Origin of the sequence: Mesorhizobium sp. M0018, assembly GCF_040323955.1 — a bacterium.
Taxonomy (GTDB): Bacteria; Pseudomonadota; Alphaproteobacteria; order Rhizobiales; family Rhizobiaceae; genus Mesorhizobium.
Genome location: NZ_JAMYVL010000006.1, coordinates 171,770 through 284,622 on the forward strand (window position 1 = coordinate 171,770; position 112,853 = coordinate 284,622).

General features: G+C 63.8%; 103 protein-coding genes (2 of these 103 running past the window's edge). 43 read left to right on the forward strand and 60 right to left on the reverse strand.

All coding sequences use genetic code 11. The features are described from left to right. From NKJ81_RS10820 to nhaA, 3 genes are all read left to right on the forward strand, one after another. Positions 1–710 carry the 3' portion of an ActS/PrrB/RegB family redox-sensitive histidine kinase gene (locus NKJ81_RS10820; RefSeq protein ID WP_352448476.1) on the forward strand. 616 nt of this gene lie to the left of the window's left edge, so only the last 710 of its 1,326 coding nucleotides appear in the window; its start codon lies beyond the left edge, outside the window; its stop codon occupies positions 708–710. A 63-nt stretch (positions 711–773) separates the two neighbouring features. Beyond that, on the forward strand, positions 774–1,337 hold the full coding sequence (locus NKJ81_RS10825) for an ActR/PrrA/RegA family redox response regulator transcription factor (RefSeq protein ID WP_023676342.1): 564 nt from the start codon (positions 774–776) through the stop codon (positions 1,335–1,337). A gap of 91 nt (positions 1,338–1,428) precedes the next feature. Then, positions 1,429–2,622: a Na+/H+ antiporter NhaA gene (nhaA, locus tag NKJ81_RS10830; RefSeq protein WP_352540418.1), complete on the forward strand. Its 1,194-nt coding sequence runs from the start codon at positions 1,429–1,431 to the stop codon at positions 2,620–2,622. A 17-nt stretch (positions 2,623–2,639) separates the two neighbouring features. On the opposite strand, the gene NKJ81_RS10835 is transcribed toward nhaA, so the two are convergent. The 7 genes from NKJ81_RS10835 to NKJ81_RS10865 all read right to left on the reverse strand — a co-directional run bounded on the left by NKJ81_RS10835 (position 2,640) and on the right by NKJ81_RS10865 (position 10,277). Beyond that, a complete protein-coding gene (locus NKJ81_RS10835; RefSeq protein ID WP_352540419.1) occupies positions 2,640–4,067 on the reverse strand; it encodes a gamma-aminobutyraldehyde dehydrogenase in 1,428 nt (475 codons plus the stop codon). Positions 4,068–4,092: 25 nt separating this feature from the next. Next, positions 4,093–4,908, reverse strand: a complete 816-nt coding sequence (locus NKJ81_RS10840; protein ID WP_352469946.1) for an ABC transporter permease — start codon at positions 4,906–4,908, stop codon at positions 4,093–4,095. Continuing rightward, a complete protein-coding gene (locus tag NKJ81_RS10845; RefSeq protein WP_352540499.1) occupies positions 4,898–5,848 on the reverse strand; it encodes an ABC transporter permease in 951 nt (316 codons plus the stop codon). Before NKJ81_RS10845 ends, NKJ81_RS10840 begins: the two co-directional genes overlap by 11 nt. Before the next feature lie 14 nt (positions 5,849–5,862). After that, positions 5,863–6,858 carry an ABC transporter ATP-binding protein gene (locus NKJ81_RS10850; protein ID WP_352540420.1) on the reverse strand — a complete coding sequence of 332 codons (996 nt, stop codon included), beginning with the start codon at positions 6,856–6,858 and terminating at the stop codon, positions 5,863–5,865. A 190-nt stretch (positions 6,859–7,048) separates the two neighbouring features. Beyond that, entirely contained in the window at positions 7,049–8,203 is a 1,155-nt protein-coding gene (locus NKJ81_RS10855) for an ABC transporter substrate-binding protein (RefSeq protein ID WP_352540421.1), read from the reverse strand. 304 nt (positions 8,204–8,507) lie between these two features. Then, positions 8,508–9,434 (reverse strand): LysR family transcriptional regulator, encoded by a 927-nt coding sequence (locus NKJ81_RS10860; RefSeq protein ID WP_023676350.1) that lies wholly within the window; start codon positions 9,432–9,434, stop codon positions 8,508–8,510. Positions 9,435–9,500: 66 nt separating this feature from the next. Further along, positions 9,501–10,277: a DeoR/GlpR family DNA-binding transcription regulator gene (locus NKJ81_RS10865; protein ID WP_352540422.1), complete on the reverse strand. Its 777-nt coding sequence runs from the start codon at positions 10,275–10,277 to the stop codon at positions 9,501–9,503. Between the two features lie 435 nt (positions 10,278–10,712). Here NKJ81_RS10865 and NKJ81_RS10870 point away from each other — a divergent pair, with 435 nt between their 5' ends. Beyond that, complete coding sequence (locus NKJ81_RS10870) at positions 10,713–11,597, forward strand: phosphotransferase family protein (protein ID WP_023676353.1); 885 nt, start codon at positions 10,713–10,715, stop codon at positions 11,595–11,597. Further along, positions 11,594–14,047 (forward strand): GcvT family protein, encoded by a 2,454-nt coding sequence (locus NKJ81_RS10875; RefSeq protein ID WP_352540423.1) that lies wholly within the window; start codon positions 11,594–11,596, stop codon positions 14,045–14,047. Before NKJ81_RS10870 ends, NKJ81_RS10875 begins: the two co-directional genes overlap by 4 nt. Before the next feature lie 18 nt (positions 14,048–14,065). On the opposite strand, the gene NKJ81_RS10880 is transcribed toward NKJ81_RS10875, so the two are convergent. Continuing rightward, entirely contained in the window at positions 14,066–14,698 is a 633-nt protein-coding gene (locus tag NKJ81_RS10880; RefSeq protein WP_352540424.1) for a class I SAM-dependent DNA methyltransferase, read from the reverse strand. 103 nt (positions 14,699–14,801) lie between these two features. Between NKJ81_RS10880 and NKJ81_RS10885 the strand changes: the two genes are divergently transcribed. After that, the gene (locus NKJ81_RS10885) at positions 14,802–15,704 is read left to right on the forward strand and encodes a phosphotransferase (RefSeq protein WP_352540425.1); all 903 of its coding nucleotides are present in this window, start codon (positions 14,802–14,804) and stop codon (positions 15,702–15,704) included. Here the strand turns inward: NKJ81_RS10885 and NKJ81_RS10890 are convergent. From NKJ81_RS10890 to ilvD, 3 genes are all read right to left on the reverse strand, one after another. Beyond that, a complete protein-coding gene (locus NKJ81_RS10890; RefSeq protein ID WP_352540426.1) occupies positions 15,701–16,621 on the reverse strand; it encodes a DMT family transporter in 921 nt (306 codons plus the stop codon). The two genes, NKJ81_RS10885 and NKJ81_RS10890, sit on opposite strands and share 4 nt — an antisense overlap. A 219-nt stretch (positions 16,622–16,840) precedes the next feature. After that, positions 16,841–18,115: an amidohydrolase family protein gene (locus tag NKJ81_RS10895; protein WP_352540427.1), complete on the reverse strand. Its 1,275-nt coding sequence runs from the start codon at positions 18,113–18,115 to the stop codon at positions 16,841–16,843. A 231-nt stretch (positions 18,116–18,346) separates the two neighbouring features. Next, the gene (gene ilvD, locus NKJ81_RS10900) at positions 18,347–20,191 is read right to left on the reverse strand and encodes a dihydroxy-acid dehydratase (protein ID WP_352540428.1); all 1,845 of its coding nucleotides are present in this window, start codon (positions 20,189–20,191) and stop codon (positions 18,347–18,349) included. A gap of 290 nt (positions 20,192–20,481) precedes the next feature. On the opposite strand from ilvD, the gene NKJ81_RS10905 reads away from it, so the two are divergent. Then, positions 20,482–20,955 (forward strand): VOC family protein, encoded by a 474-nt coding sequence (locus tag NKJ81_RS10905; protein ID WP_352540429.1) that lies wholly within the window; start codon positions 20,482–20,484, stop codon positions 20,953–20,955. Between the two features lie 171 nt (positions 20,956–21,126). On the opposite strand, the gene NKJ81_RS10910 is transcribed toward NKJ81_RS10905, so the two are convergent. The 4 genes from NKJ81_RS10910 to NKJ81_RS10925 all read right to left on the reverse strand — a co-directional run bounded on the left by NKJ81_RS10910 (position 21,127) and on the right by NKJ81_RS10925 (position 24,954). Beyond that, positions 21,127–22,725 carry a peptide chain release factor 3 gene (locus tag NKJ81_RS10910; RefSeq protein ID WP_502898805.1) on the reverse strand — a complete coding sequence of 533 codons (1,599 nt, stop codon included), beginning with the start codon at positions 22,723–22,725 and terminating at the stop codon, positions 21,127–21,129. Positions 22,726–22,808: 83 nt separating this feature from the next. After that, complete coding sequence (locus tag NKJ81_RS10915; RefSeq protein ID WP_352540430.1) at positions 22,809–23,171, reverse strand: hypothetical protein; 363 nt, start codon at positions 23,169–23,171, stop codon at positions 22,809–22,811. Between the two features lie 260 nt (positions 23,172–23,431). Beyond that, positions 23,432–24,358: a haloalkane dehalogenase gene (locus NKJ81_RS10920; RefSeq protein ID WP_352540431.1), complete on the reverse strand. Its 927-nt coding sequence runs from the start codon at positions 24,356–24,358 to the stop codon at positions 23,432–23,434. Continuing rightward, positions 24,355–24,954, reverse strand: coding sequence for a TetR/AcrR family transcriptional regulator (locus tag NKJ81_RS10925; protein ID WP_352540432.1), 600 nt, complete (start codon positions 24,952–24,954; stop codon positions 24,355–24,357). Before NKJ81_RS10925 ends, NKJ81_RS10920 begins: the two co-directional genes overlap by 4 nt. Positions 24,955–25,074: 120 nt before the next feature. On the opposite strand from NKJ81_RS10925, the gene NKJ81_RS10930 reads away from it, so the two are divergent. Further along, on the forward strand, positions 25,075–26,151 hold the full coding sequence (locus NKJ81_RS10930) for an NAD(P)/FAD-dependent oxidoreductase (protein ID WP_352540433.1): 1,077 nt from the start codon (positions 25,075–25,077) through the stop codon (positions 26,149–26,151). Here NKJ81_RS10930 and NKJ81_RS10935 read toward each other — a convergent pair. Together NKJ81_RS10935 and NKJ81_RS10940 are read right to left on the reverse strand one after the other, a co-directional pair. Further along, positions 26,145–27,518 carry an amidase gene (locus NKJ81_RS10935; RefSeq protein ID WP_352540434.1) on the reverse strand — a complete coding sequence of 458 codons (1,374 nt, stop codon included), beginning with the start codon at positions 27,516–27,518 and terminating at the stop codon, positions 26,145–26,147. The two genes, NKJ81_RS10930 and NKJ81_RS10935, sit on opposite strands and share 7 nt — an antisense overlap. A 170-nt stretch (positions 27,519–27,688) precedes the next feature. After that, on the reverse strand, positions 27,689–27,904 hold the full coding sequence (locus tag NKJ81_RS10940) for a DUF6356 family protein (protein ID WP_352540435.1): 216 nt from the start codon (positions 27,902–27,904) through the stop codon (positions 27,689–27,691). A 115-nt stretch (positions 27,905–28,019) separates the two neighbouring features. Between NKJ81_RS10940 and NKJ81_RS10945 the strand changes: the two genes are divergently transcribed. The 3 genes from NKJ81_RS10945 to NKJ81_RS10955 all read left to right on the forward strand — a co-directional run bounded on the left by NKJ81_RS10945 (position 28,020) and on the right by NKJ81_RS10955 (position 29,716). Further along, positions 28,020–28,490 (forward strand): Lrp/AsnC family transcriptional regulator, encoded by a 471-nt coding sequence (locus NKJ81_RS10945; RefSeq protein ID WP_023676368.1) that lies wholly within the window; start codon positions 28,020–28,022, stop codon positions 28,488–28,490. 84 nt (positions 28,491–28,574) lie between these two features. Then, the gene (gene dut, locus NKJ81_RS10950) at positions 28,575–29,060 is read left to right on the forward strand and encodes a dUTP diphosphatase (RefSeq protein ID WP_023676369.1); all 486 of its coding nucleotides are present in this window, start codon (positions 28,575–28,577) and stop codon (positions 29,058–29,060) included. After that, on the forward strand, positions 29,060–29,716 hold the full coding sequence (locus NKJ81_RS10955; RefSeq protein WP_352540436.1) for an HAD family hydrolase: 657 nt from the start codon (positions 29,060–29,062) through the stop codon (positions 29,714–29,716). The genes dut and NKJ81_RS10955 overlap by 1 nt, the downstream gene beginning before the upstream one ends. Positions 29,717–29,749: 33 nt before the next feature. On the opposite strand, the gene NKJ81_RS10960 is transcribed toward NKJ81_RS10955, so the two are convergent. Beyond that, entirely contained in the window at positions 29,750–30,334 is a 585-nt protein-coding gene (locus NKJ81_RS10960) for a TetR/AcrR family transcriptional regulator (RefSeq protein WP_352540437.1), read from the reverse strand. A 76-nt stretch (positions 30,335–30,410) separates the two neighbouring features. Between NKJ81_RS10960 and NKJ81_RS10965 the strand changes: the two genes are divergently transcribed. The 4 genes from NKJ81_RS10965 to NKJ81_RS10980 all read left to right on the forward strand — a co-directional run bounded on the left by NKJ81_RS10965 (position 30,411) and on the right by NKJ81_RS10980 (position 33,650). Continuing rightward, entirely contained in the window at positions 30,411–30,821 is a 411-nt protein-coding gene (locus NKJ81_RS10965) for an SRPBCC family protein (RefSeq protein ID WP_352540438.1), read from the forward strand. Positions 30,822–30,898: 77 nt separating this feature from the next. Further along, entirely contained in the window at positions 30,899–31,756 is an 858-nt protein-coding gene (locus tag NKJ81_RS10970; protein ID WP_352540439.1) for a hypothetical protein, read from the forward strand. Between the two features lie 77 nt (positions 31,757–31,833). Then, complete coding sequence (locus tag NKJ81_RS10975; protein ID WP_352540440.1) at positions 31,834–32,637, forward strand: isocitrate lyase/PEP mutase family protein; 804 nt, start codon at positions 31,834–31,836, stop codon at positions 32,635–32,637. A gap of 14 nt (positions 32,638–32,651) precedes the next feature. Beyond that, positions 32,652–33,650: a proline racemase family protein gene (locus tag NKJ81_RS10980; RefSeq protein ID WP_352540441.1), complete on the forward strand. Its 999-nt coding sequence runs from the start codon at positions 32,652–32,654 to the stop codon at positions 33,648–33,650. Here NKJ81_RS10980 and NKJ81_RS10985 read toward each other — a convergent pair. Then, positions 33,581–34,342, reverse strand: a complete 762-nt coding sequence (locus NKJ81_RS10985; protein WP_352540442.1) for a sulfate transporter family protein — start codon at positions 34,340–34,342, stop codon at positions 33,581–33,583. The two genes, NKJ81_RS10980 and NKJ81_RS10985, sit on opposite strands and share 70 nt — an antisense overlap. 212 nt (positions 34,343–34,554) lie before the next feature. On the opposite strand from NKJ81_RS10985, the gene NKJ81_RS10990 reads away from it, so the two are divergent. Continuing rightward, the gene (locus NKJ81_RS10990; RefSeq protein ID WP_352469968.1) at positions 34,555–35,547 is read left to right on the forward strand and encodes an adenosine kinase; all 993 of its coding nucleotides are present in this window, start codon (positions 34,555–34,557) and stop codon (positions 35,545–35,547) included. A gap of 184 nt (positions 35,548–35,731) precedes the next feature. Here the strand turns inward: NKJ81_RS10990 and NKJ81_RS10995 are convergent, their stop codons facing one another. Then, a complete protein-coding gene (locus NKJ81_RS10995; protein ID WP_352448507.1) occupies positions 35,732–38,011 on the reverse strand; it encodes an NADP-dependent malic enzyme in 2,280 nt (759 codons plus the stop codon). Positions 38,012–38,214: 203 nt separating this feature from the next. On the opposite strand from NKJ81_RS10995, the gene mutS reads away from it, so the two are divergent. Further along, a complete protein-coding gene (mutS, locus tag NKJ81_RS11000) occupies positions 38,215–40,905 on the forward strand; it encodes a DNA mismatch repair protein MutS (protein ID WP_352540501.1) in 2,691 nt (896 codons plus the stop codon). Between the two features lie 227 nt (positions 40,906–41,132). Here mutS and NKJ81_RS11005 read toward each other — a convergent pair whose 3' ends face one another. From NKJ81_RS11005 to NKJ81_RS11015, 3 genes are all read right to left on the reverse strand, one after another. Next, entirely contained in the window at positions 41,133–41,978 is an 846-nt protein-coding gene (locus tag NKJ81_RS11005) for an aldo/keto reductase (protein WP_352540443.1), read from the reverse strand. A 109-nt stretch (positions 41,979–42,087) separates the two neighbouring features. Next, positions 42,088–42,474, reverse strand: a complete 387-nt coding sequence (copM, locus tag NKJ81_RS11010) for a CopM family metallochaperone (protein ID WP_352540444.1) — start codon at positions 42,472–42,474, stop codon at positions 42,088–42,090. Between the two features lie 43 nt (positions 42,475–42,517). Next, positions 42,518–45,022, reverse strand: a complete 2,505-nt coding sequence (locus NKJ81_RS11015) for a heavy metal translocating P-type ATPase (RefSeq protein ID WP_352540445.1) — start codon at positions 45,020–45,022, stop codon at positions 42,518–42,520. A 226-nt stretch (positions 45,023–45,248) separates the two neighbouring features. Between NKJ81_RS11015 and NKJ81_RS11020 the strand changes: the two genes are divergently transcribed. The 5 genes from NKJ81_RS11020 to NKJ81_RS11040 all read left to right on the forward strand — a co-directional run bounded on the left by NKJ81_RS11020 (position 45,249) and on the right by NKJ81_RS11040 (position 52,575). After that, complete coding sequence (locus NKJ81_RS11020) at positions 45,249–48,047, forward strand: [protein-PII] uridylyltransferase (protein WP_352540446.1); 2,799 nt, start codon at positions 45,249–45,251, stop codon at positions 48,045–48,047. 46 nt (positions 48,048–48,093) lie between these two features. Beyond that, the gene (gene murJ, locus NKJ81_RS11025; protein ID WP_352540447.1) at positions 48,094–49,692 is read left to right on the forward strand and encodes a murein biosynthesis integral membrane protein MurJ; all 1,599 of its coding nucleotides are present in this window, start codon (positions 48,094–48,096) and stop codon (positions 49,690–49,692) included. Positions 49,693–49,973: 281 nt separating this feature from the next. Then, positions 49,974–51,050 carry a tryptophan--tRNA ligase gene (trpS, locus tag NKJ81_RS11030; RefSeq protein ID WP_352469976.1) on the forward strand — a complete coding sequence of 359 codons (1,077 nt, stop codon included), beginning with the start codon at positions 49,974–49,976 and terminating at the stop codon, positions 51,048–51,050. Positions 51,051–51,235: 185 nt separating this feature from the next. Beyond that, a complete protein-coding gene (locus tag NKJ81_RS11035) occupies positions 51,236–51,727 on the forward strand; it encodes a universal stress protein (protein ID WP_352469977.1) in 492 nt (163 codons plus the stop codon). Between the two features lie 278 nt (positions 51,728–52,005). Continuing rightward, complete coding sequence (locus tag NKJ81_RS11040; protein WP_023676386.1) at positions 52,006–52,575, forward strand: NifU family protein; 570 nt, start codon at positions 52,006–52,008, stop codon at positions 52,573–52,575. Positions 52,576–52,685: 110 nt separating this feature from the next. Here the strand turns inward: NKJ81_RS11040 and NKJ81_RS11045 are convergent, their stop codons facing one another. From NKJ81_RS11045 to NKJ81_RS11060, 4 genes are all read right to left on the reverse strand, one after another. Continuing rightward, a complete protein-coding gene (locus NKJ81_RS11045; protein ID WP_352448678.1) occupies positions 52,686–53,303 on the reverse strand; it encodes a L,D-transpeptidase in 618 nt (205 codons plus the stop codon). A gap of 340 nt (positions 53,304–53,643) precedes the next feature. Further along, the gene (locus tag NKJ81_RS11050; RefSeq protein WP_352540448.1) at positions 53,644–53,769 is read right to left on the reverse strand and encodes a hypothetical protein; all 126 of its coding nucleotides are present in this window, start codon (positions 53,767–53,769) and stop codon (positions 53,644–53,646) included. Continuing rightward, a complete protein-coding gene (locus NKJ81_RS11055) occupies positions 53,770–53,898 on the reverse strand; it encodes a hypothetical protein (protein WP_302893588.1) in 129 nt (42 codons plus the stop codon). It abuts the gene before it with no gap. Between the two features lie 107 nt (positions 53,899–54,005). After that, positions 54,006–54,332, reverse strand: coding sequence for a GYD domain-containing protein (locus tag NKJ81_RS11060; RefSeq protein ID WP_023676390.1), 327 nt, complete (start codon positions 54,330–54,332; stop codon positions 54,006–54,008). A 152-nt stretch (positions 54,333–54,484) separates the two neighbouring features. On the opposite strand from NKJ81_RS11060, the gene NKJ81_RS11065 reads away from it, so the two are divergent. Then, on the forward strand, positions 54,485–54,784 hold the full coding sequence (locus NKJ81_RS11065; protein ID WP_023717905.1) for a DUF1330 domain-containing protein: 300 nt from the start codon (positions 54,485–54,487) through the stop codon (positions 54,782–54,784). A 671-nt stretch (positions 54,785–55,455) separates the two neighbouring features. On the opposite strand, the gene NKJ81_RS11070 is transcribed toward NKJ81_RS11065, so the two are convergent. Beyond that, positions 55,456–55,779, reverse strand: coding sequence for a hypothetical protein (locus tag NKJ81_RS11070; protein WP_352540449.1), 324 nt, complete (start codon positions 55,777–55,779; stop codon positions 55,456–55,458). A gap of 214 nt (positions 55,780–55,993) precedes the next feature. Here NKJ81_RS11070 and NKJ81_RS11075 point away from each other — a divergent pair, with 214 nt between their 5' ends. Next, complete coding sequence (locus tag NKJ81_RS11075; RefSeq protein ID WP_352540450.1) at positions 55,994–56,494, forward strand: MmcB family DNA repair protein; 501 nt, start codon at positions 55,994–55,996, stop codon at positions 56,492–56,494. Between the two features lie 422 nt (positions 56,495–56,916). Here NKJ81_RS11075 and NKJ81_RS11080 read toward each other — a convergent pair whose 3' ends face one another. The 9 genes from NKJ81_RS11080 to NKJ81_RS11120 all read right to left on the reverse strand — a co-directional run bounded on the left by NKJ81_RS11080 (position 56,917) and on the right by NKJ81_RS11120 (position 66,733). After that, positions 56,917–57,279, reverse strand: a complete 363-nt coding sequence (locus NKJ81_RS11080; protein WP_352448516.1) for a nuclear transport factor 2 family protein — start codon at positions 57,277–57,279, stop codon at positions 56,917–56,919. 85 nt (positions 57,280–57,364) lie between these two features. Next, positions 57,365–57,838 (reverse strand): carboxymuconolactone decarboxylase family protein, encoded by a 474-nt coding sequence (locus tag NKJ81_RS11085; RefSeq protein WP_352448517.1) that lies wholly within the window; start codon positions 57,836–57,838, stop codon positions 57,365–57,367. 111 nt (positions 57,839–57,949) lie between these two features. After that, positions 57,950–59,503 (reverse strand): alpha/beta fold hydrolase, encoded by a 1,554-nt coding sequence (locus NKJ81_RS11090; protein WP_352540451.1) that lies wholly within the window; start codon positions 59,501–59,503, stop codon positions 57,950–57,952. Between the two features lie 107 nt (positions 59,504–59,610). Next, positions 59,611–59,919, reverse strand: coding sequence for a formate dehydrogenase subunit delta (locus NKJ81_RS11095; protein ID WP_352469984.1), 309 nt, complete (start codon positions 59,917–59,919; stop codon positions 59,611–59,613). After that, the gene (gene fdhD / locus NKJ81_RS11100) at positions 59,909–60,739 is read right to left on the reverse strand and encodes a formate dehydrogenase accessory sulfurtransferase FdhD (protein WP_352540452.1); all 831 of its coding nucleotides are present in this window, start codon (positions 60,737–60,739) and stop codon (positions 59,909–59,911) included. Before fdhD ends, NKJ81_RS11095 begins: the two co-directional genes overlap by 11 nt. Before the next feature lie 3 nt (positions 60,740–60,742). Beyond that, complete coding sequence (gene fdhF, locus NKJ81_RS11105) at positions 60,743–63,655, reverse strand: formate dehydrogenase subunit alpha (RefSeq protein ID WP_352540453.1); 2,913 nt, start codon at positions 63,653–63,655, stop codon at positions 60,743–60,745. A 12-nt stretch (positions 63,656–63,667) separates the two neighbouring features. After that, a complete protein-coding gene (locus tag NKJ81_RS11110) occupies positions 63,668–65,224 on the reverse strand; it encodes a formate dehydrogenase beta subunit (RefSeq protein ID WP_352540454.1) in 1,557 nt (518 codons plus the stop codon). After that, positions 65,221–65,700: a formate dehydrogenase subunit gamma gene (locus NKJ81_RS11115; protein ID WP_352540455.1), complete on the reverse strand. Its 480-nt coding sequence runs from the start codon at positions 65,698–65,700 to the stop codon at positions 65,221–65,223. Before NKJ81_RS11115 ends, NKJ81_RS11110 begins: the two co-directional genes overlap by 4 nt. 133 nt (positions 65,701–65,833) lie before the next feature. Beyond that, positions 65,834–66,733, reverse strand: coding sequence for a LysR family transcriptional regulator (locus NKJ81_RS11120; protein WP_352470186.1), 900 nt, complete (start codon positions 66,731–66,733; stop codon positions 65,834–65,836). A gap of 193 nt (positions 66,734–66,926) precedes the next feature. Here NKJ81_RS11120 and NKJ81_RS11125 point away from each other — a divergent pair, with 193 nt between their 5' ends. Both NKJ81_RS11125 and NKJ81_RS11130 read left to right on the forward strand, forming a co-directional pair. Continuing rightward, positions 66,927–67,568, forward strand: a complete 642-nt coding sequence (locus NKJ81_RS11125) for a DUF47 family protein (protein WP_352469989.1) — start codon at positions 66,927–66,929, stop codon at positions 67,566–67,568. Beyond that, positions 67,568–68,575: an inorganic phosphate transporter gene (locus NKJ81_RS11130; RefSeq protein WP_352469990.1), complete on the forward strand. Its 1,008-nt coding sequence runs from the start codon at positions 67,568–67,570 to the stop codon at positions 68,573–68,575. The genes NKJ81_RS11125 and NKJ81_RS11130 overlap by 1 nt, the downstream gene beginning before the upstream one ends. Positions 68,576–68,616: 41 nt before the next feature. Here the strand turns inward: NKJ81_RS11130 and NKJ81_RS11135 are convergent, their stop codons facing one another. Beyond that, positions 68,617–68,994: a VOC family protein gene (locus NKJ81_RS11135; protein WP_352469991.1), complete on the reverse strand. Its 378-nt coding sequence runs from the start codon at positions 68,992–68,994 to the stop codon at positions 68,617–68,619. A 194-nt stretch (positions 68,995–69,188) separates the two neighbouring features. Here NKJ81_RS11135 and NKJ81_RS11140 point away from each other — a divergent pair, with 194 nt between their 5' ends. From NKJ81_RS11140 to NKJ81_RS11160, 5 genes are all read left to right on the forward strand, one after another. Then, on the forward strand, positions 69,189–70,373 hold the full coding sequence (locus tag NKJ81_RS11140; protein WP_352469992.1) for an Mrp/NBP35 family ATP-binding protein: 1,185 nt from the start codon (positions 69,189–69,191) through the stop codon (positions 70,371–70,373). A 237-nt stretch (positions 70,374–70,610) separates the two neighbouring features. After that, positions 70,611–72,416, forward strand: coding sequence for an IlvD/Edd family dehydratase (locus tag NKJ81_RS11145; RefSeq protein ID WP_352540456.1), 1,806 nt, complete (start codon positions 70,611–70,613; stop codon positions 72,414–72,416). Positions 72,417–72,733: 317 nt separating this feature from the next. After that, positions 72,734–73,567 (forward strand): chromate resistance protein ChrB domain-containing protein, encoded by an 834-nt coding sequence (locus tag NKJ81_RS11150; protein WP_352540457.1) that lies wholly within the window; start codon positions 72,734–72,736, stop codon positions 73,565–73,567. Then, positions 73,564–74,952 (forward strand): chromate efflux transporter, encoded by a 1,389-nt coding sequence (chrA, locus tag NKJ81_RS11155; protein ID WP_352540458.1) that lies wholly within the window; start codon positions 73,564–73,566, stop codon positions 74,950–74,952. Before NKJ81_RS11150 ends, chrA begins: the two co-directional genes overlap by 4 nt. Before the next feature lie 117 nt (positions 74,953–75,069). Beyond that, complete coding sequence (locus tag NKJ81_RS11160) at positions 75,070–75,468, forward strand: hypothetical protein (RefSeq protein WP_352469996.1); 399 nt, start codon at positions 75,070–75,072, stop codon at positions 75,466–75,468. Between the two features lie 46 nt (positions 75,469–75,514). Here NKJ81_RS11160 and NKJ81_RS11165 read toward each other — a convergent pair whose 3' ends face one another. From NKJ81_RS11165 to pdxR, 3 genes are all read right to left on the reverse strand, one after another. After that, complete coding sequence (locus NKJ81_RS11165; protein ID WP_352540459.1) at positions 75,515–76,744, reverse strand: aromatic ring-hydroxylating oxygenase subunit alpha; 1,230 nt, start codon at positions 76,742–76,744, stop codon at positions 75,515–75,517. A 115-nt stretch (positions 76,745–76,859) separates the two neighbouring features. After that, positions 76,860–78,449 (reverse strand): trimethylamine methyltransferase family protein, encoded by a 1,590-nt coding sequence (locus NKJ81_RS11170; RefSeq protein ID WP_352540460.1) that lies wholly within the window; start codon positions 78,447–78,449, stop codon positions 76,860–76,862. A 192-nt stretch (positions 78,450–78,641) separates the two neighbouring features. Next, positions 78,642–80,135: a MocR-like pyridoxine biosynthesis transcription factor PdxR gene (gene pdxR, locus NKJ81_RS11175; protein ID WP_352540461.1), complete on the reverse strand. Its 1,494-nt coding sequence runs from the start codon at positions 80,133–80,135 to the stop codon at positions 78,642–78,644. A 255-nt stretch (positions 80,136–80,390) separates the two neighbouring features. Here pdxR and pgi point away from each other — a divergent pair, with 255 nt between their 5' ends. Both pgi and NKJ81_RS11185 read left to right on the forward strand, forming a co-directional pair. Continuing rightward, positions 80,391–82,034 carry a glucose-6-phosphate isomerase gene (gene pgi / locus NKJ81_RS11180; RefSeq protein WP_352540462.1) on the forward strand — a complete coding sequence of 548 codons (1,644 nt, stop codon included), beginning with the start codon at positions 80,391–80,393 and terminating at the stop codon, positions 82,032–82,034. A gap of 5 nt (positions 82,035–82,039) precedes the next feature. Then, positions 82,040–82,762 (forward strand): HAD family hydrolase, encoded by a 723-nt coding sequence (locus NKJ81_RS11185; RefSeq protein WP_352448533.1) that lies wholly within the window; start codon positions 82,040–82,042, stop codon positions 82,760–82,762. Here NKJ81_RS11185 and NKJ81_RS11190 read toward each other — a convergent pair. Both NKJ81_RS11190 and NKJ81_RS11195 read right to left on the reverse strand, forming a co-directional pair. Continuing rightward, positions 82,746–83,402 carry a class I SAM-dependent methyltransferase gene (locus NKJ81_RS11190; protein WP_352540502.1) on the reverse strand — a complete coding sequence of 219 codons (657 nt, stop codon included), beginning with the start codon at positions 83,400–83,402 and terminating at the stop codon, positions 82,746–82,748. The two genes, NKJ81_RS11185 and NKJ81_RS11190, sit on opposite strands and share 17 nt — an antisense overlap. Positions 83,403–83,487: 85 nt before the next feature. Then, complete coding sequence (locus tag NKJ81_RS11195) at positions 83,488–85,233, reverse strand: long-chain fatty acid--CoA ligase (RefSeq protein WP_352540463.1); 1,746 nt, start codon at positions 85,231–85,233, stop codon at positions 83,488–83,490. On the opposite strand from NKJ81_RS11195, the gene NKJ81_RS11200 reads away from it, so the two are divergent. From NKJ81_RS11200 to NKJ81_RS11225, 6 genes are all read left to right on the forward strand, one after another. Next, a complete protein-coding gene (locus tag NKJ81_RS11200; RefSeq protein ID WP_352540464.1) occupies positions 85,175–85,831 on the forward strand; it encodes a hypothetical protein in 657 nt (218 codons plus the stop codon). The two genes, NKJ81_RS11195 and NKJ81_RS11200, sit on opposite strands and share 59 nt — an antisense overlap. A gap of 94 nt (positions 85,832–85,925) precedes the next feature. Then, positions 85,926–87,518 carry an ABC transporter substrate-binding protein gene (locus tag NKJ81_RS11205; RefSeq protein WP_352448537.1) on the forward strand — a complete coding sequence of 531 codons (1,593 nt, stop codon included), beginning with the start codon at positions 85,926–85,928 and terminating at the stop codon, positions 87,516–87,518. Positions 87,519–87,576: 58 nt separating this feature from the next. Continuing rightward, positions 87,577–88,584 (forward strand): ABC transporter permease subunit, encoded by a 1,008-nt coding sequence (locus NKJ81_RS11210; RefSeq protein ID WP_023676822.1) that lies wholly within the window; start codon positions 87,577–87,579, stop codon positions 88,582–88,584. A 1-nt stretch (position 88,585) separates the two neighbouring features. Then, on the forward strand, positions 88,586–89,503 hold the full coding sequence (locus NKJ81_RS11215; RefSeq protein ID WP_023676823.1) for an ABC transporter permease subunit: 918 nt from the start codon (positions 88,586–88,588) through the stop codon (positions 89,501–89,503). Between the two features lie 4 nt (positions 89,504–89,507). Continuing rightward, positions 89,508–90,383 (forward strand): ABC transporter ATP-binding protein, encoded by an 876-nt coding sequence (locus NKJ81_RS11220; RefSeq protein WP_352540465.1) that lies wholly within the window; start codon positions 89,508–89,510, stop codon positions 90,381–90,383. Then, positions 90,380–91,210 carry a dipeptide ABC transporter ATP-binding protein gene (locus NKJ81_RS11225; RefSeq protein WP_352540466.1) on the forward strand — a complete coding sequence of 277 codons (831 nt, stop codon included), beginning with the start codon at positions 90,380–90,382 and terminating at the stop codon, positions 91,208–91,210. Before NKJ81_RS11220 ends, NKJ81_RS11225 begins: the two co-directional genes overlap by 4 nt. A 22-nt stretch (positions 91,211–91,232) precedes the next feature. Here NKJ81_RS11225 and NKJ81_RS11230 read toward each other — a convergent pair whose 3' ends face one another. Beyond that, a complete protein-coding gene (locus tag NKJ81_RS11230; protein ID WP_352540467.1) occupies positions 91,233–92,153 on the reverse strand; it encodes a LysR family transcriptional regulator in 921 nt (306 codons plus the stop codon). 93 nt (positions 92,154–92,246) lie between these two features. Between NKJ81_RS11230 and NKJ81_RS11235 the strand changes: the two genes are divergently transcribed. After that, a complete protein-coding gene (locus tag NKJ81_RS11235; protein WP_352540503.1) occupies positions 92,247–93,119 on the forward strand; it encodes an NAD(P)H-dependent oxidoreductase in 873 nt (290 codons plus the stop codon). On the opposite strand, the gene NKJ81_RS11240 is transcribed toward NKJ81_RS11235, so the two are convergent. The 16 genes from NKJ81_RS11240 to NKJ81_RS11315 all read right to left on the reverse strand — a co-directional run bounded on the left by NKJ81_RS11240 (position 93,050) and on the right by NKJ81_RS11315 (position 109,958). Beyond that, on the reverse strand, positions 93,050–94,342 hold the full coding sequence (locus NKJ81_RS11240) for a cysteine desulfurase-like protein (RefSeq protein WP_352540468.1): 1,293 nt from the start codon (positions 94,340–94,342) through the stop codon (positions 93,050–93,052). The genes NKJ81_RS11235 and NKJ81_RS11240 overlap by 70 nt on opposite strands. A 29-nt stretch (positions 94,343–94,371) precedes the next feature. After that, on the reverse strand, positions 94,372–95,046 hold the full coding sequence (locus NKJ81_RS11245) for an amino acid ABC transporter permease (RefSeq protein WP_352540469.1): 675 nt from the start codon (positions 95,044–95,046) through the stop codon (positions 94,372–94,374). Between the two features lie 109 nt (positions 95,047–95,155). After that, on the reverse strand, positions 95,156–95,947 hold the full coding sequence (locus NKJ81_RS11250) for an ABC transporter substrate-binding protein (RefSeq protein ID WP_352540470.1): 792 nt from the start codon (positions 95,945–95,947) through the stop codon (positions 95,156–95,158). A 178-nt stretch (positions 95,948–96,125) separates the two neighbouring features. Then, positions 96,126–96,521, reverse strand: coding sequence for a RidA family protein (locus tag NKJ81_RS11255; protein ID WP_352540471.1), 396 nt, complete (start codon positions 96,519–96,521; stop codon positions 96,126–96,128). A 71-nt stretch (positions 96,522–96,592) separates the two neighbouring features. After that, entirely contained in the window at positions 96,593–97,741 is a 1,149-nt protein-coding gene (locus NKJ81_RS11260) for an acyl-CoA dehydrogenase family protein (RefSeq protein WP_352540472.1), read from the reverse strand. A gap of 224 nt (positions 97,742–97,965) precedes the next feature. Continuing rightward, the gene (locus tag NKJ81_RS11265; RefSeq protein WP_352540473.1) at positions 97,966–98,778 is read right to left on the reverse strand and encodes an enoyl-CoA hydratase family protein; all 813 of its coding nucleotides are present in this window, start codon (positions 98,776–98,778) and stop codon (positions 97,966–97,968) included. Next, positions 98,775–99,245 carry a MarR family winged helix-turn-helix transcriptional regulator gene (locus NKJ81_RS11270; RefSeq protein ID WP_023676834.1) on the reverse strand — a complete coding sequence of 157 codons (471 nt, stop codon included), beginning with the start codon at positions 99,243–99,245 and terminating at the stop codon, positions 98,775–98,777. The genes NKJ81_RS11265 and NKJ81_RS11270 overlap by 4 nt, the downstream gene beginning before the upstream one ends. Next, a complete protein-coding gene (locus tag NKJ81_RS11275; RefSeq protein WP_352470008.1) occupies positions 99,239–100,012 on the reverse strand; it encodes an SDR family NAD(P)-dependent oxidoreductase in 774 nt (257 codons plus the stop codon). The genes NKJ81_RS11270 and NKJ81_RS11275 overlap by 7 nt, the downstream gene beginning before the upstream one ends. Beyond that, complete coding sequence (locus tag NKJ81_RS11280; protein WP_352540474.1) at positions 100,009–102,303, reverse strand: bifunctional salicylyl-CoA 5-hydroxylase/oxidoreductase; 2,295 nt, start codon at positions 102,301–102,303, stop codon at positions 100,009–100,011. Before NKJ81_RS11280 ends, NKJ81_RS11275 begins: the two co-directional genes overlap by 4 nt. Positions 102,304–102,446: 143 nt before the next feature. Next, entirely contained in the window at positions 102,447–103,046 is a 600-nt protein-coding gene (locus NKJ81_RS11285) for a VOC family protein (RefSeq protein ID WP_023676837.1), read from the reverse strand. 80 nt (positions 103,047–103,126) lie between these two features. Further along, positions 103,127–103,957: an ATP-binding cassette domain-containing protein gene (locus tag NKJ81_RS11290; RefSeq protein ID WP_352448550.1), complete on the reverse strand. Its 831-nt coding sequence runs from the start codon at positions 103,955–103,957 to the stop codon at positions 103,127–103,129. Further along, positions 103,950–104,840: an ABC transporter ATP-binding protein gene (locus NKJ81_RS11295; RefSeq protein WP_352540475.1), complete on the reverse strand. Its 891-nt coding sequence runs from the start codon at positions 104,838–104,840 to the stop codon at positions 103,950–103,952. Before NKJ81_RS11295 ends, NKJ81_RS11290 begins: the two co-directional genes overlap by 8 nt. Then, positions 104,837–105,685 carry an ABC transporter permease gene (locus tag NKJ81_RS11300; protein WP_352540476.1) on the reverse strand — a complete coding sequence of 283 codons (849 nt, stop codon included), beginning with the start codon at positions 105,683–105,685 and terminating at the stop codon, positions 104,837–104,839. Before NKJ81_RS11300 ends, NKJ81_RS11295 begins: the two co-directional genes overlap by 4 nt. Next, positions 105,678–106,685 carry an ABC transporter permease gene (locus NKJ81_RS11305; protein WP_352540477.1) on the reverse strand — a complete coding sequence of 336 codons (1,008 nt, stop codon included), beginning with the start codon at positions 106,683–106,685 and terminating at the stop codon, positions 105,678–105,680. The genes NKJ81_RS11300 and NKJ81_RS11305 overlap by 8 nt, the downstream gene beginning before the upstream one ends. Before the next feature lie 64 nt (positions 106,686–106,749). Next, positions 106,750–108,276 (reverse strand): ABC transporter substrate-binding protein, encoded by a 1,527-nt coding sequence (locus NKJ81_RS11310; protein ID WP_352540478.1) that lies wholly within the window; start codon positions 108,274–108,276, stop codon positions 106,750–106,752. A gap of 107 nt (positions 108,277–108,383) precedes the next feature. Beyond that, complete coding sequence (locus NKJ81_RS11315) at positions 108,384–109,958, reverse strand: phytoene desaturase family protein (RefSeq protein ID WP_352540479.1); 1,575 nt, start codon at positions 109,956–109,958, stop codon at positions 108,384–108,386. 117 nt (positions 109,959–110,075) lie between these two features. Between NKJ81_RS11315 and NKJ81_RS11320 the strand changes: the two genes are divergently transcribed. From NKJ81_RS11320 to NKJ81_RS11330, 3 genes are all read left to right on the forward strand, one after another. After that, the gene (locus NKJ81_RS11320; protein WP_352540480.1) at positions 110,076–110,867 is read left to right on the forward strand and encodes a cyclase family protein; all 792 of its coding nucleotides are present in this window, start codon (positions 110,076–110,078) and stop codon (positions 110,865–110,867) included. 131 nt (positions 110,868–110,998) lie between these two features. Then, on the forward strand, positions 110,999–112,570 hold the full coding sequence (locus tag NKJ81_RS11325) for a phytoene desaturase family protein (RefSeq protein WP_352501691.1): 1,572 nt from the start codon (positions 110,999–111,001) through the stop codon (positions 112,568–112,570). Then, positions 112,570–112,853: the 5' portion of a MarR family winged helix-turn-helix transcriptional regulator gene (locus tag NKJ81_RS11330; RefSeq protein ID WP_352455076.1), read on the forward strand. Its footprint extends 196 nt past the window's final position; 284 of the gene's 480 nt are visible here — the first part of the coding sequence; the start codon lies at positions 112,570–112,572; its stop codon lies off the right edge, out of view. Before NKJ81_RS11325 ends, NKJ81_RS11330 begins: the two co-directional genes overlap by 1 nt.

Consider the following 112,853-nt stretch of genomic DNA (forward strand, 5'->3'; position numbering starts at 1 on the left):
ATCTCTCGGCCCTCGACGGCCTCGCCGCGGCCGCCGCGCACGAACTCGGCACGCCGCTCGCCACCATCACGCTTGTCGCCAAGGAGATGGAGAAGGCGCTTGGCGAAGATCCGAAATACGGCGAGGACGTGAAGCTGCTGCGTTCGCAGAGCGAGCGCTGCCGCGAAATCCTGAAGCGCCTGACCAGCCTGTCCTCCGAGAGCGAGGTGCACCTCTCGCGCCTGCCGCTGACCTCGCTGGTCGAGGAGGTGACGGCGCCGCACCGCGATTTCGGCATTTCGATCAAGCTTCGGCCGGGCGAGCGCATCGGCCCGGAACCGGTGGGCCGGCGCAATCCCGGCGTCATTTACGGCCTCGGCAATCTGGTCGAGAACGCGGTCGACTTCGCCCGCAACAGCGTGACAGTGCGCTGGAACTGGAATGAGGCCGCCGTCAGCTTCTCGATCATCGACGACGGGCCGGGCTTTCCACCGGAGATCATCGACCGAATCGGCGAACCCTATATGTCGACGCGACAAGGCACCGAAGCTGGCGGCGGCCTCGGCCTCGGCCTATTCATCGCCAAAACCTTGCTCGAACGCTCCGGCGCGACGCTCGATTTCCGCAATTCAAGCGAGCCCGGCGAGGGCGCCATCGTGCAGATATCGTGGCCGCGCAGCGTCTTCCTCAATCCCGAGCAGGCTTCGGCCACCATGTTCGACACGGCCTAAATTGGACAATAGCGTTGCGAAACTATATTTGCGTAAAAATCAGGCAGCAGGATTTTCAGCACGATGAGTACTGACGAAACGATTGGCGCAATGGTCGAAGGCGAGGACACCTCGCTGCTGATCGTGGACGACGACAAGCCGTTCCTGACGCGGCTTGCCCGCGCCATGGAAACCAGGGGTTTCGTGGTCGAGACGGCGGAGAGCGTCGAGGAGGCGGTTGCCAAGGCGCGCGCCAATCCGCCGGCCTATGCGGTCGTCGACATGCGGCTGGCCGACGGCAACGGCCTCGACGTCGTCGCCGCGATTCGCGAGAAGCGCGACGATGCCCGCGCCATCATCCTCACCGGCTACGGCAACATCGCCACCGCGGTGACAGCGGTAAAGCTCGGCGCCATCGACTATCTGTCGAAGCCGGCCGATGCCGACGATATTTTTGCCGCCCTGACCCGCACCGCGGGCGAACGTGCAGCGCCGCCAGAAAATCCAATGTCGGCCGATCGTGTGCGCTGGGAACACATCCAGCGCGTCTACGAAATGTGCGACCGCAACGTCTCGGAAACCGCACGCCGCCTGAACATGCATCGCCGCACGCTGCAACGCATCCTCGCCAAGCGCGCGCCGCGCTAAAGGGCTCTCATTACAGGCTTGCCCGGCCAGCGCTGTTTGCGCATCATCGCTTGGCGGTGTCGGACCTTGCCGCTGATACGACGGAGGCGACATGCAGGACGAAAAGCGGCTGGTCTCCATGCTGCGCGAATTCCTCGACAGCGAGGCGGCCGGCGGCCTCATCCTGATGGCTGCGGCGGCCTTGGCCCTGATCGTCGCCAATTCGCCGCTGGGCGAGGCTTATTTCTCCGCCCTCCATGCCTATCTCGGACCGCTCAGCGTCTCGCACTGGATCAATGACGGCCTGATGGCGGTGTTCTTCCTGCTGGTCGGTCTCGAGATCAAGCGCGAAATGCTTGACGGCCAGCTGTCGACCTGGCCGCGCCGCGTGCTGCCCGGCATCGCCGCCGCCGGCGGCATGGCAGCGCCGGCACTGGTCTACGTCGCCATCAACCGCAACAATCCAGCCGCTCTGTCCGGCTGGGCGATCCCAACCGCCACCGATATCGCCTTTGCGCTCGGCGTGCTGTCGCTGCTCGGCAGCCGCGTCCCGGGTTCGCTGAAGATATTCCTCACGGCGCTTGCCATCATCGACGATCTCGGCGCGGTGCTCATCATCGCGGTGTTCTATACCAGCGGCCTCTCGCTCGCCTATCTCGGCGCCGCCTTCGCCGTGATCGCGCTGCTGGTGGTGCTCAACCGCATGCGGGTGCTGACGCTGCTGCCGTACATCTTGCTCGGCATCGTTCTGTGGGTTTTGGTGCTCAAATCGGGCGTCCATGCGACGCTCGCCGGCGTCGCGCTGGCCCTCACCATACCGCTGAAGATATCGCCGGGCAGCGGCCATGATCTCGACCATTCGCCGCTGCACCGGCTCGAACACGGCCTGCACAAAGTCGTCGCCTTTTTCGTCATCCCGATTTTCGGCTTTGCCAACGCCGGCGTCTCGCTCGCCGGTCTCAGCGCTGCCGCCCTGGCCGAGCCGCTGACGCTCGGCGTCGCCGCCGGCCTCCTCGCCGGCAAGCTGGTCGGGGTGTTCGGGTCTTCCGCGCTTGCCATCCGGCTTGGCTTCGCCGATCTGCCGGTCAATGCCGGCTGGCTGCACATGGTCGGCATTTCGCTGCTCTGTGGCATCGGTTTCACCATGAGCCTGTTCATCGGCCTGCTCGCCTTCGCCAGCGACGCCGCCCTGCAGGACGCGGTCAAGGTCGGCATCCTCGCCGGCTCCTTCATCGCCGCGCTCCTAGGCGCCGCTGTGCTGCTGGTGGCGCCGGCCGCAGGCGAGGCGGAGGAGGCGGAAGAATAGGCGTCTCCTCGCGGGCGCTACCCGTGAGCGACCATGACGTGGCGGACGGCGGTATAGTCCTCCAGCGCGTAGAGCGACATGTCCTTGCCGTAGCCGGATTGTTTCAACCCGCCATGCGGCATCTCGTTGGTCAGCATGAAATGGGTATTGATCCAGGTGCAGCCATATTGCAGCCGGGCGGCTGTCGCCATGGCCCGCGAAACGTCCTTGGTCCACACCGACGACGCCAGGCCGTAGTCAGAATCATTGGCCCAGTTCACCGCTTCGTCAACTTCGGAAAAGCGGGTGACCGAGACCACCGGACCGAACACTTCGCGGCGCACGATCTCGTCCTCCTGCAGCGCGCCGGCGACGACGGTCGGCTGGTAGAAGAAGCCGGAGCCCTCGCCCGGCTTGCCGCCCGTGGTGATCTCGATGTGCTTGAGCTCAGAGGCGCGCTCGACGAAGCTCGAGACGCGGTCGCGCTGGCGACGCGAGATCAGCGGGCCGATCTCGTTTTCGGTATCGTCAGGACGATCATACTTGATAGTCGAGACGGCGGCGGAGAGGTCGGCGACGAGCTTGTCGTAGATCTTCTTGCCGGCGTAGATGCGGCAGGCGGCGGTGCAGTCCTGGCCGGCATTGTAATAGCCGAAGGCGCGCAGGCCGTTGACCACCGCGCCGAGATCGGCGTCGTCGAAGACGATGACCGGCGCCTTGCCGCCGAGCTCGAGATGCGTGCGCTTGACCGATTTGGCGGCAGCCTGCAGCACCTTCTTGCCGGTGGCGACGTCGCCGGTGATCGAGATCATGTTGACTTTCGGGTGGTTGATCAGCGTGTTGCCGACGCTGTCGCCGCGACCGAGCACGACGTTGACGACGCCTTCCGGCAGGATCTCGGCAAGGATTTTCGCCAGCTTCAGCGCGGTCAGCGGCGTCTGTTCCGACGGCTTGAAGGCGACGGTGTTGCCGCCGGCAATCGCCGGCGCCAGCTTCCAGGCCATCATCATCAGCGGATAGTTCCACGGCGCGATCGACGCGACAACGCCGATGGCGTCTCGGCGGACCATCGAGGTGTGGCCGGGAATGTATTCGCCGGCGACCTGGCCGGGCATCGAGCGGACCGCGCCGGCAAAGAAGCGGTAGCAGTCGACGATCGCCGGGATCTCGTCATTGAGCACGGCATTGATCGGCTTGCCGCAGTTCAGCGCCTCGAGCGCCGCGAAATCCTGTGCAGCAGCCTCGATGCGATCGGCGATCTTCAGGAGATAGCCGGCGCGCTGCGCCGGTGTTGTGCGGGACCAGGTGACGAAGGCTTTTTCGGCAGCAAGCACGGCCGCCTCGATCTGCGCTGGGCTGGCCTCGGGCAGATTGAGGATGGTCGCCCCGGTCTTCGGGTTGAGGATCGGCTCCTCGGTCTCGGTGCCTTTTTCGAATTTAGAGCCGATCAGCATCTGCGTGTCCATGGAAGTCTCTCCCTTGTGAACGAGATCATTTGCCCGAACCGGCGATCTGGTCGCCGTCGCGGGTCAGGTAATAGGCAGCGAGGATGGGGAGCAGCGTCACCAGCACTACCACCATCGCCACGACATTGGTGACCGGACGCTGGCGCGGACGGATCAATTCTTCGAGCATCCAGATCGGCACCGTCTGCTGCTGGCCGGCGGTGAAGGTGGTGACGATGACCTCGTCGAAGGACAGCGCAAAGGCAAGCATGCCGCCGGCCAGCAGCGCGGTTGCGATGTTGGGCAGCACGACATGCCGAAAGGTCTGGAAACCATCGGCGCCGAGATCCATCGACGCCTCGATCATCGAGCCGGACGTGCGGCGGAAACGGGCGACCGCATTGTTGTAGACGACGACCACGCAGAAAGTGGCGTGGCCGAGCACGATCGTCCAGAACGAGAACGGGATTTCGGCCAGCGCGAAGGCCGAGCGCAGCGCGATGCCGGTGATGATGCCGGGCAGCGCGATCGGCAGGATGACCAGCAGCGAGATGGTTTCGCGGCCGAAGAATTTTGTGCGGGACACGGCAGCGGCGCACAGCGTGCCCAGGACCAGCGCGATGGTAGTCGAGATCGCCGCGACCCGCACAGACAATGACAGCGCCTGCCAGACGTCGGGGCGGTTCCAGGTGACGGCGAACCATTGCGTGGTCAGGCCCGGCGGCGGCCAGACGAAGCTCTTCTCCTCGGTGGTGAAGGCATAGACGAAGATCAGCAGGATCGGCAAATGCAGGAAAAGCAGGCCGCCGGTGGCAGCGAGCTTCAGGCCGATCGGCGCGGATGGGCCACGGTCAGAGCGCATCGAAAGCCCCCATGCGCTTGGCGCCCCAGAGGTAGAAGCCCATGATGACAATGGGCACCACGGTGAAGGCGGCGGCGAGCGGGATGTTGCCGGCGGTGCCTTGCTGCGAATAGACGGCCTGGCCGATGAACAGCCGCGAGGTGCCGATGATCTGTGGGATGATGTAGTCGCCGAGCGTCAGCGAGAAGGTGAAGATCGAGCCGGCGACGATGCCGGGCAGCGCCAGCGGGAACAGCACGTTGCCGAAGGTCTGCCCGGGCGAGGCGCCGAGATCGGACGAAGCCTCGACCAAATTGCCTGGCACGCGCTCGAGTGCGGCCTGCACCGGCAGGATCATGAACGGCAGCCAGACATAGACGAAGACGATGAAGGTACCGGTTGAGGAGACCGACAGCGAGTTGCCGCCGACGACCGGCAGCGACAGCCAGGCATCAAGCAGCCACAGAAGATGCAATTTGGCCAGCAGCCAGGTCAGGATGCCTTCCTTGGCCAGAATCAGCTTCCAGGCATAGATCTTGACCAGGTAGCTCGACCACAGCGGCAGCATGACGCCGAGATAAAACAGCGCCTTCCAACGGCCGCGCGCATAGCGCGCCGCATAATAGGCGATGGGAAAGGCGATGACCGCCGCCGCCAGCGTCACCAGCGCCGCCATTGTCACCGTGCGCAGGATAATGTCGAGATTGGCGGCCTGCAGCAGGTCGCCATAGGTCTTCAGCGTGAATTGCCGGTTGATCAGGCCGGAGAACTCGTCGATCGAAAAGAAGCTCTGCAAAAGCAATGCGAAGAGCGAGCCGATATAGACGATGCCGAGCCACAAAACCGGCGGCAGCAGCATGAGGAGCAACAGCAGCTTCGGCTGTCGCCAAAAAATATCCGACACCGCGCCACGCAGGCCGCCGCTTCGCGGCAGGATGGCGGGCGGCGTGGCGCGCGGCATGACGGTGTCGAGGCTCATCCGAGCTCGTCCATCAAATGCAAATGCTCGCGCTTGAAGGTGAGCACCACCGCCTCGCCTTCCCCCGGCAGCACAGCACCCGCCGGCACGATGGCATGCAGTCGCAAGCCCTCTGCATCGAGCGCCAGTCTTGTCGTGGCGCCGAGATAGTTGGTCGAGACCAGGCGGGCGGCAACCCCTTCGCCGTTGGCCCGGCCAATACGGATGGATTCGGGCCGCAGGCTGCCCCAGCGATACTGGCCGGCATAGCGCTGGACGAAATCCGGCGGCAGCACGTTGGACGAGCCGACGAAATCGGCGACGAAGCGGGTCTTGGGGCGCTGGTAGATGTCTTCCGGCGTGCCGATCTGCATGATCTTGCCGTCATTGAAGACGGCCACGCGGTCGGCCATCGACAGCGCTTCGCCCTGGTCGTGGGTGACGAACACGAAGGTGATGCCGAGCGCCTTCTGCAGCGATTTCAACTCCTCCTGCATGTTTTCGCGAAGCTTGAGGTCGAGGGCGCCGAGCGGCTCGTCGAGCAACAGCACCTTGGGCTGGTTGACCAGCGCACGGGCGAGCGCGACGCGCTGGCGCTGGCCGCCGGAAAGCTGGCCAGGGCGACGGGCGCCGTAGCCGGGAAGCCGCACCAGCGCCAGCGCTTCTTCCGCCGCCTGTTGCCGCTCCGGTCTGCCGACGCCCTTGACCATCAGCCCATAGGCGACGTTGTCGAGCACGTTGAAATGCGGGAACAGCGCATAATCCTGGAACACGGTGTTGACGTTGCGGCGATAGGGCGGCACGCCCTCGGCGCGTTCGCCGAAGATCGAGATCGAGCCCGCCGTCGGCTGCTCGAAACCGGCGATGAGGCGCAGGCACGTCGTCTTGCCCGAGCCGGAAGGCCCGAGCATGGCAAAGAACTCGCCCGGCACGATGTCGAGATCGACCGCGTCAACGGCACGCACGCTGCCGAAATGGCGAGAGACGTTTTGGAAGGAAACGGCGGAGGTCATGGGGCTGTCCTGATCTGTCAGGCTCATCAAATTTCAGGCGGTAGCGCTGCCTCTTATCCGCCTGTCGGCACCTTCTCCTCGTATAGTGGACGGGGAGAAGGGAGGCGCTGCAACGCTGGCGACCCCCCGGTTCTTCACCGGGAGAGGGTAAGGGTGAGGGGCAGCGCCGAGCTTCGTAGGTGAGGCGAACTCACCGCCCGCCGATGACGCCGATATAGTCCGACACCCAGCGGTAATAGGGCACGCACTGGTCGTTCTGGGTGGCGCATTTCGAGACCGGCGTCTTCCAGAACTTGATCTTGTCGAAATTGTCGTAGCCGTTGGTCTTGCAGCCTTCCTCCCCGAGCAGTTCGTTGCCCTTGCAGGCGGCGGGCACCACCGGCAGCGAGCCGAACCAGGCGGAGACGTCGCCCTGCACTTTTGGCGACAGCGAATGCTCCATCCACATGTAGGCGCAGTTCGGGTGGGCAGCATCGGCCTCCATCATCGTGGTATCGGCCCAGCCGGTGACGCCCTCCTCGGGGATAGTCGAGGCGACCGGCTTCTTGGCCGCGATCAGCGTGTTGACCTGATAGGGCCAGGAACCGGAGGCGACGACGCCTTCGTTCTGGAAATCGTCGACCTGGATGGCGGCGTCGTGCCAATAGCGTCCGACCAGCGTACGCTGGACCCGCAGCAGGTCGAGCGCCGCCTTGTACTGATCCTCGGTCAGTTCGTACGGATCCTTGATGCCGAGCTCCGGCTTGTGAGCCATCAGGTAATTGGCGGCGTCGGCGATGTGGATCGGCCCGTCATAGGCCTGGACGCGGCCCTTGTTCGACTTGCCGTCGGGAAGCTTCATTTCCTCGAAGACCACGTTCCAGCTCTTCGGCGCCTCCTTGAACACTTCGGTGTTGTACATCAGCACGTTCGGCCCCCACTGATAGGGGACGCCGTAATGGACTCCGCCGACGGTGAACCAGGGCGCATCCTTCAGCCGGTTGTCGACCGTCTTCCAGCTCGGTATGAGGTCGGTGTTGATCGGCTGGACGCGCTTGCCGGCGACAAGGCGCAGCGAAGCGTCGCCCGAGGCGGTGACGAGATCGAAGCCGCCCTCGTTCATCAGCGAGACCATCTCATCGGAGGTGTTGGCGGTCTTGACGTTGACCTTGCAGCCGGTTTCCTTCTCGAACGAAGTGACCCAATCATAGGCCTTGTCGGTTTCGCCGCGCTCGATATAGCCCGGCCAGGCGACGATATTGACCTCGCCTTCGCCTTTGCCGAGCTCCTTGACCTGGGCGATGGCCTGGCCGGAGAAGCTCAGCGCGACCGTCAAGGCAGTGCATGATTTCAGCAATGAATTCATCGTCGATCTCCCATTTTTGCATGACCTCGAAACCGGTTTCGGGTTTCGGAAGAAGATCATGCGCCCGTTCAAAAACGTTGGATGCGCGGCTCTGAAGGGCCGTGCTCCTCGCATCGACCCGAAAATCGGAATCGATTTTCGGAAAGCCCGATGCGAAAACTAAAAGTCTTAGAGCGTACTATGTGCGTCCAATTGGACGCACGTCGCTCTAACGGCAGCTTTGTTCCCTGACCGAAAAGTGCTGCGAAATTTCCGGTTTCGCAAATTCATTTATCAGAAAGCCGATATCGATTTTTCCGATACGTCAGCGGCCAATCTTCTCGGGCCGTTGGCGCACCATGCGCTGCGACTGGGCAAGTCCGATGAAGTCGCGCGCCGCCTGCGGCAGACCGGAGCCGCGCCGCCAGACCATGCCGACCTGGACGACCGGCAACGACCCCGAAATATCGCGCGATTCGATGCGGTCGCCTTCCAGCGACCATGGCCGGTAGACGAGGTCGGGCAGCAGCGCCACGCCGGCGCCGGTAGCGACGAGGCTGCGCACCGCTTCGACCGAGCGGGTGCGGAAGGCGACATGCGGCTTGGCGCCGATTGCCGTCAGCAGCTTTCCGGTATTCTCCTCGATCTCGTCGACGGTCAGCATGATCAGCGGTTCCGAGGCGATGTCGCCGATGCCGATGATGTCGGCACCGGCCAAGGGGTGGCCGAGCGGCAGCCACAGCCGGTAGGCCGAGACTTCGAGGATTTCGGACTGCAGTGCCGTGCGGTCGCGCAGGTTCGAGGTGACCATGACGGCAATGTCGAGCTTGCCGCCAATTAACAGGTGCTCGAGATAGTCGCCATTGTCCTCGATCGCCGAGACCTCGACACCCGGATAGGCGCGGCGGTAGCGGGCAAGAAGATCGGAAAGCACATAGCCGGCGACCAGCGAGGTGACGCCAAGTTGCAGCCGCCCGCTTGCCGCGGCCTGTTCGCCGAAGAAGGCGCGGCGCGCATCGGAAACGTCGGCCAGGATCTTCCTCGCATGGCGCAGGAACTGGTGGCCTTTATGGGTGATGTTCAAGCCGCGCGGGTGGCGCTCGAACAGCTCGACGCCGAGATCGTGCTCCAGCTCCTTGATCGCTTCGGTGACCGAGGATTGCGAGATCGACAGGTTCTGGGCGGCGCCCGACACCGTGCCTTGCTCGGCGACGGCGATGAAGAACTGCAATTGGCGGATGGTGAAAGCCATGGCCAGACTAAACACGGCAGAGGCGGCGCTGGGAAGTGGGTGCTGGTGCCGATCTGCCGATAGAGCTCAGGCCTCGCTTCCGCCGTCCGCAATGCTGAGCCGCGCGCCGGCCTGGGCGAGGGCGGCGCCGATGTCGTGCGGCGGCGGAAGGTCGGTCGCGAGTTCGGAAAAGCCGCCGAAGCCGCAGACCTGAACAAGGCCCTGGCGGCCGAATTTGCTATGGTCGGTGACGACAAGCGAACGCTGGCCGCGCGACAGCACCATGCGGGCGAATTCGGCCTCTTCCAGATCATAGTCCATGACGCCGGTTATGGCATCGACCGCACCGGTCGATATCACTGCATGGCTGACGGAAAAGCGGCTGACGAATTCGATGGCCGAGACGCCGAAGGCAGCACCGGAATCGCTGCGCAGCTCGCCGCCGGCCATGTAGACCTTATTGCCGTTGACGGTGGCCAGTGTGCGGGCGATGTCGGAGGAGTTGGTGACGACCGTCAGCCGCCGGTGGCCGAGCAGTTCCCGGGCCAGGAAAGAGGTGGTGGTGCCGGTGTCGAGCATGATCGATTCGCCGTCGCGGATGGTGGCGGCGACCATGCGCGCTATTGCCCGCTTGGCATCGGCGTTCTCGCGCATGCGCCGCTCGAACGGCGCTTCGCCGGCAATCGACGGCAGGCCGACGGCGCCGTGCATCTTGAGGATGGAACCGTCGCTGGTCAGTGGCTTGACGTCGCGGCGTACTGTCTCCAGCGAGACGCCCAGCCGGTCGGCTAGGCTCGCAATGGTCACCGTGCCTTCCTCCTTGAGGAGGCGCAGGATTTCGCCATGCCGCTTCGAGTGGACCATCGGTTCCATCCGGTCGGATTGTTGCACCGCTGACCGCTTCTACGACATAAATGCCACTAACTCCAAGGAATTTAGCAAAATTCGGGCAAAAAACCAGAAAATACCACAAATTCGCGTTGACAACGCCTCCAGCGTGGCGCGACATTATCGCTGTGACAGGCTCGGAACGGAGGACGACGGCTGAGCCGCACGAAAAATCGCTTGCCCGAACGCCCGGGAGATCGTCGGGTGCAAGGGTCCCGAAATTCAGGATCCGCGGGGGCGGATGCCGGCGTCGAAGAACCCGGCACAAAGGGGCTCGTCGGTGCGGTGCGGGATACCGATCCCGGGATCTGCACCGACGAGATCTTCGCGTTGCCTCCATTCCTCCGTCCGATTGTCATCGCTGGCCAGCCGTGACATGCGTGGAAAACTGACCCAATGTTGGACGACATCGTGACTGTCGAAGACCGCATCCGTGCGCTGCCTTGCTGGACCGGCAGCATCGACATCGCGCCGCTGCCGGGCGGGCTGAGCAATGCCAATTATCTGGTCAAGGACGCGGCCGGGCGGCACGTCGTGCGGCTCGGCCAGGACTATCCGTTCCACCATGTCTTTCGCGAGCGCGAGATGATGACGGCGCGGGCAGCGCACGCGGCAGGCTTCGCTCCGGCCGTCCACTACACTGGACCCGGCGTCATGGTGACGGAGTATCTCGGCGCCAAGGCCTATGTCGCGCAGGACGTGCGCGCCGATCTCGGCCGCGTTGCCGCGTTGCTGCGCGGTTTCCACCGGGAGATGCCCGGTCATGTCTCCGGCGCCGGCTTCATGTTCTGGGTATTCCATGTCATTCGCGACTATGCGCGCACGCTGGAGGAAGGCCGCAGCCGTAAGCTGGGCGAACTGCCGCGCCTGCTGACGCTGGCGGACGAGCTCGAGCGCGCGCAAAAGCTGCTTCCGATCGTCTTCGGCCATAATGACCTCTTGCCGGCTAACATAATCGACGACGGTCACAGGCTGTGGCTCATCGATTTCGAATATGCAGGCTTCAACACCGCGATGTTCGACCTTGCCGGCGCGGCGTCGAATGCAGGCATGAGCGACGAGGAGTCCTTCGCCTTCCTCACCGCCTATTTCATGAAGGAGCCGGACCCGGCGATACGGCGCTCGCACGCCGCCATGCAATGCGCGTCGCTGCTGCGTGAGGCGATGTGGGGCATGGTTTCCGAGCTTTACCTCGACGCGCCCGGTGTCGACTACGCCGCCTACGCCGACGAAAACCTGGCGCGGCTCGAAGCCGCCCTGGAAAACTACAGGACAAAATACGGGACGCGGACATGACCTTGCCCGCCCAGGCCGGGATCGTCGTCATCGGCGGTGGCATCATCGGCTGTTCGACGGCCTATCATCTGGCGCGCGACCACAAGGCCGAAATCGTACTGCTCGAACAGGGCAAACTGACCTCGGGTTCGACCTGGCATGCTGCCGGGCTGGTCGGCCAGCTGCGCTCGTCGGCGTCGATCACGCGCGTGCTCAAATATTCGGTCGATCTCTACAAGGGGCTGGAAGCCGAAACCGGCCTCGCCACCGGTTGGAAGATGACTGGCTGCCTGCGCCTCGCCACCAATGGCGACCGCTGGATCGAGTATAAGCGGCTGGCAACGACGGCTAAGAGCTTCGGCATGGACATGCATCTGCTGTCGCCGGCCGAGGTCAAGGAAATGTGGCCGCTGCTGGAAACCGGCGACCTCGTCGGCGCGTCCTGGCTGCCGACCGACGGTCAGGCAAGCCCTTCCGACATCACCCAGTCGCTGGCCAAGGGTGCGCGCATGCATGGCGCAAAATTGTTCGAGGAGGTGCGGGTCACCGGCTTCGAAATGAGAGACGGCCGCATCACCGCGGTAAAGACCAGCAAGGGCGATATCGCCTGCGACAAGGTGGTGAACTGCGCCGGGCAATGGGCGCGGCAGGTGGGTGCGCTCGCCGGGATAAACGTGCCGCTGCAGCCGGTGAAGCACCAGTACATCATCACCGAAAAGATCGATGGCCTGCCGACCGACGCGCCGACAATTCGCGACCCCGATCGCCGCACCTATTTCAAGGAGGAGGTCGGCGGGTTGGTGATGGGCGGCTACGAGCCGAACCCGCAGGCGTGGACGACCGGTCTACCGGGCGGCGATGTGCCGGACGGTTGGGAGTTCCGGCTGTTCGACGATGATTACGATCATTTCGAGCAGCATATGAGCCAGGCGATCGAGCGTGTCCCGGCGCTCGCCAATGCCGGCGTCAGGCAGATGATCAACGGGCCGGAGAGCTTTACGCCGGATGGCAATTTCATCCTCGGTGTGGCGCCGGAATGCGCCAATATGTTCGTCGGCGCCGGCTTCAATGCCTTTGGCATCGCGTCCGGCGGCGGCGCCGGCTGGGTGCTGGCGCAATGGGTCGTCGACGGCGAGGCGCCGCTCGATCTGTGGGTGGTCGACATCCGCCGCTTCTCCGATCTCCACCGCGACCGGCAATGGGTCCGCGACCGCACGCTGGAAGCCTATGGCAAGCACTACACGATCGGCTTCCCGCATGAGGAATATGTCAGCGGCCGGCCGCGCATCGTCTCGCCTTTGTACGAGCGGCTGCAAAAACATCGCGCCGTGTTCGGCTCGAAACTTGGCTGGGAGCGGCCGAACTGGTTCGCGCCGGAAGGCATCGAGCCGAAGGACGTCTATTCGATGGGCCGGCAGAACTGGTTCCCGGCGGTTGGCGACGAGCACCGCCACGTGCGCGAAAAGATCGGAATTTTCGACCAGTCGTCTTTCGCCAAATACGAAATGACCGGAGCCGACGCGCTGAAGGCGCTGGACTGGATCTGCGCCAACGACGTCGCCAAGCCGGTCGGCCGGCTGACCTACACGCAGCTTCTCAACACGCGCGGCGGCATCGAGGCCGATTTGACCGTGGCGAGGCTCGGTGAGGAAAAATTCTACATCGTCACCGGCACCGGTTTCCGCACGCATGATTTCTCCTGGATTGCCGATCATATCGGCAGGGAGTTCGACGTGACGCTGACCGACGTCACGGAGGATTTCGGCACATTGTCGCTGATGGGGCCGCGCGCCCGTGACGTGCTGTCAGCGGTGACCGATGCCGACGTCTCGAATGCCGCCTTTCCATTCGGCCATGTTCGCGAGATCGCCATTGCCGGTCACGCCGTCCGGGCACTGCGCGTCACCTATGTCGGCGAACTCGGCTGGGAACTGCATGCGCCGATCGCGGCGACGGGCGAGGTTTTCGACGCGCTGATGACGGCGGGCGCTGTCCACGACATTCGCCCGGTCGGCTATCGGGCGCTGGAATCGCTGCGGCTGGAAAAGGGCTACCGCGCCTGGGGCGCCGACATTACACCCAACGACACGCCGCAGGAGGCCGGCCTCGGCTGGGCGGTGAAGCTCAGGAAGAACACCGATTTCCTCGGCCGGCGGGCGCTTGAAAAGCTCGATGGCTCGACGCTCAGCAAACGCTTTGCCGGCTTCACCGTCGATGATCCAGACGTCGTGCTGCTCGGGCGCGAGACCATCCTGCGCAACGGCGAGGCGGTCGGTTATCTCACCAGCGGCGGCTATGGCTACACCATCGGCAAGAACATCGGCTACGGCTATGTGCGCAATGCCGATGGCGTCAACGATGATTTCCTTACCTCCGGCAACTACGAGCTGGTGGTGGCAATGGAACGGACGCCGGCTAAGATACACCTCGAGCCGCTTTACGATCCGGCAGGAGCAAAGGTGAAGGCATAGAGCCTTCCGGTTTCAGCCTCAGTTCACGATGAGCACCAGCCCCCGGCTCGGCACGGTATCGGCCTCGCCTGGCATCGAAACATAGGGCGGCGTCTCTTCGGCGCGCGTGACGGTGCCTTGCGCCTCGAGCTCGGCGATCCGCGCGGCAAACCCGGCATCCCACAGCGTGTTCTTCACTGTCAGCACGATCACCCCGCCCGGCCGGCAGATGCGGATCAACTCGTCCAGACCCTCGGCCCCGACATGGCCGGACGTGAAGACGCCGGCTGAGATGATCCCGGCATAGGCGTCGTCCACGAAGGGCAGCGGTCCGCCAAGCGCCAGGCAGTGCAGCGCTGAATAGACGCCCTTGCGCGCGGCTTGCGCCAGCATGCCTTCCGAGATGTCGAGCGCCTCGACCTGCGGATAACCGGTAATGGCAAGCCATTCGCCGATGAGCCCGGTGCCGGCGCCGGCATCGAGCAGAGGAGCGGCGCCGCGCGCCAGATGGCGGGCCAGCAAGGCAAGGCAGATGGTGGGATGGCGATAGCCAGCCGCCGACATGTCGGCGTCATAGGTGCCTGCCCACCTGTCGTAAAGAGCCGCGACGTCTTCCGGCCGCTTCGCCGCATAGGCTGCGGCGAGCGCGCTCTGATGTTTGCTGTCCGTCATCGCTTTCCGTCGCCTGGTATCGATCCGCAACGCGATCATAGCCAAACGGCGAAAACTGTGGAACCGTCGTCGTCCCAATAATACGGGGAAAGGAGCGAAATCCATGGCGGACGACCGGGCGCGCGCCGCACTTGCGGCCATTCCGATGCTGGCCGGCTATGACGGCCCTCTGGAACGGCTCGGCGGTCTCACCAACCTCGTCTTCAGCGGTAAGGATTTCTGCCTGCGTATCCCCGGCAAGGGTACCGAGGAATACATCAACCGCGCCAACGAGGCAGTGGCGGCGTGGGAAGCGGCGAAGGCCGGCGTCAGTCCCGATGTGCTGCATGTCGATGCCGAGACCGGCGTGTTGGTGACCCGCTTCATCGCCGGTGCCGAGACGATGTCACCGGAAAAGTTCAAGACTCGGCCGGGCAGCCCGGCACGCGCCGGCAAGGCCTTTCGCAAACTGCACACATCCGGCGCGGTGTTCCCCTTCCGCTTCGAGCTGTTTGCGATGATCGACGATTATCTGAAAGTGCTGTCAACCAAGGACGTCGCCCTGCCTGCCGGCTACCACGATGTGGTCCGCGAGGCGGAGGAAGTGCGCTCAGCACTTGCGGCTCAACCTCTGACGATCGTCGCCTGCCACTGCGACCCGCTCTGCGAAAACTTTCTCGATACGGGCGACAGGATGTGGATCGTCGACTGGGAATATTCCGGCATGAACGATCCGCTCTGGGATCTCGGCGACCTCTCGGTCGAAGGGCAATTCGACGAGGCCCAGGACGAAGAAATGATGCGCGCCTATTTCGGCGGCGAGCCGAGACCGGCGGAGCGCGGCCGCATCGTCATCTACAAGGCGATGTGCGACCTGTTGTGGACGCTCTGGGGCTTGATCCAGCTTGCCAACAAAAATCCGGCCGACGACTTTCGCGCCTATGCCGACGGCCGGTTTGCGCGCTGCAAGGCACTGATGGAGATGCCGGAATTTTCGCGGCATCTCGCGGCAGCGCGCCGGGGTTAATTCACGCCCTTTGGCACGTTTTCGGGCGGTACCGTGTCGACCACCTTCTGGCGGTGGAAGATGAACAGGCCGGCCAGCACGACGATGGCCGAGCCGATCAGGATGCGCGGCCCAGGCACATCGCCGAAGAAGGCGAGGCCGAAGACCACTGCCCACAACAGCAGGCTGTAATGCAGCGGCGCCAAGGTCGAGGCCGGCGCCAGCTTCAACGCCCTGGTTATCATCAGATGCGCGCCGCAGGAGACGATGCCGAGAAGCAGCATGGCGCCGAAATCGAGCGAGGACGGCGTCTTCCAGCTGCCGAGGGTCAACGCAGCGCCGACCAGCAGCGTGCCGATGGTTTGCCAGGTGACCAGCGAGGTGTCGCTGGTGCCGCGCAGCCGCCGATTGAGGATGATGGCGAAGGCAAAGGAAATGCTGCCGGCGAGCGCGAACATCGACGACAGCGAGAACGCGGCCGAGGACGGCTTCAGCATGATCAGCACGCCGCAGAAACCGACCAGGATAGCCGCCCAGCGGCGCCAGCCGACCCTTTCGCCGAGCAGGAAGTGCGACAGCGCCGCGACATAGATCGGCCCGGCCATGTAAAAACTCATCACATCGGCGAGCGGCAGATAGACGACCGCCGCGTAGAACAGCGCCGTGTCGAGCGTCGTCATCACCACGCGAAGCAGCTGCAGCTCCGGCCGCTCCATGCGAAACAGCTTGGCCGCACCCTGATGTGCAATCATCGGCCCGAGTATGAAAAACGCGCCGATCGAGCGGATCAGCACGACCTGGCCGACGGAAAAACTGGCGACCAGCCACTTGCCCATCGCGTCGTTCAGCGCAAACAGGAAGTCGCCGGCGAGCATCAGCAGGATGCCGGCCAGCAGCACGTTCATGATCGTTGAGTACTGGGCTGCGGGCTGCGCCATTCCGTTACCGGTTCCTCGCCGTGGGGTACGGTGACCCGCGTCGTAGTCGCAAGCTGCGGCCATGACGAGACGAAAATCGAGAATTCGGTAAGACCAGCGTCGGAAATCGGCTGGACTAATGCATGTCGCGCAAAAGTGTGCAGCGGTTTTGCGATAACGACACGCTTAAAAACAAGACCTTAAAGCGCGTCGCGTGGGTCCGTTCCAACGCGACGCGCTTTAAGCGTGGCGCCGGTTCACCGTGCCCGGCCTTCCAGCGATCGAAAGCCGCGTGTCCTGCCGGCTGCGCTCGGCCACCACCTTGCCCCTGGCGATGACGCAGAGACGCTCTGGGCGCAGCCGCAGCGCCTCGACCGGGTTGCCGGCATCGAGAACGACCAGGCTGGCGCGCTTGCCGACCGCCAGGCCAAGGTGGTCGAGGCCCATGATGGCGGCATTGACGTTGGTGACCATATCGAAGCAGCGCGCCATCTCGGCCGGGCTCGACATCTGCGCGACATGCAGGCCCATGAAGGCGACGTCGAGCATGTCTGCAGTGCCCAGCGAATACCAGGGGTCGAGCACGCAATCCTGGCCCCAGCCGACGCGGATGCCTTGCGCCAGCATCTCCTTGACCCGCGCCAGTCCGCGGCGCTTGGGAAAGGTGTCGTGGCGGCCCTGCAGCATGATGTTGATCAGCGGATTGGGGATCGCCGAAACGCCGGCCTCGGCAATCAGCGGCAATAGCTTCGAAACGTAGTAATTATCCATCGAATGCATCGATGTCAGGTGCGAGCCGGCCGCTCTGCCCTGCAACCCGAGCCGCTGCGTCTCATAGGCAAGCTGCTCGACGTGGCGCGACAGCGGATCGTCGGTCTCATCGCAATGCAAGTCGACCATCAGGCCGCGCTTCGCCGCGATTTCGCAGAGCTCGGTGACGGAGCGCGTGCCGTCGGCCATTGTGCGCTCGAAATGCGGAATGCCGCCGACAACATCGACGCCTATGTCGAGCGCCCGGATGGTGTTGTCGCGCGCCGTCGGCGAGCGGTAAAACCCGTCCTGCGGGAAGGCGACCAGCTGCAGGTCGATATAGGAGCCAACCGTCTTCTTCACGTCGAGCAGCGCCTCGACCGCCAGCAGGCGGTCGTCGCAAACATCGACATGGGTGCGGATGGCGAGCAGCCCCATCGACACCGCCCAGTCGCAATAGGCGAGCGCACGGTCGCGCACCGCTTCGTGGGTCAGAAGCGGCTTCAACTCGCCCCAAAGCGAGATGCCTTCGAGCAGCGTGCCCGAGACATTGATGCGCGGGATGCCGAGCGAAAGCGTGGCGTCCATATGGAAATGCGGATCGACGAAGGGCGGCGAGACCAGATTGCCATGGGCATCGATCGCCGTGCCGGCGCTGACGTTCAGCTCGGGCTCTATCGCTGCGATCGTTTCGCCGACGATGCCGATATCCGCGATCCTGCCGTCGGGCAGCGTCCCGCCGCGCACCACAAGGTCAAAATCCATCTAGCGCCACCTCGTTCAAAAAAGCCGTTTCTTTCAATGCAGCGTGCTGCCGCAAGGCGGAACCTTCAGGCGCGGCCCTTCCCTTCTCCCCTTGTGGGAGAAGGTAGCCGCGAAGCGGCCGGATGAGGGGTGTTCCAGCTTGGCGCCGACGACACTCCGTCCAGCACCCCTCAACCGTCTTGGCGTTGCGCGCCAATCCACCTTCTCCCACAAAGGGAGAAGGAAAAGCCTCTATTCAGGCACGCACCGCACCGCCCCCTTGGCGGCACTTGTCGCCATCGCCGCATAGGCGCGCAAGGCCGTCGTCACCTTGCGCTTGCGCTTTTCTTCGGGCTTCCAGGCAGCCGTTCCCCTGGCCTCCATCGCGGCGCGACGGGCGATGAGTTCGGCGTCGTCGACAGCAAGCCTGATGGTGCGGTTGGGGATATCGATCTCGATCGTGTCGCCTTCCCTGACCAGCCCGATCAGACCGCCTTCCGCGGCTTCCGGCGAGACATGGCCGATCGACAGGCCGGAGGTGCCGCCGGAAAAACGACCGTCGGTGATCAGTGCGCAGGCTTTGCCGAGACCTTTCGACTTCAAATAGCTGGTCGGGTAGAGCATTTCCTGCATGCCGGGTCCGCCGCGTGGCCCTTCATAGCGGATGACGACGACATCGCCGGCCTTGATCTCGTTCGACAGGATCGCCTTGACGCTGGCGTCCTGGCTTTCGAACACTCTTGCCGGACCGGTGAATTTCAGGATCGATTCATCGACGCCCGCCGTCTTCACGATGCAGCCATCGATTGCCAGATTGCCTTTCAGCACGGCAAGGCCGCCATCCCTGGAGAAAGGATGTTCGGCCGAGCGGATGACGCCCTTCTCGCGGTCGAGATCGAGATCGTCCCAGCGGCGGTCCTGGCTGAACGCGACTTGCGTCGGCACGCCGCCGGGTGCCGCCAGGAAGAAATCCCGGACATTCTGGCTGGTGGTGCGCGAAATGTCCCAATGATCGAGCGCTTCGCCGAGGCTTGCGGTGTGCACCGTCGGCAGGTCGCGGTTGATCAGCCCGGCGCTATCCAACTGGCCGAGGATGGCCATGATGCCGCCGGCGCGATGGACATCCTCCATGTGGACGTCAGCCTTGGCCGGAGCCACCTTGCACAGCACCGGCACCCGCCGCGACAGCCGGTCGATGTCCTCCATAGTGAAGTCGACCTCGCCCTCATGTGCCGCGGCAAGGATGTGCAGCACGGTGTTGGTCGAGCCGCCCATGGCGATGTCGAGCGTCATGGCGTTCTCGAAGGCGCCCTTCGAGGCGATGCTGCGCGGCAGCGCCGTGTCGTCGTCCTGCTCGTAATAGCGCTGGGCAAGATCGACGATCAGGTGGCCGGCCTCGACGAACAGGCGCTTGCGGTCGGCATGCGTCGCCAGCGTCGAACCATTGCCGGGCAAGGACAGGCCGAGCGCCTCGGTCAGGCAGTTCATCGAATTGGCGGTGAACATGCCGGAGCAGGAACCGCAGGTCGGACAGGCCGAGCGTTCGATGGTCCTGACGTCCTCGTCGGACACCTTGTCGTCGGCGGCCGCGATCATAGCGTCGACCAGATCAAGCGCCTGGCTCTTGCCGGCGAGCACCACCTTGCCGGCCTCCATCGGCCCGCCGGAGACGAAGACGGTCGGGATGTTGAGGCGCAGAGACGCCATCAGCATGCCGGGCGTGATCTTGTCGCAATTCGAGATGCAGACCATCGCGTCGGCGCAGTGCGCGTTGACCATGTATTCGACCGAGTCGGCGATCAATTCGCGCGACGGCAGCGAATAGAGCATGCCGTCATGGCCCATGGCGATGCCGTCATCGACGGCAATGGTGTTGAACTCCTTGGCGACGCCGCCGGCTTTTTCGATCTCGCGGGCAACCAGCTGGCCGAGATCCTTCAAATGGACATGGCCCGGCACGAATTGGGTGAAGGAATTGACCACGGCAATGATCGGCTTGCCGAAATCCGAATCCTTCATGCCGGTAGCGCGCCACAGGCCGCGGGCGCCGGCCATGTTGCGGCCATGGGTGGTGGTGCGGGAACGGTAGGCGGGCATTGAACTGTCCTTGCTGTCTGCGTCGCGCCCAAAGGTGCGGAAAACCGGAATTAAGCCGCAGGCCTTATAGACGCCACACTCTGGTCTGGCCACAATTTTGCGCTGCGCCAGGGTGCGGAACGAGCGGCCAGCCAAAGACGCAGCCGGCCCAGACCGTAAAAAAGTCAGAGGTGCTGTCGGATCGGGTCTCGTTCGAGCGTCCTTGGGCAGACGGCGGAACCGGGCATCAATTGCCAGCCAGCCGTTTTGCGAGTGAAAACAAAGCCAAAACCAGCCCGAGGAGCAAGAGAATGCAAAAGATCACCCCCTGCCTGTGGTTCAACGATCAGGCCGAGGAGGCCATGAACCATTATGTCTCCATCTTCAAGAATTCGAAGGTGCTGAGCGTGATGCGCTGGCCCAAGGGCAGCGGCGATAATGAGGGCAAGGTGCTGATGGTCTCATTCGAGCTCGACGGCGTTCAGTTCCAGGCGCTGAACGGCGGGCCGCAATTCAAGTTCACCGAGGCGGTCTCGCTCTCCATCGACTGCAAGACGCAGGAAGAGGTCGACTATTTCTGGGACAGGCTCATCGCGGGCGGTGGCCAGCCCAGCCAGTGCAGCTGGCTGAAGGACAAATTCGGCCTCTCCTGGCAGGTCGTTCCCGAGCAGCTGCCCAGGCTGCTGCTGGACGCCGACAGGGAAAAGGCCGGCCGCGTGATGCAGGCGATGATGCAGATGAGCAAGATCGACATCGCCAAGATCGAAGAGGCAGCGAAAGGGTGAACGAACGCGATCTTTCCTTCTCCCCCTGTGGGAGAAGGTGGATCGGCGCGAAGCGCCGAGACGGTTGAGGGGTGTGGGACGGAATGAGACGTTGGTGTTTTCTGGAACACCCCTCATCCGTCGCCTTCGGCGACACCTTCTCCCACAAGGAGAGAAGGGAAAACCAACAGCTCAAGCCGCCCTGTCGCGGACCTGATAATCCTTGACCGCGGTGAAGCGGATCGCCTTCCAGCGCTCGGCCTCGTAGTTGAGCGAGAAGGCGTGCTGGGCGAGGAACACCGGATCGTTGTCGAGATCGCGCGCGATGTCGCCGCGATGCGCCTCGATGAAGCGCTGGAGTTCGGCCTTATCGTCGGCCGATATCCAGCGGCAGACGGAAAAGCGCGACATCTCGAAATCGACCGGCAGTGTGTATTCGAAGTTTAGCCGCTCCTTCAAGACGTCGAGCTGCAGGGCGCCGACGACGCCGACGATGGCTGGCGAGCCGTCCTCCGGCGAGAACAATTGCACGACGCCTTCCTCGGCCATCTGGTGCAGTGCTTCCTTGAGCTTCTTGGCTTTCATGGCATCGCCGAGGCGAACGCGGCGCAGGATTTCAGGCGCGAAATTCGGCACACCGCGAAACAGGATCTCCTCGCCTTCGGTCAGCGTGTCGCCGATGCGCAGCGTGCCGTGGTTGGGGATGCCGACGACATCGCCGGCGAACGCCTCGTCGGCCGTGACGCGGGTGCGGGCGAAGAAGAATTGCGGTGCCGACAGGCTCATCGGTTTTCCCGTGCGCACCAGCTTGGCCTTCATGCCGCGCTCGAGCTTGCCGGAGCAGACGCGGACGAAAGCGATGCGGTCGCGATGGTTGGGGTCCATATTGGCCTGGATCTTGAAGACGAAGGAGGTCATCTTGTCCTCGGTCGCCTCGACCTTGCGGCTGTCGGCCTCCTGCGCGCGCGGCGGCGGCCCGTAGGCGCCGAGCGCCTCGATCAGGTCGCGCACGCCGTAATTGCGCAGCGCCGAACCGAAATAGACCGGCGTCAAATGGCCCTCGCGGAAGGCATCGAGGTCGAGCGGGCGACAGGCCGCGCGCGCCAGTTCCAGCTCCTCGATGAAGGCCTCGCGCTCGTTCTCCGGCAACAGGCCGGCGACGCGGTTGGAATCGGGTCCATTGACCGGCGTGCGCTCCTTTTCGGCGTCGCCCTTGCGCACCGCGTTCAGCGCCAGATGGTAGGTCCCGGAAAAGGTCTTGCCGCGGCCGATCGGCCAGGTGATCGGCGCTGTATCCAGTGCCAGCTTCTGCTCGATCTCGTCGAGGATGTCGAATGGGTCTCGGCTTTCGCGGTCCATTTTGTTGACGAAGGTGATGATCGGGATGTCGCGCAGCCGGCAGACCTCGAACAGTTTCAGCGTGCGCGGCTCGATGCCCTTGGCGGCGTCGATGACCATGACCGCGCTGTCGACCGCCGACAGCGTGCGATAGGTGTCGTCGGCGAAATCCTCGTGGCCGGGCGTGTCGAGCAGGTTGAAGACGGTGTCCTCGTATTCGAAGGTCATCACCGAGGTGACCACCGAAATGCCGCGCTCGCGTTCGATCTTCATCCAGTCCGAGCGGGTCTGGATGCGGTCCTTCTTGGCCTTGACCTCGCCGGCAAGCTGGATGGCGCCGCCGAACAAAAGCAGTTTTTCGGTGAGCGTCGTCTTGCCGGCGTCGGGGTGGGCAATGATCGCGAAAGTGCGGCGGCGCGATACCGCTTGTTCGATGTCTTCAGCCAATTTCATGGAATCCTGTCTGTGGCGCGGGCTTCTAGCAGCGCTTTTCCAGCCTGTCGAACGGAAACACCGCTGATACCCCGGCAGCAGGTTCAGTCTCTGACGATAGCCGCCTGCGTGACCGAGCCAACGTCATCCAGGCGCATAACCAGCCATTCAGAGTCGATCGAAAAAAATCCTCTTTCCGAACCAAGAATATAAACCAGACTCCAGTCCTCGAAATAGTCCGTCTTCGGCGGCTCGCCGAGCATGGCAACAACTTCTGCCCGCGATTTCCCAACCAACGCCCCGGTCAGCACCAAACCGTCAGCGATGCGATGGCGTTTATGCAAAGGATCCAGCCAGTTGTCGTCCTGCCACCAAGATCGAACGAACGGCAGCGGGCCAAAGAAGACGGCATAGACAATGGCGGCTCCGGCTGCAGCAAAAACCAACCCTTTTATCCAGCGGCGCAAATGACCCTCATGTGATTGAGCTGAACGTTTCCAGTGAGGCGATCGTCATCGACCCGCTTCGAGAGCGGTCCCGGCAACGCCCTTGGTAAGTCTGTAGCATGGTGGCAATGAGGGCAAGAAGTCCTGGGCGTTTGAAGGTACACGGCCGTGAGCAAGAACATCATCGTCATTGGATCCGGCATCATTGGCGCCTCCATCGCTTGGCACCGGCAGAGCTAAGCTGTCGACCTCTCCGGCTGCCGCCGGTTCACGTCCCGACGTCAGGCCGATTCGGTCGCTCGGCTCTCGAAGGCCACCTCCGGAATCCACTCGGCAATTGTGGCGCCGATCCTGTCGGCATGGTCCTCCTGTAGATAATGCGCGCCGGGTCCGAGATCGATCAACCGGCAGTTCTTCAGGCCGGCCGCGAATTCCCGTGCCGCATGCGGCGAGACGAGGGCCCCCGGATCGCCTGAGAAAAGCAGCTTCGGGTAGGAGGAGAGCCGGAGCGCCCGATGGTCGTGCTCGCTGATGGCAGCGACATCGGCGGGCTGGCCTTCAATCGGCAGGTCGCGCGGCAGCCGCAGGATCGGCTTGCGCGATTGGGGCGTCGGGAACGGTGCCCGGTAGGAGGCCATTTCCTCATCGCTCATCGTGCGCAGCACCGCAGCCGGAAGCACCTTTTCGACGAAGACGTTGTCCTCCAGGACAAGCTTCTCACCGACGCCAGGCGTGCGCATTGCCTTGAACAATTCGCGCGCCTGCGGACGCTGGTGAAAATCGTCCCAACTCTCGAAGGGGCGGATGAATTCCATGAAGGCGAGGCCGAGGATCCGCTGCGGCCGCCGGGCCGCGAGATGGAAGGCGAGCGCGGTGCCCCAGTCCTGCGCGACGACCACCACGTCACTGATGCCAAGCGTCTCGATGAAGGCGTCGAGATAGCGGACGTGGTCGAAGAAGCGATAGTCGATGTCCGGCTTGCCGGATTGGCCATAGCCGATCAGGTCGGGCGCAATGCAGCGGCCGAACGGCGCCACATGCGGGATGATGTCGCGCCAGATGTAGGACGACGTCGGGTTGCCGTGCAGGAATAGCACCGTCGGACCGGCAGTACCTGCCTCGACATAGGAGATGGTGGAATCGAGTACCGCGACTTGCGAGCGCGGCACCATTGTGCGGGATTGCTGTTTTTCGAGTTTCGGGTTCATCGGATCAGCTCCTTTTTTACGAAGACTGTTTTGAAGACGATATTCTTGAAACCCTCGAGCGGTTCGGGACTGCGCTCCACCTTCATGCGCAGCATCGCGCCTTGCCAGGAACTCAACAGGAAATCGGCGAGGTCCTCGGCATCGAACGCGTCGGTGATGTCGCCAGCCGCCTGGCCCTCGGCGATGCATTCGGCAAAGGGCTTGCGCCAGCGTTCGAAGATGGCGACGAGTTGCAGCCTCAGCGCCTCACTGTGAGCCGCCGTCTCGAGGCTGAGATTGCCGATCATGCAGCCCCGTGCCCAATCATGCGCCTCCAGCTTCGACGTGATGATTTCGAGATAGCGGCGCAAGCGCCCGACCGGGGGTGTGCCGTCCCGGGCAAGGGCCTGCTCCGCCAAACCGCTCACATAGCCGAAATAGCGGTCCAGCACCTCGCCGGTGAACGCCTCCTTGGATGCAAAATGGTTGGTGAAGGACCCCGGACGGGCATCGGCCGCGGCGACGATGTCGCGTACGCCGGCGGCCGAATAGCCGGAGCTCCAGATGGTTTTGAAACCGGCGTCGAGAAGTTTTTCGCGAAGTGAATGTCTAGCCATGCCAGGTATAAAATACGTACGTACGTATTAAAGTCAAGAGGCACATTTGATACGGCTCGCTCTTGGCAGAACCCACGGGCAATGGCATCGCAGTGGTGGCGTTGGAACGAGGAGTGAAGCATGACAGCTGCGAAAGAAGTGATCGTCATCGGCGCCGGTATCATCGGCGCCTCCATCGCCTGGCACCTGACCAGGGCTGGAGCAAAGGTGACGGTCGTTGCCGGCAGCGGCGCCGGCGGCGTCGCGACACCGAATTCCTTTGCCTGGATCAATGCCAGCTGGGGTAATCCGCAGCCTTACTTCCGACTACGGACTCGATCGATGGCCGAATGGACGCGACTGGCGAACGAGGTGCCCGGCATCCCGTTGCAATGGTGCGGCGGCCTGTGCTGGGACCTGCCACGTCCCGAACTCGAAGCCTATGCGGCCGAGCACTCCGCATGGGGCTACGGCATCGAGCGTGTCGACCGTGCCGGAGCGGCCCGCATCGAGCCCAATCTGACCGAGCTTCCCGATTTCGCCCTTTATGTCGCCGAGGAAGGCGTTGCCGAGCCGGTCGCCGCCACGCAAGCACTGCTGGCCGACGCCGAACGGCGCGGCGCGCGAATTGTAGCCGGGACGACCGTCACCGCTCTGGTGCAAGCCAACGGCAGGATTGCCGGCGTCGATACATCCGGCGGGCGGATTGCTGCCGACGAGGTGGTGATCGCGGCCGGAGCCGGCTCTCCGGCAATCGCTGCCACAGCCGGGATAGAACTGCCGATCGAAACGCCGCCCGGCCTGATCGTGCATTCGCGCCCCTACGAAAAGCTGCTCAACGGCCTGGTGATCGGCGACCGCCTGCATATGCGCCAGACGGCGGAAGGCCGCGTCATCGCCGGCTCGGATTTCGGTGGCGCCGATCCCGGCATGGATGCCCCGGCCACCGCCCGCGACCTGTTTGCGGCGATGAAGGCGATGCTGCGCGGCGCGGATGGGCTGGAACTCGATTTCCACACCGTTGGCTATCGGCCGACGCCGGTCGATGGCTTTCCGATCATAGGCCGCGCCGAAGGCACGAGCGGCGTCTATGTTGCGGTCATGCATTCCGGCATCACGCTGGCGCCGGCCGTCGCCCTGTTCGCCGCCCGCGAAATCCTCGACGGCGAGCGCGATCCGCTGCTTGATCCCTACGGACTGGCGCGGTTTACTCAATAACCGGGCGGGCGGCGAAAGCCGCCGGCTAGCGGCTCGATTGCCCTGGCGATCCCGAGCAGGCGCGACTCCGACCAGCGTTTGCCAACAAGCTGTAGTCCGATGGGCAGGCCGTCGCGATCTTGTCCGCAGGGCAGCGACAGTGCCGGATGGCCGCTGTAGTTGAACACCGCGCCATAGGCCGGCAGCATCCAGTAGCTTTGCTCGCTACCGTCGACCCCGATCGGCGTTCCTGGCTCGCAATGCGGGAAGGCGGTGGTCATGGCGACCGGGCACAGCAAGGCGTCGCAGCCGTCGAAGAACCGTTCCCACGCCAGGATGGAGCGGTCGCGGCGGGCGAGCGCCTCGAACCAGCGCGAGACCGGTGTCGGCTTCTCCCGCGGTTCGGGCTGCGCCGACTCCAGCATCATGCCGATCAGCGCGCCGCCTTGCTCCAGATCGTCGTGCAGGTCGAGCTTCGGCAATTTGGCCTCCTCGACGATCGCGCCTGCCGACTGAAGCTCCTTTGCCAGGCTTTCGACCGCCGCGCTGATTTCGCCGGCCACCGGAAAGCCCGGAAAGGACGGCGCGACGGCAATGCGCAAATTTCTGAGATCCAGCTCCGGCATGGTTTCGACCGGTACCGGCGCAAGGTCGGTATCGCTTCCATCCGGCCCGGCAATGAGGCCGTAGATCAGTGCCAGGTCCTCGACGCTGCGCGCCAGCGGTCCGAGGCAGGAGATCAGCCGCACGCTGCGCGGCGCCCCGCCTGGATCGGGGAAGGCGCCGGCGAGCGAGACGCGGTGCTCGGTCGGCTTGAGGCCGTAGACGCCGCAAAAGGCAGCGGGCAGCCGGATCGAATCCTGCATGTCGGTGCCGACCTCGAACGGCGTCATTCCAGTGCCGAGCGCCGCCGCCGCACCGCCACTGGAGCCGCCGGCGGTGCGCTGGAGATTCCAGGGGTTGCCGGTGCGGCCGAACAGTGGATTGCTCGACTGCCAGTCACCGAGCATTGTCGCCACGTTCGTCTTGCCCACCAGTATGCCGCCTGCCGCCTTCAGCCGGGCAACGACCGGACTGTCTGCCCTCGGAACATATTCGGCGAAGGCCGGGAAGCCGACAGTGGTTCTCATGCCGGCGGTTTCGTGCGTGTCCTTCAGTGTGAACGGCACGCCGTGTAGCGGCCCAAGGGCCTCGCCGCGCGCCTGCGCTTCGTCGGCCTTGCCAGCGCGTTGCCGCGCAACGTCCCGATCGAGGGTTATGACGGCGTTGACCGCCTCATTGTGCCTGTCGATCTGCGCCAGATGCTCGTCCAGCACCTCTATTGCGGAAACTGTACGGTCGCGGATGGCCGCGGCCAGTTTGGTGGTCGAGGAAAAGACGATATCCATGGTGAATGCTCCGGGCTATCGCGCCGCGATCCTCAAAATGGCGGAGTGGCGCGTGGATGCAAGCCTCGCTCGGCATTCGACGATGGCGACGCTTGATCGGGATTGCGCTGCGGGGCCCGTTGAGGGGCGGCCCTGTCCAGCGGCCTCGCCGCGCTCGGCGCCTTTACGGCCTACCGTCCCCTGTTGTGCGTCCGTTCGTAGAGCTCACGGATGATGCCGCTTGCCGTGGTCTCGAACAGAAACGGCAAGAAAGCATGAACGAGCGCGGCAAACGCCGCCATGAACAATCGCGACGAGAACCATGCGGCGAAAGCCATATGGCCGAAATAACTCTCGCCGACCGCGGTCGGGTGAGAGGTGAAAAGTCTTGCGAGCCGTGCGGTCATGTCGATCCCTCCTGCCGGCATGAAGAGCCGGCGATGAGTATACTGGCATCGGTGTTCGGTTCATCGGTCTCAAATTGTCCTTGTGAAAGGCTGAATTTTGGGACAAACATCCCGCATGGCGCCGGAAATCGACGAAATAGACCGAAGATTGCTGGCCGAGCTGCAACGCGACGGCACACTGTCCGTCGACCAGCTCTCGGCAAGAATATCGCTGTCGCGCAATGCTTGCTGGCGCCGGGTGAAGCGGCTGGAGGAAGACGGCGTCATCACCGGCCGGGTGGCGCTGGTCGACGCCGACAAGCTTGGGCTCGGCCTTTCGGTGTTCATCCTGATCCGCACCTCCAACCACGATCCGGACTGGCTGCAAAGATTCCGAGCGGCGGTGACCGGCTTTGCCGAGATCACCGGCGCTTACCGCATGTCCGGCGATCTCGACTATGTCCTGCGCGCCCGCGTCGCCGATGTGAAGGCCTATGACCGGCTCTATCAACGGCTGATCGCCAAGGTGGCACTATCGGACGTTTCGGCCTCCTTCGTCATGGAGGAGATCAAGGAGACCACGGTCGTTCCGATGGAACTGCGCTGAAGCGGAACTGTGCTGAAAGAAAGCCGTTGATAGCATTGCCGCCGAGTTGACTGAACCGGCGTTCGCGACGATAGGATCAGCCTCATGCGCGCAGCACTTTATCCCACCTCCGTCATCGGTCCGGCTGTCGGCTTCGTCAGGCTGCCGCATGGCGAGGGATTGCCGCTTCCTGCCTATGAGAGCTCGGGCGCCGCCGGCATGGACCTGCGCGCCGCCGTCCCGGACGACAGGCCGCTTTTGATCCTGCCGGGAAAGCGCGCGCTGGTGCCGACCGGGCTGATCCTGGAAATTCCGGAGGGCGTCGAGGGCCAGGTCCGGCCGCGTTCCGGCCTCGCCTTCAAGCACGGGCTCACCTGCCTCAACACGCCGGGCACCATCGACAGCGACTATCGCGGCGAGGTCAAGGTGCTGCTGATCAATCTCGGCGACGAGGATTTCGCGGTGACGCGCGGCATGCGGATCGCCCAGATCGTCTTCGCCCCGGTGACGCAGGCGACCGTCGAGGAGCGCACATTGGCTGGCGGCACAACGCGCGGCTCGGGCGGCTTCGGATCGACCGGCACGGCCTGATGAAAATACCCAAGCTCGTCATCTTCGATTGCGACGGGGTTCTGGTCGATACCGAGAACCTGGCCAATCGGCGCCTCGCCGAGTGGCTGACCGCGGCCGGCTTTCCGGCCAGCTTCGAATATTGCCGCAAGAATTTCTCCGGCCGCAGCATGGTCTCGGTGCAGAAGGAAGTCGAGGCGACCGGCGTCAGCCTCGGCGCCGATTTCGTCGAGCGCTGGAACGCCGGCCTGCCCGACCTGTTCGCGCATGGCGTCGAGGCCATCCCCTACGTTCGCGAGTTCATCGAAACCGTGCACGCCGCCGGCATCGCCACCTGTGTCGCCTCGTCGGCACGGGTGTCCAAAATGCACATCACGCTCGGCCAGACCGGACTGCTGCCGCTGTTCGAGCATGCGCTGTTCAGCTCGACCATGGTCTCGCGCGGCAAGCCGTTCCCCGACCTCTTCCTGCATGCGGCAGCGACGATGGGCTTCGCGCCCGCCGACTGTATCGTCATCGAGGACAGCGTCGCCGGGACGACAGCCGGCATCGCCGCCGGCATGCGCGTCTATTCCTACCACGGCGACCCGCTTTCCGACCGCGACGGGCTGATCGGAGCCGGCGGCATTCTGTTCGACGACATGCGTGAACTGGCCGGGCTGGTGCCGATCCACTGATCGCCTATGCGCAGGCTGCACGCGCGCCCGGTCTCAGACCGGGCGCGGGCCTCCAAGTAGTCGGTCGACCGTGTCGCGTATGAGACTGCGCAGATTGGCCGGCCTGTCGAGATGGCTGACGACAAGGAGACCGTCGGCCGCCACCGTTAGCGCGTCCGCTGTGCGGTCCGGATCGGGATTTGCGTCCGCGATCAGCAAGTCCCTGAGGGTGCCCCACTTCCAGTGACGATGCTGATCGATCGCCTGGCGAACCGGGCTGCTGGGATCCGGATATTCAGCAGCGGCGTTCTGAAACGGGCAGCCGCGGTAGCCCGGCTGATCCGCCGCGTCGGCGATGAGATCGAATATGGCAAGGATCATCTGGCGAGGTGGCCGCCGGCCAAGGCTCGCGATTGCCGCCCGTCCTCCCTTGCTGAGCTCCTCGATATAGGCGCGGACGAGGTCGTCCTTGGCCGCGAAGTGATGATAGAACGTCGCCTTGGCAACGCCGGCCTCGGCGATGATGCGGTCGATCCCGACTGCACGGACCCCCTCCAGAGAAAACAGTGCGGTCGCCGTATCGAGGATTCGACGACGCGCAAGGCTTTCGGGACGATCGTTGATTCGGGCTGTGGACATGCCTTGACTATAGCAGACAGGTCTGTATCCACATGTAGACAGACAGGTCTACCTACTAACAGAAGGACCAGCGAACATGGTTTCAATAGTCAGGGAAATCATCGTAGATGCTTCACCGGAAAGCGTATGGGCGACGGTGGGCGACTTCGCCGGCGGCGCCCAACGGATAGCCCCAGGCGTTTTCGTCGACTGTCGGGTGGATGAGGGCGACGTACGGGCCCTTACCTTCGCCGACGGCAAGATTGTGCGAGAGCGGCTCATCGCCCGCGACGAGCAGAGCCGGCGGATCGTGTGGGGATGGCTCGGCGACGAGGTCACCCACGATAATACCTCCATGCAGGTCTTTGCCGAGGGCGAGGGCCGGAGCCGCCTGGTCTGGATTCACGACACTCTGCCCGACGAACTCGGCGCGTGGCTCGCAGCCGCCATGGATCAGCTGGTGCCGGTTTTCCAGCAGACCCTGGCGAGCCAAGCCAAGCCAACATAGTGAGGCAACGCCAGGTGTTTCCTCTTGGTCGCAAAATGCTCTAGCTTGCGCGCGCCCGAGATAACGAGCGCGCGCGCATGACCTTCTCCCTGCTTCGTTTCATCTTTGCCTGCCTGCTGCTGCCCTGTCTTTGGACGACGGCCAGCGCGGAGGCCGTCAGTTTCCCGGAGCTCGGCAGCGCCGTCCCCGGCCACGGCGATGTCACCTATCTCGATCTCGCCAGGATGGTCATTCCCGATCTGGCGGCGGACAAGGACGGCTTTTTCCGAGGTTCGATGCCGATCGAGATGCGCCACATCGCTGGACCGGACTACGACGGCTCGCCGCCGGCGACGTCGGGTCTTTCCAGCGGCGACGTGCTCGGCATCAAGGCCGGCGGCAAGGACCGGCTGGCGATGCTGCTCGACCTCGGCGACTCGCCTGACAGCGCCGAGGGTTATGCCGTGCTGGCACTCTACGACATCACCGGCAAGCCGGCCTTGCTCGACGCGGTCAATGTTGCCGTCGACCGCAGCACCTACTTTCGCGATCCGGGCAAGCTGTCGATCGGGCCCGGCGATGACGTCATCATCACCACGAGCACGCATTTCAATTCGAGCCAGGGCTATGTGATCGCGCCGCTGGTCATGGTCCGCAACGACAGGTTCGAGCTGATCGACATGATCTATACGTTCGACGAAAACCTCTGCACCCATAGGAGGACACAGAATGTGGCCTTCCAGGTGATCGCCGACGGCCAGCCCTATGCAGCCATCAAAGTCACGGTGACCGACGCGACGCTGCCGGGAGAAGAAAGCTGCGACGGCCAGCCGCCGCCAGAGGCGTCTTCGCGCGACAGCTCCGTCACCTATCATTGGGACAAAAATGCTTCGCGCTACGTCAAGGATTCCGACGCGCTGGATCGATTGGCAGATGACAACGCCAAACGCTTCTGAGCCAACCGCATTTGTTTGCCCGGCGCCTTCCGCCGGGCTAGAATTTGCCTCACATTCTGCACTGGAGGGGAGCATCCATGGACAAGGGCAAGATTTTTCGCGACCTGCATGCCTCGATCTTCGTCATGGCCAATTCCTGGGACGTCGGCACGACCAAGCTCTTGGCCTCGTTCGGCTTCAAGGCGCTGGCCACGACCAGCGCCGGCTTTGCCTTTTCGCGCGGCCTGCCCGATGGCGCGGTGACGTTCGAGGCGATGATCCATCATTGCCGTGAAGTGTCGGCGGCGACCGGGCTGCCGGTTTCGGCCGATCTCGAAAAGGGCAAGGGCGACAGCGCGACAAGTGCCGGCGAGACCATCTTCGCCGCCGAGGCGGCTGGCCTCGCCGGCTGCTCGATCGAGGACCATACCGGCGAGCCCGCCAAGCCGATCTATGATTTCGCGCATGCCGTCGAGCGCGTCGCGGCGGCGGCGGAAGCGGCACGGGCACTGAAACGCGATTTCGTCTTCACCGCGCGGGCCGAGAATTTCCTGTGGGGCAAGCCCGACCTCGACGATACGATCAAGCGGCTGCAGGCCTTCGAGAAGGCCGGCGCCGACGTGCTCTATGCACCGGGGCTGGGCGACATCGAGATGGTGCGAACCGTCTGCTCGGCGCTGACCAAGCCGGTCAACGTCATGGCCAGGCCCGGCTTCACCATCGCCGACCTGGCCATGGCGGGGGTAAAGCGCGTCTCGCTCGGCCCATGGCTGACCAATTTCGCCTTCGGCATGCTGGAGACCGCGGCGCGCGAGATCCAGCAGGATGGCACCTTCGGCTTCACCCGCGCCGCCATGCCGTTCGGCAAGCTGCAGGCGCTGTTTGCCAAACCTTCCGCCTAGGTCGGGCCCGGCAAATGACCCTCACGGTCGTGGACATGCACACCGGCGGCGAGCCGCTGCGGATCGTCACCGGCGGCTACCCCGATATTCCCAAGGGCACGATCCTCGAAAAGCGTGCGTATGTGCGCGACCATCTCGATCATCTCAGAAAGATCCTGATGTTCGAGCCGCGCGGCCATTACGACATGTATGGCGCGCTGCTGGTCGAGCCCGACCTGCCGGGCGCCGACCTCGCGGTGCTGTTCATGCACAATGAGGGCTATTCGACGATGTGCGGCCACGCCATCGTCGCGCTCGGCCGCTACGCCGTCGACGAGCGGCTGGTGGCGCCACGCGAGCCGATGACGACCGTCAATATCGAGGCGCCATGCGGGCTGATTTCGGCTGCGGTCGAGGTGAGGGACGGCAAGGCCGGCGCGGTGTCCTTCGAAAGCGTGCCGGCGTTTCTGTTCGCCGGCGACCAGCGGATCGAGCTGCCGGGCTATGGTCCGGTCGGCTTCGACATCGCCTATGGCGGCGCCTTCTATGCACTGGCCGACTGCCGCCAGTTCGGGCTGGAATTTGGCAGGAACCGGGTGCGCGATTTCGTCGATGCAGCGACCGCGCTGACTGATAAGCTGAAGGCCGAATTGCCGCTGTCGCATCCCGACCATGCCGATCTCGCCTTTCTCTACGGCACAATCCTGACCGACGGACAGGATGCGTTCTCCGATACGCCGACCAAAAACATCTGCGTTTTCGCTGAAGCCGAGGTCGACCGTTCGCCGACCGGCTCCGGCGTCACCGCGCGGCTGGCGGCCATGCACGCCAAGGGCCAGATCGAAATTGGCCGGACGCGGCTGTTCGAGAGCATTGCCGGCTCGCGCTTTTCCGGCGCCGTCGTACGCACGGCCACAGCCGGGCCGCATGACGCCATCATCGCCCGCGTCGGCGGCCGCGCCTATTACTCAGGGCGGGCCGAATTCATCGTCGAGGACGATGATGAACTGGGCAGGGGTTTTCTGCTGAGATAGCTCCCTTCCCGTGCCGAGATCGCCTTGTGCAGATGCACCATCATGGCGGCGGCGAACAGTGGCGTCAGAAGGTTGAGCAGCGGCACGGCGAGGAAAGCGGCGACCACCAGCCCGGCCAGGAACACGGTGATCGAGTGCTTTCTGCGCAGCGCCTTGGCCTCGGCCTCCGGGCGAAAGCGCATGGCGGCGAATTCGAAGAACTCGCGCCCGAGCAGATAGCCGTTAACGACGAAGAAGGCGGCGATGTTGATGCCCGGCACCAGCAGCAGCAGCAGGGCGACGATATTGCCGAGGATGACGACGCCGAAGAAGCGGATCGCCAGCACCAGCGAGCGCAACGGCGGCACGGCGCGGCCGGGCGGGTCGTTTGGATAATCCGTGCGCTCGACCACTTCGGCGACGTCGTCGAGGAACAGGCCGGCGATGATCGCCGTCACCGGCGCGATGAGCAGCGCCAAGCCCAGCGCAAGGCCGATGCCGGCGACGACGGCGCCCAGCCATCCGGCCCAGGAGGGTAGGGCGGGCAGCCATGCATCGATCCACGGCCAGGCCAGCCATTCGAACAGGCTCTTGATCCCGAACCACAGCGCCGCCAGCGCCAGCAAGGTCAGCCCCAGTGTCTTCAGGAACACGGAACGGAATTCGGGTGAGAACAGCCGGCTCAAGGCGGCACGGGCGGCGTCGAGGATCACGGCGTTTCCAATTCCATGTCAAACGAGGCCATGGGCGATATTTCGGGATAGGCGGAGACAGGTCGCGAGACAAGCGCAAACCGCGATACGAAGCATCTGCGTTCTGCCCGGATTTATAACTCGCGGCCTAGGCAAAGCCGCATCAAACCGCTAGACCCGCCCGCGCCCGGCGTGGCAGAAAGCCGGTGGGTTTTTGGCGGAGACATGAATTGATGCCGGACTATGACGTGCTTTGTATCGGGAATGCCATCGTCGACATCATCGCCCAGTGCGACGAGGCGTTCCTGGAGACCAACGGCATCATCAAGGGCGCAATGAATTTGATCGACACGAGGCGCGCCGAACTGCTCTACAGCCGCATGGGCCCGGCCATTGAAGCCTCGGGCGGCAGCGCCGGCAACACGGCGGCGGGCGTCGCCTCCTTCGGCGGTCGCGCCGCTTTCTTCGGCAAGGTCTCCAACGACGCGCTCGGCGAAATCTACGCGCATGACATCCATGCCCAGGGTGTCGCCTTCGACACCAGGCCGCTTAACGGCGAACCGCCGACAGCGCGCTCGATGATCTTCGTCACGCCGGACGGCGAGCGCTCGATGAACACCTATCTCGGCGCCTGCGTCGAGCTCGGCCCGGAGGACGTCGAGGCCGACAAGGCCTCGGGCGCCGCGGTCACCTATTTCGAGGGCTATCTGTGGGACCCGCCGCGCGCCAAGGAGGCGATCCGGCAGACGGCTAAGCTCGCCCACGCCGCCGGGCGCGAAGTGTCGATGACATTGTCGGACTCGTTCTGCGTCGACCGCTACCGCGACGAGTTCCTCGATCTCATGCGCTCCGGCACCGTCGATATCGTCTTTGCCAACAGCCACGAGATCAAGTCGCTCTACCAGACCGCTTCATTCGACGAGGCGCTGGCGCGGATCCGCAGGGACTGCAAGATCGCCGCCGTCACCCGCTCGGAAAAGGGCTCGGTGATCGTGCGCGGCGACGAGACCGTGACCATCAATGCGACCAGGATCCGCGAGCTGGTCGACACCACCGGCGCCGGCGACCTCTACGCCGCCGGCTTCCTCTACGGCTACACGCAAGGCCGCAGCCTCAAGGATTGCGGCGATCTCGGCTCGCTGGCAGCCGGGCTGGTCATCCAGCAGATCGGCCCAAGGCCACGGCAGAATCTGCGCCGCGAGGCCGAGCAGGCGGGGCTTCTGTAGCGGCATCTCTTCCTTCTCCCCCTGTGGGAGAAGGTGGATCGGCGCGCAGCGCCGAGACGGTTGAGGGGTGCTGGACGGAGTGCTGCCGGTGCCAAGCTGGAACACCCCTCATCCGACCGAGCTTCGCTCGGCCACCTTCTCCCACAGGGGGAGAAGGGAGAGGCGCTGCTGCTGCCCCCGCTCCTCAAGCCCCCGCGCTATACGCCGCAATCGCTGCCATGTTGACGATGTCTGAATCCTTGGCATTGAGCGAGACGATCTGGACCGGCTTGTTCAGGCCGACCAGCAGCGGGCCGATGACGGTCGAGCCGCCGAGCTCCTGCAGCATCTTGGTCGAGATCGAGGCCGAGTGGAAGGCCGGCATGATCAGCACATTGGCCGGGCCGGTCAGCCTGATGAACGGGTATTGCGCCATGGCGCGGGCGTTGAGCGCCACGTCGGCGGCCATCTCGCCGTCATACTCGAAATCAACGCGGCGCTTGTCGAGGATGCGCACCGCTTCCTGGACGCGCTCGGAGCGCTCGCCCTGCGGATGGCCGAAGGTTGAATAGGCGAGCATGGCGAGCCTCGGCTCGTAGCCCATGCGGCGGGCGAAACCGGCGGCCTCCTCGGCGATGTCGGCGATCTCGACGGCATCCGGCATGTCGTGCACCGCGGTGTCGGCAACGAGGACGGTGCGACCGCGCGCGAGCACGATCGACACGCCGATGACGCAATGGCCGGGCCTTGCGTCGATGACGCGGCGGATGTCGTCGAGCGCCGTCGAATAGTTACGGGTAACGCCGGTGACGATGCCGTCGGCATCGCCCAGCGCCACCATGCAGGCGGCGAAATGGTTGCGGTCGTTGTTGATCAGCCGCTGGCAGTCGCGGAACAGGAAGCCTTTGCGCTGCATGCGCTCGTAGAGATAATCGGTGTAGACGGAGTTGCGCCGCGACAGCCGCGCATTGATGATCTCGATGCCTTGCTTGCCGAGGTCGATGCCGGCGTTCCTGGCGTTTTCCTTGATGATGTCGTCGCGGCCGAGCAGGATGGCGGTGCCGAGCCGCTGGTTCACATAGGAGACGGCGGCGCGCATCACCTGCTCCTCCTCGCCCTCGGCAAAGACGATGCGCTTGGGCTGGCGGCGGACGCGGTCGTAGATGCGCTGCAGCGTCGAGGCGATCGGGTCGCGGCGGGCGGAAAGCTCCTGCGCGTAGCGGTCGAGATCGAGGATCGGCTTGCGCGCGACACCGGAGTCCATCGCCGCCTTGGCCACGGCGATCGGGATGGCCGAGATCAGGCGCGGGTCGAACGGCACCGGAATGATGTAGTTGGGGCCGAATTTCGGCCGCATGCCCTGATAGGCGGCGGCGACGTCGTCGGGCACGTCCTGGCGCGCCAGTTCGGCGAGCGCTTTGGCCGCGGCGATCTTCATGTCGTCGTTGATGGTGGTCGCCCGTACATCGAGCGCGCCGCGGAAGATGTAGGGGAAGCCAAGCACGTTGTTGACCTGGTTGGGATAGTCGGACCGTCCCGTCGCCATGATGGCGTCGGTGCGGATCTCGGCGACTTCCTCCGGCGTGATCTCGGGGTCGGGATTGGCCATGGCGAAGATGATCGGGTTCTTGGCCATCGACTGCACCATTTTGGTGGTCAGCGTGCCTTTGGCCGAGAGGCCGAGGAACACGTCGGCGCCGTCCAGCGCCTCGGCCAGCGAGCGCGCGCCGGTTTTCACGGCATGCGCCGATTTCCACTGGTTCATGCCTTCGGTGCGGCCCTGGAAGACGACGCCCTTGGTGTCGCAGAGGATGATATTTTCGGGCGCAAAGCCCATCGCCTTCATCAATTCGATGCAGGCGATGCCGGCAGCGCCGGCGCCGTTGCAGACCATTTTCGTGGTCTTCATGTCGCGGCCGGTGATTTCCAGCGCGTTGATCAGGCCGGCAGCCGAGATGATGGCGGTGCCGTGCTGGTCGTCATGGAAGACCGGGATGTCCATCAGCTCGCGCAGCCGCTGCTCGATGATGAAGCATTCCGGTGCCTTTATATCCTCGAGGTTGATGCCGCCGAAGGAGGGTCCAAGGAAACGCACGCAGTTGATGAATTCGTCGGCATCCTCGGTGTCGACCTCAAGGTCGATGGAATCGACATCGGCGAAGCGCTTGAACAGCACCGCCTTGCCTTCCATCACCGGCTTCGAGGCCAGCGCGCCGAGATTGCCGAGGCCGAGGATGGCGGTGCCGTTGGAGATGACGGCGACCATGTTGCCGCGAACCGTGTAGTCGAAGGCGCGGCTCGGGTCCTCGGCGATGGCGAGAACCGGAACGGCGACGCCCGGCGAATAGGCAAGGCTGAGATCGCGCTGCGTCGCCATCGGTTTTGTGGCGACGATCTCCAGCTTGCCCGGACGGCCCATGGCGTGGAATTCCAGCGCCTCCTGGGCGCTGACGGAGGGCCCGTTGCTTTCGGTTTTCTTGGCCATGGTACTTTTGGTTTCCTCGCCCGTACGGCACCGCTTGAGATGGGTGCGCATGCTTTCTTTTGTGGAAGGTTCGGGATTAAGGCTACACTTCGCCGCTGTAAACCGCCAAGCATGGCTTGCAAAATTTTGGAAGCAGCTTCTTGAACGACGAGACGCCCATTCGAAGCGACAATGCCACGCCGGCCTTCGCGCCGGCGACGCCGATGATGGAGCAGTATATCGAGATCAAGGCGGCGAACCCGGATTCGCTGCTGTTCTACCGCATGGGCGATTTCTACGAGCTGTTCTTCGACGATGCCGAGAAGGCAAGCCGGGCGCTCGGCATCGTGCTGACCAAGCGCGGCAAGCACCAGGGGCTCGACATCCCCATGTGCGGCGTGCCGGTGCACGCCGCCGACGATTATCTGCAGAAGCTGATCGGCCAAGGGTTCCGCGTCGCTGTCTGCGAGCAGATCGAGGATCCGGCGGAGGCCAGGAAGCGCGGCGGCAAATCGGTGGTGCGCCGCGACGTGGTGCGGCTAGTAACGCCCGGCACCATCACCGAGGACAAATTGCTGGCGCCGTCGGAATCGAGTTTTCTGATGGCGTTGGGACGAGTCAAGGGCGGCAGCGGCGATACAAGAGGCGGGGAGCGCGGCAGCGCGACAGGGAACCAAGGAAGTTTCGCCCTAGCCTGGATCGAGATCTCGACCGGTGTCTTCCGCGTCGCCGAGACAACCGCCGACCGGCTGCTCGCCGATGTCTTCCGCGTCGATCCGCGCGAGCTGATCGTCGCCGAACCGGTGTTTTACGACCCGGAGCTGAAACCGGTCTTCGACGTGCTCGGCCGCGTCGCCAGCCCGCAGCCGCCGTCGCTGTTCGATTCGGCTTCGGCCGCCGGCCGCATCGCCCGCTTCTTCGAGGTGGCAACGCCGGACAGTTTCGGCTCGTTTTCGCGCGCCGAGCTGTCGGCAATCTCGGGCGTCATCGCCTATGTCGAGAAGACGCAGAAAGCCGAGCGGCCGCCGCTGTCGCGGCCGCAGCGCGAGGAGCAGGATTCGACGCTGTTCATCGACCCGGCGACGCGCGCCAATTTGGAGCTGCTGCGCACGCTGTCCGGCAGCCGCGACGGATCGCTGTTCAAGGCGATCGACCGCACGGTGACCGGCGGCGGTGCAAGGCTGCTCGCCGACCGGCTGATGGCGCCGCTGACCGATCCGGCGGCAATCGCCGCAAGGCTGGACTCGGTGTCGTTCTTCCGCTCCGAGACGCGCCTTTGCCAGGCGGTGCGGGCAAGCCTGAAGAGCGTCGCCGATATGCCGCGCGCGCTGTCCAGGCTGGCGCTCAACCGCGGCGGCCCGCGCGACCTCGGCGCGCTGCGCGCCGGTTTCGAAGCGGCCGGCGCCATCGCCGAACTGTTCGGCCAAACCGCCTTGCCGGGCGAACTGGCCGCGGCGTTGGGAGCTATCAAGGCGCTGCCGAATGAACTGGCGACGCATCTGGCGCAGGCGCTCAGCGACGAGCTGCCGTTGCTCAGGCGCGACGGCGGCTTTGTCCGTTCCGGCTACCATGCCGAACTCGACGAGATGCGGGCGCTGCGCGACGAGTCGCGAAAAGTGATCGCCGGGCTGGAGCGCTCGCTGATCGACGAGACCGGCATCCGCTCGCTGAAGATCAGGCACAACAACGTATTGGGCTATTATATCGAAGTCACCGCCAATCATCATGCGCTGATGACCGGCAGCGACGGCGCCAGGGCACGCTTCATCCATCGCCAGACCATGGCCAACGCCATGCGCTTCACCACCACCGAACTCGCCGAACTGGAAACCAAGATCGCCAACGCCGCCGACCGGGCGCTGGCGATCGAGCTTGCCGCTTTCGAGGCGCTGACGGCGGAAGTGGTCGGCCAAGCCGACACGATCCGTGCCGGCGCCGAAGCGCTCGCCGTGCTCGACGTTTCGGCCGCGCTTGCCTTGCTTTCCGAGAGCGAGGCCTGGTGCCGGCCGCTTGTCGATGCGAGCCTTGCCTTCGAGATTTCGGGCGGACGCCACCCGGTGGTCGAACAGGCGCTGCGGCGTTCCGGCGAAGGCCCGTTCGTCGCCAATGATTGCGATCTGTCGCCGCAAGGCGATGCCAAGGCCGGCGCGATCTGGCTGCTGACCGGCCCCAATATGGGCGGCAAGTCGACCTTCCTCAGGCAAAACGCGCTGATTGCCATCCTCGCCCAGACCGGCTCCTTCGTGCCTGCGGCATCAGCCCATATCGGCGTCGTCGACCGGCTGTTTTCGCGGGTCGGCGCCTCCGACGATCTGGCGCGCGGCCGCTCCACCTTCATGGTCGAGATGGTCGAGACGGCGGCGATCCTCAACCAGGCAGGCGAACGCGCACTGGTCATCCTCGATGAGATCGGCCGCGGCACCGCCACTTTCGACGGCCTGTCGATCGCCTGGGCGGCGGTCGAATATCTGCACGAGAAAAACCGCTGCCGGGCGATCTTCGCCACGCATTTCCACGAGATGACGGCGCTGGCCGGAAAACTGCCGCGGCTCTCCAACGTCACCATGCGGGTCAAGGAATGGGAGGGCGACGTGGTCTTCCTGCACGAGGTCGGCAAGGGTGCGGCCGACCGTTCCTACGGCGTCCAGGTAGCGCGGCTGGCCGGCCTGCCAGAGGCCGTCGTCGGCCGGGCCAAGGAAGTGCTGCACCAGCTTGAAGCAGGCGAGGTCTCGGGCAAGGCCAACCGTCTGGTCGACGACCTGCCGCTGTTTTCCGTGGCGGCGAAGCGGGAAGCGTCGAAGCCGGCGAAGAGTGATGGGCTGGGTTTGGCGCTAGCGGAGATCAATCCCGACGAGATGACGCCAAGGGAGGCGCTGGAGGCGCTGTACCGGCTGAAGGGGATGGTGGGGCAGTAGCCGTCGCTGGCTGAGCCCGCCGTCTGTCGGCATTCCTTCGCGCCCCCCTCTGCCCTGCCGGACATCTCCCCCACTTGGGGGGAGATTGGCAGCTTCGCTGGCAGTGTCTTTTCTTCGTTTGAAGTTGGCGAAAGCCGATGCGACGTCCAATCTCCCCACTCGTGGGGGAGATGTCCGGCAGGACAGAGGGGGGCGCGAAGGATCGCAACGTTGTACTGCGCGAACCCTCAAATCATCGCCAGGCCCGACTTCCGCCTCGGCGGTGGGAAGGCGTGGTCAATTTCGGCGAAATCTTCGCTCGTGAGCTCGATGTCCAACGCCGCGACATTCTGCCGGATATGCTCCGGGCGACTGGCCTTCGGAATGGCAATCACCCCGTCCTGCGCCATCACCCAGGCAAGAGCGATCTGCGCCGGCGTCGCACTGTGGCGGGCGGCGATGGCATCTAACCTGGCATTGCGCGCCAATACCCCCTGATCGACCGGCGAATAGGCCATCAGCGGCATGCCGCGTTGCCGGCTCCACGGGGCGAGGTCGAACTCGACGCCGCGCTGCGACAGATTGTAGAGCACCTGGTTGGTCTGGACGTTGCCGCCGGCCGGCAACCGAACCAGCTCTTCCATCTCATCGGTATCGAAATTGCTGACGCCCCAATGGCGGATCTTGCCGGCCGCCTTCAACGCTTCGAACGCCTCTACCGTTTCCATCAAAGGCACACTGCCCGGCCAATGCAGCAGATAAAGATCGATGCGGTCGGTGGCGAGATGCCTCAGGCTGTTCTCGCATGCCCGTTTCACGCCGGCGCGCGAGGCATTGGACGGCAGCACTTTGGAGACCAGGAAAACCTCGTCGCGGCGACCGGCGATGGCCTCCGCCACCACCTCCTCGGCGCCGCCGCTGGCATACATTTCGGCGGTGTCGATCAGCGTCATGCCGAGATCCAGCCCGAGCTTCAGGGCATTGGCCTCGTCGCCACGGCGGCGGCCGTCTTCGCCCATCTTCCAGGTGCCCTGGCCGAGCACCGGCACGGCTTCGCCGCAGGGCAGGGTGGTCGTTCTTATCGTCGATGGCATGGCATGCTCCAGTCCGAGGCCCGGATAGCACCACAGTCGCCAAGGCAAATCCAGGTGAAGCAGAAATCCAGGTGAGGCCTCTCGCCCGGATTCCCCGGCAGCGTGACGCCTACTTCACCGGATGTGCGGCGAGCCAGTCCTGCATCTGCTTGATCTCGGCCTGCTGCGCGGCGATCACTGCTTCGGCCAGCTTGCGGATTTCCGGATCCTTGCCATTGGCGAGCTCGATCTTGGCCATGTCGATGGCCGCCTGGTGATGCGGGATCATGCCGCGGGCGAAATCGACGTCGGCATTGCCGGAATATTCGATCGCCATCATGTCGGCGTGCATCTTGTCCATCGCCGCCTTGTAGCCCTCGGTCGAGGGACTCTGCGCGCCCATTGCGCCCATGTCGTGCTTCATCTCCTCGGCTTGTGCCGGAACGCTTTCGAGGAAAACAGCAAGCAGCATTCCCGCCGCCATCATCAGCAGCACGATCTTCTTGGCCAGGGTCATTCATCGTCTCCTTTTTTGAACAGGGTCTATCTGGAAGTTTTAATCAGAGTTTCAACGTCCTGAGCCGCAATGCGTTGGCGATCACCGAAACCGAAGACAGGCTCATCGCCGCCGCCGCAATCATCGGCGACAGCAGCGTGCCGGTGAGCGGATAAAGCACGCCGGCAGCAACCGGCACGCCAAGCACGTTGTAGAGGAAAGCGAAAAACAGGTTCTGGCGGATGTTGCGGATCGTGCCCTGGGCAAGCGTGCGGGCTCGGACGATGCCGTTGAGATCGCCCTTGACCAGCGTGATCCCCGCACTCTCGACCGCGACATCGGCGCCGGTGCCCATGGCGATGCCGACATCGGCAGCGGCGAGTGCAGGCGCATCGTTGACGCCGTCGCCGGCCATGGCGACGCCGGCGCCGTTTGCACGCAATTCCTCGACCAGCGCACCCTTCTGCTCGGGCAAAAGCCCGGCACGCACCTCGTCGATGCCGAGCTTGGCTGCGATGGCTTTTGCCGTGCGCTCGTTGTCGCCGGTCGCCATGACGATCTTCAGCCCGCTGTCATGCAGCGCCTTGATCGCCTCGGCGGTGGTCGCCTTGATCGGGTCGGCGACGGCGACGAGGCCGGCGAGCCGGGTGCCGACAGCAACGAACATCGCGATCTTGCCGTCGGCCTGCAGCGCCTCGGCACTGGCCAGGACCGACGCCGTGTCGATGCCGAGATCGGCCATCATCGCGGCATTGCCGAGCGCCACCTTCTGCCCCGAAACCGTGCCGGAAACGCCCTTGCCGGTGACGGCCTCGAAACCGCCGGAGTCGGGGACCTTCACGCCGCGTTCGCGGGCGCCTTCGACGATCGCCTCGGCCAGCGGATGCTCCGAGCCTTTTTCGAGACCGGCGGCGAGCGCCAGCAGCTCGTCCTGCGCCATGCCTTCGACGGCAACGACATCGGTCAGTCGCGGCCGGCCTTCGGTCAGCGTTCCCGTCTTGTCCACGATCAGCGTATCAACCGAGGCGAAGCGCTCGAGCGCTGCTGCTTCCTTGATCAGCACGCCGGCATGCGCGCCGCGCCCGGTGGCGGTCATGATCGACATTGGCGTGGCAAGGCCGAGCGCACACGGACAGGCGATGATCAGCACCGAGACCGCCGAGACGATGGCAAACACCAGGCTGGGTTCCGGTCCGACGATCGCCCAGGCGACGAACGCAATGATGGCGACCAGCACGACGGCCGGGACGAAGTAGAACGAGACGCGGTCGGCCAGCCCCTGGATCGGCGCGCGTGAACGCTGAGCCTTGGCGACAAGCTCGACGATCCGCGCCAGCGTCGTCTCGGCGCCGACTTTGTCGGCGCGCATGATCAGCGAGCCGTTCTTGTTGAGCGTGCCGCCAGTGAGGTTGTCGCCTTCGGTCTTCTCGACCGGCAGCGGCTCGCCTGTGATCATCGATTCATCGATGGAAGAGCGTCCTTCGAGCACAGTGCCGTCGACCGGCACGGCGTCGCCTGGGCGGATGCGCAAGCGGTCGCCGGCCTTGACCGTATCGAGCGGCACGTCGTTTTCGGAACCGTCCGCGCCGATCAGCCGCGCCGTCTTCGGCGCCAGGTCGAGCAGCGCGCGGATCGCCGAGCCGGTTTTCTCGCGGGCGCGCAATTCCAGCACCTGGCCGAGGAACACCAGCGCGACGATCACCGCCGCCGCCTCGAAATAGACCGGCACGGTGCCGTCATGGCCGCGGAACTGGTGCGGAAAGAGGCCTGGAAACAGCGTGGCGACGACGCTGTAGAGATAGGCGGCACCGACGCCGAGCGAAATCAGCGTCCACATATTGGGGCTGCGGTTGAGGACCGAGTTCCAGCCGCGATGGAAGAACGGGAATGCCGCCCACAGCACCACCGGGCTGGCCAGCGCCAGCTCCAGCCAGACCTTCGCGCGGTCGTCGATGAAGGCCTGGAACGTCAGGCCGAGCATCGGCGCCATGGCGATGAGCAGCAACGGCACGGACAGCACCGCGCTCACCCAAAAGCGCCTGGTGAAGTCGACCAGTTCCGGGTTAGGTCCCTCGTCGCCGGTCGGCACGCCCATCGGTTCCAGCGCCATGCCGCAGATCGGGCAGGAGCCGGGCTTGTCGCGGATGATTTCGGGATGCATCGGGCAGGTGTATTGCGTGCCCTTGGGCATCGGCTGCGGCGCCGGCCTGTCGCCGAGATATTTTGCCGGCTCGGCTTCGAACTTCGCCTGGCAAGCGGCCGAGCAGAAATAGAAGCCTCGGCCCTCGTGCCGCAAAAAGTGCTTGGCCGTGGCGCGATCGACGCTCATGCCGCAGACGGGATCGGTTGCGGTCAGGTATTTTTCCGGCTCGGCGACGAATTTCGCGCGGCAGCTCTCGCTGCAGAAATGATAGCGACGGCCGTCATGCTCGGCGGTCGGCTTGCCGGCAGCCGGATCGACGTTCATGCCGCAGACCGGATCGCGGATGACGGCGTCCGCAGCAGAGGGGGCGCCTTTTGCCGAGCAGCAGCTGCCATGGGCGTGATGATGGTGATCGGAATGCGTCATGCCGAAAGCCCCTGTATTTCGATGTTGCGGCGGAGGTAGTGCTTCCAGTAACTGGAAGGTCAAGGGCCGATTTCGATTTTTCGTGGCCAGGCCCTAACCGAACCGGCAGCGGGCGCGAGATGATCGTCCTGTCGGTGGCCGTGGAGAACGCGTCCGTCCGCCCCATACCCAGCGCCGCGAAAACGCGCTATAGACGCCGCCGAAACGGCGAGGCCGAACGGCATTTATGGCAAGAATATCCCTGAAGCTCGAGGAACTGATCGACGGCGAAGCCTTGCGCCGCGAGATGACCGAACTGACCGCGGCCACGGCAGGCGACGGCTCCGGTAAGGCCGCGCGCAGCGGCGTCCTCAAGCTTCTCAAAAGCCGGCTCGCCGACGGCCGCACGGTCGCCGAACGCATGCTGATGGACGATGGCAGCGGCACCGCCTGCGCCGCCCGGCTGTCGCATCTGATGGATGAGATCATCCGCGCGCTCTACGATTTCGCCGCCACCCATGTCTATCGCGTCAAAAACCCGTCATCGGCCGAGCGCATGGCGGTCGTGGCCGTCGGCGGCTATGGCCGCGGCACGCTGGCGCCCGGGTCCGACATCGATCTGCTGTTCCTACTGCCCTACAAGCAGACGCCGTGGGGCGAGCAGATCGTCGAATACATGCTCTACATGCTGTGGGACCTCGGGCTGAAGGTCGGCCACGCCACCCGCAACATCGACGAGTGCCTCAGGCTGTCGCGCACCGACATCACCATCCGCACCTCGATCCTGGAGGCGCGCTTCCTGTGGGGCGAGCAAAAGCTCTATGACGAGCTTTTGCAGCGCTTCGACCATGAGGTGGTGCGCACCACCGGCCCCGAATATGTCCAGGCCAAGCTCGCCGAACGCGACGAGCGCCACGCCAAGGCCGGCGAGAGCCGTTACCTGGTCGAACCCAACGTCAAGGACGGCAAGGGCGGCCTGCGCGACCTGCAGACGCTGTTCTGGATCGCCAAATATTTCTACCGCGTGCGCACCGGCGAGGAACTGGTCGACAAGGGCGTCTTCACCGACGCCGAATACAGGGAATTCCAGAAGGCCGAGGATTTCCTATGGGCGGTGCGCTGCCACATGCATTTCCTCACCGGCAAGGCCGAGGAGCGGCTGCATTTCGATATCCAGCGCGATATTGCCGAGCGGCTGGGCTACACCACCCATCCCGGCCTGTCGGCGGTCGAGCGATTCATGAAGCACTACTTCCTCGTCGCCAAGGATGTCGGCGACCTGACCCGCATTTTCTGCGCCGCGCTGGAAGAAGAGCAGGCCAAGCATGTGCCGGGCTTCAACCGCATCTTTCTCACCTTTTCGCGCCGCAAGCGCAAGCTCGCCGGCACGGCCGATTTCATCGTCGACAACCACCGCATCAACATTGCCGACGACGAGGTGTTCGAGCGCGATCCGGTTAACCTGCTCAGGCTGTTCTGGTTTGCCGACAAGCATGGCCTGGAATTCCACCCCGATGCGCTGAAGCTTTTGACCCGCTCTCTCGGCCTCGTCGGCAAGGCGCTCAGGCGCGACGAGGAGGCCAACCGGCTGTTCCTCGATGTGTTGACCTCGGACCGCAACGCCGAGCTCAATCTGCGGCGCATGAACGAGGCCGGACTGCTGGCAAAGCTGATCCCGGACTTCGGCAAGATCGTCGCCATGATGCAGTTCTCGATGTACCACCACTACACCGTGGACGAGCATTTGATCCGCTGCATCGGCGTGCTGGCCGAGATCGAGCGCGGCGACGGGGAAAAGATCCATCCACTCGCCCACTCGCTGATGCCGGGGCTGAAGAAGAGCCGCGAGGCGCTCTATGTCGCCGTGCTGCTGCACGACATCGCCAAGGGCAGGCCGGAGGACCATTCGCAAGCCGGCGCCAGGATCGCCCGGCGCATCTGCCCGCATATGGGGCTGTCGCCGGCCGACACCGAAACGGTTGCCTGGCTGGTCGAGAACCACCTCGTCATGTCGATGACGGCGCAGACCCGCGATCTCAACGACCGCAAGACGATCGAGGATTTTGCCGCCATCGTGCAGTCGGTCGAACGGCTGAAGATGCTGCTTGTGCTTACCGTCTGCGATATCCGCGGCGTCGGGCCTGGGGTCTGGAACGGCTGGAAGGGCCAGTTGCTGCGTACGCTCTACTACGAGACCGAGCTTTTGTTGACCGGCGGGTTTTCGGAGGTGTCGCGCGCCAAACGGACGGCGGCGGCGCGCGAACAACTGGCCGAGGCGCTTGCCGACTGGCCGGAAAAGGCCCGCAAGCGTTATGTCGGCCAGCACTACGAGAACTATCTGCTGGCGGTCGATCTTCCCGACCAGCTCCGCCATGCCGAATTCATCCGCGAGGCCGATCACGCCGGCAAGAAGCTCGCCACCATGGTCAAAACCCACCAGTTCGAGGCGGTGACCGAGATCACCGTGCTGGCGCAGGACCATCCGCGCCTGCTCTCGGTGATTGCCGGCGCCTGTGCCGCGGCCGGCGGCAACATCGTCGACGCGCAGATCTTCACCACCTCGGACGGCCGCGCGCTCGACACCATCCTGATCTCGAGGGAGTTCGACCGCGACGAGGACGAGCGCCGCCGTGCCGAGCGCGTCGGCCGGCTGATCGAGGACGTGCTGTCGGGCAAGAGCTGGCTGCCCGAAATGATCGAGAAGCGCACCAAGCCGCGGCGCGGCGCCAAGGTTTTCCGTATTCCGCCACGCGCCGAGATCCGCAACACGCTGTCGAACCGTTTCTCGGTGATCGAGGTCGAGGGGCTGGACAGGCCGGGCCTTCTGTCGGAGATCACCGGCATGTTGTCGGACCTGTCGCTCGACATCGCCTCGGCCCACATCACCACCTTCGGCGAAAAAGTCATCGACACGTTCTACGTCACCGATCTCACCGGCCAGAAGATCGACAGCCCGTCGCGCACCGCGACCATCCGCAACAGGCTGATCGCGGTGCTCGAGGGCACGGCGTCCGAGCGCGGCAAGACCAAAACGGCCGCCGAGTGACTGTTACCTTCCATTTGCCCCAATCGCACAGGCAGTCTTCAAGCGCATGAGCCTTGTCAAGAAATTCGCCACGGTCGCTTCCGGCACGCTGATGAGCCGCGCCCTCGGTTTCGGCCGCGAGATGCTGATGGCTGCTGCACTTGGCACCGGGCCGATCGCCGACGCCTTCAATGCCGCCTTCCAGTTTCCCAACACCTTTCGCCGGCTGTTCGCCGAAGGCGCCTTCAATGCCGCCTTCGTGCCGCTGTTCGCCAAGGAGATCGAGACACACGGCACCGACGGCGCCAAGCGCTTTTCCGAAGAGGTGTTCGGCGTCTTGTTCACGGCGCTTCTGGCGCTGACCATCGCCATGGAACTGGCGATGCCGCTGATCGTGCGCTATCTGGTGGCGCCGGGCTTTGCCGACACGCCGGGAAAATTCGAGACGACGGTGGCGCTGGCGACCGTCATGTTCCCCTACCTGATCTGCATGTCGCTCGGCGCCATGATGGCCGGCATGCTGAATTCGCTGCGCCGCTATTTCGCCGCTGCGGTGGCGCCGGTGTTCCTCAACGTCATCCTTATCGCCGTGCTTGCCTATGCCTGGTACAAGGGTTCGGACGCCCGCACCGTTGGTTTCGGCCTGGCTTGGGGCGTGCTGGCGGCCGGCCTGGTGCAGCTGGCGATCGTCTGGGCGGCGGTGCGCCATGCCGGCATTTCGATCGGCTTCCGGCGGCCGAAGATGACGCCGAACGTCAAGCGGCTGCTGATCCTGGCGCTGCCGGCGGCGATCACCGGCGGCATCACCCAGATCAACCAGCTGATCGGCACGGCGATCGCATCGGCGCAGGACAGTGCGGTGTCGTCGCTGGCCTATGCCGACCGCGTCTACCAGCTGCCGCTGGGCGTCGTCGGCGTCGCTGTCGCCATCGTGCTGTTGCCGGAACTGTCGCGGGCGCTGAAATCGGGCAATCTGGTCGAGGCCGCCAATCTGCAGAACCGCTCGGTCGAGTTTACCCTTTTCATGACCTTGCCTGCGGCGGCCGCGCTGCTGGTCATGTCCGAGCCGATCGTGCGGCTGGTCTATGAGCGCGGCGCCTTTGCCGCCAACAATTCGACGCCGACGGTCGCGGCAATCCTGGCGATCTTCGGGCTCGGCCTGCCGGCCTTCGTGCTGATCAAGGCGTTCACCCCAGGCTATTTCGCTCGCGAGGACACGCGCACGCCGATGATTTTCGCCGCCATCTCGGTGGCGGTTAACATTACGACGGCACTGACGCTGTTTCCGACGATGGGCGCGCCCGGCATTGCCGTTGCCTCCGCTGTCGCCGGCTGGGTCAATGCGGCGATGCTGCTCGCCGTGCTGATCCGGCGCGGCCATTGGGGCCGCGACGTGCCGCTCATGAAACGCATCCCGCGGCTGGTGCTGTCGGCGGCGGTGATGGCCGCGGCGCTCTATTTTGCCGAACACTGGTTCGCCGCAAGTCTCGGCTCCGGCTCGCTGCTGGTGATCAAGGCGGTAACCCTGCTTGCGCTCGTCGCCGGCGGGGCGCTGCTTTACTTCGTCACCGCCTTCGCCACCGGCGGCGCCGATTTCGGCATGATCCGCCGCAATATCGGGCGCAAGGGCTCCCAGCCGGTCAAGGAGCAATCTCCGGATCCGTGAGGGGGAAAATTCATCAGCGCCAATTTTGTTCTTGCTTTGTGCCGGCAGCTATGCTATTAATCTCAGTATGGTGCTAATTGGCTCCAACGACCCGCCCACCGAGGCGGGTTTTTGTTTCTGGTCGGCGCCATCCCTCAAACAGCCTTCTGTTCGGCCGACGTCAAAGCCTGCGCGCCCTGGCCCACGCCCCTCTTGATCGTCTCCTCGCTCTCGTCCATAAGCGCGCCGTCGCAAGACTTTCGCCGCGCGCGAAACGGCCCTCCACAAGCCAGGGAAACACCATGACCGATCAGCCCCCCTTCAAACCGCTCGTTTTTTCCGGCGTCCAGCCAACTGGCAATCTGCATCTCGGCAATTATCTCGGCGCCATCAAGAAATTCGTCGCCCTGCAGGACACCTCCGACTGTATCTATTGCGTCGTCGATCTGCACTCGCTGACCGCACAGCTCGTCCATGAGGATCTTCAGGACCAGACGCGGTCGATCACCGCGGCGTTTCTCGCCTCCGGCATCGACCCGACCAAGCACATCGTCTTCAACCAGTCGCGGGTGATGCAGCACGCCGAGCTTGCCTGGATCTTCAACTGCGTGGCGCGCATCGGTTGGATGAACCGCATGACGCAATTCAAGGACAAGGCGGGCAAGGACCGCGAGAACGCCTCGCTCGGCCTGCTCGCCTATCCCTCCCTGATGGCCGCCGACATCCTCGTCTACCGCGCCACCCACGTGCCGGTCGGCGACGACCAGAAGCAACATCTGGAGCTGACCCGCGACATCGCGCAGAAATTCAACAACGACTTTTCGGACCGCATCGCAGCGCTTGGCGTCGGCGTCGAGATGGAGGTCGGCGAAGAGACGGTGAACGGCTATTTCCCGCTGACCGAGCCGGTCATCGGCGGCCCGGCAGCGCGCATCATGTCGCTGCGCGACGGTTCGAAGAAGATGTCGAAGTCGGACCCGTCGGACCTGTCGCGCATCAACCTGACCGACGATGCCGACGCCATCTCGAAGAAGATCCGCAAGGCCAAGACCGACCCGGAGGCTTTGCCCGGCGAACTGGACGGGCTTGCCGGCCGGCCGGAAGCGGAAAACCTCGTCGGCATCTATGCCGGCCTCGCCGAAATCTCGAAAGAGGCGGTGCTGAAGGAATATGGCGGCCAGCAGTTTTCGGTGTTCAAGCCGGCGCTGGCCGACCTTGCGGTGGAAAAACTGGCGCCGATCGCCGGCGAGATGCGCCGCATCTCCAGCGACCGCGCCTACGTCGACGCGGTGCTGCGGGATGGCGGCGAGCGTGCCGGCACATTGGCCGAAGCGACCATGAAGACCGTGCGCGACATTATCGGCCTGCTGCAAGGCTAATGCATGTCGCGCAAAAGTGTGCAGCGGTTTTGCGATAACGACATGCATAAAACAAGAACCTGAAGCGCGTCGCTGGTCGAACGCGACGCGCTTTAAGCTGCACCAGCATTGCCACAGCCGCCGGTCGCTTGCGGGCGGGCTGAGGCGGTGGCAGATTGCGACCGAAACCATCGAACAGGGTGAATATGGTCTCCAAACGCCTCAGCCGCGAAGCCGGTCATCGCCGCAAGTTCCTGGCGATCATCGACGACACGCCCGAATGCGAGCGCGCCGTCGCCTACGCCTCGAAGCGGGCGCAAAGCACGGGCGGCGTGCTGGTGCTGCTCTATGTCATCGAGCCGGATGATTTCCAGCACTGGCTGGGCGTCGAGAAGATCATGCGCGAGGAGGCGAACGCCACGGCGCGCGCCGCACTCGACAGCTACGCCAACAAGGTGCGCCAGAAGCTCGGCATCGAGCCGGAACTGGTGGTGCGCGAAGGCAAGCCGACCGAAGAGATCCACAAGCTGATCGAGGAAGACCAGGACATCGCCATCCTGGTGCTGGCGGCAGGCGCCGGCAAGGAAGGGCCTGGGCCGCTGGTCGGCGCGGTCGCCGGCAAGGGCGCCGCCTTTCCGATTCCCGTCACGGTGGTGCCGCAGAACCTGTCGGACGAAGAGATCGACAGCCTCGCCTGAGATGCGCTGATATTCAGGTGAGGCCGGCCTGCAATTGGCGGCTTCCTGCGCTTCCGGTGCTCACGTACCAAAAGTACGCTCCGCTCCGGTTCTCGGAACCCACCATTTTCGGCTCGGCCTGACCTGAATCTCAACACATCTCCAAGCGTTTCAGGGCGCTAGCAAAACATTCCGCCAGCCAGCCGTTCCCCGCGATGCCTTTCGCTTGAATGTCGGGCGGATAAAGCCTAATTAGAATTATTCCAAACTAGCTGCCCCAAACGGGCACGGAGACGGCCATGTTCATCCAGACCGAGTCGACGCCAAACCCGGCGACGCTGAAATTCCTGCCCGGCAAGGAAGTGCTGCAAGAAGGCACCGCCGATTTCCGCGATGCCGATAGCGCCGCGACGGCTTCGCCGCTCGCCGGCCGGCTGTTCGAAATCCCCGGCGTCACCGGCGTCTTCTTCGGCTATGACTTCATCACCGTGACCAAGGACGGCCCCGACTGGCAGCATCTGAAGCCGGCTATCCTCGGCGCCATCATGGAGCATTTCATGTCCGGCGCCCCGGTGATGGCCAAGGCCGGCCCCGCCGCCGAGACCAGCCAGACCGGCGAATTCTACGACAAGGCCGACGAGGAGCTGGTCGTCACCATCAAGGAGCTGCTCGACACGCGGGTGCGCCCGGCGGTGGCCCAGGACGGCGGCGACATCACCTTCCGCGGCTTCGAGAACGGCACCGTGTTCCTGCACATGAAGGGCGCCTGCGCCGGCTGCCCGTCGTCGACGGCGACGCTGAAGCACGGCATCCAGAACCTGCTCCGGCACTTTGTGCCGGAAGTGCAGCACGTCGAACAGGTCTCCTGACGCACCGTTCCATCGTCAACGTCGATAGACAACAAAAAACCGGGCCAAAGTGCCCGGTTTTCTGTTTGCGACGTCTGTGTTGTTGCCTAGACGGTCCGCGTATAAGGGTTTTATATCACAATGACCTTGGCGCCGACCGAGGTGCGGTCGTAGAGGTCGATAATGTCCTGGTTCATCAGCCGGATGCAGCCCGACGACATCGCCTTGCCGATCGAATTCCATTCCGGGCTGCCATGCAGGCGATAACCCATGTCGCCGCCCTTGTTGAACAGGTACATGGCGCGCGCGCCGAGCGGGTTCTTCAACCCCGGCTCCATGCCACCGGCAAACTTGGCCAACTCCGGCTGGCGCTTGATCATCTGCGAAGGCGGTGTCCAGGTCGGCCATTCGCGCTTCAGCGCGATATGGGCGGTGCCGTGCCATTCGAAACCCTCACGGCCGACGCCGATGCCGTAGCGCATCGCTTCGCCGTCGCCCATGACGAAATAGAGGAACTTGTTCTGCGTATCGACGATAATGGTGCCCGGCTTTTCCCTGGTGTCGTAGTCGACGATCTGCCGGCGGTATTTGAACGGCACCTTTTCGATCGGAACGCGCGGCAGGTGATAGCCGGCGTCGGTCACCGCGCCGTAGTTGTTGGTGAAGATCTGCGAGCCGATGGTGCTGCAACCGGCGACAGCCGTCGACAGCGCCAGGGCCGCGACGATTGCAAGTGACTTCATGCGCATGAAAAGGTCCGATGCCTGCCCAAACAACAGCGGCTCGAGTCGGCCGCTTTTTTCATCTTCATTCATGCTGGCATTTGCTTTGCTTGCCAAGCGGGCGATGCCTATATCCTTGGACTTGCGTGCTGGTAAACCCGCGACTATGGCATTTCGGCAACAGCCCCCGCAGGATTATGTTGCAAAATCAATGGGGCCAGGAACAAGGACCAGGAGACGAAGAAATCACCCATGAATGTCGGTGACGCTGCCCGGCGCTCTGGCCTGCGGCCAAGACCATCCGTTGCTACGAGGAGATCGGCCTGAGACGCGGCCGCCGCAGGGGAAAGTCCAGACGGGCCCGGGTTTAATAAAGGACGCCGCGAAGCACGGCCCAAGCCAGAAGCCCGAACGTGCCGATCACCACCAATGCACCAAGGACCGTGCCGATCTTTTCAGGCAATCCATCGGGGCGACCAGGATCGTCGGCCATTCAACTATCGATCATGACGTAGGCCGCACCAAACACGGCAACGATAATTGCCCCAAGCACCGCCCAGCCTCTGATGGCCGAGCGGATTTCCTCCGGCGTCGCCGATTTCCGGTCGTCATCTTCCGTCATCTAATGCTCCTCCTAAAATCCGTGGCAGACATTGAAAACGCAAGCTGCAACGTGCGCCGTTCGAGAGCAAGCGTTCCCCAGCCTTCGACACTCCGCAGGGGCGGCGGTCACGATCCCGGTGGGCGGTACCGGATCGACTTGGCTTTGCCAAGCGCGTCCATCGTCTCTTCGACGCTTAACAGGACGGTGGTCTGGTACGAGCTGAGCGCGCCTCCCGCACCGATGGCCAGCATGACAGAGGCCATCGACACGTTGTCCGGCGCCTCCCATAGGTTCCAGCCATCGTACTCTCCGAAGGCATACCAGAACCCGTGCAGCTTTCCGCCGACCGACTCGATGTAGGAACGGGCAGCCTCGCGTCTATCCTCGGGATTATCCATCAAGCGCGCCCAGGTTTCGGGCCTGTAGCTGAATCGCGTGAGATACATCGGCATGGTTCGTCTCCTCCCAGAGCTGCCCCCACCAAGACAGTTAAGCGCCCCAATCCGGAGAACGCGAGTCGTTTCCGAGGCGTAGTACCGCTGGCTTAGTTGCGGGGCCGCTAATAGACCTGTTTCAATTGCCTTTCCCAAGAGGAGTAAGGTCAATGGCCGCATATCTCATTGCTGATGTAGACATAACCGACGCCGCCGTTTTCGAGGAATACCGCCGGGACGTGCCGGCAACCGAAGCCCGCTATGGGGGGAGGTATATCGCTCGCGGCGGAGCCACCAAAGTTCTGGAGGGCGATTGGGAACCTCATCGCCTCGTCATTGTCGAATTCCCGGACATGGCGTCCCTCCTGGCATGGTACGACTCTCCGGAATACGGCCGCCTCAAAGCCATCCGCGAACGCTGCGCAAAGACGAGAATTATTGCTCTGGAGGGCATGATGCCGGTTAGCTGAGGGCTGGGTCGATGACAATGGCAAATCTGAGTTGCCATATCTGGTGCGGCCCGGCGACGGGACAGGAGCATTCTGATATGAATCAGCAAGCTTTAAACTTGCGGGCGGGAAATGACGGCCAATGATGGGAGGATGACGCCGGAAGCACTCATTGACGGGACCTACAAATCAATATGACCCAACACCAGATCGGCAGGCGGTGTTACAGCGTGACCTAGGGTTGTGTCATGGCGTTGAAAATGCCGGCGCCAACTATCGCACATAAGGCTGCGGCCCAAGCCCTCCCACAATGATGCACCACCAGGCGCGGCCTTTTCCCCGAAGCACGGGATTCATTTTTATCATCCGTCGCGCCAGAAGCCCCTGGTAGAGTGCATAAGAAGACCCGAAACCGGCGAGCCAAATGACGGAAAATACGACGCCCCGCACGAGCATCCTGTTGAGCCTGGTCTGCTCGGCCGTCAAACTTGCATTCTCAGTAACCATGCTTCGCCACCTCTTTGATTAGGCTGCGACCACTATCGGTCCTGCAGCGGTGAATATTAGATCAACGGCGACGCCTCGCGAAAACATAGCTCCCCTCACCCGTAGGAATTGCATTGCTAACGCGAGCGGCCCGCCTTGGGGTAGGGTGGGCCTTTATCGTTTCTCAAAAAGGCAAATTATGTACTTTACAAACAGGAAGGCCTGAAGACGCGGGTAGGCCCTTCTTCGGGCTTGATCACCAGCACAACGTTTTCTGGGTTTTGCCAAGGTAACAACATCACGTAGGCCGCAAAATCGTCTTCAGGGAAATGGTTGAAGCCACCACCGGCTACAAACATTTGCGGGTGCTTGCTGCCACCAAAGCTATCCTCGACGCTGTTAAGTTGTTGGAAGGGGGCGCGCTCTGCCAGCCATTCCTGTATGCTCTCGAAGAGAATGGGCAGGCCGTTCGGGCTCGATAGCTCTTCAGCAGAAGACGTACAAAGCACCACACCGCTCACGACGCTCATTGTGACTCAGCCATTGCCTAACGGGCCTTCTTGCCCGTCTCCAGCCGTTCGAAAGCAGCTTCTTCGTTGTGGAAGTGTGGCTCGAAAAGGACACTCATAACCCGGATTCCTACTGTGGATTCAAGGTATCAGGCACAGCGCCGTGTTTGTAAAGTGCGTAATCGCCCCGCAAAAACCGGTTCAAACCGTGAACAAAATCTGCCATGGTGCGGCCATGCCGATCATTTCACCTCTACCCCTCAATCCGCTCATCGATGGCCGCCAGTCGGAGCGCGCCATGCTGGTCAGGCGCGGCGTGCAGCGGCTGCTCAGGGATATGGGCGCGCATGTCTTGCCCGAACTGTCGCTGGCCACCGGCCGCCGCGCCGACCTCGTCGCGCTGACGCGCCAGGGCGACATCTGGATCATCGAGATCAAATCCTCGATCGAGGATTTCAGGGTCGACCGCAAATGGCCGGACTACCGGCTGCATTCCGACCGCTTCTTTTTCGCCACGCATCCCGGCGTGCCCCAGGAAATTTTTCCAGAGGAATGCGGCTTCATCCTCTCCGACGGCTATGGTGCCGAGATTTTGCGCGATGCGCCCGAGCACCGCATGGCGGCTGCGACGCGCAAGGCGCTGATGCTGCGGATCGCACGCGCCGGTGCGTCGCGGCTGCTCGCGGCCGAGCTTGCCGGCGTGTCGGTGCCGGCGGTGGACGGCGAGAGCGAGTAGGGGTTGCTCTCCGTAATTGTAGATGTGGGCGCTGCCCCTCATCCGGCTGCCGCCACCTTCTCCCCGTAAGTGACGGGGAGAAGGGAAATGGCCGGACTGCTATTCCACGATGCGGTAGATGTTCTACAGGCTGGTGCCCGACACGACATAGGGCTCCATCTCCTTGCCCCATTTGGCGTGCGCGGCGATCTTGCCGATCCTGGCGAAGAACGCCTCCAACTGGCGAGGCTTTCGACCTGGTGATGTGACCCGACCGTCGCTTCCCGCGCGCCGTTCGATCCGGTCATGATCTGGAACTTGAGATCGTCGAGACCGACCTGCGAGCCGATCTCGCGTTCTCATTCTTTAACAGTTCGAGCACGGTCTGCTTGTGGCCGAATTTTGCGTCGATCTGCCATCTGGCACTGAACATCGCCGCCTCCTTATTCGTCCCAGGCCTGCACGACCGTCTGCCGTGCGATCTGGCCGTTCTTCAGCTCCAGCATCGCCGCGCAGAATACCTTGGTCCCGTCCGGATAGGAGCAGGCCTGGGTGAAGGCGAGATTGTTGCCGTCGGCGATGGTGGTGTCGACCTTGTGGGTCATCGCCCGGCTGCAGATGTCGTCCCAGAACGTGGTGATCGCAGCGCGCCCGCGGATTTCGCGCGGCTTGCTCGGCGGGTTGTTGCGGTCGATCACCCGCACCAATGCGTCGTCGGCATAGAAGCTCGCCAGCAATTTTCCATCACGGCCCTCAATCGCCTTCTTGATCGCAGCGCCGTCTATCGTCTGTGTCTTGGTCAGCAATTTTTCCTCCATAGGCCCGTCTTCTCGGATCGGGTGGTTGCTTGATCAGGCACTGCCCGGCGCTCGCCGCCGGGCAGTGGCTTCTTCACTGCGACTTCGCCTTGACGGCCGCGAACACCTCGTCGGACTGCTTCTTGAAAGTGGCGAGATCGACCTGGCTGCCGTTGAGCATCGTCGACCAGTGGCGCACGATCGCCGCCATCGCCACCGCCTCCTTGATCTCCTCGTCGCTGGCGCCATTCAGCTTGGCCGCCTGCGTGTGGAAATAGATGCAGTACTGGCAGGGGATCTGCGAGGCGACGGCGAGGCCCATCAATTCCTTGGTCTTGCCGTCGAGCGCGGTGTTCGGGTTGAGCTGCACGCCCTTGATCTCGGCCCAGGCGCCGGCAACGGCGACGTCCGGCAGCGTCTTGAACATGTCCGGTACCGAGCCGAGCGTTGCCTGGATGTCCTTGTAGGCAGCCGTCGCCGAGGCGTCTTCGGCCTTGGCAGGAACGATCGCCAACAGCGCGCCAACGCCTGCCGCCAGCACCAGTGATTTGAGTGTCGACTTCAGCATTTTATTCCTCCCTTCGCAGCGCCTTTCCCGGCGACATCCGCCTGGCCTGCATGGGACGAAGTGATAGCGCTTACGCATGCCCGGCCGCTTCGCCCGAAAGCGCCATGGCTCCTATGGCCCGTGCGGGCCAGCGTGCCGGGCCGAGAACGCCGCCGCCGCCGCCCGCGACGGCAGGTCCAGCTTGAGCAGAATATTGGCGACGTGGCGCTTGACAGTGTGTTCGCTCAGCCCGAGTTCGGCGGCGATCGCGGCATTGCTCTTGCCATCGGCGATGAGGTTCACCACCTCGCTTTCGCGCGCCGTCAGTGCGGCCGGCTCGGCAGCCTTGGCCTTCGGCCGGCAGGCCGGCTCCAGATGCTGTTCCGAGGTCGCCTGCACCAGCGCCAGCGGTTCATCCAGCTCGTCAAGCGCGATGCGCCCGGCGTCATTGAAATGAAGCCCTGAACCGGCGGCGAGGTCGGCGACCAGCCGCGAAGCGAGGATGTCGCCGCGCCCGGCATGCGCGGCAAGCTGCATCGTCACGCGCGCCGTCAACCCCGTCGGCGGCCCACGCAACTCGACCTCGCCGACATGCACGCCCTGCGCGCTGGCGACGCCGATCTCCTGCGCCGCATCGCGCAGCGCCGCCGCGCAGCGTACGGCCCGCGCCGGGCCGTCGAAGCGCGCCATCATCAGCTCGCCATGCGTGCCGGCCGGGCGGCCGCCATGGCGCCCGACCAGCAGGCGCCATGTTTCCTGAAAACGTCGGCTGCGCTCGCTCCACATACGGTCGCCAAGCCGCGCCGTGTCGTAGATCCGGGTGACCAGCAGTGCAGCCAGCACGCGCTCGGCCTCGGCAACGGCGCGCGCTCCGGTCAGGAATTCCTCGATCAGATCGGCCACCCGGTCGACATCGCCGGTCCAGATCGGGTGGTCGCGCCCGGCCACCTCGACCAGCCGCGCATTCGGGATCTTCCTTGCCAGGAAGCGGCTGGCCTCCGGGTCGACGCGCGTATCGTTGCGGCGATGGATGAGCAGCGTCGGTGCGCTGATCGCCGCCAGCACGCCGCGCACGTCGATAGCTGCATTCATGCGGGCCAGGGCGATTGCCGCGGTCGGGCTCGCCGACAGCCGCTCGAAGCGCGCCCACCATGTGGCGAAACGTGGATCGTCGACGCGGCCGGGCGCGAAATGCGGCAGGGTGGCGCCGGTGCCCCATGCGGTCTCCGCCGTCGCGATGAACGCCTCAAGGCGTTCCGGCGGCATCACCCATTTGTGGAAATGCGCATAGCCGCCATAAAGCGCCAGCGCCCGCGTCCGCTCCGGGTAGGTGGCGGCGAACAGCATTGCCATCGGCGCGCCTTCCGAAGCGCCCAGCAAGGCGGCGCGGCCGCTGCCGGTCGCATCCATCACCGCGCGTACATCGTCCATGCGGGTTTCGAGGCTGGGCAGGTGGTGGACATCGACGCGGTCGGACAGACCGGTGCCGCGCTTGTCGAACAGGATCAGCCGCGAGAACGCGGAAAGCCGCTTCAACAGCCGGGTGTAGCCCTCGTCTTCCCAGTGCAGGTCGAGATTGGAAATGAAACCTGGCACGAAGACGAGATCGAGCGATCCCTGGCCGACCACCTGATAGGCGATCCGCGCGTCGCCACTGAGCGCGTATCGAGTTTCGATCGGCCTCACGAAGTTTGTCCGCCCGACCCGACGATTTCTTATCGCCAGATCATAGCAGAGGCGCGCGGCTTGCGGCAGATGAAACTTTAGAGAGTGTGAATGTGGGCCCGCGGCGCCTACTTCTGTGACGCGGCGGCAGTCTCGGTGTTCGCTCCGCCGACGCTAAAACCTGCGCCCTCCGGCGCGCCCGGCCGCTTGATGTGTGGCGCGGCCGCGACGACAAGCTCGTTGAACCCCTCGCCACCGCTGTCCAGCATCTCGAACAATTGCCGGCGCATCCTCGGCTCCCAGAATTTGTTGATGTGCTCGGCGACGCCGGCAATGCCTTGCTCGCGCGGCTTTGAGTGGAAAAAGGCGGCAATCTGGTTGGCCATGCGAACCAGCTTTTCGCTGGTGCTCATGAGGTGGCCTTCGTCATGCGACATGCTTGGCAACTCCGGAAACCACGCGGTCAGGATGGGTGAAAATATCGAAATCGTCGCCGCGCACCAGCGCCACCAGCGTCATGCCGGAATCGTCCGCGGTGCGGATGGCAAGTGCGGTCGGCGCCGAGACGGCAATGATGACGGCCGAGCCGATCGCCGCGGTCTTCTGCACCATCTCGACCGAAACGCGCGACGTGACGACGACGGCCCCCGACCTGCCGTCGATACCGGCTTTGGCCAGCGCGCCAGCCAGCTTGTCCAGCGCGTTATGGCGGCCGACATCCTCGCGCGCCATGACGATGCCCTTGCCGGGAAGGTAAAAACCGGCGGCGTGGACGGCACCGGTCTCGGCGTGCAGCGGTTGCAGCTTCGACAAAAGCTTGACCGAGCGGACGATGTCATTGGCCTGAAGTGTAAGTTGCGACGCACCGACCGGGTTTACCGAGCGCATCGCCTCCTCGATCGATTCGATGCCGCACAGCCCGCAGCCGACCGGGCCGGCCAGGCGTCTGCGACGCGCTTCGAAGCGGGTGTTGGCCTGGTCCTTCAGCCGGATCTGGATATCGATGCCGGCGCCGTGATCCTCGACCTCGATCGCTTCGATTTCGTCCGGCGAGGCAATGATGCCTTCGGTCAGCGAGAAGCCGAGCGCGAAATCCTCGAAATCAGCCGGGCTTGCCATCATCACCGCATGCGTGGTGCCGGCAAAGGAGAACGCCACCGGCGTCTCTTCCGGCACCATGCGGTTGGCGGCCGCAGTGCCGCCGGCGCGGCGCGCGAGGCGCGAGATCTGCGCAATGGCTTTGCGGCGCGCGGTCAAGGACTACTCCGCCGCTTCCAACTTCGCGATGCGGCGGCTTTGCTTTGCCTGCTCGTCATAGTCGCGCTGCCATTCCGACGGGCCGTTGGATGCACCCACCTGCACCGCGGTCACCTTGTATTCCGGGCAGTTGGTCGCCCAGTCGGAGAAGTCGGTGGTGATGACGTTAGCCTGGGTGTCGGGATGGTGGAAGGTCGTATAGACGACGCCCGGCGACACCCGCTCGGTGATCAGCGCGCGCAGCGTCGTCTCGCCGGAGCGGCTGGTCAGCCGCACCCAGTCGCCGTCGCGCAGGCCGCGATTTTCGGCATCGTGCGGATGGATCTCCAGCCGGTCCTCGCTATGCCAGACCACATTGTCGGTGCGCCGGGTCTGCGCGCCGACATTGTATTGCGACAGGATGCGGCCGGTGGTCAGCAGCAGCGGGAAGCGCGGTCCGGTCCTTTCGTCGGTCGCGACATATTCGGTGCGGATGAACTTGCCCTTGCCGCGCACGAAGCCGCCGATATGCATGATCGGCGTGCCTTCCGGCGACTTCTCGTTGCAGGGCCACTGCACCGAGCCCACCCGGTCGAGAAGGTCGAAGGAAACGCCGGCGAAACTTGGGGTTGTCTTGGCGATCTCGTCCATGATCTGGGACGGATGCGTGTAGTTCCAGCCGAGGCCGAGCGCCTTGGCGAGCTCCTGCGTCGCTTCCCAGTCGGCATAGCCGCATTTCGGCTCCATTACCTTGCGCACCATGTTGATGCGGCGCTCGGCGTTGGTGAAGGTGCCGTCCTTCTCGAGGAACGTCGAGCCGGGCAGGAACACATGCGCGTAGTTGGCCGTCTCGTTGAGGAAGAGGTCGTGCACGACGACGCATTCCATCGCGGCGAGACCGGCGGCGACATGCTTGGTGTCGGGGTCCGACTGCAGGATGTCCTCGCCCTGCACATAGAGCCCCTTGAACGAGCCGTCGACGGCCGCATCCAGCATATTGGGGATGCGCAGGCCGGGCTCGTCGTCGAGCTTGACGCCCCACAGGCTCTCATAGATGGCGCGCACCGCGTCGCCTGAAATGTGGCGATAGCCGGGAAGCTCGTGCGGGAACGAGCCCATGTCGCAAGAGCCCTGCACATTGTTCTGGCCGCGCAGCGGGTTCACGCCGACGCCCGGCCGGCCGATATTGCCGGTCGCCATGGCGAGGTTGGCAATGGCGATGACGGTGGTCGAGCCCTGGCTGTGCTCGGTCACGCCGAGGCCGTAATAGATCGCGCCGTTACCGCCGCGGGCGTAGAGCCGCGCCGCGCCGCGTATGTCGTCGGGATCGACATTTGCAAGCTGGCCGATCACTTCCGGGCTATTTTCCGGCAGCGCCACGAACGATGCCCAGTCCTGGAACTCGTCCCAGTCGCAGCGCTCGCGGATGAAGGCCTCGTCGAACAGACCCTCGGTGACGATGACATGGGCAAGTGCGGTCAGCATGGCGACGTTGGTGCCCGGCTTCAGCGGCAGATGGAACTGCGCCTCGACGTGGGCCGAGCGCACGATGTCGGTGCGGCGCGGATCGAGCACGATCAGCTTGGCGCCCTCGCGCATGCGCTTCTTCATGCGCGAGGCGAACACCGGATGCGCATCGGTCGGATTGGCGCCGATCAGCAGGATCACGTCCGTCTGCTCGATCGAATCGAAATCCTGCGTGCCGGCGGAGGTGCCAAAGGTCTGGCCGAGGCCATAGCCGGTCGGCGAATGGCAGACGCGGGCGCAGGTATCGACATTGTTGTTGCGGAAGCCCTGCCGGACCAGCTTCTGGACGAGGTAGGTCTCCTCGTTGGTGCAGCGCGACGAGGTGATGCCGCCGATCGAGGTGCGGCCGTACTGGTACTGGATGCGGCGGAACTCATTCGCCGTATGGGTGAGCGCCTCTTCCCACGACACTTCGCGCCACGGATCGCTGACCTTTTCGCGGATCATCGGTTTCAGGATACGGTCCTTGTGCGTCGCGTAGCCATAGGCGAAGCGGCCCTTGACGCAGGAGTGGCCGTGGTTGGCCTTGCCTGCCTTGTAGGGCATCATGCGGATGACCTCGTCGCCCTTGACCTCGGCCTTGAACGAACAGCCGACGCCGCAATAGGCGCAGGTGGTGACGGTCGAGCGCTCGGGCAGGCCTTTCGCCAGCACGGTCTTCTCCCTCAGCGCATCGGTCGGGCAGGCCTGCACGCAGGCCCCGCAAGAGACGCACTCGGAATCGACAAACGCCTCGTGCATGCCGGCCGAGACCCTGGATTCGAAGCCGCGGCCCTCGATGGTCAGCGCGAACGTGCCCTGCACCTCCTCGCAGGCGCGCACGCAGCGCGAACAGACGATGCACTGCGCCGGATCGTAGGTGAAATACGGGTTCGATTCATCGCGCGCGATGTAATCGATGGTCAGCGAGCCATGGCCGGGCGCCACGCCGTTTTCCTGCTTGGCGTGGTTGCGGCCGTCCACGCCATAGCGGTTCTTGGTCAGGCCGACCGTCGTGACGACCTTGTCGAACTCGCTGGCGCCGGTGCCGGCCTTCTCGCCCCACGCTGCCGGGTGGTCGGAGACGTAGAGTTCCATCACGCCGCGGCGAATGGCGTTCAGCCGATCGGTCTGCGTATGCACGACCATGCCCTCGCCGACCGGCGTCGTGCATGAAGCCGGCGTGCCGCCGCGCCCGTCGATCTCGACGAGGCAGACCCGGCAGGAGCCGAACGAGTCCAGCATGTCGGTGGCGCACAGTTTCGGGATTTCGACGCCCGCTTCCATCGAAGCGCGCATGATCGAGGTCCCCGCCGGCACCGTTATCGACTTGCCGTCGACCGTCAGCGTCACTTGCTGCTCGGCTTCAGAGGCAGGTGTGCCGTAGTCGATTTCCTGGACCAGCGATTTGATGTCGAATGCCGCGTTCATGGCTGTCCGCTCCTATTCCGCTGCTTCGGCGACCGGCGTCGGCCGAAAGTCGTCCGGGAAATGGTTGAGTGCACTCATCACTGGATATGGGGTGAAGCCGCCGAGAGCGCAAAGCGAGCCGAACTTCATTGTGTTGCAAAGGTCGGTGACCAGCGCGATCTGCTTTTCCGGTTCGACGTTCTGGGCGAGCCTGTCCAGCACCTCGACACCGCGCGTCGAGCCGATGCGGCACGGCGTGCACTTGCCGCAGCTCTCGATGGCGCAGAATTCCATGGCAAAGCGTGCCTGCTTCAGCATGTCGGCGCTGTCGTCGAAAACGACGATGCCGGCATGGCCGATCAGCCCGTCTTTGGCGGCAAACGCTTCGTAGTCGAACGGCGTGTCGAACAGCGCGCGCGGGAAATAGGCGCCGAGCGGGCCACCCACCTGCACCGCTTTGACCGGGCGTCCCGTCGCCGTGCCGCCGCCGATATCGTCGACGATCTCGCCGAGCGTCATGCCGAACGCGGCCTCGTAGAGACCGGGATACTTGACGTTGCCCGCAATCTGGATCGGGATGGTGCCGCGTGAACGGCCTATGCCGAAATCCTTGTAGAAGGCAGCGCCCTTGTCCATGATCACCGGCACCGAGGCCAGCGAGATGACGTTGTTGATCACCGTCGGCTTGCCGAACAGGCCCTTGTGCGCCGGCAGCGGCGGCTTGGCCCGCACCTGCCCGCGCTTGCCTTCGAGGCTGTCTAGCAGCGCGGTCTCCTCACCGCAGACATAGGCGCCGGCGCCGACGCGCACTTCCATGTCGAATGAATTGGCCGAGCCGAGCACATTGACGCCGAGCACGCCGGCCTTGCGGGCGATCTCGACAGCCTTCTGCATCACCGCCACCGCGTGCGGATATTCGGAGCGGATATAGATGAAGCCCTTGGTCGCGCCGGTGGCGATGCCGGCGATCGCCATGCCTTCGATCAGCACGAAGGGGTCGCCTTCCATGATCATGCGGTCGGCGAACGTGCCGGAATCGCCTTCATCGGCATTGCAGACGATGTATTTGCGGTCGGCCGACGTATCGAGCACAGTTTTCCATTTGATGCCGGTCGGGAAGCCGGCGCCGCCGCGACCGCGCAGCCCGGACTCGGTCACCTGCTTGACGACCTCGGCCGGCGTCATCGCCACTGCATTCTGCAGGCCCTTCAGCCCGCCATGCGCCTTGTAGTGGTCGAGCGACAGCGGATCGGTGACGCCGCAGCGCGCAAAGGTCAGCCGTGTCTGCCTTGCCAGGAACGGGATCTTGTCCGGTGCGCCCAGCCAGCGCTTGTGGTGGCCGCCGGTGAGGAAGCCGCAGTCGAACAGGCTTTTGACGTCGGATGGCTTCACCGGCCCGTAGGCGACGCGGCCAGTGGCTGTCGCAACCTCGACCATAGGCTCGAGGAAATAGGCGCCGCGCGAGCCGTTGCGCACGATCTTGGCCTCGATGCCGCGCTCGGCCAATTCCGCCCGAACCGCCTTGGCGACCTTTTCCGCACCGAGCGCCAGCGCGCCGGAATCGCCGGGAATATAGATACGCGGGATCATGAGCGCACCTCGGCAACGATCTCGTTGAGCTTTTCGCCGTCGAGCCGCCCGATCACCTCGTCATCCAGCATTGCCGACGGCGAGCAGGCGCAAAGGCCGAGGCAATAGACCGGCTCCAGTGTCACCGAACCGTCGCGGGTTGTCTCGTGGAAACCGATGCCCAGCAATGATTTGAGCTTGGCGGCAATCGCATCCGAGCCCATCGACTGGCAGGCTTCCGCCTGGCAGAGCTTCAGCACATGGCGGCCGGCGGGCTGGCTGCGGTAATCGTGATAGAAGGTGACGACGCCATGAACCTCGGCCCTGGAGATGTTCAGCGCCTCGGCGATGATCGGCAGTGCGTCCTGCGGCACATAACCGAACTCTTCCTGTATGCCGTGCAGGATCGGCAACAGCGGGCCTTCGAGGCCTTTCAGCTCGTGGATGATCGCCGCCGTGCGCGATGCGATCTCGGTACTTGCTAGCTGCATCGTCATGCAGCGCCCTCCCTGGTCGTGGCGGTCTTCCGCTAAGTGGTTAGGAAATCAGAGGAAACCCGCCAAATCAATAAAGCCGATCCGTTGCTCGATAGAAATTTTCTATCGTTCGCGTTCACCAGCATTGTCTAGACTAGCGGCGGCCGTGGAAATCGTCCGCCAGCGCCATTGCCTCGTCCAACAGCGCCGAGACCAGCGGCGTGTGCGGTTCGCGCCGCGCCGCCACCAGCCCGACCGTGTGGCTGGCATCCGGCTCGACGATCGGGATCGCCCGGATCGGCTCGGAAAAACCGAAGGTTTCCGCAAGGTTAAGCGGCATGATCGACGACCATTTGCCGGTGCGGATATGCGAAAACAGCACGATCATCGAGTTGGATTCCAATGTCGGCCGCACCTGCACGCCGGCTTCGGCCAGATGCTGGTCGATGATGCGGCGGTTCTGCATGTCCGGCGTCAGCAGGCAGAGCGGCAGCTGGCTGAGTTCCGCCCATGTCACTTTGTCGCGGTCGAAATAGGGGTTCCCGACCGCGGTGATCAGCTGATAGCGCTCGTCATAGAGCGGCACGCTGGTGACGCGTCCGAGCGGCTCGTTGTCGAGATAGGTGATGCCGGCGTCGATGTCGAAATTGCCGAGCAGCGATAGCACCTCGATCGAGGTGCGCGACAGCACCGAGAAGGTGACGCCGGGGTGCTTTGCCCGAAACGGCGTCGTCAGTCGCGCCACCATGGCCAGCGCCGTCGGGATCGCGGCGATGCGGATGCGCCCCGACAGGCCGTGGCGCGCCGCCCGCATCTCCTCGCGCATGGTCCTGCTATCGCCGACGATGCGGCGCGCCCACACCAACACCTGCTTGCCTTCCGGCGTCAGCCCCTGGAAGCGCGAGCCGCGCAGCACCAGCATCACGCCGAGCTGACCCTCCAGCTGCTTGATGCCGGCCGAAAGCGTCGGTTGGGTGACGCCGCACACCTCCGCCGCCCGGCCGAAATGTTCTTCCCTGGCAAGTGCTATGAAGAATTCCAGCTTGTCGATCATGCCGTCGGAGCCTGTCATGGACGCTGTGTCCGATCTTAGCGCGCAAGGTCGGGGAAATCGCCTTCGGCCGCAAGCCGCCTGTGTAAATCGTCCGCATCCACATCTTTCAGCCGGCTTACTGTTTCCCGCGATGGAATGCGGCGCTATGTGGATGAGACGGGGTCGTGGACTGGACACGACGGGAGTACCGAACATGCTGGGCTGGTTCCGCAAGCTGCTGCCGCGCGAAGATCGCTTCTTCGACCTGTTCGAGCGGCATTCCCGCACCGTGGTCGGTGGCGCCGAGGCACTGCAGCAGCTTTTGCAGGGCAACGACATCGAGCGCTGGTGCCAGACGATCATCGATCTCGAGAACGAAGCCGATCAGATCACCGCGGAAGTGCTGCTGGCCGTGCGCCGCTCCTTCATCACGCCCTTCGACCGCGGCGACATCAAGGACCTGATCCAGTCGATGGATGATGCCATCGATATGATGCACAAAACCGTCAAGACGGTAAGGCTGTTCGAGAAGAAGGAATTCGACCCGCTGATGCAGGAAATGGGAGGTGTCATCGTCGAGGCCGCCAAGTTGGTGGCCGAGGCGATCCCGCTGCTCGGCAAGGTCGGGGCGCATACGGTGCGCCTCAACGCCATCGCCGAGGAGGTCATGCGCGCCGAAGGCCGGGCCGACGACCTGCACGAGCAGGGCCTGAAGGACCTGTTCAAGCGGCACGGCCGCAGCGATCCGATGGCCTATCTGATCGGCAGCGAGATTTACGGCCAGCTGGAAAAGGTGGTCGATCGCTTCGAGGACGTCGCCAACGAAATCAGCGGCATCGTCATCGAGAACGTATAGTGTCAGAAGCCGCAATAGCCTTTCCCGTGCTGGTCGGCCTTGTCGTCGTCGCGCTGTTCTTCGATTTCCTCAACGGCCTGCACGATGCCGCCAACTCCATCGCCACCATCGTCTCCACCCGGGTGCTGCGGCCGCACTATGCGGTGTTCTGGGCGGCCTTCTTCAATTTCATCGCCTTCATGTTCTTCGGTCTCCACGTAGCGGAGACGCTCGGAACCGGCATCATCGACGCCAGCATCGTCACGCCGGCAGTGATCTTCGCAGCACTTGTCGGCGCCATCGTCTGGAATGTCGTCACCTGGCTCGTCGGAATCCCGTCCAGCAGCTCGCACGCTCTGATCGGCGGTTTGGTCGGCGCCGGGGTTGCCAAGGCAGGCACCGGTGCCATCGTCTGGGCCGGGTTGGGCAAGACGACGGCGGCCATCGTGCTATCGCCGGCGGCAGGCTTTCTGCTGGCGCTTGTCTTGATCCTCGCGGTCTCCTGGCTGTTCGTGCGGCAGACGCCGTTCGCCGTCGACAGCACCTTCCGCGTTATGCAGTTCTTTTCCGCCTCGCTCTATTCGCTCGGCCATGGCGGCAACGACGCGCAGAAGACCATGGGCATCATCGCCGTGCTGCTCTATTCGCAAGGCATGCTCGGCGCGAATTTTTACGTGCCGCTGTGGGTCGTCATCACCTGTCAGTCGGCGCTGGCGCTGGGCACGTTGCTCGGCGGCTGGCGCATCGTCCACACCATGGGCTCGAAGATCACCCGGCTGAACCCGATGCAGGGTTTCTGCGCCGAGACCGGCGGAGCGATCACCCTGTTCGCCGCCACCTGGCTCGGTATTCCGGTATCGACCACGCACACGATCACCGGCGCTATCATCGGCGTCGGCGCCGCCCGCCGCGTCTCCGCCGTTCGCTGGGGCATTGCCGGCAACATCGTGGTCGCATGGATCGTCACCTTGCCGGCAACCGCGGCGATCGCGGCTCTCACCTACTTCGCGGTCGGTCTGGCAAGGTGATGTGAGCATCATGGCGCCTGGAGCCGCCTCTGGCGCGGCGACTACCGGTCCACAAGATTCAGGATGTTGCCGTCCGGATCCCTGAACCATGCGACCTTCATGCCGTGACCGACATGGATGTCACCCTCAAGCGTCAGCCCGGGCATGTCGTAATGCTCGAAGGTCACGCCCTTCGATTTCAATGCCTCAACGATCTTGCCGAGTTCGTCGCCGACCGTCCATGTCACAGCCGTCGCCTTGTTGGTCCCAGCGAAGTTCGAACGGTAGACGTTGATGCTGGTGTCGCCGCTTTTATAGACGATCAGTTCGCCACCTTCATTGTGCACCTCTTTCAGGCCAAGGACCCCTTCGTAGAATGCCCTGGCCTTGGCCAGGTCCTTCACGGCGAGATTGGCCGTCGCGTTGCTGTTTGCGAGCATGATTCGTCTCCTTCCCTGGCTGTCATTCCATGCTCATGAAATAGGCTGCGCTGACGATTTGGCGACGGCTGCTCCCACTGGAAATGCCGTCATATGCTCGCTGCCTCCCCGATACGCCGCTGCAATTGGTGGTCCATCGCTTGGTTCTGTTCCGGAACTGCATTATCTGGAGCGGAAAAGTAGAGGAAAAACTCATGCCCGCCGCCAATGAAAACGTGACCAAGGAAATCGTTATCGAGCGCCTGAAGACGGTCAATGGGCCGGATTTCACCGGCAATATCGTCGACCTCGGCCTGGTTTCCGAGATTTTCATTGCCGATGCCAAGGTGTTCTTTTCGATAACCGTTCCCGCTGCCCGTGCCCAGGAGATGGAACCGCTGCGTGCGGCGGCCGAACGTGTCGTCAAGGCGATCCCCGGTGTTGCCGGCGCCGTGGTCGCGCTGACGGCGGAAAAGAAGGGCGGCGGCATGGAGGCGCCGGTTCCGCAAAGACCGGCTCAGAGGCCCGCTCCGCCGGCCGCACCTGCGCGTCCCACGCCGCAGGCGCCCGCCTCGCACAGCCAGGGCAAGCGCGGCGTACCCGGCATCGAAGCGATCATCGCCGTCGCTTCCGGCAAGGGCGGCGTCGGCAAGTCGACCACCGCCGTCAATATCGCCCTTGGGCTTGCCGCCAACGGGCTGCGGGTCGGGGTGCTCGATGCCGACATTTATGGCCCTTCCATGCCGCGTCTGCTCAACATTCGTGGCAGGCCGCAGACCGTCGACGGCAAGATCCTGAAGCCGATGCAGAATTATGGCCTCAAGGTCATGTCGATGGGCTTCCTCGTCGATGAGGAGACGCCGATGATCTGGCGCGGGCCGATGGTGATGTCGGCATTGACGCAGATGCTGCGCGAGGTCGAATGGGGACCGCTTGATGTGCTCGTCGTCGACATGCCGCCCGGCACCGGTGACGCCCAGCTGACCATGGCCCAACAGGTGCCGCTGGCCGGCGCCGTCATCGTCTCGACGCCACAGGACCTGGCCCTGATCGATGCGCGCAAAGGCCTCAACATGTTCAGAAAGGTCGACGTGCCGCTATTGGGTATCGTCGAAAACATGAGCTATTTTCTCGCCCCCGATACGGGAAAACGCTACGACATCTTCGGCCATGGCGGCGCCCGCCGCGAGGCCGAGCGTCTCGGCGTCACCTTCCTTGGCGAAGTGCCGCTCGAGATGGGCATCCGCGAAAGCTCCGATGCCGGCACGCCGGTGGTGGTCTCCAAGCCGGATGGCGCTGAGGCGAAAATCTATCGCGACATCGCCGCCAAGGTCTGGGACCGCGTCAATGAAGAGCGCGGCGCGGCCGAGGCTGCAGTGCCGAGCATCGTGTTCGAGTGATGCGGATGTCCCTCCCCAAGTGGGCCCCTTGAGGGGGAGGGTGGCCGGAAGGGTCAGGTAGGGTCCGCGGCGACGCGCTCCAACTCTCCGGGATAGCGGGCTGACAAACCACGATCCCGTCTGGCGCGGAGGCAGATGTATGTCTTTCGTACCAAAGAGCGGATTCGGATGGCGCGTGCCCCTTGCCTGCTCCCGCGCGTTGTCATATCGATTTGTCATACAAATACGGAGACCACGATGGCAGGCGCCCCCACCCACAAGAAGAAATTTCGCTCGCAGGAGTGGTTCGACAATCCCGACAATCCGGGCATGACGGCACTCTATCTGGAGCGCTACCTGAATTACGGGCTGACGCGGGCCGAACTGATGTCCGGCAAGCCGCTGATCGGCATCGCCCAGACCGGCTCGGACCTGTCGCCCTGCAACCGCCATCACATCGAACTGGCCAAGCGCGTGCGCGAAGGCATCGTCTCGATGGGTGGCATCCCTTTCGAGTTCCCTTGCCACCCGATCCAGGAGACCGGCAAGCGGCCGACTGCTGCACTTGACCGCAACCTTGCCTATCTCAGCCTGGTAGAGGTGCTCTACGGCTATCCGCTCGACGGCGTAGTGCTCACCATCGGCTGCGACAAGACGACGCCAGCCATGCTGATGGCCGCGGCCACCGTCAACATTCCGGCTATCGCGCTTTCGGTCGGCCCGATGCTCAACGGCTGGCACAAGGGCAAGCGCACCGGCTCCGGCACCATCGTCTGGGAATCGCGCCAGCGCCTGTCGGCCGGCGAGATTGGCTATGACGAGTTCATGGATATCGTTGCCTCCTCGGCGCCGTCGACCGGCTATTGCAACACGATGGGTACCGCCACCACGATGAATTCGCTGGCCGAGGCGCTCGGCATGCAATTGCCGGGCTCGGCCGCTATCCCCGCCCCCTATCGCGAGCGCGGCCAGATCGCCTACGAGACCGGAAAGCGCATCGTCGACATGGTGCATGAGGATCTGAAGCCGTCCGACATTATGACCCGTAAGGCCTTCGAGAACGCCATCGTCGTCAACTCGGCGATCGGCGGCTCGACCAACGCGCCGATCCACCTCAACGCCATCGCCCGCCATCTCGGCGTGCCGCTCGACAATGACGATTGGCAGAAGGTCGGCCTCAACGTACCGCTCATCGTCAATCTGCAGCCGACGGGCGAATATCTCGGCGAGGACTATCACCATGCCGGCGGCGTGCCGGCCGTGGTCGCCGAACTGATGAAGGGCGGCCTGCTGCCCTATCCGGAAGCCATGACAGCTAATGGCAAGACCATCGGTGACAATTGCAGGGGCGCCGTCAACGAGAACCTCGACGTCATCCGCACGGTTGCCGAGCCGCTGAAAGCCAATGCCGGCTTCATCAATCTCAAGGGCAATCTGTTCGATTCGGCGATCATGAAGACCAGCGGCATCTCGCCCGAGTTCCGCGAGCGCTATCTGTCGAACCCGAAGGACCCCGAAGCCTTCGAGGGCAACGCCATGGTGTTCGACGGGCCCGAGGATTACCACGCCCGCATCGACGATCCGGCACAAGGCATCGACGAGCACACCATCCTGTTCATGCGCGGCGCCGGCCCGATCGGCTATCCGGGCGGCGCCGAAGTCGTCAACATGCAGCCGCCGGCCTATCTGATCAAAAAGGGCATCCACGCGCTGGCCTGTATCGGCGACGGCCGCCAGTCGGGCACGTCGGGTTCGCCCTCGATCCTCAACGCCTCGCCGGAAGCCGCCATCGGCGGCGGGCTGGCGCTGCTGAAGACCGGTGACCGCGTCCGCGTCGATCTGCGCAAGGGCACCGCCGATATCCTCGTCAGCGACGACGAGATCACGCGGCGGCGCACCGAACTGCAGAACAATGGCGGCTATCACTATCCCAAGCACCAGACGCCGTGGCAGGAGATCCAGCGCGGCATGGTCGACCAGTTTTCCGAAGGCATGGTGCTGAAGCCGGCGGTAAAATACCAGGATGTGGCTCATACAAGCGGGGTGCCGAGGGACAATCACTGACCAGGGTCCGTCGCATGAGCCAGCCGCCGGTGCAGGCAATTTGCCGAGGTCAGCGCCAGGAGGGATAGGGGTGGGGTCACATCGCAGAGCGAAAGCCTCGGCTTTCCACCTGCGATAGCTGCCGATAATGGGCAGAAATGCCCGGCACAGGGTTGGACGCGGTCATTTGTCAACAGCGATTGCTCCTGCGAGAACGGCAATGCTTGACAAGCGAGCGCGACAAATCCACGATCATCGCAAGGGGTTAATCGCGACGACCCCGTGAGGCGTCAGCCCAATGTTCGCGTCCAAGCTTCTCTTTCCAGGAGGTGGACGCCATGCCGTCGACAACAACCATCACCGTACCGCAACTATCCCGTCTGATTGGTCTGCCGGGTGCACCCGCGATCATCGATGTCCGCATCGACGATGACTACAACGCCGACCCGCGACTGCTGCCGGCGTCGGATCGGCGTGATTTCAGGACTGTCTCGAACTGGGCTGCCGACTTCGCCGGCTGGCAAGTGACAGTCGTCTGCCAACAGGGAAAAAAGCTCTCGCAAGGCGTGGCCGCATGGCTGCGCCACGAGGGCATTGCCGCCGAATCGCTCGACGGCGGGTTTGAAGACTGGCGCGACTCCAAGGGGCTTCTTGTTGACGCCCGCAAGATACCGCCCCGCGATGCCAAGGGCCGCACCGTTTGGGTGACGCGTACGCGCCCGAAGGTCGACCGCATCGCCTGCCCCTGGCTGATTCGGCGCTTCATCGATCCTCACGCGGTCTTTCTCTTCGTCGAGCCGGCCGAAGTGTCGGCCGTCGCCGATCGCTTTCAGGCCGTGCCTTTCGACATTGAGAACGTGTTCTGGAGCCACCGCGGCGAACGCTGCACCTTCGACACCATGATCGAGGAGTTCGGGCTTAAATCCGAAGCACTCGATCGCTTGGCCACGATCATACGCGCCGCCGATACTGCGAGCCTCGATCTTGTTCCACAGGCGGCCGGGTTCCTGGCTGCCTCGCTTGGCCTGTCACGGATGTTTCGCAACGATCTGGAGCAGCTCGAGGCCGGCATGCTGCTCTATGATATGTTCTTCCGCTGGTGCCGCGATGCCACCGAGGAGACGCATAACTGGCCGGCCGCCGGCGCAGTCAGCGCGGGCAAACCATCGTGAGCGCCGTCCTATCGAAAAAGCCGGCGGAGATTCAGGAGCCCGCTGTGCCGAGCTTCCGGCAGGCCGTGAAGGTCTGGGCGAAAATCGGCGTGCTCAGCTTTGGCGGCCCGGCCGGGCAGATCGCGCTCATGCACAAGGAACTGGTCGAGGAACGGCGCTGGATCGGCGAACAGCGCTTCCTGCATGCGTTGAACTACTGCATGTTGCTGCCTGGCCCCGAGGCCCAGCAGCTCGCCATCTATATCGGCTGGTTGCTGCACAAAACGGCCGGCGGCCTTGTTGCCGGCATTCTCTTCGTCGTGCCGGGCGCGCTTGTCATGCTCGTCCTGAGCAGCCTCTATGCGCTCTATGGCGATGTACCACTCGTCGCGGCGCTGTTTTTCGGGGTCAAGGCGACCGTGCTCGCCATTGTCATCGAGGCGGTGATCCGGATCGGCAGACGCGCGCTGAAAAACCCGATCATGGTGTCGATCGCACTCGCTGCCTTCATCGCCATCTACGCGTTGAACGTGCCGTTTCCGCTGATCGTCCTGCTTGCCGGCCTGACAGGCTGGATCGGCAACCGTAGTGCGCCGGCATTTTTTTCAGCCGCATCGCAGGGCAAGGGCGATGTTCCCGACATCAAGGGCGCGGTGGATCTGATGTTCGAGCGCGGTGAACTGACCCACGTCAGGCCGACGCGATGGCACGCGCCGCGCACTTTGGCGATCTGGCTGCCGATCTGGCTGGGGCCTGTTCTGCTGATCTGGGCTTTCACCGGCCCTGCCAGCGTCTGGACGCAAATCGGTGGCTTCTTCAGTGTCATGGCGGTCGTCACCTTCGGCGGCGCCTACGCAGCCCTTGCCTATGTCGCGCAGGCAGCGGTCGAGTACTTCGGCTGGCTGGCACCCGGTGAAATGGTCGACGGCCTTGGACTTGCCGAAACCACGCCGGGTCCGCTCATCCTGGTCTTGCAGTTCGTCGGCTTCGTTGCCGCGTTCCGCCAGCCGGGCTTGCTGGCGCCGCTGGTTGCCGGACTGTTTGGCGGGCTGTTCACGCTGTGGGCGACGTTTACCCCATGTTTCCTATGGATATTCCTTGGCGCGCCTTACATCGAAGCGCTGCGCGGCAACAAGGCGCTATCGGCGGCGCTCGGTGCGATCACCGCCGCCGTCGTCGGCGTCATCATGAATCTCGCTCTATGGTTCGGCTTGCACGTCATCTTCGGCGAAGTGCGCAATGTCGGGCTTGGAATGGACGTGCCGGTGCTTTCATCGATAGACTGGCGCGCGGCGCTGCTTTCCTGTGCCTCGATGATCGCCATTCTGAAGCTGAAGATCGGTATGCTGCCGACGCTTGCCGGATCGGCGCTGGCCGGTGTCTTGTTGCTGGCGGTAAGTAGCTGATGCCTGCAAGGACTTGAAGCGCATCGCCTGAATCTACTTAAACGCGACGCTTTGAATGCCGCTGCGTTTGTATTCCGCTTGTGAACCACCTAACTGGTTGGGAACGGTTGGACCATTATGGCGCAACGGCGTTCTTCCCTCGGCTTCCTTGGAATGTTCGGTCGCTCGGGCGACTTGAGGCAGCTCGACGATGCATTGCGCGGCGCCGATCTGCATCCCGCCCTTGTGCCGGAGGGGGTAAAACTCACGATCGTCAATCTGATGAAGGATCACTGGCCCGACGAGCCGCCGCCGGGCATCTATGCGTCGGTGGCACAATTGTGCAGCTATTGCATCGCGGGTCCCGAAACCTTCGAGCAAGCCAATGGCCATCAACGGACGCTGGAAGCCGAGCGCCGCATCGAGGCGGCACTTGAGGCCGGCGACAGCTTCGACGCACAGATCGTGCTGATGACGCTGCATGCCAAGCTGATCAACGCCGAAGTCGTCGACCGATACGGGCTCAGCGCGGAATGACGCGACAGGCAAGATCTGCCGGATCCCCCCGCGGCAGCCGAGTCGATCAAGCCCGGCTGATCTCCTCAAGATACCAGCCGATGTAGCGCAGTTCGTTGTATTCCATCGGCGCGATCGGCCCCGGCACGAAATAGTGCGAGCGCACGCCACGCGCTGTGTGCTCGATGATCTTCTTGTCCTCTTGGGTGGTGACCTTCCACAGCCAGGTCAGCTTCTCCAGATCGTAGTCCTGGCCCTCGACCGCGTCGCCGCGCACCAGCCAGATCAGCTCCATCTCGCAGGTGCCCGCCGTTTTCGGGATGAAGCGGTAGATCATGCCGTGATCGGGATAGCAGACGAGGAAGGTCGTGCCGCCGAGATGGATGGAGGTGACGCCACCGTCATAGTCGGTGAAGCGGCCCATCAGCGGGGCCACCGGCGAGCCATCCTGGCTGCCGCTCGAAACGCCATCATAGAGCGCATAGCGGAAGGTATGGATTGCTTCCTGACCGGCCGCCGAGTTCTGCCAGCGGTTGGCGCTGCCGATCTCGATGCCGAGCGCGCAGGTGCGCTGCTCCATCGCCGCGTTGAGCTGCTCGATCATCTCGGCCGGCTTTTCCAGCGCATGCGTCTGCGAATATTCCGGATGCGCCGGCCCGCAATGGTAGCATTCGACATAGTTCTCGACGGCGAGCTTCCAGTTGGCGTCGAGCGGATAGGACTGGCGATACGCCACCTTGGCGTCGCCCCAGCCATACTGGCCGCAGCTTGTGCGCAGCGACTGTTCGATTGGATCGAAATCGAGCGGCGTCTCCGCGAAGGAAATGAAAACCAGCCCGGAGGCAACGCGGACATGAAGCTTCTTCAGCCCGTGCGCCGTGCGGTCGAAATCCTTCGGCATCAGGCGGGCAGCGCGCAACGACCCGTCATTGGAATAGGTCCAGGCGTGGTAGGGACACACGAACATCTTCGCGTTGCCCTTCTCCTTGGTGCAGACCTCGGCGCCGCGGTGGCGGCAGACATTGAGCATGGCATGCACGGTGCCATCCATGCCGCGCGTCAGGATGACCGCCTCATCGCCCAGTTTGAACAGCTCGAAATCGCCGGGGTTCGGGATAACGCTGGCATGGGCCAGGCAATGCCAGTGGCGGCGAAAGACACGTTCCATGTCACGCTCGAAGATCGCCGGGTCATGATAGAAGGCACGCACCAGGCCGTGGCCGGGCCGGTGAGACGCCACCAGCCGATCGATCGCGTCGCCGTCGGTGTGGGCTTGCAGGATAGGATGCGCACTCATTTGTCGTTCTGCCCGATGGTTGGTCCTGGGGCAATTCCAGGAAAACTGTGAAGCGGTTTTCCGTCCGGAATTGGCTCTGGGTGGTGGCTGTATGGCTGCACGAACTCGTCTCCGGTCAGCCGCCCATATACGTGCGCGGCAGGTGGATCAGGCTGCCGAAGCGGGCACGCAATCTGTCGTCGACCTGTTTTGGCACGTGGCGCGGAAATCGTTCGGCAAGAATGCGTTTCTTCTCGGTGATCGCCCGCAGCAATATATCAGGTCGGCCTTTTTCGTTCCATTCCTTCGGTGAGGAACGATCGGCGAAGGCGGGATAGAGATGATCGGTCTGCATCAGCTTGAGCGTTTGTTCGCTGTCGAGATAGTGGCCTGGGCCTTTGAGGCAGACCTCGGTGATGCTGTCGATCGACAGGGCCTCGTCAGTCACGTCGATGCCACGTGCGCAGCCCAGGCAATGACCGAGCATGTCGTTGTCGATGACCAGGCTCTCCAGGCAGAAGCCGAGCAGCGAGGCATGCATGCCGGCCGCCTCGTAGACGAGGTTGAGGCCGGAGAGGCCGGCCATCACATTGGTGATGCCCTTTTCGTAGCCGGATTGAATGTCGGGCAGTTTCGAATCCGTCATGCCAGCGGCCGAGCCGCCGGGCAGATCGTAGAATTGCGCCATCTGGGCGCAGGCCGCCGTTGCCACCGACTGCTCGGCCGACCCGCCGGCCATGGCGCCGGTACGCAGGTCCGACATGAACGGCCAGGCGCCGAAGATCGCCGGATGGCCCGGCTTGAGCGCATTGACATAGACCAGGCCGGCCAGTACTTCGGCCACCGCTTGCACGACGGCGCCGGCCATCGCCGCGGGTGCTGTGGTGCCGGACTGGCCGGTCGAGAGCAGCAGGATCGGGATGCCGCCTTCAACGCAAGCCTCGAGCACGCCGCAGGCATCCTCGGCGAACTTCATCGGCGGCACGACGAATGAGTTAGAGTTAGAAACGAATGGCCGGGCGCGGAAATTCTCCTCGCCGCCGGCGATGGCGTACAGCATTTCAAGCGCCGGCTTCACGTTCTCACGCACGGTGAAGGATGTTCCGACGTGCTTCGATGTCCCCATCACACAGGCATAGAGCGTGTTGAAATCCATCTCGAGCGGATCGGCGATGTCGCGCGCCACCATCGGCCGCTGGAAGAAATGGATGTTGTCCAGCCCATCGACGATGCGGGCAGCATCATAAATGTCCTGCAGCTTGGATTCGCGGTACTCGCGCTTCTCCAGATCCACCAGGTGCACGGCGATACCTGCCGTGCCGTAGTGCACGCGCTTGCCCTGGACCACCATGTCGTGCCTGGCGTCCTGGCCATGAAGTGTGAAATGTCGTGCCGCCCGCTTGATGGTGTCGAGCACTAGCGCGCGCGGAAAGCGCACACGGTCGTCGTCGCCATGGACCGCCCCCGCCTTGGTCAGCACCTTTATGCAGGAAGGGATGGCATTGGCGAAACCCACCGTCTCCAGGAGCGTCAGCACGCCCTCGTGGATGCGCTCGCAGTCATCCCCGCGCAGCGGCCCGTAGCTGCCGCTCTCGATGGCCTGGTGTCGTGGTCCGGTGTCCTCCATCAGAGGAGCTGATCGCATGGCATGTCCTGTTTCGCGAAGACCGGAGCGCTGTGGACGACGGTTCGCCGGCGTGTCCTGCTGTTCGACAGCCACTGGCATGGAAGCACTCCACCTTCATCGGCAGGAACTCGCGGCGGTTGGTCCACCATCGGCCTGCTTCGTCCCTCTACACAGCGACTATGCCGCCGGCATTGGCACAGCCTATGTGCCAGCCGGTCCCGTCGAATATGCCAAGGAGCTAAAGAACCAGAGCCGCACCACATGCGCCAGGCTCCGGTCGGGGAAGGGAGATCAGGCCGCTGCCGGCCTGCGTCCAGCTGCCGTCGCCAGTTCGCGGATGCCGGGTTCGATGTGCTGCAACGCGATCGAGGAAATGCCCAAGCGCATGAAACGCGATGGCTTTTCGGTGCGGTCGAAGAAGCGGTCGCCAGGCTCGATGATGACGCTGCGCGAGGCCGCGGCCTCCGCCAGCCCGCGCGAATCGGTGCCGCGCGGCCCCTCGAGCCAGAGCGATGTGCCGCCGGCCGAATCGGTCGAGCGCCACTCCGGCAGGAAGGCGGAAATCGCATGGACCAGACGCTTGCGCCTCTCGTCGAAGGCGCTCGACAGCCGCCGCACCAGTGCCTCGTGATGGCCGAGCGACAGGAAGAGCGCCACGGCGCGCTGGTTGTTCGCCGGCGGATGGCGCAGCATGAAGCGGCGTAGCGCCCGAAGCTCGGAGATCAGCCCGGCCGAGGCGACGATGTAGCCAAGCCTCAGGCCGGGAGCCAGCGTCTTCGACATCGAGCCGACATAGACGACGCGGCCGGAGCGATCGAGGCTCTTCAGCGCCTGCTGCGGCGCCTCGTCCAGGAGCTGGCTGTCATATCCGTCCTCGATGATGATCTGGTTGTGCCGGTTGGCGCGCGCCAAAAGCTCCTGCCGCCGCTCTGCCGACAGCGGCACCATGGTCGGGCAATTGTGGCTGGGCGTGACGAAGACGAAGCCGGAATCATTGGGAATGGCCGAGGTTACGATGCCCGAGTGGTCGACCGGAACCGGCTGGATCTCGGCGCCGGCCAGCCGGAAGATCGAACGTGCATCGGGATAGCCCGGGTCCTCCATCGCCACCTTGGAGCCCTTGGTCATCAACAGCGTCGCCAGCATGTAAAGCGCGTTCTGCGCGCCTAACGTCACGATGATCTCGTCCGGATTGGCGAAGATGCCGCGTCGCGGCAGCAGCCGTGCCTGGATCTGCTCGATCAGGAGCGGATCGTCGCGGTCGACCATGTCGGATGCCCAGTTGCGGATTTCGAGCACCGCCAACGCCATGCGGTTGCACTCGCGCCATTCGGCGGTCGGGAACAGCGCCGGGTCGAATTGGCCATAGACGAAGGGGTATGACGACTTGATCCAGTTGTCGTGCTTGGCCGGCGGCGGCATGTCGCTCGCCGCGATCTGCCGACGCGCCTTCCAGTCGATCTCGTTGGCCTGGTCGGGCGCCTTCTGATGCGGCTTGGCCGGCGTCGCCAGCACTTCGGGATTGACGAAATGGCCGCGGCGCTCGCGCGCCACCAGGAAGCCCTGGTCGACCAGCTGCTGGAAGGCCAGCACCACGGTGCCGCGCGCCACGCCGAGTTTTTCGGCAAGAATCCGGCAGGACGGAAGCGGCATGGAAGCCGCGATCTGCCGGTCGAGGATGGCGGCGACGATCGCCTGGCGGATCTGCGCCTGCAGGGTCTGACCGGATTCCGCCGAAATCCGGAACAGGCCGGACCATATGGCCGTGTCGTTTCGCTGTGGCATGGGAGATGTTCCTCGATGGCCAGCTTTTTTCACTTGGCTGGACCAGTCGAATGTACCGGTGGCACAAGGTGTTGCGCCAATCAATTTTTCTGATCGCTGGGATTTATGCCAGTGATCCTTTGAGCCGGCCCACGCTGCGCTGCGGCATCGCTGCGCATTGAAACAGATGGAATTCGACCCGATAGTTTGCCGCGACGACACGCGCCGGAAACATCCGGCCTGATAAGATGCATCTCAAGAGACCGGAGCGAAGCAGTGGATCAATCGTCCTTTCAAAAGCAGCTCGACGCATTGCGCGATCACCGTGCGGCCAAATCGGGCTCGATGCGCGAGGCTTTCGCTGCCGATCCGCAGCGCTTCGAGAAATTCTCCGCCAGTGACGGCGACCTGCTGCTCGACTGGTCGAAATGCGCGGTCGATGCGCCGACTATGGAGTTGCTGGAGAAACTGGCTGAGGCCGCTGACCTCGAAGGCCGGCGCGACGCGATGTTTGCCGGCAAGAAGATCAACGTCACTGAAGGCCGTGCCGTGCTGCACACGGCGCTGCGCAACCTGACCGGCAAGGGCATCGTGCTCGACGGCCAGGACGTGAAGGCGGAAGTCCTTGCCGTACTCGACGCGATGGGTGCCTTCGCCGACGCGGTGCGTTCCGGCAAGGCGGCCGGCGCGACCGGCAAGAAGATCACCGACATCGTCAACATCGGCATCGGCGGCTCCGATCTCGGCCCGGCCATGGCGACGCTGGCGCTGGCGCCCTATCATGACGGGCCGCGCGCGCATTACGTATCCAATATCGACGGTGCCCATATCCACGACACGCTGAAGGGTCTTTCCGCCGAAACCACCCTGTTCATCATCGCCTCCAAGACCTTCACCACGGTCGAGACGATGACCAATGCCGAAACCGCGCGCAGATGGGTCGAGAAGGCGCTCGGCAAGGAAGCGGTCGGCAAGCATTTCGCCGCCGTCTCGACGGCGCTCGACCTGGTCGCCAAATTCGGCATCGCGCCCGATCGCGTCTTCGGCTTCTGGGACTGGGTCGGCGGGCGCTATTCCGTCTGGGGTGCGATCGGTCTGCCGGTGATGATCGCCATCGGCCCGAAGGATTTTCGCGCCTTTCTCGACGGCGCCCATGAGATGGACGAGCATTTCCGCACCGCCCCGCTGGCGAAGAACCTGCCGGCGCTGATGGGGCTGATTGGCTGGTGGCACCGCGTGATCTGCAAATACCCCGCTCGCGCCGTCATCCCCTACGATCAGCGTCTGTCCAGGCTGCCGGCCTATCTGCAGCAGCTCGACATGGAATCGAACGGCAAGAGCGTCACCCTGGACGGCGGCGCTGTAACGACGCCGACCGGCCCGCTGGTCTGGGGCGAGCCCGGCACCAATGGCCAGCATGCCTTCTTCCAACTTCTGCATCAGGGCACCGATTTCATTCCGGTCGAATTCCTCGCCGCTGCCGTCGGCCACGAGCCGGAACTGAAGCATCACCACGACCTTCTGCTTGCCAATTGCCTGGCGCAGTCGGAAGCCTTCATGAAGGGCCGCACGCTTGAGGAAGCCCGAGCGCAGATGCTGGCGAAAGGCATGAAGCCGGCCGATGTCGACAGGATTGCTCCGCACCGCGTCTTCTCCGGCGACCGCCCCTCAGTGACGATCCTCTACAGGAAACTCGACCCCCACACGTTCGGACGGCTGATTGCGCTTTACGAACACCGCGTCTTCGTCGAAGGCACGCTGTTCAACATCAACTCCTTCGACCAGTGGGGCGTCGAGCTCGGCAAGGAACTGGCGACCGGGCTGCTGCCCGTCGTTGAAGGCAAGGAGAACGCCGCAAAGCGGGATGCCTCGACTGCTGGACTGGTGGAATACATCCACCGCTTGCGCGGCCCGGAGTGAAAAGCTTGGCGGACATCAAGGGAATATTGTTCGACAAGGACGGCACGCTCGTGGATTTCAACGCGACATGGCTGGGCATCGCCGACTTCATGGCGATGGATGCGGCCGAAGGCGATCGCTGGAAAGCAGACAGGCTGCTTGCGGCGGCGGGCTTCGACTTCGCCACCAAGCGCTTCAAGCCGGATTCGATTTTTGCCTCCGGCACCAACATGGACGTCGTCGAGCTGTGGTTTCCACGGCTGTCCGACGAGGACCAGATGCTTGCCGTCGCCCGCTTCAACGCCATCACCTCGGCGCAAGGATCGGCAATGGCGGTGGCGCTGCCGGGCGTGGTCGAGACGCTTGGCCTGCTTCACAGAAAATCCTACCGGCTTGGTGTCGCCACCAACGACTCGACCAGCGGCGCGGAAAAGACCCTGGTCACGCTGGGCGTCGCGCAGCTTTTCGACGCCGCCTATGGTTACGACGCGGTGGCCAATCCAAAACCGGCGCCGGATACGATCCTTGCCTTCTCTGATCTGACGGGGCTCAGGCCCTCGGCAATCGCCATGGTCGGCGACAACCGTCACGATCTTGAAATGGCGCGGGCGGGCGGCTGCGGTCTGGCGGTCGGCGTGCTGTCCGGCACCGGCACACGTGAATCGCTGTCCCAGATAGCCGACGTCATTCTGGATTCGGTGGCCGACCTGCCTGATTTTCTTTCGGCGCGGGTCAGCGAGACAGTCTAGACTCGCAGCTAGCTAGTCCGAACGAGAACACGCCGCTCGGTTTCATCGCCGCATTCCTGCCTTCGCCGACATCCGGCACCTCGTATTCGGCCAGCAGGCGAAGCCGCGAGCGGGGCAGATAGGCGCGGCCCGGATCGCCGATCAGCACGGCGATGCCGGCTGCAAGGCAGCGGTCGAGGAAGGGGACGACCCGGCCGGCGAGATCATGGGCGTAGAACAGGTCGCCGACCACCACGACATCCACCGGTGGCGGCGGACCGCTGGTGATGTCTTCGCCAATGATCATGATAGCGACGCCGTTCGCAGTCGCGTTGAGGCCGAGCGCAACCACACCGTTGCGATCGATCTCGGCCGCGACGACCGCGCTTGCCCCGGCTTTTGCCGCTGCAATGCCGACGAGACCCGAACCGGCGCCGAGGTCGAGCACGCGACGGCCGGCCACGGTCTCCGGCCGGTCGAATATGTAGCGGGCGAGCACCGCGCCGCCGGCCCAGACATAGGCCCAGTACGGTGGCTCCGGTTCAGGTCCGTCTTCTTCGGTCGCATGTTGGTTCCATTCGAGAAGCCGCCTGAGCCCGCTTCCCGGATGGGCGGTGTAAAGCCGAATTTCGGGAAGCGTGGGCACGGGGGCGATCCGCATGTTCGCCCGGATGAACTGTGCCGGGTCCGGGCGCGAACCTATGCTCACGGCGTTGGCGCCGGCGATGCAATCGCTCAAGCTGCGCCTAGCCCCGCAACGCCCGGCGCAGGATCTTGCCGACCGGTGTCTTCGGCAGCTCGGTGCGGAACTCAATATACCTGGGACGCTTGTAGCCGGTCAGGTTCTCACGGCAATAAGCCGTCAGCATGTCGGCGGTCAGTGCCGGGTCCTTCTTGACGACGAACAGCTTCGGCACTTCACCCGAATGCTCGTCCGGCACGCCGATCGCGGCAACTTCGAGTACGCCTGGATGCTGCGCCACCACTTCCTCGAGTTCGTTCGGATAGACGTTGAAGCCGGAAACCAGGATCATGTCCTTCTTGCGGTCGACGATCTTGGTGTAGCCAAGCTCGTCCATGAAGCCCATGTCGCCCGATTTGAAGAAGCCGTCCTCGGTCATCACCTTGGCGGTCTCGTCCGGCCGGTTCCAGTAGCCGGCCATCACCTGCGGTCCGCGGATGCAGATTTCGCCGACTTCGCCGAGCGGCAAATTGTTGCCGTCGTCGTCGCGGATCGCGATCTCGGTCGAGGGCAGCGGCAGGCCGATCGTGCCGGTGTAAACGCCGTCGCTGAATTTGTTGATCGTTGCTCCCGGCGAGGTCTCGGTGAGCCCGTAGGCCTCGCTGATCGGGCAGCCGGTCAGCACCTTCCAGCGTTCGGCGATGGCCCTCTGCACCGGCATGCCGCCACCCAGCGTCAGGATCAGCGGCTTGAAATCGAGCTTGCGAAAATCCTCATTATTGAGCAGCGCATTGAACAGCGTGTTGAGGCCCGGAAAGATGTGGATCGGGTATTTCTGCAGCTCCTTGACGAAGCCGGGAATGTCGCGCGGATTGGGGATGAGGACATTCTGCGCGCCTTGCTGCATGCCTACCAGCACGTTCGCCGTCAGCGCAAAAATGTGATAGAGCGGCAGCGCGCAGAGGAAGTTCAGATGCGCCGGCTTCGGCTTGACGGTAAAAGCGTCTTCGGCCCACAGCGCGTTCTGCGCGACGTTCGCCAAAATGTTGCTGTGCAAAAGCATCGCGCCCTTGGAGATGCCGGTCGTGCCGCCCGTGTATTGCAGGAAGGCGATGTCGTCGGCCGTGACCCTTGCGGGCCTGAAGGCCTTGCCTGTGCCCGCCTTCAGCGCGGCGTTGAACTTGACATGGCCGGGCAGCGACCATGCCGGCACCATCTTCTTGACGCGGCGTACAACGAAGTTGACGATCGTTCCCTTGAGCCCGCCGAGCATGTCGCCCATCGAGACGACCACGACATGCTTGACCGCGGTCCTGGCGATCACCGCTTGCAGGGTGCAGGCAAAATTTTCGAGGATGACAATGGCTTGAGCGCCGGAATCCTTGAGCTGGTGCTCCAGCTCGCGCGGCGTGTAGAGCGGATTGATGTTTACCACGACATAGCCGGCGCGAAGCACTGCCATCATCGCCACCGGATATTGCAGCACATTCGGCATCATCAGCGCGACGCGCGCGCCCTTCTGCAGCCCCGTTGATTGCAGATAGGCGCCGAAGGCGGCCGACTGTCGCTCGAGGTCGGCATAGGTGATCGATTTGCCCATGCAGACGAAAGCCGGCCGGCTTGCAAACTGCTTGCACACGGTGACGAGAAAGTCGCCGATCGAGCTGGAGGGCAGGGCGCCGATCTCGGCCGGCACGATCTTTGGATAACTCTTGAGCCACGGTTTTTCCGGCAGGCCGGCGGCCAGCGACGTGATCGCCTTTGGTAATCTCTTGGCCGGACCTGCCGGCAGTCGTGGCGCTGTCGGCACTGCCTTCGCCGCCGGCTTGGCGGCAGACTTTGCAGCAGGCGCCGTCTTGCCGGGTGCCGGTTTAGCAGCCGCTCCAGCCGTGGTCTTCGCCGCCGGCTTCGCGCTTGCCTTCGCGGTGGCCGTCGGCTTGGCGGCGGCCGCTTTTGACTTGACTGCTTTCGATGTTGCCTCGGCCTTTGCTTTCGCCGCGTTGGTTGTCTTTGCCGGTTTTGCCACCTGTCGCTCCCTCAATCGTTCTTATTGTTTCGGCATGCTTGCGCGCCACCACCGCCCTGATCACAACGATATCCCACACTTGCCGCAATGTCCGGAACGTGGGAAAATCCGGCACGCTGCCCACCTATCTATGTATTGCCACAAGCGACGGCCGTGCAAGCCTCGCCACCTGGAGTGCGGTAAGACTTGCCGTCAAACCTCTCGGCCGCGACCGGTTTTCGGATGCGCATCTCTTGAACCGAACGGCTCGATTCCCACAATTGGCGGCATCGCCGATCAACAAAAAATTGAAGTCGCTAATAATGTCGTGATCTGCGGATTCGGCTCGTTTTTTCCACAATTTGCCGCGTGCCGGAATTTTTTTCTGCTTCCCGTGGGTTAGGCAAACAAGCAGTTCCAAAGCTAGAAAAACGGTGCTTATATGCGGCCTTCGCGAGCCTGATAGAGGGGCTTGGAAGAACATCAGGGAGTGCTCAATGAAAAAGAAACTGACTTTTGCAGCCGCGTTGCTGGCTGCAAGCGTCCTCGGCGGCATGGCCAATGCAAAACAACTGGTCTATTGCTCGGAGGCTTCGCCGGCCGGCTTCGACCCGTCGCCATGGAGCGGCGGCAACGACTTCGACGCCTCGTCGCGCACCATCTATTCGCGCCTGGTCGAGTTCGAGCATGGCAAGACCACCATCTCGCCCGGCCTGGCCGAGAGCTGGACGGTTTCCGACGACGGTCTCGAATACACCTTCAAGCTTCGCCCAGGTGTGAAATTCCAGACGACCGATTATTTCACGCCGACGCGCGACCTCAACGCCGACGACGTGATCTTTTCCTTCGAACGCCAGTGGAAGAAAGAAAGCCCGTGGTACAGCTATCTGGAAGGCACCGGCTGGGAATATTTCACCGGCATGGGCTTCCCCGATCTCCTGAAGGAAATCGTCAAGGTCGACGACCTGACGGTGAAATTCGTGCTGAACAAGCCTGAAGTCGCGTTCCTGCCGGACCTCGGCATGGATTTCGCCTCGATCGTCTCCAAGGAATATGCCGACCAACTCGACAAGGCCGGCACCAGGCAGCAGTTCACCCAGAAGCCGGTCGGCACTGGTCCGTTCCAGTTCGTCGACTATCAGGTCGATGCGGTCGTGCGCTATGCAGCATGGGACGGCTACTATGGCGGGCGACAGAAGATCGACGATCTGATCTTCGCCATCACGCCCGATCCGGCCGTACGCGCGCAGAAGCTGAAGGCGGGCGAGTGCGATATCATGTCATACCCGGCGCCGGCCGACATTGCCGGACTGCAGGCTGACGCGAACCTCAAGGTCGACGAGCAGGAAGGCCTGAACATCGGCTACATGGCTTACAACACGACGCAGCCGCCCTTCGACAAGGTCGAGGTCCGCAAGGCCCTCAACATGGCGGTAAACAAGAAGGCGATCATCGACGCGGTCTATCAGGGCGCCGGCGCGCCGGCCATCAACCCGATCCCGCCGACCATGTGGTCCTATAACAAGGACATCAAGGACGATCCCTATGATCCGGAGGCGGCCAAGAAGATGCTGGCCGATGCAGGCGTCAAGGATCTGTCGATGAAGATCTGGGCTATGCCGGTCAGCCGTCCCTACAACCCCAACGCCCAGCGCGTCGCCGAGTTGATCCAGGCCGACTATGCCGCCGTCGGCGTCAAGGCGGAGATCGTCAGTTACGAATGGACCGAGTATCGCCAGCGCGGCAAGGCTAAGGATCGCGACGGCGCCTTCCAACTGGGCTGGACCGGTGACAATGGCGATCCGGACAACTTCTTTTTCCTGCTCGGTTGCGATGCCATCGGCCAGTCCAATTATGCGATCTGGTGCAACCAGGAATTCGAAGCCCTGCTGAAAAAAGGCAAGGCGACGACGGACGTCGCCGAGCGCACCAAGATCTACGAGGAAGCTCAGGTGGTGTTCAAGCGTGAGGCTCCGTGGCTGACCATCGCCCACTCCAAGGTCTTCATGCCGATGAACAAGAAGGTGTCGGGCTTCGTTATGGACCCGCTCGGCATTCATCGGTTTGACGGCGTCGACGTCACCGAATAAGTCCTGAGAAATTGAACGGCGGCGCTGGACTTCCCGCGCCGCCGTTCTATGAAGCAAGATGCTCCGTTATCTCCTCCACAAGCTCGCTTTGATCATCCCGACCGTGTTCGGCATATCGCTGGCGGCGTTTGCTTTCGTCCGGCTTCTGCCCGGCGATCCTATCCTGGCCCTGGCGGGCGAGCGCGGCGTCAGCCCCGAGCGCTACGCCCAGCTCATCGAGCAGTTTGGCTACAACCGGCCCTATGTCATCCAATACCTGGAATATATCGGCAGGGTCCTGACCGGCGATTTCGGCATATCTATTGCCACCAAGCGGCCAGTGCTCGGCGAATTCCAGGCGCTGTTTCCAGCCACGCTGGAACTGGCGACAGTGGCGTTGATCATCGCCGTCCTGCTCGGCATTCCTGCCGGTATCTTCGCCGCGGTCAAGCGCGGCTCGTGGTTCGACCAGGCTACGATGGGTGTCGCGCTGACCGGCTATTCGATGCCGATCTTCTGGTGGGGGTTGCTGCTCATTATCTTCTTCTCCGGCTATCTCGGCTGGACGCCGGTTTCCGGCCGCATCGGCCTGCAGTATTTCTTCAGGCCGACGACCGGGTTCATGCTCATCGACAGCCTGATCTCCGGCAGGAGCGGCGCTTTCAAATCTGCCGTCAGCCATTTGATCCTGCCGTCGATCGTGCTGGCGACGATCCCGCTTGCCGTCATAGCGCGCCAGACGCGCTCGGCTATGCTCGAGGTGCTGGGCGAGGACTATGTCCGCACCGCGCGCGCCAAGGGCCTGGCGCCTCGCCGCGTCATCGGTCTGCACGCTTTTCGCAACGCGCTGATCCCGGTAGTCACCACCATTGGACTGCAGGTCGGCACCTTGATGGCGGGCGCCATTCTGACCGAGACCATTTTTTCCTGGCCGGGCATCGGCAAATGGATGATCGATGCCATCGGCAAGCGCGACTATGTCGTCGTCCAGAGCGGATTGCTGATCATCGCGCTGATCGTCATGGCGGTGAACCTGATCGTCGACGTGCTCTACGCCGTCATCAATCCGCGCATCCGGGTGCAGTGAGATGACCGACGAATCCGCCGCCGAAGCTACCGCCGCCTCCATCCCGACAGGCGGCAGGCAACGGGCTTTCGCCGAGTTCTGGCACTACTTCTCGATGAACACCGGCGCGGTCATCGGCCTTGTCGTGTTTTCGGCGCTGGTGCTGGTGGCGATCTTTGCGCCGTTCGTCGCCCCACATTCGCCCGACGAGCAGTTTCGCGATGCGCTGCTGGCACCCCCTGCCTGGCAGGAAGGCGGCAAATCGATGTTCCTGCTCGGCACCGACGCGGTCGGCCGCGACATGCTTTCACGGTTGATCTTCGGGGCGCGTTTCTCGCTGTTCATCGGTCTGGTGGTCGTTGTCTTCTCGCTCACCAGCGGCATCGTGCTTGGCGTGCTCGCCGGCTATTTCCGCGGCTGGGTCGACACTCTGATCATGCGCATCATGGATATCATCCTGGCCTTCCCGTCGCTGCTTCTGGCGCTGGTGCTGGTGGCGATCCTCGGCCCGGGCCTGTTCAATGCCATGCTGGCGATCGCGCTGGTGCTGCAGCCGCATTTCGCGCGCCTCACCCGCGCCGCCGTGATGGCCGAAAAGAACCGCGAATATGTCATCTCCGCCAAGGTGGCTGGTGCCGGTCATCTTCGCTTGATGGTGAGGACGATCCTGCCGAACTGCCTGGCACCGCTGATCGTGCAGGCGACATTGTCCTTCTCCAACGCTATTCTCGAAGCTGCGGCGCTCGGCTTCCTCGGTGTCGGTGCGCAGCCGCCGACGCCGGAATGGGGCACGATGCTCGCCTCGGCGCGCGAGTTCATCCTGCGCGCGCCTTGGGTGGTGACCTTCCCCGGACTTGCCATCCTGATCACTGTGCTTGCCATCAATCTGATCGGCGACGGCTTGCGCGATGCCTTCGATCCCAAGCTGAAGAGGTCATAATCCAATGCCTCTTCTCGAGATCAAGAACCTGACCGTTTCCTTCGACACCGCCGCTGGACCATTCATGGCGGTACAAGGCATCGACCTGTCGGTCGAACCGCGCGAGGTGCTGGCGATCGTCGGCGAATCCGGTTCGGGCAAGTCGGTGGCGATGCTGGCGGTGATGGGGCTTTTGCCCAACACCGCGACGGTGAGGGCCGACCGCATGGCCTTCGACGGCATCGACCTGCTCAAGCTCGGCCCATCCGAGCGGCGCAAGATCGTCGGCAAGGACATTTCGATGATCTTCCAGGAGCCGGTCGCCAGCCTCAACCCGTGCTTCACCGTCGGCTTCCAGATCGAGGAGGTGCTGCGCTTCCATATGGGCATGGACCGCGCCCAGCGCCGGGCGCGTGCCATCGAATTGATGAAGTTGGTCGGCATCGCCGACCCCGAGGATCGGCTGGGCTCCTTCCCGCACCAGATGTCGGGTGGTCAGTGTCAGCGCGTCATGATCGCCATCGCCATCGCCTGCAATCCCAAGCTTTTGATCGCCGACGAGCCAACCACGGCGCTCGACGTCACCATCCAGAAGCAGATCCTCGATCTGCTGGTCGGCCTGCAGGCCAAATATGGCATGGGCCTGATCATGATCACCCACAATATGGGGGTGGTTGCCGAGACCGCCGACCGTGTCATCGTCCAGTACAAGGGCCGCAAGATGGAAGAGGCCGACGTGCTGTCGCTGTTCGAGTCCCCCAAGAGCAACTACACGCGCGCGCTCCTGTCGGCGCTGCCGGAAAATGCCGTCGGCGACCGGTTGCCTACTGTTTCCGACATGCTGTTCGAGCCGGCCCCATCTGTAGTCGCAGCCCGGTCCGCAGGAGGAACCGCCTCATGAGCGTGACGGTAGTCGAAGGCAAGAACATCGTGCGCGACTATCATGTCGGTGGCGGGCTTTTCCGCCCCTCCCGTACGGTTCATGCGGTCAAGGGTGTTTCGTTCAGCGTCGACAAGGGCAAGACGCTGGCCATCGTCGGCGAGAGCGGCTGCGGCAAGTCAACACTCGCCCGCATCATCACCCTGATCGACCCGGCGACCTCCGGCGAGCTTTTCATCGACGGCAAGAAGGTAGACATCGGCAGGAATGGCCTGTCGAAGGAAATGCGCCGCAAGGTCCAGATCGTCTTCCAGAACCCTTATGGTTCGCTCAATCCACGCCAGAAGATCGGCGACGTGCTTGGCGAGCCGCTGCTCATCAACACCGACAGCACGGCCGACGAGCGGCGCGATCTTGCCATGAAGATGCTAAAGAAGGTCGGTCTCGGCCCCGAGCACTTTAATCGCTACCCGCATATGTTTTCGGGCGGCCAGCGCCAGCGGATCGCCATCGCCCGCGCGCTGATGCTCAACCCCAGCCTTCTGGTGCTGGACGAGCCGGTCTCGGCACTTGATCTTTCGGTGCAGGCGCAGGTGCTGAACCTGCTCGCCGACCTGCAGGACGAGTTTCAGCTAACCTATGTTTTCATCAGTCACGACCTGTCGGTGGTGCGCTACATCGCCGACGACGTGATGGTAATGTACTTCGGCGAAGCGGTCGAATACGGCTCGCGCGACGAGGTCTTCGCCGACCCCAAGCACAGCTACACCAGGACGCTGTTCGCGGCGACGCCGCGTGCCGACGTTGCCAGCATCAAGGCACGGTTGGCGAAGAAGAGGGCCGCCTGATCCGGCGAGGTTTGCCGGCCGGCTACCGCTTCTCGATCCCCGGAATGCCGGAGATATGCTCGGCGAGAAAGTCGACCAGCAGCCGCACCCGGGCAATGCCCGCACGCTCCGGAACGATCAGCATGCTCAGCGGGACGGGAGGCGGAAAATAGCCCGGCAGGACCACTTCCAGCCGGTCGGCCGCCAGAAGATCGTCGACAAGCCAGTGGTGGGCGGGTGCGATGCCGCGTCCGGCGACAAGGGCTTCGCGCGCAGCAAGCCCATGGTCGACCAGAAATCTGCCGCCAAAGGGCACCGCAAAGGTCTCGCCGCCCGGCCCCTGCAAGGTGAGCGTGTCGCTTCCCGCGATGTTCGACATCCGGATGCCTTCATGGCCAGGCAGATCCTGCGGGACAGCCGGTCTGCCCCGCGCCGCCAGATAGGCCGGCGCCGCCACCAGCAGACGCCGGGATTGCCCGAGCGCCCGCAGTTTCATTGAGCTGTCGGTGAGCGGACCCAGGCGAAGCGCAATGTCGACGCCCTCCCGCACAAGATCGATGCGCTCGTCGGTGAGGCTAAGATCGATGCCGATATCGGGATAGCGGTCCTGAAAGGCGAAGATCAGCCGGCTGACGTGCAAGACCCCGAGCGCCGCCGTGCAGGATATCCGGATCGTGCCGGCCGACGCGCCGCGCGTGCCCCGCGCCTCATCGCCGGCCTGCTCAACGAGGCGCAGGACCTGGACGCTGTCGGTATAGTAACGGCTGCCTTCATCAGTCATCATCACACGCCGGGTGGTCCTGCTGAGCAAGGGCACTCCGACGGCCTCCTCGAGTTCTCGCAAATGCCGTGTGACCGTCGACTGCCCAACTCCGAGCTCGCGCGCCACCGCCGAGAGGCTGCCGCGCTCGGCGACGCGAACGAAGGTGCGCATGCGCTCGAGAGTGACGTCCGATCTATCCATTATTCGGCATTATCTTATACATTTCCTACATATAGCGGATCATTCCGCGGCTGGCTACCTTTGGTGTCTATCGTCCTTCTTCGGAGTAGACCCATGAAAGTCCTGCTTGTTTTTGCTCATCCTGAACCGCGTTCGCTCAACGGCGCGCTGCGCGACGTCGCCATCAGGGAACTCGAGGCCCAAGGCCACGAGGTGCGGGTGTCGGACCTCTATGCCGACGGCTGGAAAGCCGAGGTGGACCGTGCCGACTTTCCGTCGTGGCCGCCCGAAGCACGCTTCCTGCCGGCCGGCGCCTCCAAAAAGGCTTTTGCGACCAACACTCTGACCGATGACGTCAAAGCCGAGATCGACAAGCTGCTATGGGCCGACACCCTGATCCTCCAGTTCCCGCTGTGGTGGTACGCCATGCCGGCGATCCTCAAGGGCTGGGTCGATCGCGTGTACGCCTACGGCTTCGCCTATGGCGTTGGCGAGCACAGCGACAAGCGGTGGGGTGACCGCTTTGGTGAGGGAACGCTCGCCGGCAAGCGCGCAATGCTGATCGTGACCGCAGGCGGCTGGGAAGAGCATTACTCCGCCCGCGGCGTCAACGGCCCGATCGACGACCTGCTGTTCCCGATCAATCACGGGATTCTATACTATCCGGGCTACGACGTGCTTCCGCCGTTCGTGGTTTACAGGGTGGACCGTTTCGGGGAGGCGGATTTCGAGCCTGTCGCGGAGCGACTGCGCGAAAGGATGCGAACGCTCGAGACAATCCGGCCCATTCGTTATCGGCAGCAGAATGGCGGCGATTACTTGATCCCAAGCATGCAATTGCGCCCCGGCTTGGAGAACCCGGGTGCGACCGCCTTTGCGCTTCACGAGGATCGCGCCGGCGCCGCCGCCCACTCCGATCAGGACAGCCGGGCGATGATGGTGCGCAGCGCCTCGCCGAAGCGCCGGACTTCCTCGATCGTATTGTAATGCACCAGCGAGGCGCGCACGGCGCCGCTGTCCATGCCGAGGTTGAGCCGCTTCATCAGACGCGGCGCATACATGTGGCCGTCGCGAATGCCGATCTGCATCTCGGCCATTTCCTCGACGATCCTCTGCGGCGATAGCGTGCCGACATTGAAGCAGAAGGTCGGCACGCGCTCGCTGAGGCGTGCCTCTTCGGCCACGCCGTAGATCGTCGCGCCGCAATCCTTGAGCACCGCCAGCATTTCGCGCGCCAGCACCTGTTCGTAGTCGCGGATTGCATTCATGCCGGCGACGATGTTGTCGCGGCGCGACCGGTTATTCTCGGACAAGAAATTGCGGCCGATCGATTCGAGGTAGCGCACCGCGGCATCCATGCCGGAGACGTTCTCGTAGATGAACGTGCCGGCTTCGATTTTGTGGGGCGGCTCGTCGGGGATGAAATCCTCGCGGAAGGTCGGCAAGCGCTTCAGTGTTTCGAAGCGGCCCCACAGGAAGCCCATATGCGGCGAGAAATTCTTGTAGCCGGAGCAGACCAGATAATCGCAATCCCAGGCCTGCACATCAATCAGCCCGTGCGGCCCGTAATGCACGCAGTCGAGGAACACTTCGGCGCCTGCCGCATGCGCAATCGCAGCCACGGAAGCAACGTCGACAATCGAGCCGATCGAATGCGCCGTGACCGTGCAGGCGACGAGCCGGGTGCGCTCTGAGACCAGCGGGCGCAAATCGTCGACATGCAGATTGCCGTCGTCGCGCATCCGCCACCATTTGAACTTGGCGCCGGCGGGCGCCAGCGCCAGCCACGTCGCGATATTGGCGTCGTGATCCATGTCGGTGATGACGATCTCGTCACGCTCCCCGTTTGGGCGCTCGGAAAGCATCTGGCCGATGCCGAGGCTGACCAGGCGGATGAACGAAGTGGCGTTCATGCCGAAACAGATCTCCGCCGGGTTGGTGGCGTTGATCAGCAAGGCCACGCTTTCGCGAGCGCCGGCGACGGCTTGGTCGACGGTGACGCTGCGGCCATAGCGGCCGCCGCGCTGCACATTATGCGCGACCAAATGGTTGGTGACCGCATCGAGCACGCTTTGCGGGATCTGCGCGCCGGCTGCATTGTCCATGAAGACGAAGTCCCCGGCTTGCTGCAAGGCGGGAAACATGGCGCGGATCGTCTCGACTGGGAAAGCTGCGGCATCGCCGGTTTTCGAAATCTGATGCTGGTTCAAGGTCGTCTCCTGCGAAGTGCGCTGACAGATTAGCGGGTCTTTTCGGTTTGAAAGCGGCGTTCAAGGAGGCTGACGAAACGGACCATCGGCCAGAGAAAGATGAGATAGACCAGCGCCGCGCCGATCAGCGGTGAAGGATTGGCATAGAGCGATTGCGCGTTGGTCGCTTCTTTCAGCAGTTCGGGCAGCGCCACGGTGGAAGCGAGCGAAGTATCCTTGAACATCGAAACGCAATTGCTGGTCATTGGCGGAATGACGACGCGGATCGCCTGCGGCAGCACTACCTTGCGCAAGGTCAGCAAGAACGGCAGGCCGAGCGCCTGCGCCGCCTCGAACTGGCCGCGCGGAATGCTCTCTATACCGGAGCGGAACACCTCGGCCGAATAGGCCGCCATGATGATGGCGAAGGCCATCACCGCGGACGTCCACGATGACAGGCGAATGCCGAGGAACGGCAGCGCATAGTAGATCAGGATCAGCACGACCAGCACCGGCATCGCCCGGAAAATGTCAATGTAGCCGACAGCCAGCAGCCGAAGCGGCTTTGGCGCATAGAGCCGCACCAGGCTGATCGCGAGGCCGACGGGAATACCGATGCCGATGCTCATGATTCCGAGCAGCAGGGTGTTCAGGAAGCCGCGCAACAGCGCCGGCAGGCTGGAGACCATGACGTCGGCGTTGAAGAAGGTGTCCAGCAGCGACATCGCAGCATTTCCGAAACGTTTGGCGTCCCGCGACGCTCGAGCCCGAGCCCGAAATCCGAAATCGTGCCGGCATCGAAAGCCGGCACGACATTTAAGCGTGAACTGCCGCTCAGGCCTTCGGCAAAGGAGTTTCCTTGACGGTCGAGGAATCGGCAGGTGCGTCGCTGCCGAACCACTTCTTGTGGATCGCGGCCAGCGTGCCGTCCTTCTTCATCGCGGTCAGCGCGTCGTTCAGCTTGCCGAGCAGCGGGTGGTCCTTGGTCATCATCAGACCGTACTGCTCGCCGGTCTTGATGCGCTCTTTTACGGCGAGATCCTTCATCCTGGTGAAAGAATATTCCAGGCCCGGAATATCGCTGACCGCCGCATCGACGCGGCCGGAGCTGAGATCGAGCAGCAAGTTCTGCTGCGTGTCGTAGCCCTTGACGTCACTGAACCCGTCCGCTTCCTGGTGGGCCTTGACCCAGGCTTCGCCGGTCGAGCCGGACAGCACGCCGACGATCTTGCCCTTGAGGTCGGCCTCGGCCTTGATCGGGCTGTCGGCCTTCGCGGCGATGCCCATGTCGGAATCATAGTAGGGCTGCGTGAACGACTGAGACTTCAGCCGCTCCGGCGTGATGGTGATCGACGAGATGGCGACGTCGATGCGCTTCGAGGTGGTGGCGGCGAACAGCGCCTGGAAACCGAGATCGGCGATATCAGTGGTCATGCCGATACGCTTTGCCGCCTCATTGATGATGTCGACTTCGAAACCCTCGAACGTGCCGCTCTCGTTCTTGTATTCAAAAGGCGGATTGGTCGGATAGGCGCCGACATTCAGCGTGCCTTCGGCGTAGGCCGGGCCGCCGGCGATGCCGATGGCAGCAGCAAGAAGCAGCAGGTTGCGACGGGTGAAGTTCATTTTCGTTCCCTCTGGTTGTGATCGGACGGGTTTGGCCCCGCACGGTTTTGATGCGTCAAGTGACGGGACTGCCGGAAAGCCCTCCCGGCACGGCAGTCGCAAGACATCGAATGCTATCCAAAGTACCGCGCTTTTCAAGGCGAAAGTTTTAAGCTTAAAAAATTGCCGCGTGTTGCCGTCACTCCGGAATAACCGCTGTGGCCTGGATCTCAACCTTGGCGCGATCCTCGACCAGCGCCATCACCTGCATGGCGGCCATCGCCGGAAAATGCCGGCCGATCACCTCGCGATAGACCTCGCCGATCCCCTTGAGATTGGCCAAATATTCCGCCTTGTCGGTAAAGTACCAGGTCATCGAGGTGATATGTTGCGGCTTGGCGTCGGCCTCGGCGAGCACAGCAACAATATTGGCCAGCGTCTGCCGCACCTGGCCGACAAGATCATCGGTCTCGAAGCGGCCCTGTCCGTTCCAGCCGACCTGCCCGCCGACGAAGACAAGCTGCCCACGCGCGGCGACGCCATTGGCGTAGCCGACGGGTTTCGCCCAGCCTTCCGGCTGCAGGATGGTGTGCATGTCAAAACCTCCCAATGCTCAAATCCGGTCGCTCAAAACTCGAAGACAATAATTTCACGCAAACTCCCGTCTCAGGCCGCTCCCATCACTTGCCGTGCAATCACCACCTTCTGCACATCGGACGCTCCCTCGTAGATGCGCAGCGCCCGGATCTCGCGATACAGGCTTTCGACGATATGGCCCTTGCGGACGCCGTCGCCGCCATGCAGCTGCACAGCCCTGTCGATCACCTCCTGCGCTTTGTCGGTAGCGAACAGCTTGGCCATGGCGGCTTCGCGGGTAACCCGAGCCGCGCCCATGTCCTTGGTCCAGGCGGCACGATAGACCAGCAACGCGGCGGCATCGACATCCAGCGCCATGTCGGCGATGTGGCCCTGCACCATCTGCAGCTCGGCCATCGGCGCACCGAACAGCCTGCGCTCGGCCACTCTTGTGATGCTTTCGTCCAGCGCGCGCCGGGCAAAGCCGAGCGCCGCTGCGCCGACGGTCGAACGGAACACGTCGAGCACGGACATGGCGATGCGAAAACCGTCACCGGGTTTGCCGATCAGCGCCGAGGCTGGAATGCGTGCATTGTCGAAGGACAGCCGGGCGAGCGGGTGCGGCGCGATCACCTCCAGCCGCTCGGCAACGATCAGCCCCTCGGTTTCGGAAGGCACGACAAAGGCGGAAAGCCCCTTGGCGCCCGGCGCTTCGCCGGTGCGGGCAAAGACAGCATAAAAGTCAGCGATACCGCCGTTGGAGATCCAGGTCTTTTCGCCGGACAAGAGATAGCTGTCGCGGTCACGCAAGGCCGTCATTTCCATATTGGCGACGTCCGAGCCCGAGCGCGGCTCCGACAGCGCGAAAGCCGAAATCGCCTTGCCGGCCCGTGTCTTAGCCAGCCAGTGCTGCTGGTCGGGCGTGCCGAACAGGCTGAGTGCGCCGGTGCCGAGCCCTTGCATGGCGAAGGCGAAATCGGCCAGCCCGTCATGCCGGGCCAGCGTTTCGCGCGTGAGGCACAGGGTGCGCACGTCGAGCGGTCCCGGATTGTCCACATCGAACGCCGTTGGCTTCAGCCAGCCGTCTTTGCCAAGCCTCGCCACCAGCTCGCGGCAGGCCGCGTCGACATCGTGGTGGTCGACCGGCAGGTTCTTCGCGCACCAGGCGTCAAGTTGCTCCGCAAGTTCGCGATGGCGGTCCTCGAAGAAGGGCCAGTTGAGGAAAGAGGGATCAGGCATTTCTGCCTCCGCTGTTCTCCGGACCTTGCGTTCTACGGCGCCCCCCTCTGTCCTGCCGGACATCTCCCCCTCTAGGGGGGAGATTGGCGGCTTCGCTGCCACGGCTCTCCCTGCGATGTTGGAGATTGGCGAAAGCGGGCCTGATATCCAATCTCCCCCCTTGAGGGGGAGATGGCCGGCAGGCCAGAGGAGGGTGCTGTCCCGCCAGCGTGGAAGCGATCATCTCAATTTCCCTCGAACACCGGCTTCTCCTTGGCCACGAAAGCCGTGTACGCCCGCTCGAAATCGCGGGTCTGCATGCAGATCGCCTGCGCCTGCGCTTCCGCTTCGATCGCCTGGTCGAGACCCATCGACCATTCCTGGTTCAGCTGCGTCTTGGTCATGCCATGGGCGAAGGTCGGGCCGGAAACGATGCGCGCGGCCATGTCGAGCGCGTCGGCCTCAAGCGTTGCGGTATCGACCAGCCGGTTGTAGAAGCCCCAGCGCTCGCCTTCCTCGGCACTCATCGTGCGGCCGGTATAGAGCAGCTCGGCGGCGCGGCCCTGGCCAATGATGCGCGGCAGGATCGCGCAGGCCCCCATGTCGCAGCCGGCAAGGCCGACGCGCGCAAAAAGGAATGCTGTCTTGGCTTGAGGCGTGGCGATGCGGATATCGGAGGCCATGGCGATAATCGCGCCGGCGCCGACCGCCACGCCATCGACCGCCGCAATAATCGGCTTGCCGCAATTCAGCATCGCCTTGACGAAATCGCCCGTCATGCGGGTGAAGGCGAGCAGCGCCTTCATGTCCATCTTGACCAGTGGGCCGATGATTTCGTGGACATCGCCGCCCGAGCAGAAATTGCTGCCATTGGGAAGGAACACCACCGCGTCGACATCGTCGGCATAGACGAGATCGCGAAATATGTCGCGCAATTCGGCATAGCTGTCGAAGGTCAGCGGGTTCTTGCGCTCCGGTCGATCGAGCCGGATCTTTGCGATCTTGCCTTCGACCTGCCAGAGGAAATCCTTCGGCTTGCGGCCGGCCAGCTTCGTCATTCCCGTCCCTCCCAATTGCTGCGGAAGGAGGTCAGCATGCCGGTCAGCCGGCGCGCCTCATCCTCGCTCACATTGCCCAGCAACTCGCCGACCCATTTCTCATGCGCGGCGGCGATCACGGCGAAAATCTTCGATCCCTCTTCCGTCAGCCGCACCATCGAGGTGCGGCGGTCGCCATTGCGTCGGGCCCGCATCACCAACCCTTCCGAGACCAGCCGGTCGATGATGCCGGTGACATTGCCGTTGGACACCAGCAGGAAGCGCGAAAGATCGCTCATCAGCATGCCCTCCGGCGCGCGGTAGAGCGCGGCCATCACGTCGAAGCGTGGCAGCGTTGTGTTGAACTCTTGCCGCAGTCGTTCGCGCAGCTCGGCCTCGATGGTGCGCGAGGCGCGCAGCAGGCGTATCCACAGCCGCAGGCGGTCCTTGCCGGGTCCGGACGGGGCGGGCAGGGGACCGGCTACCATGTCTCACCTCCGGAGATCGAAATCGTCTGTCCGGTAATCGACCGGGCGGCGTCGCCACACAGATAAAGTACCGCGGCCGCAATTTCTTCCGGCTGGATGAAGCGGCCTTGCGGGTTGGTCGCGGCTAGGCTTGTCCGTGCCTGCTCGGACGAGCGGCCGGTCGTTTGGACGATGCGCTGGACGGTGCTCTCCAGCATCTCGGTTTCGACAAACCCTGGGCACACGGCATTCACTGTTATGCCGGACTTAGCGGTCTCGACGGCGAGTGCCCGCATCAGGCCGACGACGCCATGCTTGGCGGCAACGTACGCTGCGACATAGGGATAGCCTTTCAGTCCGGCGGTGGAAGCGACGAAGATGATACGGCCAGTCTTGCGCACTGCCATGCCGGCCAACGCCGGCTTCACCGTCAGGAACGCACCGGTCAAGTTGACGTCGAGCGTGCGCTGCCAGTCTGCCAGCGAGGTCCGCTGCGCCGGGGCACTGCCGGACATACCGGCATTGGCAACGACGATGTCGAACGCTCCGCGTGCCGCTTCCGCGGCCTCGTAGAGCGACGCCATCGACGTCTCGTCGGTGACGTCGGCGGCAATGGCGAAGATGGACTTGTTCTCCGCGGCGACCTCGGCAAGCGGCTCCACGCGCCGGCCGCAGATGGTCACGTCAACGCCCGCGCCGGCCAGCGCCAGCGCGATCGCGCGGCCGACGCCGGAGCCGCCGCCGGTGACCAGCGCATGACGCCGCGAAATCGTCACCGCGGCACTCATACTTTCAACCCCGCTGCCGCTTCGCGTTCGGCCACCCGGTAGAGCTGGTCGCGGCCGGGCAGATAGGGATCCGGCCATTTGACGCCGCGATCGCCAAGCGTGACAGCTGCGTGCAGCGTCCAATACGGATCGGCAAGATGCGGCCTAGCCAGCGCGACGAGATCGGCGCGGCCCGCCATCAGGATCGAGTTGACGTGGTCCGGCTCATAGATATTGCCGACCGCCATCGTCGCCATGCCGACCTCGTTGCGGATGCGATCGGAAAACGGCGTCTGGAACATGCGGCCATAGACCGGTCTTGCCACGGCCGACGTCTGGCCGGCCGATACGTCGCAGATGTCTACGCCGGCCTCATGCAGCAGCCGCGCGATCTCTACGGCATCGGCCGGCGTCACGCCTTCGATGCCCAGCCAGTCATTGGCGGAGATGCGCATCGAGATCGGCTTCTCGGCCGGCCACGCGGCGCGCACCGCATGAAAGATTTCCAAGGGGTAGCGCATGCGGTTTTCCAGCGAGCCGCCATAGGAGTCGGTGCGCCGGTTGGTCAAGGGCGTGATGAAGGAGGACAGGAGATAGCCGTGCGCGGCGTGGATTTCGAGCATGTCGAAGCCGCAGCGCGCCGCCATCTCGGCCGAAGCGACAAACTGGCCGCGCACCATATCCATGTCGGCGCGGTCCATCGCCTTCGGCACCTGGTTTTCCCGCGACCACGGCACGGAAGACGCTGCCATGACGGGCCAATTGCCTGAGGGCAGCGGCACGTCGGTTCCCTGCCAGCCGAGCCTGGTCGACCCCTTTGCACCGGAATGGCCGATCTGGGCGCAGATCTTGGCCTCGGTTTCGGCATGGACGAACTCGACCAGCCGCTTCCAGGCGACCTCATGCTCGGGCGCATAGAAACCGGGGCAGCCAGGCGTGATGCGGCCCTCCGCGCTGACGCACGTCATCTCGATGTAGAGGAGACCGGCGCCGCCCTTGGCCCGTTCGGCGTAATGGGCGAAATGCCAATCGGTCGGACAGCCGTCGACCGCCTTGTACTGCGCCATCGGCGAGACGACGACGCGGTTCTGCAGCGCCATGCCGCGCAGCCGGAACGGCGCGAACATCGGCGCGCGACGCAGATTGTTGCCCCCGGCGCCGGCCTGGCGCTGGAACCACTCCTCGGCGCCGGCCAGCCATTCGGCATCGCGCAGCCGCAAATTTTCGTGACTGATGCGTTGCGAACGCGTCAGCAGCGAATAGTTGAACTGCACCGGATCGAGGCCGAGATAGCGCTCGACCTCCTCGAACCATTCGAGCGAATTGCGCGCCGCCGACTGCAGCTTCAGCACTTCGGTGCGGCGGGCGTCCTCATATTTGCTAAAGGCGGCCTCGAGGTCTGGCTCGGACTCGACATAGTCGGCCAGCGCCACCGCGCTTTCCAGCGCCAGCTTGGTGCCGGAACCGATCGAGAAATGCGCGCTCGCCGCCGCGTCGCCCATCAGCGCCAGGTTCGTGTAGGACCAGCGTTCGCACAAGACGCGCGGGAAATTGATCCACGCCGAGCCGCGGATATGATTGGCGTTGGTCATCAGCGCGTGGCCGCCGAGATGACGGGCAAAGATGCGCTCGCAGACGGCAATCGATTCCTGCTGCGACATCGCGCCGAAGCCGAAGCGCTGCCAGGTCTGCTCGCTGCATTCGACGATGAAGGTCGCGGTATCGCTGTCGAACTGGTAGGCATGCGCCCACACCCAGCCATGCTCGGTCTTTTCGAAGATGAACGTGAAGGCGTCGTCGAATTTCTGGTGGGTGCCGAGCCAGACGAACTTGCATCTACGAATGTCGATATCGGGCTTGAACACGTCGACGAAGGCGCCCCGCGCTTTCGAGTTCAACCCGTCGGCGGCGACAACCAGCTCGTGCGTCTCCATATATGGCTTGGGATCGGCGATGTCGGTTTCGAAGACCAGCTTGACGCCGAGTTCGCGCGCCCGCCGCTGCAGCAACGTGAGCAGCCGCTTGCGGCCAATGCCGCAAAAGCCGTGACCGGTCGAGACCGTGCGCACGCCGTCATGGATGACGGCGATATCGTCCCAATAGGCGAAATGCTTGCGGATCCAGACGGCGCTGACCGGGTCGTTCTTGGTCAGGTTCTCCAGCGTTTCGGCCGACAGCACGACGCCCCAGCCAAACGTATCATCGGCACGGTTGCGCTCGAACACCGTGACCTCATGCGCGGCATCCCTGAGCTTCAGCGAGATTGCAAAGTAGAGCCCGGCTGGTCCGCCGCCGAGAACCGCAACTTTCATCGTGCGATCTCCTCTTCGCTTCTGTTTGTCGAGTTTACGCCTGAGACGGATTAATTCAAGCTTAAAGTTTCAGGATTGAAACAATCCGCCCCAGAAACCCAGCTTGCCGGCAGTCGGCTTGCGCAGGCCAGGGACGCCCCGGGCTATTTTTCCGGGTTCTTCGGGCTCCACAGCACCGTCTCCGCATCTTTTTCATAAGCCATACCATTGGGATAGCTGATCGCTTCCAACTGCAAGCCCCAGGGCGCCTGGAAGTAGAGGATGGTCTGGCCGGCGGCCGGGCCTTCGGTAACCGGCAGCGGTCCCATCCGCGTCTTGACGCCCTTGCCGTCAAGATAGGCTTTTGCGGCGGCGATGTCGTCGACATAGAAGGCGATATGGAAGCCGCCTATGTCGCTGTTGCGAGGCGTCAGGTCCTTCTGGTCCGGCGCGGTGTATTTGAACAGCTCGATGTTCGACCCGTGTCCGCAGCGGACCAGGGTGATCTCCTCAATCACCGCCTTGGGATCGACGCCCAGCAGATCCTGCATGAATGTGCCCTTGTCGTCGGCGAACGGGCCGAACGACATCGCCTTCTTGCAGCCAACCACCTCGGTGAAGAAATCGACCGCCTGCTCCATGTCGGGGACGGTGACGCCGGTGTGGTCGTGGCCACGCATGCCGGGAATGGAACTGGCGTAAGCCGTGCCGATGCCTCCCAGCACGGTGGCGGTGAGCACTGCGTAGCGGATTGCATTCTTCATGTCAGTCATCCTCCATCGCGGGACATTTTGCCGGGTGCACGCCTGAGGCCCGCTCTTTAGCGTGCGAATAGGATTGTGTTTCATGCCGGCGCCTTTGCGGCGGGAAGTAGCCAGGCATCATCGATCTCGGGCAGCGGAATGGCGGCGAGGAGATCGCGCGTGTAGCCCTGCTGCGGCTGCTCGAACAAAGCGTCGGTCGCGCTGGCTTCGACGATCGCGCCTTCGCGCATGACGATCACTTGCCGGCAGAGCCGCCGGATCACCGACAGGTCATGGCTGATGAAGGCAACGGTCAGGCCCATTTCGGCGGCGAGTTTTTCCAGCAGCGTCAGGATCTGTGCCTGCGTCGACACGTCGAGGCCTGAGACGATTTCGTCGGCCAGCACGAATTTCGGCGACAGCGCCAGCGCGCGGGCAATGCCGACGCGCTGGCGCTGGCCGCCCGACAATTCATGACGATAGCGGCTGGCGAAGCCTTGCGGCAGGCCGACGCGCTGCAACGCCTCCGCGACACGATCCCTGAGATTGTCGCCAAGCCCGTTCTGCTTGAGCGGTGCTGCGATGATGCTGAAGATGGTGCGGCGCGGGTTGAGCGACGACATCGGATCCTGGAAGATCATCTGCAGATTGCGGCGCAGCGGCCGGAGCTCGGCCTCAGGCAGGTGTGTGATGTCGCGGCCGTCGAAGATGACCTTGCCGGCGCTCGGCTCCAGAAGCCGCACTAAGGCGCGGCCAAGCGTCGATTTGCCGGAGCCGGATTCGCCGACGATGCCGGTCACCGATCCCTTTGGCAGGTCGAAATCCAGCCCTTTCAGGATCTCGGCCAAGGGCGCGCGGCCGATCAGCGGCTTGCGCGTCATGTCGGGCAGCGCGACCTTCAGCCCACGCACGGAAAACAGCGGCTCAGCCATGCGGGCGCCTCCAGGCCTGATCGGCGGCGGCGATCTCCGCGGCTAGCCCGGCCAGTACCGCCTCGTCCACGGGTTTCAGCGAAGCGAAGGGATCGGTGTAGCGCGGAGTCGCGGCCATCAGCGCTCGCGTGTAGGGGTGCTGCGGGGCAGCGAAGAGAGCGGCCGTTTCGGCCTCCTCCACCACCTTGCCGGCATAGAGCACCGAGACCTTCTGGCTGATCTTGGCGACGACGCCGAGATCATGGGTAACGAACAGGATCGCCGTGCCGTGCTCGCGCTGCAGCTGCGCGATCAGCCGCAGGATCTGCTTCTGCACCGTCACGTCGAGCGCCGTGGTCGGCTCGTCGGCGACGATCAGCCTTGGTTCGGCCGCAAACGCCGCGGCGATCAGCACGCGCTGGCGCATGCCGCCGGACAGCTCGTGCGGATAGCATTTGAGGACACGCTCGGGGTCGCGGATCTGCACCTCGTCCAGCAATCGGCGGATGCGTGCATCGGCCTTCTCGCCGCTCCAGCCGAGGATGCGCACCAGCCGGTCGGTCATCTGCGGGCCGATGCGGCGTGACGGGTTGAGCGCGGTAAGCGGATCCTGCGGGATCAGCGCCGTGCGCGCGCCGATCAGCGTGCGCCTTGCCTTTGGCTGAAGCTTGCCGAGGTCCTCGCCCTCGAACAGCATATCGCCTTCGACGATGCGCACGCTCGAAGGCAGGACGCCAAGCACCGCCTTGCCGATCATCGTCTTGCCGGCGCCGCTCTCGCCGACCAGCGCGCGCACCTCGCCGGGCTCGACGGCGAGCGACACCGAGCGCAGCACGCGCAAGCCATTAGGCAGCACCGCGCTAAGGCTGCGTATGTCGAGGCAGGGTTTCGCCTGCGCGTTCATCGCAGCACCGGATCGAAACGTGCCCTGAGGCCCTCGCCAAACTGGCTGAACGACAGCACCGTCAGGATCAGGGTGACCAGCGGGAACACCAGCACCCACCAGGCCTGATGGATCGACAGGCGACCCTCGGCGATGATGCCGCCCCAGGTCGGGTCGTCGGTCGAGATCGACAGATTGACGAAGGACAGGATCGCCTCGACGATGACGGCAATGCCCATCTCCAGCGACAGCAGCGCGACGATCGACGGCACCACATTGGGCAGCACTTCGCGCAGCATGATGCCGATGCGGCCGTAGCCTGCGATGCGGGCGTTCTCGACATAGTCCATGCGCGACTGGCCCATCGTCTCGGCGCGGATCACCCGGCAGAAGCGCGTCCAGTCGATGACGGCAATGGCAATGATAACCGAGCTCAAGCCGGTGCCGAGCACGGCGACCAGAAGGATGGCAAACAGCACCGGCGGAAACGCCATCCAGACATCGACGATACGTGAGATGATGCGGTCGGCCCAGCCGCCGAAATAGCCGGCGATCAGGCCGAGCGTCGAGCCGACCAGGCAGGCGGCAAAGGCTGCCGCGAAGGCGACGATGAAGGCGATACGGGCACCGAAGATCAGCCGTGACAGAAGATCGCGGCCGAGGCTGTCGGTGCCGAGCCAGTAGCCGGGCTCGGCGCCATCAATCCAGAAAGGCGGCAGCCGCTCCAGCATCAAATCCTGCGCCAGCGGGTCCTGCGGTGCGACCAACGGCGCAAAAATCGCGGCCAGCAGCGCAATCAGCAGCCAGCCGCCGGCCAGCCACAGGCGTGCCCGCGAGCCATGTCTCGAAATGCGGGCCTCATCCATGGCGCAGCCTCGGATTGAGCAGGGCGTACATCATGTCGACGGCAAGGTTGATCAGCACGAACAGCAGCGCGAAGACCAGCACGATGCCCTGGATCAGCGGCAGGTCGCGGTTGATGACGGCATCGATCGCCATGTTGCCGAGACCTTCATAGGAAAACAGTCGTTCGACGATGACCGTGCCGCCGATGAGGAAGGTGAACTGCACGCCGACCAGCGTCAGCGTCGGCAGGGCCGCGTTCTTCAGCGCCTCGCGCAGGATGACCTGCGTTTCCGAAAAGCCCTTTACCCGCGCCAGCACGACGTAGTCGAGGTCGAGCACTTCCTTCAGCGACTGTTTCAGCAGCTGCGAGATGATCGCGGCCAGCGGCAGCGCCAGCGCAATCGCCGGCATCAGCATGTGTGCCAGCAGGTCCCTGGTCAGGTCGAAGCGCAGCCGGACGATGCTTTCGAACAGATAGAATTGCGTGGCGAAGGGCAGGTCGAGCTGCGGCGACACCCGGCCAGAAATGTCGAAGATGGGCACCAGCACGCCAAACAGAAGGATCAGCACCAGGCCCCACAGGAAATCGGGAATCGAGAGTGCCGCACCGCTGGCAATGTCGATGCCGGCTTCGACCGCGGTGCCGCGTTCGCGCGCGCCGAGGATCGCCGTCGTGCCGCCGATCGCCAGCGCCATCACAAGCGCGACGATCGCGAGTTCCAGCGTCGCCGGCAGGCGGTTGAAGACCAGGCCCAGAACATCCTGCCGGAGCGAAATCGAAGTGCCGAAATCGCCCCTGACGACACCTGCCAGCCAGATGAAAAATTGCTGGACGATGGTCTTGTCCAGCCCGTAAAGCGCGCGCAGACGCGCGATGTCGGCATCGGTTGCACCGGGCGGCAGCATCATCGCGATCGGATCGCCTGGCGCGACACGGATGACGACGAAGACGACGACGGCCACGCCGAACAGCGTGATCGCCATCGTCAGAAGACGGATCAGGAATCTTTGCAGCAGCATGGTCGCCCGTGGCGGAAAATGCGCGCCGTCATTCCGGACGGCGCGCGACAAGCCGAAGACTGTCTCAGGCCGGGCTCATCAGCGCCGGCAGAAGTGCGCCCGACACATGCTGCACGACATTGACGCCCTTGGCATGCACGATCGGCTGCGCATACTGGATCAGCGGCAGCACATAGGCCTGTTCGGCGATATATTTGTCGACGGCCTTCCAGCCGGCAATGCGCTTGGCCTCGTCCTTCTCGCCCCATAGCGGGTTGATCATGTCGATCAGGTCCTGGCTGTCCCACACCGAGTGCGGGCTCGGGCCATACATGGCAAAGCCGGTCGACGTGGTGGGATCGCCGATGGCATTGCCCCAATTGTAGAAGGCCGCCGGCGCCAGCTTGTCGGCGGCGCGCAGCTCGTAGTGCTTGGCGATCTCGTAGACCTCGATCGTCGCCTCGATGCCGACCTTGCGCCACATGCCGACGATCGCCTGGATCATCTCGTAATCCTTGGGCTTGAAGCCCTTCGTCGTCTGTATCGTGAACTTGACCGGCTTTTCTGGCGAATAGCCGGAGGCGGCCAGCAGTTCCTTGGCCTTGTCCGGATTGTGCTCCACCTTGATCGACGCATCGTAGGCCGCGTATTCCGGCGTCTCCAGCGTATCGATGGGCTGGCCGTAACCGCGCAGCAGCCGGTCGACCAAAAGCTTTTTGTCGACCGCCATCACCGCCGCCTGGCGCACGTTCTTGTCCAGCATCACGTCGATGTCGTTGAAGAAGATCATGCCGATGTCGGAAACGTTCTTGCATGAGCCGGCAAGTCCATCCTTGGCGATCAGGCGGTCATATTCCTCATAGGGGACCTCGAGGGTCACCTGCGAGGAACCGGACTCGATCTCGGCGACGCGGCTCGCCGCATCGGTAACGAACTTGATGGTTACGTTCTCGAAGGCCGGCTTGCTGCCCCAGTAGTTCGGGTTGGCCTTGAGCCGCAGGAAGGCGTTGCGCTCGAATTTGTCGACCATGTAGGGCCCGGTGCCGATCGGGGCTTTCTCAAAACCCTCGGCGCCGACCTTTTCGTAATAGGCCTTCGGCATGATGTAGCCGGTCAGGAACGACATCCACTTGAAATACACCGGGTCGAATTGCACGACGTCGCCGGTGATCTTGTCGCCGTCGATCTTGAAGTTGTTGACGTTCTTCCAGACGAACTGGATCGGGTTGCCGGTTTTTTCATCGCCCGCCCGCTGCAGCGACCAGACCACGTCTTCGGCCGTGAATGGCGAGCCGTCATGCCAGGTGACGCCCTCGCGCACCGTCATCATGATCTTGCTGCGACCCTCGTTCCAGCCCCATTCGGTGAGCAGGCCGGGCGCGAAAGAAAGATCCGGCTTCTGCGGGATGAACTGGTCGAACACCGACTGGTACAGACCCTGGATGGTCGGGTTGACCGCTGAAGGCCCGGTGGTCGGGTCCCAGGACGGCAAATTGACATTGTAGGCGATGGTCAGTTCGCCGGCAGCCCTGGCGATTTGCGGCAGGCCGAGCGCCGTGGCGCCAAGTGCGGCCGCGCCATATCCGAGCAATTCTCGTCTGTTGATTGTCATGGTCGTTCCCCTGTTGCTTTTATGCGCGGTGTCGTTGTCAATCGGTGGGTTTAGGCTCCTTGGGCAACCGCGCCTTGTCCTCCTTCACCCTAGATGAAAAATGGAGCCTACCTCCCGCCAAGTTGTTGCGCGAGCATGAAGCCCGACGCCGCCCCGGTGCCGGCGCCGGGCCATGTTGCCGCCCCGGTCAGGTGCAGATTGCCGACCGGCGTGTTCCAGCCAGCGTAACCGCGCGCCGGCCGGAACAGGAAATTCTGCGCCAGATGATGGCTGCCGCAGATCTGGTCGCCGCCGACAAGGTTCGGGTTCTCGCGTTCGAGGTCGATGGGCGAGAACACGGCGCGGCCGAGGATCTTCCGACGAAGGCCGGGCGCATAGCGCTCGATAATGTCGAGGACGCGCTCGGCGTAGTGCTCCCTAGCCTCGTCCCAGTGAGCCACCGCGATCGTGCCCGCCGCATCGCCTGCAATCTCGGCTGGCAGCATGCGCACCTGCACCCAAAGTACGTGCTTGCCGTCCGGCGCGCGCGAGGGATCGACGGCCGTCGGCTGGCCGACGACCAGCACCGGTTCGTCCGGCAGCACCCCTGACATCGCCTGCTGATAGGTCCAGGACATGGCATCGAGCGACGGCGACAGATGCACATAGGCGAACTGCCGAAGCTCGGCACCGGCGCGCCAGTCCGGCAGGTCGTCGAGCGCCAGATGGATCATCAACGTCCCCGGCGCGTGGCGGAATTTTTTCACGGCCGTGTCGAAGCCGGTGTCGCCGGATCCGTTAGGCAACAGTTTCCCGGTCAGCGCCTTGGGCGCGACACCGGCGATGACGGCCTTGGTGGCGGTGTGGGTCTCGCCGGAAGTGAGCCGCACGCCGGTCGCTTTGCCGGCCGAAACCGTGATCTCGGCGACATCAGCCCCAGTGACGATCTTGCCGCCGGCGGCCGTGAGCATGCCCGACAAAGCGCGGATAATCGTGTCGGCGCCGCCTCTGCCGAGCACCATGCCGAAGCACTGGTTGGCCATGGATTCGAGGTAAGGGAACACCGCGCCGCCGGCGATGTCAGGCGCGAAATCGAGATGCATGCCCCAGGTGGCCAGCGTCGCCCTGACATGCGGTGACTCGAAAGTATCCTCGAGCCAGGCGCGGGGTGACGAAAGCAGCAACCGACCTGTATCGAGCGCGCCGGCAAAACCCTTCTTGCGCCAGAGGTTCCAGGCGGTGCCGGCGAGCGCACGGCCGCTCATCGGCGAGCCCAGCAGCCGGAACAGATGCTCGGCCTCCGCCGGGAATGCCGCAACCAGACGGCGCCATGTCTGTGCGTCGGCGTCGGAAAAAGCGGCCATGCGCGAGGCGGTCACTTCCAGGTCGCTGCTGACGCCGAACCAGCGACCGTCGGGGAAGGCGCTGGCAAAACAGTCGGCCACCGGCACGAATTCCAGCCCGTGGGTTTTCAATTCATTTGCATATTTCTTGTGAAAGGCCGAGCCGGCGAACAGGCTGAGATTCATCGCGCCGAAATCGTGCCGGAAGCCCGGAAGCGTCAATTCGCGCGTCTGAACGGCGCCGCCGATCGTTGCATTACGCTCGAAAACTGCGGTTTTCCAGCCTTTGAGCGCCAGATGCGCGGCGCATGCCAGACTGTTGTGGCCTGCCCCGACAAATATGGCGTCGAACTCGCTCACGCCCCGTCCCATTTCCTTTATGCTTAAAGATAATTGCAGATGCATATGTTTTCGTCTAGTAGGATATTAAGGGCCGCGAGAGCCTTCAGCACCATCGAGAAAGAGGGAACAGAGACCATGGACACACAACAACTTTTAGGCGAAGTCGCCGGCCAGCTGCTTTCAGGCGCCATTCAGGTGGTCGACCTGACGGCGCCGCTCGGGCCCGACACACCGCTGATCAAGCTGCCGCCGGAACTGGCGGTCGACACGCCGAAGATCGAGATCCACGCCATCTCCGCCTATGACAAGAACGGTCCGTGGTGGGCGTGGAACTGGCTCAAGCTCGGGGAGCATTCGGGCACGCATTTCGACGCGCCCAACCACTGGATCACCGGCAAGGATTATCCGGACGGCGCCACCGACACCATTCCGGCGCAGAACTTCGTCGGACCCGTCAACGTCATCGACTGTTCCAAGCAAGCGGCAGCCGATCACGATTTCCTGCTCACCGTCGATCACATCAAGGCATGGGAAGCCGAACATGGCGCTATCAACCCCGGCGAGTGGGTGGTGATGCGCACCGACTGGTATAAGCGCAACGGCTCGGAAGCCGAGTTCCTCAACGCCAATGAGACCGGACCGCACACGCCTGGCCCGACCGCCGAAGCCATCCAGTATCTGATTAGCAAGGACATCAAGGGCTGGGGCAGCGAGACGATCGGCACGGATGCTGGAAAAGCAGGGGGAATGGAGCCGCCGTTCCCGGCGCATAGCCTGATGCACAAGGCTAACCGCTACGGTCTCGCCAGCCTTTGCAACCTCGACCGGCTGCCGCCGAAAGGCGCGATCCTGATCGCGGCGCCGCTCAAGATCGAGCACGGCACCGGCAGCCCGATCCGCGCGTTGGCGTTGGTGCCAAGGCAATAGGGTAGCTGCGGTCTTCGGGAGAAGATCATGTGCGGAAGTGGCACTGTGGTGACGGAGTGGGAGCGGCAGCCTTGCAAAGCTGCGGCTCTACGGCGCCGTAGAGCGCCAATCTCTGCTAGGAGCACGCATCGATGAGCGCTCCCGATCACATCGTCGTCGGCAGCGGCATCAACGCGCTGGTCTGCTCGGCGATGCTTGGCGGCAAGGGGGCGAAGGTGCTGGTGCTCGAGCGCAACGACCGCATCGGCGGCTGCATGCGCACCGAAGAAATCACCGCGCCCGGCTTCATCCACGACGTGATGGCGACGACCTTTGTCCTGTTCATCACCTCGCCGGCCTATGCGGCGCTGGGCAAGGATCTGGCGCGGCACGGCCTGGAGTTTTGCAACAGCTCCACGCCGACCGGTGTGCTGCGCCCGGACGGCAGCCATGCCGTCCTGCGCACCGACCGTATCGCCAATGTAGCGGCGATCAATGCGCTTGCCGCGGGCGACGGCGACCGGCACGCAAACGATGTCGGCGAGATCGAGCGCAACGCCGGTCTGCTGTTCGGACTGCTCGGTGGCAGCCTGTGGTCCTACCCGACGGCCAGGCTGCTGGCGGGTGAAGCCTGGCGGCGCGGCCCGCGTGGCCTTGCCGCCTTTCTCGGCAGCGCGCTGGTGCCGGCGCGCGGTTGGCTGGAAAGCACCTATCAGTCGGAAACCATGCGCGCGCTGTGGGCGCCCTGGGTGCTGCATGCCGGCCTCGGGCCTGAGGACGCGTTCTCCGGCCAGATCGCCAAGGTCATCGCCTTCGCGCTTGAGGCGGCCGGCGCGCCGATCGTCAAGGGCGGTGCCAGGAATCTGCTGGCCGCCTTCGAGGCCCTGATCAGGGAACGTGGCGGCGAAATCCGCACCGGCGCCGACGTCGCGGCTATTGTCCAAAGCGGAGGCCGCGCCGCCGGCGTGCGGCTGGCTTCGGGCGAAACGATCAACGTGAACAAGAGCGTCATCTGCTCGGTCACGCCGACCCAGCTCTACGAGCGGCTGCTCGGCGACGCGGCGCCGAAAGCAGACGTCGAGGCAGCGCAAAAATACCGCTACGGCAAGGGCAATTTCCAGATCCACTATGCCTTGGACAAGCCGCCGGCATGGCGCGGCGAGGGCCTGGACAAGGTCGCGCTGCTGCATCTGACGCCGGGGCTCGACGGCGTCTCGAAGGCCTGCAACGAAGCCGTGCGCGGCATGCTGCCGGAGGTGCCGACCATGTGCATCGGCCAGCCGCACGCGCTCGACCCATCGCGCTGCCCGGACGGCAAGGCGGTCCTGTGGCTGCAACTGCCCGAGGCGCCACGGCATATCAAGGGCGATGCCGCCGGCAAACTGCAAACACCGGCAGACGGTCGCTGGACCGAGGCGCTGCGCGAAGCCTATGCCGACCGTGCCGAAGCGATCCTTGCCAGCCATATCGATGGGTTCAAGGACAGCGTCATCGCACGCCGCGCCTGTTCGCCGGCCGACCTGGAAGCGATGAACATCAATCTGGTCGGCGGCGACCCCTATGGCGGTTCCTCGGCTATCGACCAGTCGTTTCTGTGGCGGCCGTTCAAGACGAGCCGCAATCACGCCACCGGGGTCAGGGGTCTCTACCACATCGGTGCCTCGACCCATCCGGGTGCTGGCTTGGGCGGCGGCTCCGGCTTTCTCCTGGCGGGGAGGCTGTGATGGAACAGAAGGTTGAAAAGCGCCAGCGCATCTCGACTTTGGGCCAGATCGGCCTGCAGCAATTCGCGCCCTATCTGATGAACCGCATCATGGGCCGCTACAACGCCACCTTACGTGACAATTTCCGCAAGCAGGGCCTGACCATTCCGCAGGTGCGTACGCTGGCCGTGTTGTCGGTCACCGATGGCGTCACCGTCAACGATCTCTCGGTCTATACCGTCATCGAGCAGTCGACCTTGAGCCGCACGCTCGACACGCTGGAGGGGCAAGGGTTTGTGCGGCG

What these genes read in the sequence shown, in the direction of transcription:
- dut (WP_023676369.1), top strand. Translation starts at nt 28,575, where the DNA reads ATGCGCGCAGCACTTTATCCCACCTCCGTCATCGGTCCGGCTGTCGGC.
- NKJ81_RS11270 (WP_023676834.1), bottom strand. Translation starts at nt 99,245, where the DNA reads ATGGTAGCCGGTCCCCTGCCCGCCCCGTCCGGACCCGGCAAGGACCGC.
- NKJ81_RS10875 (WP_352540423.1), top strand. Translation starts at nt 11,594, where the DNA reads ATGACCTTGCCCGCCCAGGCCGGGATCGTCGTCATCGGCGGTGGCATC.
- NKJ81_RS10990 (WP_352469968.1), top strand. Translation starts at nt 34,555, where the DNA reads ATGCCGGACTATGACGTGCTTTGTATCGGGAATGCCATCGTCGACATC.
- NKJ81_RS10895 (WP_352540427.1), bottom strand. Translation starts at nt 18,115, where the DNA reads ATGGATTTTGACCTTGTGGTGCGCGGCGGGACGCTGCCCGACGGCAGG.
- murJ (WP_352540447.1), top strand. Translation starts at nt 48,094, where the DNA reads ATGAGCCTTGTCAAGAAATTCGCCACGGTCGCTTCCGGCACGCTGATG.
- NKJ81_RS11050 (WP_352540448.1), bottom strand. Translation starts at nt 53,769, where the DNA reads ATGGCCGACGATCCTGGTCGCCCCGATGGATTGCCTGAAAAGATCGGC.
- NKJ81_RS11140 (WP_352469992.1), top strand. Translation starts at nt 69,189, where the DNA reads ATGCCCGCCGCCAATGAAAACGTGACCAAGGAAATCGTTATCGAGCGC.
- NKJ81_RS11215 (WP_023676823.1), top strand. Translation starts at nt 88,586, where the DNA reads ATGACCGACGAATCCGCCGCCGAAGCTACCGCCGCCTCCATCCCGACA.
- NKJ81_RS10955 (WP_352540436.1), top strand. Translation starts at nt 29,060, where the DNA reads ATGAAAATACCCAAGCTCGTCATCTTCGATTGCGACGGGGTTCTGGTC.
- NKJ81_RS10850 (WP_352540420.1), bottom strand. Translation starts at nt 6,858, where the DNA reads ATGACCTCCGCCGTTTCCTTCCAAAACGTCTCTCGCCATTTCGGCAGC.
- NKJ81_RS10995 (WP_352448507.1), bottom strand. Translation starts at nt 38,011, where the DNA reads ATGGCCAAGAAAACCGAAAGCAACGGGCCCTCCGTCAGCGCCCAGGAG.
- NKJ81_RS11190 (WP_352540502.1), bottom strand. Translation starts at nt 83,402, where the DNA reads ATGCGGATCGCCCCCGTGCCCACGCTTCCCGAAATTCGGCTTTACACC.
- NKJ81_RS11230 (WP_352540467.1), bottom strand. Translation starts at nt 92,153, where the DNA reads ATGGATAGATCGGACGTCACTCTCGAGCGCATGCGCACCTTCGTTCGC.
- NKJ81_RS10965 (WP_352540438.1), top strand. Translation starts at nt 30,411, where the DNA reads ATGGTTTCAATAGTCAGGGAAATCATCGTAGATGCTTCACCGGAAAGC.
- NKJ81_RS11120 (WP_352470186.1), bottom strand. Translation starts at nt 66,733, where the DNA reads ATGATCGACAAGCTGGAATTCTTCATAGCACTTGCCAGGGAAGAACAT.
- NKJ81_RS11255 (WP_352540471.1), bottom strand. Translation starts at nt 96,521, where the DNA reads ATGCACACCATCCTGCAGCCGGAAGGCTGGGCGAAACCCGTCGGCTAC.
- NKJ81_RS11040 (WP_023676386.1), top strand. Translation starts at nt 52,006, where the DNA reads ATGTTCATCCAGACCGAGTCGACGCCAAACCCGGCGACGCTGAAATTC.
- NKJ81_RS11295 (WP_352540475.1), bottom strand. Translation starts at nt 104,840, where the DNA reads ATGAACGCGCAGGCGAAACCCTGCCTCGACATACGCAGCCTTAGCGCG.
- NKJ81_RS11115 (WP_352540455.1), bottom strand. Translation starts at nt 65,700, where the DNA reads ATGACGATGCAGCTAGCAAGTACCGAGATCGCATCGCGCACGGCGGCG.
- NKJ81_RS11290 (WP_352448550.1), bottom strand. Translation starts at nt 103,957, where the DNA reads ATGGCTGAGCCGCTGTTTTCCGTGCGTGGGCTGAAGGTCGCGCTGCCC.
- NKJ81_RS11170 (WP_352540460.1), bottom strand. Translation starts at nt 78,449, where the DNA reads ATGCCAGTGGCTGTCGAACAGCAGGACACGCCGGCGAACCGTCGTCCA.
- ilvD (WP_352540428.1), bottom strand. Translation starts at nt 20,191, where the DNA reads ATGCCCGCCTACCGTTCCCGCACCACCACCCATGGCCGCAACATGGCC.
- NKJ81_RS11160 (WP_352469996.1), top strand. Translation starts at nt 75,070, where the DNA reads ATGGCGCAACGGCGTTCTTCCCTCGGCTTCCTTGGAATGTTCGGTCGC.
- NKJ81_RS11045 (WP_352448678.1), bottom strand. Translation starts at nt 53,303, where the DNA reads ATGCGCATGAAGTCACTTGCAATCGTCGCGGCCCTGGCGCTGTCGACG.
- NKJ81_RS11205 (WP_352448537.1), top strand. Translation starts at nt 85,926, where the DNA reads ATGAAAAAGAAACTGACTTTTGCAGCCGCGTTGCTGGCTGCAAGCGTC.
- NKJ81_RS10825 (WP_023676342.1), top strand. Translation starts at nt 774, where the DNA reads ATGAGTACTGACGAAACGATTGGCGCAATGGTCGAAGGCGAGGACACC.
- NKJ81_RS10855 (WP_352540421.1), bottom strand. Translation starts at nt 8,203, where the DNA reads ATGAATTCATTGCTGAAATCATGCACTGCCTTGACGGTCGCGCTGAGC.
- NKJ81_RS10925 (WP_352540432.1), bottom strand. Translation starts at nt 24,954, where the DNA reads ATGGCTAGACATTCACTTCGCGAAAAACTTCTCGACGCCGGTTTCAAA.
- NKJ81_RS10980 (WP_352540441.1), top strand. Translation starts at nt 32,652, where the DNA reads ATGACCCTCACGGTCGTGGACATGCACACCGGCGGCGAGCCGCTGCGG.
- NKJ81_RS10930 (WP_352540433.1), top strand. Translation starts at nt 25,075, where the DNA reads ATGACAGCTGCGAAAGAAGTGATCGTCATCGGCGCCGGTATCATCGGC.
- NKJ81_RS10840 (WP_352469946.1), bottom strand. Translation starts at nt 4,908, where the DNA reads ATGCGCTCTGACCGTGGCCCATCCGCGCCGATCGGCCTGAAGCTCGCT.
- NKJ81_RS11150 (WP_352540457.1), top strand. Translation starts at nt 72,734, where the DNA reads ATGCCGTCGACAACAACCATCACCGTACCGCAACTATCCCGTCTGATT.
- NKJ81_RS11280 (WP_352540474.1), bottom strand. Translation starts at nt 102,303, where the DNA reads ATGAAAGTTGCGGTTCTCGGCGGCGGACCAGCCGGGCTCTACTTTGCA.
- NKJ81_RS11220 (WP_352540465.1), top strand. Translation starts at nt 89,508, where the DNA reads ATGCCTCTTCTCGAGATCAAGAACCTGACCGTTTCCTTCGACACCGCC.
- NKJ81_RS11325 (WP_352501691.1), top strand. Translation starts at nt 110,999, where the DNA reads ATGAGCGCTCCCGATCACATCGTCGTCGGCAGCGGCATCAACGCGCTG.
- NKJ81_RS11065 (WP_023717905.1), top strand. Translation starts at nt 54,485, where the DNA reads ATGGCCGCATATCTCATTGCTGATGTAGACATAACCGACGCCGCCGTT.
- NKJ81_RS10940 (WP_352540435.1), bottom strand. Translation starts at nt 27,904, where the DNA reads ATGACCGCACGGCTCGCAAGACTTTTCACCTCTCACCCGACCGCGGTC.
- NKJ81_RS11015 (WP_352540445.1), bottom strand. Translation starts at nt 45,022, where the DNA reads ATGACGCATTCCGATCACCATCATCACGCCCATGGCAGCTGCTGCTCG.
- NKJ81_RS11210 (WP_023676822.1), top strand. Translation starts at nt 87,577, where the DNA reads ATGCTCCGTTATCTCCTCCACAAGCTCGCTTTGATCATCCCGACCGTG.
- NKJ81_RS11285 (WP_023676837.1), bottom strand. Translation starts at nt 103,046, where the DNA reads ATGAAGAATGCAATCCGCTACGCAGTGCTCACCGCCACCGTGCTGGGA.
- NKJ81_RS11110 (WP_352540454.1), bottom strand. Translation starts at nt 65,224, where the DNA reads ATGATCCCGCGTATCTATATTCCCGGCGATTCCGGCGCGCTGGCGCTC.
- NKJ81_RS11005 (WP_352540443.1), bottom strand. Translation starts at nt 41,978, where the DNA reads ATGCCATCGACGATAAGAACGACCACCCTGCCCTGCGGCGAAGCCGTG.
- NKJ81_RS11135 (WP_352469991.1), bottom strand. Translation starts at nt 68,994, where the DNA reads ATGCTCGCAAACAGCAACGCGACGGCCAATCTCGCCGTGAAGGACCTG.
- NKJ81_RS10960 (WP_352540437.1), bottom strand. Translation starts at nt 30,334, where the DNA reads ATGTCCACAGCCCGAATCAACGATCGTCCCGAAAGCCTTGCGCGTCGT.
- NKJ81_RS10860 (WP_023676350.1), bottom strand. Translation starts at nt 9,434, where the DNA reads ATGGCTTTCACCATCCGCCAATTGCAGTTCTTCATCGCCGTCGCCGAG.
- NKJ81_RS11305 (WP_352540477.1), bottom strand. Translation starts at nt 106,685, where the DNA reads ATGCTGCTGCAAAGATTCCTGATCCGTCTTCTGACGATGGCGATCACG.
- NKJ81_RS11260 (WP_352540472.1), bottom strand. Translation starts at nt 97,741, where the DNA reads ATGCCTGATCCCTCTTTCCTCAACTGGCCCTTCTTCGAGGACCGCCAT.
- NKJ81_RS11055 (WP_302893588.1), bottom strand. Translation starts at nt 53,898, where the DNA reads ATGACGGAAGATGACGACCGGAAATCGGCGACGCCGGAGGAAATCCGC.
- NKJ81_RS10880 (WP_352540424.1), bottom strand. Translation starts at nt 14,698, where the DNA reads ATGACGGACAGCAAACATCAGAGCGCGCTCGCCGCAGCCTATGCGGCG.
- NKJ81_RS11020 (WP_352540446.1), top strand. Translation starts at nt 45,249, where the DNA reads ATGGCAAGAATATCCCTGAAGCTCGAGGAACTGATCGACGGCGAAGCC.
- NKJ81_RS10890 (WP_352540426.1), bottom strand. Translation starts at nt 16,621, where the DNA reads ATGGCGCAGCCCGCAGCCCAGTACTCAACGATCATGAACGTGCTGCTG.
- NKJ81_RS10970 (WP_352540439.1), top strand. Translation starts at nt 30,899, where the DNA reads ATGACCTTCTCCCTGCTTCGTTTCATCTTTGCCTGCCTGCTGCTGCCC.
- NKJ81_RS11035 (WP_352469977.1), top strand. Translation starts at nt 51,236, where the DNA reads ATGGTCTCCAAACGCCTCAGCCGCGAAGCCGGTCATCGCCGCAAGTTC.
- NKJ81_RS10945 (WP_023676368.1), top strand. Translation starts at nt 28,020, where the DNA reads ATGGCGCCGGAAATCGACGAAATAGACCGAAGATTGCTGGCCGAGCTG.
- mutS (WP_352540501.1), top strand. Translation starts at nt 38,215, where the DNA reads ATGATGGAGCAGTATATCGAGATCAAGGCGGCGAACCCGGATTCGCTG.
- NKJ81_RS10835 (WP_352540419.1), bottom strand. Translation starts at nt 4,067, where the DNA reads ATGGACACGCAGATGCTGATCGGCTCTAAATTCGAAAAAGGCACCGAG.
- NKJ81_RS11095 (WP_352469984.1), bottom strand. Translation starts at nt 59,919, where the DNA reads ATGTCGCATGACGAAGGCCACCTCATGAGCACCAGCGAAAAGCTGGTT.
- nhaA (WP_352540418.1), top strand. Translation starts at nt 1,429, where the DNA reads ATGCAGGACGAAAAGCGGCTGGTCTCCATGCTGCGCGAATTCCTCGAC.
- NKJ81_RS10920 (WP_352540431.1), bottom strand. Translation starts at nt 24,358, where the DNA reads ATGAACCCGAAACTCGAAAAACAGCAATCCCGCACAATGGTGCCGCGC.
- NKJ81_RS11125 (WP_352469989.1), top strand. Translation starts at nt 66,927, where the DNA reads ATGCTGGGCTGGTTCCGCAAGCTGCTGCCGCGCGAAGATCGCTTCTTC.
- NKJ81_RS11310 (WP_352540478.1), bottom strand. Translation starts at nt 108,276, where the DNA reads ATGACAATCAACAGACGAGAATTGCTCGGATATGGCGCGGCCGCACTT.
- NKJ81_RS10885 (WP_352540425.1), top strand. Translation starts at nt 14,802, where the DNA reads ATGGCGGACGACCGGGCGCGCGCCGCACTTGCGGCCATTCCGATGCTG.
- NKJ81_RS11085 (WP_352448517.1), bottom strand. Translation starts at nt 57,838, where the DNA reads ATGCTGAAGTCGACACTCAAATCACTGGTGCTGGCGGCAGGCGTTGGC.
- NKJ81_RS11275 (WP_352470008.1), bottom strand. Translation starts at nt 100,012, where the DNA reads ATGAGTGCCGCGGTGACGATTTCGCGGCGTCATGCGCTGGTCACCGGC.
- NKJ81_RS10845 (WP_352540499.1), bottom strand. Translation starts at nt 5,848, where the DNA reads ATGCCGCGCGCCACGCCGCCCGCCATCCTGCCGCGAAGCGGCGGCCTG.
- trpS (WP_352469976.1), top strand. Translation starts at nt 49,974, where the DNA reads ATGACCGATCAGCCCCCCTTCAAACCGCTCGTTTTTTCCGGCGTCCAG.
- NKJ81_RS10910 (WP_502898805.1), bottom strand. Translation starts at nt 22,725, where the DNA reads ATGAAATTGGCTGAAGACATCGAACAAGCGGTATCGCGCCGCCGCACT.
- NKJ81_RS11300 (WP_352540476.1), bottom strand. Translation starts at nt 105,685, where the DNA reads ATGGATGAGGCCCGCATTTCGAGACATGGCTCGCGGGCACGCCTGTGG.
- NKJ81_RS11265 (WP_352540473.1), bottom strand. Translation starts at nt 98,778, where the DNA reads ATGACGAAGCTGGCCGGCCGCAAGCCGAAGGATTTCCTCTGGCAGGTC.
- NKJ81_RS10865 (WP_352540422.1), bottom strand. Translation starts at nt 10,277, where the DNA reads ATGGTCCACTCGAAGCGGCATGGCGAAATCCTGCGCCTCCTCAAGGAG.
- NKJ81_RS11235 (WP_352540503.1), top strand. Translation starts at nt 92,247, where the DNA reads ATGAAAGTCCTGCTTGTTTTTGCTCATCCTGAACCGCGTTCGCTCAAC.
- copM (WP_352540444.1), bottom strand. Translation starts at nt 42,474, where the DNA reads ATGACCCTGGCCAAGAAGATCGTGCTGCTGATGATGGCGGCGGGAATG.
- NKJ81_RS11060 (WP_023676390.1), bottom strand. Translation starts at nt 54,332, where the DNA reads ATGCCGATGTATCTCACGCGATTCAGCTACAGGCCCGAAACCTGGGCG.
- NKJ81_RS11165 (WP_352540459.1), bottom strand. Translation starts at nt 76,744, where the DNA reads ATGAGTGCGCATCCTATCCTGCAAGCCCACACCGACGGCGACGCGATC.
- NKJ81_RS10905 (WP_352540429.1), top strand. Translation starts at nt 20,482, where the DNA reads ATGCAAAAGATCACCCCCTGCCTGTGGTTCAACGATCAGGCCGAGGAG.
- fdhF (WP_352540453.1), bottom strand. Translation starts at nt 63,655, where the DNA reads ATGAACGCGGCATTCGACATCAAATCGCTGGTCCAGGAAATCGACTAC.
- NKJ81_RS11225 (WP_352540466.1), top strand. Translation starts at nt 90,380, where the DNA reads ATGAGCGTGACGGTAGTCGAAGGCAAGAACATCGTGCGCGACTATCAT.
- NKJ81_RS11250 (WP_352540470.1), bottom strand. Translation starts at nt 95,947, where the DNA reads ATGAACTTCACCCGTCGCAACCTGCTGCTTCTTGCTGCTGCCATCGGC.
- NKJ81_RS11075 (WP_352540450.1), top strand. Translation starts at nt 55,994, where the DNA reads ATGCCGATCATTTCACCTCTACCCCTCAATCCGCTCATCGATGGCCGC.
- NKJ81_RS11145 (WP_352540456.1), top strand. Translation starts at nt 70,611, where the DNA reads ATGGCAGGCGCCCCCACCCACAAGAAGAAATTTCGCTCGCAGGAGTGG.
- NKJ81_RS11320 (WP_352540480.1), top strand. Translation starts at nt 110,076, where the DNA reads ATGGACACACAACAACTTTTAGGCGAAGTCGCCGGCCAGCTGCTTTCA.
- NKJ81_RS10975 (WP_352540440.1), top strand. Translation starts at nt 31,834, where the DNA reads ATGGACAAGGGCAAGATTTTTCGCGACCTGCATGCCTCGATCTTCGTC.
- NKJ81_RS10935 (WP_352540434.1), bottom strand. Translation starts at nt 27,518, where the DNA reads ATGGATATCGTCTTTTCCTCGACCACCAAACTGGCCGCGGCCATCCGC.
- NKJ81_RS11245 (WP_352540469.1), bottom strand. Translation starts at nt 95,046, where the DNA reads ATGTCGCTGCTGGACACCTTCTTCAACGCCGACGTCATGGTCTCCAGC.
- pdxR (WP_352540461.1), bottom strand. Translation starts at nt 80,135, where the DNA reads ATGCCACAGCGAAACGACACGGCCATATGGTCCGGCCTGTTCCGGATT.
- NKJ81_RS11070 (WP_352540449.1), bottom strand. Translation starts at nt 55,779, where the DNA reads ATGAGCGTCGTGAGCGGTGTGGTGCTTTGTACGTCTTCTGCTGAAGAG.